The organism is Marinobacter sp. NFXS9 (assembly GCF_040148665.1).
Lineage (GTDB): Bacteria > Pseudomonadota > Gammaproteobacteria > Pseudomonadales > Oleiphilaceae > Marinobacter_A > Marinobacter_A mangrovi.
In genome coordinates this window covers 57372-162875 of record NZ_JAGDDW010000011.1, presented here as the reverse complement: position 1 = coordinate 162875, position 105504 = coordinate 57372, and the positions used below count along the sequence as shown (strand labels likewise).

Sequence of the window (105504 nt, the reverse complement as noted above, 5' to 3'; positions counted from 1 at the left end):
ATCATCGGCCACCTGAAAAGCGACGGCCTGATGTATCGGAACTTCCTCAGAGGGTTTACCGGCGACACGATACACGCGGTTCTGTGCGGCGTTGGCCTGAACCTGAGGAAGGTTCTGAGGAAGCTCGCCGAGCTTCTTTGGCCTTATGAAGACGGACGGCATTTACGCCTGATATTGGCTATTTTATGGTCAATCCCGGCGTTGCCGGATGAATCGGCAGAGACCGGTAAATTGCTGGCTGTCTGAAAACGGCGTTTTGCAGGGGCGACTAATTCGCCCCTTGAGTTCTTCTGCTGCATCGATGGTAAATGTCACTGCGATTATTTCGCTGGGCAACAGCTCGCCGCGCTCTAGCTTTTCAGCAACATCGTTTTCGATACTGTAAGTCTTGCCGGAGCCAGCACTGGCTTGGGTGTAATTTAAGTTCATAATCAAAGCTCCTTGATGTTGCCGGTGAGGTTGCGCCAGGTGTCGACTGCCTTAAAGCTTGCTTTGTAAGACTGGGAGCTGCTCTTGTGCGCTTGCTCTTCCAAGGCAATTAGGTCGAGGGCATCGCCCGGGGGGAGTGAATTGCCATCAGGAGCGGCATCACCGTAGGTTTGTTCGATATGGCCGTTTTTGAGTTGCTCTACGCGCCATCGCAGGGTGTTCTCAAATTTCTGCCAGGTAAGTTGCAGTGATGTCGGTTGATCTGGTTCGACAGCTGTTGCGGTTGGGAATACGAGAGTGTCATTGCACAGTAGTTCGGCTCGGCTCAGTATGAAGTAACCGGCGTCAGCTAACTGCCCGCTATGATTGCCTTCGGCGATGTGAGCGTACGTCGCCAGTTGTAACGGACGGCCTGCTTTGAGTTCTTCTCTATACTTTTTATAGCCTCCCCATTTCATATCGATAATCGCGAATCGTCCGTCTTCAAATTCGCAGAAAATATCCATCGTGCCTTCTAGCTGGCTAAGAGTGTCGATGTGTTCGAAGCGACGTTCTGGCTGCAAGTTGGTGACTCCTGCGGCAACAAGCGCCTTTAGCAGTGCGTCCAAGGCGTCCAGCATTTTTTGTTGAAATCTCAGCTGCTCGACCTGCATGCCCGGTTGTGCCAATGGAAGTGCGACTTTCCGTTTCACTACCGGCAAGTTGGCATCCAGCCAAGAGCTGATGCTCATGCGATCAACCGGCTTGCCAGTCCAAGGGTGTTCTCTGATCCAGGCCTCGACCAAATGGTGCGCCAGGTTGCCTTTCAGTCGGGCATCAGCCGCGAGCGATTCGATTGCCCCCTCACGAATCTGAGCTGCATATTTAAGTGCATACTCATGAGGTCTAAGTGCCAGCGCCGCCAGACTGCTGTAGGACTCGGAATTGCGGGGGGCTGGAACGGCGCAGTCTGGGGTCCACCACCGCTGTGCTTGCGGCAAGGAAAACTCCTTAACGGGTTGCGCCGGAGCGTGAAGACCTTGGTTAGTAAGAATCGTCTGTTCCAGCGAAGGCCAAACCTTGGTGTCAGTCAGACTGCTTATCTGGAGCTGTAAAAGCTCCGGGGTGGAGTTGGTTGAGATCAGTGTTACGAATTCCTGGGCGGCCAGCAGCGGAGCGTATGCTCGTATTAATGCGAACTGCCTCAGGTGAGTCTGTTGTTCGGGACTAGGTGCCAAAGGAATGCCGCGAAGCTCCGCTTGTGAGAAGGGCGGCATTCCCACCAGCCTAGAAATCTGAGGGTTGATCCATAAGGTATGAGTGGTCGGTGCAGTCCGCAGCGGAACAACTTCTGGGCTGCTAACCACGTCAAACTCGGAAACTTCACGAGAATTACGAAGGCTGCTATTGCCGAGGCTTAAAACCATGGAGATCAAGCGGTTCAGCTGGGTCTTGCTTATATAGGTTTCTGGCCACTCCCTCAGTGCTTGGCAAACGGAATCTGCTGCGGCGTAAGCTGCAGAATAGATGGGTTTGGCTTGTTCACGTTCTGATGTGCTCAAACATGCATTCCAGTAGCTTGCGACACGGTCCGTCAATGACAACGCGAGCTCGATCCGCATTTTGTCATCGTAGGGGCAGATACATATAGGTAGCCATTCCTCAATGCCACGACGGAGAGCCGTCTCGTCCAGTTCAGGGGTGTCTTGGAGGGTTGCGTTGACGAAGGCATTGATCTCCGCCTCCCAATGTTCTCGATCAAATCCAGGCAGGTCGCGGAATCGTCGTGCCAGTGACCGGCGCAAGCGTTGAAAGCGTCCGGCGGGCAGCGAAAGAAATTGAAGTAGCGCATCGGCAGGCGGAGTGCGCCAGGCAGATTGGAGCATCAGAAGCAGTAGCTGGTTCGGGGCGCGGAATTTCGAGAGATCGCCGAGGCCGGAGTCATTGCCTCCCTGTTGGGCAATGACTGTTGCCAAGCTATGTTGTCCACTGGGGGCAATGATCAGAGTTTCATTGTTGGCTTCGTGTACCGCGTACTGAGCGGCCAGTCCTTCGCTGGCGCTAGAGAGCAGCCGTACTGTTCCGTCTTCCTGAAAGCGAACAGGACCATTGTTTTCGCTAACCAGGGCGCGCTGAAGTTGCCCTAGATCGCTGCTCGCCGGAGCCTGAGGTTGAATGGCTGTGGGTGCTTCCGTTACCGAAACACCGGTGCTTTCTAGCTGGTCAAAAAGGTGTTGATAGAGTGGGGGCCAGCTAGCGCGTGAGTGGTGAAGCTCTAAACATGAAACACTGGAGCCAAGAAGCGTGAGTCGCTGCAAGAGGGCGTAAATGCGTTCGCCGAGAGAAGTGCCATTTTTGGAAAAGCCGCTCTCGGCAGCGGCCAGATCGACCATGCGTCCGTGGTTCGTGCTGCGCGAATCATGGTTCCAGCCGTGGAGAATCGCCCAATCTCGCCATGCTAGAAGCGATTCGGCACTTGCGATCGGATCCACGGCTAATGATTCGCTATAGAAGCGGTTACCGTTGTCAGCAGCGGTGAGAGCATTGAGGTAAGCCACTGTACGGGTTGCTTGATTTTCATTAGGGGGGAGGGTGCCGGCGCGAAATTCAAGTGCGGCAATCAGGGTTTGCTCGCCGCAGAGCTGGCCACTGAATAGCTCGGGTAGTTGATTGGGGAGGCGGTCGTCGTAACCGATGCCTGCAATGATTTTCATGAAATGACTCCTGGGCTGGTTAGCTGGTTACGAGCAACTGCGTCCGTACTCGCATTGTCAATTCATCCTAGTCTGGCCACATGTACCTTATCAAGACAGGTTGAGTCGGTCTTGGACATAGCAAAAATTGAGGTGATCAATCATTCGAGCTGAGTATGTGCTAGGCTTCGATTGCAGCGATTCAGGCTCGTTATCCTCAAGCTAGGGCTCTCTCAATTGGAGAGCCTAAACCGCGCTTACGATGCAGCAGCTGGTTACCTTCGAGCCGCTCTAAGGGTGAGTCGAGACGATGAGAAACTTCATCAGAAGCGACAACAGTATGAACTTTTGGGGAGTGGTAGATGAGCCACGTTAAATCAAAAGTTTGTCCGTAAGAGGAGGGAAAAACTCAGGGGGATTCTAACCAATGAGCTATCGATTTTTGTACAACATTCTCCGGTATGAACTCTTGCTCCAATCTCCCCTTGTGCCGCTGAAGTAGCTCAAGGAAGAATGCTTGTTCCTCAAAAGTGAGCCCTGCTGCCGGGACAGTTTCAACTGGCTGTGGCTCTGGAACCGCTTTTTGTCTTGCAAAGGTATTGAAGATCTCTTCGTTCATTAACAATGGCCTTACCGATGGTTGGAACCCTCTGGCCCTAGCCAGCATGGTCAGTCCCCACGTGTCCATGTCTCCCCAATAGGCTAATTTCTTTTCGCTCAACCAAGAAGCGCTCATCCAAGATAAGTTTAGACCGGCCCCCAATATTGCAACCGTACCCGGAGCCATTGGTAACTGGTGAATGCATCTTTCGTTCTCGACGATTAGAATAGAGGCACCGGGCAGAGGTATCTCCGTAAGCTCCCGGGCGCGAACTCGAAGTTGTGAAAATGGGAGTAAGCCGCCGTCAAGGTCCATGATCAACAACCAATGGTGGCCTTCATCATCTGCACCGAGAAAGGCTTCTAGGCCAAGCTCACTGACTTGGCCTTCAAACAGGATATCCAACATCTGGATAAGCAACTGGCGGTTCCGTTCAAAAAACTTGCTGTCGATGCCTCCCACCGACAGAGCTCGAAGCGGTTTTCCTTCTGCCAAGCCCGGTGATAAGAGGAGCGCGACCTTGGCTGACTGAATAACTTCGTTTTCGGCCTTGTCTAGTACTAGACGGCGTTTTCGGATTAGTAAGCGATGAAAACGCTCATCAATTGCCGGTACTAAGCGACACAGAATTTGAAATTCGCCGCGAACCTCGTTGCTATTTGCTGCGTTAATCCATTCCGTTGGTGAGCTCAGAATCCAAAATTCTGGAATCTGGACGTCCTCGCTGGCACCACGAAATTTTTTGGGACTCCAGTCGACCCGTCCTATCGTCACATTGCGCCACTGATTTAAATGTTTGCGAACTCTTTCCAGGTCCTCGGATACAACGCGCCCAGAAGGTTTGCCAATTGGAATTCTGAGTGGCCAGCTATCTGGATGCAGGAGGCGTTGCTCTCGTATATCTGCGTTTTGCCATTGCTTGGCTAGCTTGAGTGCCAGATCAGCCGGGGATTTCATGAGGCTTCCGTATCATTTTCTCTGCGTGAGCTTCCAGTTCTTCCCAGCTCAGCGATGTCAGGGTAGCTCGGATGTCTTTGCGGTGGACTAGAATTGCCGACCGGGTGTGGTCTCTCAGCAATCTCATCTCTTTGTTTGGAGTTACAAACAGAGGGTGCAATCCAAACTCGTTAAGTGCGGAGATGATGCGGCCAGCGACTGCGTGAGAGCTTTTCGAGAATGCCTCATCAAGAACAATGGTGCCAAACAGCGGCTGTGTGGCTCCATCAGGGCAGAGTGCATAGCTCAGCGAAGCTGTCAGGATATAGCTGGCGATTATTTCTTTCTCGCCACCACTTCCGCCTTGGGAGCCGGTTCTGGTTTCGATGACCACTGCCGTTTCCTGGTCAATTACCGAAACCGCAAATTGCAGACGGTAGCGAGGGTCGAGTAGGGCGCGGGCACCGACTGTCCGTTTGTTGTCACTGGCATCTCGCAGCAGCTTAACGACGTTCTCAAGAGCTCGAAAATGGCTTTCACCCTGATCATCCTTCAAGGCATCTGCGCGTAATCGACGTTGCGCCTGTTCCAGTGTTCGCAGAGTTTCATGGGTAACGCGCCTCGGCTCAAGCTTGAGATATCGACCTGGCTGGAAGTCTACTCTTCGCAGGGTCCCATTAAGGTCCGCTATGCGCTCCTCAATCACGGCGACTTCATTCCGTATGTGGGCGAGGAGTTGAGTCACGCCCTGATCCGACGAATGGTTCAGGTAGTTCAGGAAACGGTCGAGCTTTTCCGGTAAGGCCTCTTCTTCAAGAATCCGCAGTCGTTCGAGGTATTCCGGTATATCGCGAATATCGCTACCCGTTTCTGCAAGCGCGCCAGTGTCAATTGTCTTGGCGTTCGCCATCTGTTGGGTTAGGTTTAGCTCGAACCCACTCATTTGCTGGGATAGAGTCTTGATCTCACGATCGAGTTCGTTTGATTGGTTCCGTTCTAGCTGATCGAGCTTGTCGTGTTGACCGGCCACCGGTGGACTGAAGTACTTGTTGGCTAGAGTCTGCTGTTCATCGGTCAGCCCCTCGCCGATTCGGTCCAACATCTCCGCAAGACGTTCAGTGGCTTGAGTGCGTTGAGTGCCCAGAATTCCCTGATGAGTGCGTTCTTCAGATAGTTTTCGCTGCGTATCCGATAGCTGACTGTCGACTTCTTCGAATTGCTGGCGGGCTCTCTCCACATCGGAGTCGGGGGCAGTCAGCGATTCAAGGCGCTCCTGGAGTATCTTTAGTTCAGATTCAGCACTCGGAAGGTCAATGTGCTCGAAGCTGATCCCTAAAAGGCTTGTGTATAGTTGATAGTTTGTTCGTGTATCGGCTAGCATCTTACGAGCTGCTTCGAGCTCCTCAAAGGCTTGGTCTGCCTTATTCTGAGCCTCCAAAAGCTCCTCGTTTAAAGCCGCTAAACGGTCCCGGTTGTCGAAACCGGTCATCCAATCTTGGTCCAGGCGCTGGTTGTCCCGCTTCTCGAAGAAGCCCCGCTGACCGGACATCAGCCCTTGCTCGGTCATGCCATGAGGAGTGTCGCGCAGTGCGTCTGGTGATTGGACACAGTGGCGGTCAATACCTGCCAGCAGTTTCTTCAGAGCTTCTCGGTGCGGGTGTTCCTTGAAATTCAACTTCCGGGTGAAGCCGTCTTCCATGAACTGAGCGTTGCTTTGTGGTGTCTCAGCTTCAAGCAGTCGAACGTAAAGGCGGTTGTTTCGATGGTTTACCCAGTCCAAGGCACTTTTCATGGCTGCGGGCGGCACCAATAGTCTTAAACGGTGCCCGCCAATGGCGCGCTCTATTGCTCCGCGCCAAGCCCTTTCCTCCGGCTTTACCTCCAACAACTCTGCCACAAACGGCACACTCTCCTCGTCAAGATTCAGCGCTGACGCCAATTCACTCCGGAACTCTTGAAAATGACCCGGTATATTTGATTTGGGGCGAGCCTCTATCCGCTGAACTTCTTCTTTGAGTTCCTGTATGGCCTCTTTGAATTTGCTATGGTTGACGCCCTGATCTAATACCTGTTGATCTTGGTCATCCTGTAATGCTGACAGCTCTCGTTGTTTCTCTTTACACACGTGTTGGTTGGAAATCAGAGTTGAACGAGTGAGCGTCTCATCCAGGCCGAGCTTCGTGGCCAGCTTGCGATAGTCACCAGAGTTTTGCCGCCGTTCATCGACCCAGCGTTCCTGCTGGGCAATCTGCTCCTTCAACTGTTCGATACTGGCGCCGCCGGCTTGCAAGTATATATCGTTGAGTGTGTTTGCTTTATTTCTCAGTGCTGATGCCGAAGTTTCCAGTGATTGAATAGTCGCACTGCTGTCTTTGATTTTCTCGTCAAGCCCATCGATTTGGTCGGTCCAAAGCTGGTATCCCGCCAGTGCGTACCATACGGGCAGTATTTCTTTGAGTGTTTGATTTTGATTCAGTGCTTTTTTTGTAGTTTGATGTTTTTTGAACGTCTCGGCGATCGGTAGTAGCGACTGATATTGTCTGCGTGCAGTTTCCAGTTCCCCGTGGATCGTCGCCAGGTCGTCGAATTCGCTGGCCACTTCGCCCGCCCTTTCAAAGGCGGAGTGATCATCAAGAACCAGTTCTCGGAATATCTCATCGATGCTGTTTAGCTGTTTGAGCCCGGCCGCTCGGTTGAGCAGGGTAAAGGCATTCTCGCCGACTTCGAAAAAGCGTCTTAGTTGCGCAAGGTATGCTTTTTTACTGTCGTTGATCTGGATGCCGGGAGTGTCTCGGCCATATTGCTTAATTTCTCGTGCTCTACCCTCATGATGGATCGCCAACCAGTCATCCAGACCTTGATCGTCTCGTTCTGAAAAAAGCCAAAGTCGTTTCAGGTCACTCACTGAAGAACTGCTGCCCTCGATCCAGAATATCGCGCCAATGCGTATAGCTTTATCACCATTTTTAAAGCGAGCGCTGACAGCCGTGATCGTCTTGCCGGGCCGAGCAACGTGGCTGTTATCTCCGGAATTGTTTCCGGCGCCGGCAACGCCACGAATGTAGGACATCAAGTCTCGATCGCTTTCATGGCCGCCCGTTGACGCAAGGTTGTATCGTGGCTGGTGGGTAAGCAGTGTCATGAGTGCATCGACCAGCGTTGTCTTTCCGCTGCCTGTCGGGCCAATAATTGCAGTACCCTTGGCATCAATTTCAGCGCAATGACGTCCTCCGAAAGGGCCCCAGTTGTAGAGATCCAAGTGCGTAAGAATGAATGCGGAGGAGGGAAGGATCTCTTGGGCGAAGAGATCCTCTTGGGAGCGTGTCATAATTTTTCCTCGTCAGCATCCGGTTCTTGACCTGCCAGCTTTCGGAAGTGCTGCAAGAGATTTTGGAGGTTCTCGGGATTGGCGAGATGGGTAATGATCGGTCTGATGATGACTTGGTCATTGGCATCAATTTCCGAGACAATGCCATGGTTCTTCAGATTTTCCAGTAAGTTGCGCAGCCGCTTCTGATCTCTCGCGTCGCTCCCGGTGTCTCCCAAGTATAGTTGCAGTTGGGGCAGCAACTCGTCCAGTTCAATCACCGCCTCAGCGGCTCCGAGCCCTGATTCCTGTTCGTGGGCAATGAAATGCTGGCGCAGAATGGCAATGAGCAGCGATTGTTCCAGATTCAGTCGCTGCCGGCGTATTAATGGATGGGACCAATCATCATCTTCCTCCGCAAACAGCTGAGACGATACAACCAGAAATGCCAGCCCCCGTATGTCGTCAATTTTGAGACGTAAGTCCAGGGGCTCCAGAATTTGATCGATCGCCGACGTTTGATTGATTGCGATCTGATAAAGGTTCGGCTTACGGTCCGCTTCGAGCAATCCATATTTCAAAAGTTCTTGCGTGGCCATTCTCAGATTTTTGGGCGTGTACCGGCCATCCTCACTGTCGCTGGACTTCGACACACCTTCAGAATTAGACGGTTCCGAATAGACGACCGGCTGTTCCTCTTCAAGAGGTGTGTCTTCTGTTTTGGCAGTCAAACGGTCGAAAAAGTTGGACATGGTGTTTCTAGAGCTCCCAATCGATGGACTTTACGGCGTCCACTGTCAGTGCCAGTTTCGGAACGTGAAAACGTATTGTTTTGCCGGTGGCATCGGTTATGTTAACGGCTTCCCGGTCTTCCGAAATGGTAACTTCAGCTTCACGGGCCATGCTCAGCCATAGTGCCAAGGATTCGAGGTCATGAGTCGGAGGAAGATGACTGGCAAGGTTGGCAATTGTCATGGGCTCCTTGGTCACCGAAAGCAGTTCCACGGTGTCGCGAAACAGGGCTTCGCGGTCGAGACCATCGAATGCCCGCCAAAACTCCTCATCGACATCTTCAAGGTCTACGCCCTGTTCGGCCAGTTCCAGTTCTTTAGATTTTTCGTCAGTGGCGGATTTGAATCTCAGCCGCTCCACCAATGGTAAGCTGGACGTGGCTACGGCAATAGGTGGTAGGGGTGCTTCACTTTTACGCACCTGGTGACTGGACCAGTCGATGGTAAGCGCTGTATTGAGTATGCCGTTCAATAACTCTCCAACCCTGTGATTCTCTGCTGCAAGGCCGGTTTTCAAAAAGCCTTTTACGTCCCGCTCACTGCGTGCGCGGGCCTTGATAACCGATGCCGACTCTTGAACCAGTCGGATCACTAGCCAGCGGAGGTCGTCCTGTTGCTGCCTGGTAAGCGCGTGCCGAGTTGAAGGATGGCGCAATATCGTGCGCAAGCGGTGTTTCATGTTGTCCAGTTCAGTCGAGCGCCCCAACTGCTCATGAAACCCATGAAAGACTTTTCCCTCGGCTGTTTCCAGCAGGCTGTCGTGCCCATCGAGCAGCCGATCAACGATTTCCCCGCGATGGTGTTGCTCGCTGATAATGGACTGACGAAGGCGTCGGTCTGCATCCCGGTATGAATCTTCGACACGCCTGAAGTCAGCTCGCAAACTGGTCGCGAGGTTGAATACCTCTCGTATGCCCTCGGCTGCTTCCCCGCCTTCCAGAACTTTGAATCGGCCCGCTTCAACTTCCACTAGTTCTGTTTCGAGGTCCTTTATTTTTCTCCGAATATGATCGGCACGGCTCTGGGCGTCTGGATTTAGGCGGGTTTCTAGGCTCTCAATCTCACGCTGCACGGTGGCCAGCCTTGAGGCAGTGGATGTCATAATTCGATCATCCAAACTCTCCACAAAGCCGAGAGCCTTTTGCAGGGCATCGGTCGCGATCAGTCGTCCCTCGCGTTCAACGATCAATCCGCGCCGAATCCAGGATCTCAGCTCGCGCCGTGCATCGCCTGCAGGGTCGTCGGTTTGTAGCTCGAATTCGTCGTTGTTGGCGTGCTCAATGAGGATGTCGGTCAGCATCTGTTGTGCGTCTTCGAACAGAATCTCATCTCGATTCTGTTCCATCAGTGCCTGAAGGCAACTCAGTACAAGTGGCCCCCGTGTTGCGGACAGTAGCTTCCAGGCCGGATGGTGATGCCGGGAGACAAGATAGGCCTGGGTTCGGATCTGAGTATCTTCTTTCATGTCGGCATCCTGCAGTCACTCTATAGTGTGCAGGTAACGTAATCTTTGGGGGAGCACCAGCTGCTGGTCCTCGGTGCCGGAGGGGCAGGAAAACAGGTCGACTCTGCCTAAAAAACTGATAATCGAGATGTACCGGTTCAGTGTCTTGGTTCGGCGTTCGAGGAAATTTTCTACATAGGAAGGGGGTGCTACAGCGTCCAAGCTAACCACTCCTTTGCAAAGCAACTTTATTGTATGGATATCCTACCCGCTTTTTATGCAATCAAGCGAAGTCTAAATATCACGAACATCGGCTATTGGTCACGGTAGTTTTCTACCATCTATTCTGTGCCTTGGAGTTCTGTGCCCGGAAACGGCTAATGGTCAGGTGGTACGCAACCTACAAATTGCCCCCGAAATCCCGGGCACGGCCAAGGCACCATTTGGGCACAGAGAGAAAATAACGTGAGAATTGAAGAGTGTGCCGAGAGCGACCAAAGGTCAAGATTTCGTGGCTGATGTAGCGACGTCGAAGTGGCAGCTAATAGGGAGCAGGTAAACGGAGATTGATTCTAAGTTGTTGAAATGACAAATTAATGGCCCGCCCGAGAGGATTCGAACCTCTGACCTCCGCCTCCGGAGGGCGGCGCTCTATCCAGCTGAGCTACGGGCGGTTTTCAACAAAGTTGGCATGTTTGACCGTTGCCTTCGGTTCCGGATTTTTTCTCTGACCCTTGCCTCCGGAGGGCAACGCTCTATCCAGCTGAGCTACGGGCGGTTATCAACTTATTCAGACTCCGAAAGATGAAGAGTCCGGCTCAGTTAGCGGTGCACTGGATAGAGCGTGTCACGCTCCCCTTTCGGGTCCAGTCCGCCGCGTTGCATCGCGGCGGCCGCTCCAGCGGGCGAAAGCTTCGCTTCCGCGTTATCCGCTTCCGCCCAGCTGAGCTACGGGCGGTAAACTTTTTGAACTCGAGCAACGCATTGACCGGTCGTGCTGTGCACGACTCAGCTGCACTGCTCGCTTTGCTCCCAGCTTAAAAGCTACGGGCAGAACGAAAAGCAGCGCGAGGCGCCGATTTCGAGTGCGCAATCTTACGTGTGAGTCGCCAGTCTGTCCAGCCCCGTGAGGCGGAATGCACCGGAAACACCCTACTGGTTATCCGTTACACAAAAATCAGGCAAAGGGGTTGAATTTTCATTCGCTAATAACAATAATTATCAACAACATTAACAGTGCCTATGAGTATCGCCTATATGTACGTATGTCTTTGTCATGGGGTGACCGACCGTCAGATTCGCAAGGCGGCCGAGGATGGATGTCGTTCCATGCGGCAGTTGGGCAAGGAAATGGGTGTCGGGCGTCAATGTGGGCGCTGTGCGGCAACGGCTCGTGAAATTTTGCGTGAGTGTCAGTCCGAAGATTATATGAACCTGGCTGCCATGCTGGCCCAGCCTGCCTGAGGATGCTTTTCTCAGGCAGTTCTCCGCGTTTCTCTCCATTGAAGGGCGCTGTCTGCGTCTGACTCTCCGCTAACACTGCGAATCATTATCCGCTGCGATTTTTTATTGCGGGAAATCCGTCTATCCTGTTGATTCCACGCATCAGGAAAGGAGTTCGCAGTCATGAAGGGTGATAAGAAGGTCATCCAGTACCTCAACAAGGTTCTCGCCAATGAACTGACGGCGATCAACCAGTACTTTCTCCATTCGCGGATGTACAAGGATTGGGGGATCACCCATCTGGCGGCGAAGGAGTACGAGGAATCCATCGACGAGATGAAACACGCCGATCAACTGATCGAGCGCATCCTGTTCCTCGAGGGACTGCCCAATCTGCAGGATCTCAACAAGCTGCTGATCGGCGAAGACGTCAAGGAAATGATCGAGTGCGACCTGAAGCTTGAGCAGATCGCCCACAAGGACCTCAAGGAAGCCATCGGCTACTGTGAGGATATCAAGGATTACACCAGCCGTGCGCTGTTCCGGTCGATCCTGGACAGTGAAGAAGAGCATATCGACTGGCTGGAAACCCAGCTGGACATGATCGACAAGATGGGTGTGCAGAACTACATCCAGCTGCAAAGCGCCCACGCCGATGGCTGATTAGCCATCCGGTTGATTACAAGGTGCCGCCCCTTCGGCGGTTACCTTGTGCCTTCCCTGCCGTTTCGATTCCCCGAATGATTCCCTGATTCCCGGCCACTTTTAGGGCCACTGCCCAGCCTTTGTGCTCTCCCCGCTTTCCCCAAAAGCCGCCGTGCCGGCATTGCCCGGTCTTTATCTCTTTTTAATGTTCGGTCAGGCCGTTGAATTCCTATGTATTATCGATGGGCGTTGTCGCCAGCAGGCCGTTTGGGCGGGCTGGAGGCACGGATATTGAATCGTTTCGTGATGAGGGGCTGGCGGGGCGCCGAATACGCGTCGCCCGCCAAACTCATGCCGCACCGATGGCATCGGGCTGTCACATGCCATTGGCAGTATGACCATCCTCGCGGCAGTCAGGAGGCGAGGTCGTTCAGGGAGGGCTACCCACATGATTCCTGTGATTCTATCCGGCGGCACCGGTTCACGCCTGTGGCCGCTGTCCCGCGAAGCATACCCCAAGCAGTTTCTGCAGTTGGCGGGTGAGCAGAGCCTGTTGCAGAAAACGTTGTCCCGCCTGCCCTCGGATGGCGTTTCGGCGCCGCTGATCGTGGCGGGTAACCAGCATCGATTCATTCTCAGTGAGCAGCTGTCCGCCATTGGCTGCGAGCCGTCGGCCATCCTGCTGGAGCCGTTTGGCCGCAATACCGCGCCGGCGATCGCCATGGCAGCGTTGCAGGTGGCGGCTTCGGATCCGGAGGCGATCATGCTGGTGCTGCCGGCGGATCACCACGTGAGCGATGAGCAGGCCTTCCGGGCGGCCCTGGCGCGCGGCGAGACGGCGGCCAAGGCCGGTTCGCTGGTGCTGTTCGGCGTGCTGCCGACGGGGCCGGAGACCGACTACGGCTACATCGGTGCCGAGCCGGACAAGGCGGTGGGCGAGGGCGTTTTTCGCGTCAGCCATTTCACCGAGAAGCCGAATCACGCCACCGCCGAGAGCCTGCTGGCCAACGGCGGCCATTTCTGGAACAGCGGCATGGTGATGTTCCGCGCCGACCGCTATCTCGATGAGCTGAAAATGCACAGTCCCGACATCTACGACACCTGCCAACTGGCGTTTCGTCACGTCTGGCAGGACCTGGAATTTTCCCGGATTCCGTCCGAGATCTTCGAGCATTGCCCGGATGACTCGGTGGATCGGGCCGTCCTGGAGAAAACGGACAGCGCCGTGGTGGTTCCGATGGATGCCGGCTGGCGCGATCTGGGCTCCTGGGCGGCTTACTGGGAATCCCAGGTGCAGGACGACCAGCAGAATGTGGTGGTCGGCGAGGCCTGCCTGGAGCAGTCGCAGGGCTGTCTGGTGCATTCGAAGGATCGCCTGGTGGCCATGCTGGGTGTGAACGATCTGGTGGTCATCGATACCCGGGACGCATTACTGGTCGCCCGGCGCCACCGGGTGCAGGACGTGAAGGCGATGGTGGAAAAGCTGCGGGCGGACAAACGCCCCGAAGTGGATGCCCATCGTGAGGTCTTCCGTCCCTGGGGCAGCTATGACAGCGTCGATGGCGGTCACCGGTTCCAGGTGAAACGGATCTCGGTGAAACCGGGTGAGCAGCTGTCGCTGCAGAAACACCATCACCGGGCCGAGCACTGGATCGTGGTGAGCGGTACGGCGGAGGTGACCCGGGACGACGACACCTTCCTAATGACCGAAAACGAGTCCACCTATATCCCGATCGGGGCCGTTCACCGGCTCGCGAACCCGGGCAAGATACCGCTCGAACTGATTGAGGTACAATCCGGCGCCTATCTCGGTGAGGACGATATCGAGCGCCTGCAGGACAACTACGGCCGCACCGCTACGGCGGGTGACGAGACGGCCACTCCGGCGTCCTCAGAGTCGATCTGAACGGCGCCGTCACAGCGATTTAACGATGCCAGTCAAAGGAGATATTGATGGCTTATTCATGCTTCAAGGCCTATGACATCCGGGGCCGTATTCCCGACCAACTCAATCCGGAACTGGCCGAGCGCATTGGACGCGCCTACGTGGCCGTGACCGGCGCGAAGAAAGTGATCGTCGGCTACGACATCCGCCTGTCCAGCCCGGAAATGGCCGAGGCACTCAGCAAAGGCCTGATGGCCGCCGGGGCAGACGTCTACGACATCGGCCTGTGCGGGACCGAGCAGGTCTACTTTGCCACCAGCCATTACAAGATGGACGGCGGCATCATGGTCACAGCCAGCCACAACCCGAAGGACTACAACGGGATGAAGCTGGTGCGGGAAGACTCCAAACCGATCAGCAACGACACTGGCCTGCGGGACATTCACGACCGCCTGGACGAGCCGTTCGAGGACGCCGGTCAGCACGGCACTTACCACAAGCTGGCCGCGGAAGACGATTACATCGAGCACCTTCTGGGTTACGTCGATGTGACCAGCCTCAAGCCCCTGGCGATTACCGTCAACGCCGGCAACGGCGGGGCCGGTCGGGTCATCGACAAGTTGGAGAAGCGTCTGCCGTTCAGCTTCATCAAGCTGCAGAACGAACCGGACGGAAACTTTCCCAACGGCGTGCCCAACCCGATCCTGACCGAGAATCGCGCAGTGACCGAGCAGGCGGTCAAAGCCAACCAGGCGGATATGGGCATTGCGTGGGACGGTGACTACGACCGCTGTTTCTTCTGGGATGAGAACGGCCGCTTTATCGAGGGCTATTACATCGTTGGCCTGCTGGCGGACCAATTCCTGCACAAGCAGGGCGGGGGCGCCGTGATCCACGATCCGCGTCTGGTGTGGAACACCCAGGATCTGGTGGAAAAGGCCGGCGGCCGGGCGGTCGAGAGCAAGACCGGTCACGCCTTTATCAAGGAGCGTATGCGTGCCGAGGACGCCATATACGGCGGCGAGATGAGTGCGCACCACTATTTCCGTGACTTTGCCTACTGCGACAGCGGCATGATCCCCTGGCTGCTGCTGGCCGAGCGCATCAGCCAGTCCGGGCAGACCTTGTCTTCCCTGATCGACGAGCGGATTGACGCCTATCCGGCCAGTGGTGAGATCAACCGCACCATCGATAACCCGGCGGCGGTGATCAAGGCCATCGAAGACAAGTACAGCGCCGATGCGGAGTCGGTGAGTCATGTTGACGGCCTGAGCGTGGCGTTCAAGGACTGGCGCTTCAACCTGCGCATGTCCAACACCGAGCCCGTCGTGCGTCTGAACGTGGAATCCCGCGGCGACAAGGCGCTGATGGAAGCCAAGACCGAGCAGTTGCTCAAGGAAATGGAAGAGCTCAACGCTGCGAACGTCGCCTGATGCTCCCGGCTTCCTGATATGAAAAAGCCCCGCAGATGCGGGGCTTTTTTGTGGCTTCGAGGTCAGTGCAGCGTTACAGCCAGTCGTTCAGCATGATGCCGACACCGATCCGCTGGATGCGCTCGTTGTAGTCGATCAGGCTCTCGCCATAGCCGTTGTAGTACTGGATGAAGCCCTTGATGGTTTCGCCCACGGGGAAGCTGTAGCCCAGCTGGATGGACGTCTTGTTGTCGCTGGTGCGGAAATTGTTGCGCAGCTTGAGCGACAGGGTGCGGTCGTTGTCGATCTTGTAGACCGCCCAGTAGTCGCCGTAGCCCAGGTACTTGTCGATGTCCGGGTTGTCATCTTCCGAGGCTTTCTCGGGAATCCGGTACCACGGCTGCACGAAGAACAGCCAGCGGTCCCAGGTGTAGGCCACGCTACCCATGATCCGGTTCCAGCTGCGGGACTGGGGTTCGGACTGGCCGTTGGACTGATGGTTCAGGCCCAGCGTGACCGCTTCCAGTCGACCGGGGCCCACGTCCCACTGGGTGGCGTAACGGGCGAAGATTTCCGGCTCGTAGTTGGTCTCGCGGAAGGGCTTGGAGGCGTCGTTGTTGTAGACCTGCCAGAACGACAGCTGGGTGTAGCCAAACCACAGGGTCAGGCGTTTATCGAACATCCCCGTCAGCAGTGGCACCTTGAAGCTGATCTGGTACTTGGCTTCGTCGTAGTTCAGCGGCTTGTCGTAGTCGGTCGTGCCGTAGGTCGGGCTGTGCGGGTGCTGGTTCGGATGGTGCATGTAGGTGTACGGCAGGATGTACGTTGGCCGGTGGGTCACAAAACTGCCCGAGAACGAGAACAGCGCCTGCTCGGTGGCGAAGTAGCGATCGACCAGCGAATCCGCCGTGTCGCCTTTTTGGGCATCGACGCCTTTTTCATCGGCCGCAGCCTCGTTGCCGGTGTCGAACTGGAGATTCTCCGTCACCTCGTTGGCCCGGTCGATACGCTCTTCGCTGGCCCGTTCCCGCGCCTTTTCCGGGTCCGTGATGGCGTCGTAGCACGCCAGCCGCTGCACGCCGTTTGCGATCAGGGCGCAATCGTCCGAGGCAAACCCGGTGTAATCGGGTACAGCATCCTGGGCGGCCGCCAGAGGGGCGGTCAGGGCCAGGCAAAGCGCTGGAAGTCGTCGCATAGCGGGTTCCGTCCTTGTCCGTTGTCCTGTGAGAGATCAGAGGCTGAGCCAGGTGCGCGCGATGGCATACGCCCACACGCCCAACAGCGTTACGGTCAGCAGGCCGAAAACGATCTTGTGTTTAACGGCGGCGGTTTCTTCGACGTTGGCGACCCAGCGCAGGTACATCAGGCCGATAAAGCTGAGGAAGACCGCCAGGCTCGACAGCGCCGGGACCAGCAGCCAGAGCGGATCCACCTGGCCGTCGGGACCGGCCAGGCGGCCCATCAGGAGCATGGATCCCAGCAGGACAGCCAGTGCCGAGAATTCGATGGCGATCAGCGGGCGGCGCCACGGATGCGCCTTGGGGTAATGCTTGGGCATGGAAAACTCCTGTACAGTTGCTGCACATGATACCCATTACGCCCGCGTCAGGTCAGGTGATTAACTGAATTTTAAGGATTTGCGGGAAGCGGCTACGCTTGGAGGGAGTGGTCGGCTTGTTTGGTCGGACCCGGCAGCTATAATCCGGAACCATACGATAAATAAGAATCAGGTGGGGGACTCACTGTGAAAAGGATGAGAGTGCTGGCGGCGATCCTGTTGGTGATGGGCCTCGGCGGCGGTCCCGCGAATGCGGCCGTGGAAGACGAGATCAAGGCACGTATCCAGCCGGTTGGTGAGGTCTGCGTGGATGGCCAGGACTGCGGCGATGTGGTGACGTCCGCTGCGCCGGCCTCCGCTTCGTCGGGCCCGCGTTCGGGCGAGGAGGTCTACACCAACGTGTGTGCCGCCTGCCACGGTGCCGGGGTGATGGGCGCACCCAAGTTCGGGGACGCCGGTGCCTGGTCGCCGCGCGTCGACAAAGGGCTCGATACCCTGGTGAATCACGCCATCAACGGCTTCAATGCCATGCCGCCAAAAGGGGGGTGTGCCAATTGCCCCGACGAGGAAATCAAGGCGGCGGTCGAGCACATGGTCGAGGCGGCCAAGTAGGCTTCAATAGCCTGAGCCTCCCCGGGGCGCCGGGTATTCGCCCGGCGTTTTGCACGCCGACTTCAGGCGCCCAGGTCACCGAGCAAGGCGCTGAGGGTGGCCTTTCCCTTACGCTGGTTGGCCGCGGCGTCGGTATCCCCCAGACCTTCCCAGAGCACGTCGTCTTCCGGTAACTCATCGAGGAAGCGGCTGGGAATGGTCTCGATCTTCTCTCCGTACTGCTTGCGCTGGGCCGCGTAGGTCAGCGCCAGGGTTTGCCGGGCGCGGGTGATGCCCACGTACATCAGCCGGCGTTCTTCCTCGATGTTGTCTTCCTCGATGCTGGAGCGGTGGGGCAGGATTTCCTCCTCCAGGCCCATGATGAAGACGTGGGGAAATTCCAGACCCTTGGACGCGTGCAACGTCAGCAACTGAACCTTGTCGCTGTCGTCCTCTTCCTCACGCTGCTCCATCATGTCCCGCAGGATCAGGCGGCTGATGGCGTCTTCGATGCCAATTTCGTCCGCCGTGCCCTTGTCGTTGTCCAGCATGCGCTGGATGGAATCCACCAGGTACCAGATGTTCTCCATACGCCGCTCCGCCTGCTTGGGCGTGCCGGCGTGCTGGTGCAGCCATTCTTCGTACTCAATATCCGTGAACAGCTGCTTGATGACCGGGATCGGCTCCTCCTGGAACAGACGCTGGCTGGTGCGGTCGGTCCAGTGGGCGAAGCGGCGCAACTTGTCCAGGCCGCGCTCGGACACGTGCTCTTCGGCCCCCAGATTGTGCAGGGCCTTGAACATGCTGATCTGGCGCCCCCGGGAATAGTTGCCCAGTTGCTCCAGCGTGGTCGGACCGATCTCCCGGCGTGGCACGTTCACCACCCGCAGGAACGCCGCGTCGTCGTCCGGATTGATCATCAGACGCAGGTACGCCATGGCGTCCTTGATCTCGTTGCGGGAGAAGAACGACTGGCCGCCGGAGATCCGGTAGGGAATCTGGTAGGCCTGCAGCTTCATCTCCAGCAGGCGCGATTGGTGGTTGCCCCGATACAGCACAGCGAAATCCCGGAATTCGATGCCTTTTTTCAGCTTCTGGTCGAGGATCTCGGTGGCGATCCGCTCGGCCTCGGCGTCCTCGCTGCGGCAGCGAATGATGCGGATCTCGTCGCCGATGGCATGGTCACTCCAAAGCGCCTTCTCAAATACGTGCGGGTTATTGGCGATGACGGTGTTGGCGCAACGCAGGATACGCGAGGTGGAGCGGTAGTTCTGCTCCAGCTTGACGATCTTGAGGCTCGGGAAGTCGTCTTTCAGGGTGGCCAGGTTTTCCGGCCGGGCGCCGCGCCAGGCGTAGATGGACTGGTCGTCGTCGCCCACCACTGTAAATGCGGCCCGTTCGGCCACCAGCAGCTTGACCAGCTCGTACTGACACAGGTTGGTGTCCTGGTATTCGTCCACCAGCATGTAGCGGATCTTACGCCGCCACTTGTCCAGCACCTCCGGGTTGGTCTTGAACAGCTGCACCGGCAGCAGGATCAGGTCGTCGAAGTCCACCGCGTTATAGGCTTTCAGGTATTCCTGGTAGCGCTGGTAGATCAGGGCGATGCGCTGCTCCCGCTCGTCCGCCGCGCGGCTCAGGGCGTGGCCCGGCGCCCACATGGCGTTCTTCCAGTTGGAGATGGTCATCTGGATGTCGTTGAGCTCATCGCCGGCGTCAGCGCTGGCTTCGCGCAGCATCAGGTCCTGCAGCAGGGCCTTGGCATCCTCGGCGTCAAAAATGGAGAAGCCCGGGTGGTAGCCCAGGTGTGCGTGCTCCTCCTTGATCATGTTCAGGCCGAGGTTGTGGAAGGTGGACACGGTCAGGCCGCGGGTCAGCTTGCGATCCACCAGGCGGGTGACCCGCTCTTTCATCTCCCGCGCGGCCTTGTTGGTAAAGGTGAGGGCGGCGATATGACGGCCCGGAATGCCCACCTGTTCGATCAGGTAGGCCATCTTGCGGGTGATCACGCTGGTCTTGCCACTGCCGGCCCCGGCCAGAACCAGCATGGGGCCATCGACATAGCGAACCGCTTCTCGTTGACGGGGATTGAGCTGCGACACGGGTGTCCTGCCTGAAAAAATCGTTTACCCTTGGGCACTTGTCAGTGCGATCAGGGCAAGGCGCTGTGAAAGCCGGGCCGAATGGCCGGATCGAAGCTGGTTATTCTACATCAGGTGGCGGCCGGGGTTTACTCCATTCGGTAACGAAACGCGTACCGGCGTGCAGGGCCATCACCAACCGGTGTTGGCATAGAACGAAAATGACGCTGCAGTCAGCGGGCGGTTCGTCTATGCTTTCCCATGCCCCCTATGGAAAGGGCTTAGTCAATGAGATGCTGGATTGTCGGACCTGGTGCGCGGAACGTATACCGGCATCTGAGGTGTGATGCCGGTAGGATGCCGTACCTGCCAATCGATTGCATGGCACCGGATAAAAGGGAGTTGGCCGCCACCAATGAATGATGTGGATGATGCGTGGAATGCCACGGCTGTCCGATTACTGATTTTGACGCCGGAGCTGCAGGACTACCTGTGGTACGTCCATCTGTTGAAACAGAATCCGGAGCTGAAGGTCGAGCTGACCTGGTGTCCGGATCTGGCCGATTGTGAAGACCTGATCAGTCACACCCAGTTCGACGTGGTGCTGTGGGACAGCATCATGTTCGTCACCTCCCAGACCGCGTTCCTTCAGTACCTTGCCGTCGCCGGCGATGAAAAACCCGTGATTGCCCTCGGCGCCGAACCCGAGGCCATCGGCCTGCCTCCGGCCCGGGTCAATGGCGCGATCGACTACCTGTGCAAGGGCCATCTCGACTGTTGGAATCTGGGCCGCGCCCTGCTGTGCGCGCTGTTCCGCCACCGCGCCACCGCCAGCACCCGCACCGAGCTGGGCCGGGAAGTCGCCAGCGGCTTCATCAACCGGGACCTGTTCTTCGACCGGCTGCAGCAGGCTATCCTTCGGGCCGAGCGGCATAACCAGCGGCTGGCGCTGCTGCACATCAACCTGGACGAATTCCGTTCCGTCAACGACAGCCTCGGTTACCAGGCCGGGGATCAGTTGATCCTCAAGCTGGCCGAGCGCCTGCGCCAGAAACTGCGCCGGGTGGATTCGCTGATGCGGATTGGCGGCGATGAATTCGCGATCATTATTGAACGGGTCGAGAACTCCCTCGATGTCACCCAGGTGATCCGCAAGCTGGTGGCTTCCCTGAATGAGCCGGTGGTGGTTGAGGGTAAGAGTGTGGTGCTGACCGCGAGCGTCGGTATTGCCACCTACCCGGAAGCCGGCAACACGCCGGAAATGCTCCTGCGCCAGGCCAACCGAGCGATGTTTGAGGCCAAGCGCGACGCCGGCACCAGTTACCGGTTCTACAACCAGCAGCTGCACCTGACGGTCGGGCGCCAGCTGACTCTGGAGGCCGACCTGCGCAACGCGCTGCGGGGCAAGCAACTGGAGTTGTATTACCAGCCGCGCATCGACCTGGTCACCGAGGAAGTGCGCGGTGTGGAATGCCTGCTGCGCTGGAATCACCCCGATCGCGGTGTGGTCGGACCGGACGAATTCATTCCCGCCGCGGAACGCAGTGGATTGATCGTGCCCATCGGCTACTGGGTGCTGGAACAGGCCTGCGAACGACTGCGGGAAGCCAACGGTCTGGGCTACCCGGGCCTGGTGTTTGCCGTGAACCTGTCGTTCCGTCAGTTCCACGACCGCAAGATGACCGAAACCATCTTCCGCATCATCTACAACGCCAGTATCGATACCAGCCTGCTGGAACTGGAGCTGACGGAAAGTGCGATGATGCATGATCCGGACTACGCCCAGCGCTGCCTGCGGGAGCTGAATCAGTTGGGCATCAGCTTCGCGCTGGACGATTTCGGCACCGGGTTCTCATCGCTGTCCAACCTGCAGCACTTGCCCATTTCCCTGGTCAAGATCGACAAGTCGTTTGTCCAGCGCCTGGGGCAGAGCGGCGACGCCGAACACATCATCCGCGCCATCATCAGCCTGGCCCACAGCCTGCAGATGAGCGTGGTGGCCGAAGGCGTCGAGACTGAAGGCCAGCTGGACTTCCTGCGCCAGCAGCACTGCGACGAAGTGCAGGGCTACTATTATGCCCGCCCCATGCCCTGGGCCGACCTGCTGGTCTTCCTCGAAGAGCGTAACAGCCTCGCTTGTCTGGGCCAGTAGGCCTCTGTACCTTTCTCTCAACAATCATGTGGACTGCTGATGCCGACGTACCCGCTTGCCCAATCGGCGGTCGGTCCGCCGGGGATCGCCGAAGACCCCGCCATGGCGCTATAATGCGCGCCTTTCCTCCGGAGGTCTTTCGACCCACATCCGTCTATGTGCAACGCAAGTGAGGTGGCATGAACAGTATTTTCCAGCGGATCGCCGACGAACTGGGTGTCCGGCAACAACAGGTCAGCGCCACGGTTGGCCTGCTCGACGAAGGCGCCACGGTGCCGTTTATCGCCCGTTACCGGAAAGAGGTGACCGGCTCGCTGGATGACACCCAGCTGCGCACGCTCGAGGAGCGCCTGCGTTACCTGCGTGAACTGGAAGACCGTCGCGGCACCATCCTGGCCAGTATCGAAGAGCAGGGTAAACTGACCGACGAACTGCGTGAGGCTATCGAGACGGCGGATACCAAGAACCGCCTCGAAGACCTCTATCTGCCGTATAAGCCGAAGCGCCGCACCAAGGCCCAGATCGCCAAGGAGGCGGGGCTGGAACCGCTGGCGGACGCCCTCTACGACGATCCGACCCAAGATCCGGACACGCTGGCCGCCGAGTACCTCAACGCCGAAGCGGGCGTCGAGGATGCCAAGGCCGCACTGGACGGTGCCAAGTACATCCTGATGGAGCGTTTCGCTGAAGACGCGGAATTGCTCGGGCATCTGCGTGATTTCCTGTGGCAGGACGGCACGCTCAAAGTCAGCGTGGTGCCGGGCAAGGAAAACGAGGGCGCCAAGTTCCGCGACTATTTCGAACACAGCGAACCGCTCAAGAAAGTGCCGTCCCACCGTGCGCTGGCGATCCTGCGCGGCCGCAACGAAGGCATCCTCAACTACAGCATCGTGGTGGGGGACGACGAGGACGACCGCAGCCGCGTGTCGCCCTGCGAACAGAAAATCGCCGGGCACTGGAAAATCCGCGATCAGGGTCGGGCCGCCGATCGCTGGCTGGCGGAAGTGGTGCGCTGGACCTGGCGGGTCAAGCTGTCCACCCACCTGGAAACCGAGCTGGTGGCGCAGGTGCGGGAAGCCGCCGAAGCCGAAGCCATCCAGGTGTTCGCGGCCAACCTGAAAGATCTCCTGCTGCTGGCCCCGGCAGGCCCGCGCCCGACTCTGGGCCTCGACCCCGGCCTGCGGACCGGTGTGAAAGTCGCCATCATCGACGGTACCGGTCAGGTGTCCGGCTATGGCGCCATCTTCCCCCACGCGCCACAGAACAAATGGGACCAGTCCATCGAACAGCTGGCCAAGTGGTGTCGCGAGCACAAGATCGAGCTGATCGCGATCGGTAACGGCACCGCCTCCCGGGAAACCGAGAAACTGGCGGCCGAGTTGATCAAACGCTATCCGGATCTCAACCTGGCGCGCATCGTAGTGAACGAGTCCGGCGCGTCCATCTATTCCGCCTCCGAATTTGCCGCCCGCGAACTGCCGGATCTGGATGTCACTATCCGGGGCGCGGTGTCCATCGCCCGTCGCCTGCAGGATCCGCTGGCGGAGCTGGTCAAGATCGAGCCCAAGTCCATCGGGGTCGGCCAGTACCAGCACGACGTGTCTCAGGTGCAGCTGGCGCGCAGCCTGGATGCGGTGGTGGAAGACTGTGTCAACGGCGTGGGCGTTGACCTGAATACGGCGTCGGTACCGCTGCTGGCCCGGGTCGCCGGCCTGAACCAGATCACCGCCCAGAACATTATCGATTTCCGCAACCAGAATGGGGTGTTCCGCAACCGCAAGCAGCTGCTGGACGTGTCCCGTCTGGGTGCCAAAACCTACGAGCAGGCGGCCGGCTTCCTCAAGATTGCCGGTGGCGATAACCCGCTGGACCGCTCGTCCGTGCACCCGGAAGCCTATGGCGTGGTTGAGGCGATTGCGAAGGACAGCGGCAAGTCCGTCGACCAGATCATCGGCGACAGTCACTTCCTGCGCAGCGTCGATCCCAAGCGCTACGTCAGCGAAAAGTTCGGTCTGCCCACGATCCAGGACATCATCGCCGAACTTGAAAAACCGGGACGCGACCCCAGACCTGAATTCCGGTTTGCCAGTTTTGAGGAAGGGGTGGAAACCCTGAAGGATCTCGAACCCGGCATGGTGCTGGAAGGCAGTGTCACCAACGTCACCAACTTCGGCGCCTTTGTCGATATCGGCGTGCACCAGGATGGTCTGGTCCATATCTCGGCCCTGTCTCACCAGTTCGTCAAGGACCCGCGTGAGGTGGTGAAGGCCGGCGATATCGTCAAGGTCAAGGTCATGGAAGTGGACGTGCCTCGTAAGCGGATTGGCCTGTCCATGCGTATGGATGACCAACCGGGTGAGAACAATGCGTCACGCGGTGGGCGTAAGGGTGGTGGTCACAACGACCGGGCCCCGTCCCGCAATCGCGGTCAGAAAGACAGCGGCAAGGCACCCCAGGGGGCTATGGCCGGTGCGCTGGCCCAGGCGTTTGCGTCTGCCGACAAGAAAGGTCGCTAAACTTATATTCGGGGTTCGCCGGCGCGGGCCCCGCGGACCCAAGGAGTCAGACCATGGGCGAATCCCGCAAGGGGCTATTCCAGCAGTTCTCGGCGCAGGACTGGCACGGCTTCCGCAAAGGCCTGGAGAAAGAAGGGCTGCGGGTAGACCAGAACGGGTTCATCGCCCAGACACCGCATCCGGAAGCGTTGGGCTCGACGCTTACCCATGACCGGATCACGACGGACTACTCCGAATCCCTGCTGGAGCTGATCACGCCGGTGTGTGACAGCACCGAGTCCCTGCTGACTTCGCTGTCCGAAACCCACCGTTTCGTGCAGGCCAACCTGGGCGATGAGGTGCTCTGGTCCGGCAGCATGCCCTGTCGGCTGGACGGCGACGCCAGCATCCCCATCGCGGTGTACGGTTCCTCCAACAGCGGTCAGCTGCGCCACGTCTATCGCCGCGGGCTGGATGTGCGCTACGGCCGGATGATGCAGAGCATCGCCGGTGTCCACTACAACTTCTCCCTGCCGGAGAGTTTCTGGCCCCGCTGGCAGTCGCTGCTGGGCGACGAGCGTAGCCTGCAGGATTTCAAATCGGACCAGTACTTCTGGCTGATCCGCAATTTCCGTCGACGCAGCTGGTTGCTGATGCTGCTGTTCGGCGCCTCGCCGGCCCTGGACGCCAGCTTCGTGGACGGCGTGTCCCACCATCTCAAGCGTTTCAGCGACGACACCTGGGTGGGCGAGAGTGCGACTTCCCTGCGCATGGGCGACCTGGGCTACCACAATAACGCCCAGGCCTCGCTGGACATCTGCTTCAACGAACTGCGCACCTATACGGACACACTGTACCGGGCGATCCACACACCCTGGCCGCCCTACGAGAAAATCGGCATGCGCAACGCCGACGGCGAGTTCATCCAGATCAACACCAACGTGCTGCAGATCGAGAACGAGTATTACAGCGCCGTGCGGCCCAAGCGCACCACCCAGCGTGGCGAAAAGCCGATCCAGGCGCTGCGCAGTCGGGGCGTGGAATACGTCGAAGTGCGCTGCCTTGATCTGGACCCGTTCGAGCCGGTGGGCATCGGCGCGACGCAAATCGACTTCCTCGACCTGTTCCTGCTGGACTGCCTGCTCAGCGACAGCGAGGTGATCGGTGACGATGAATGCGCCCGCCTCGACGGTAGCTACAAGGATGTCGTGGGCAAGGGGCGCCAGGCCGATCTGCAGATCTGTTTCGAAGGCCGCCTGACGCCGGTTCGCGACGCTGCGCTGACCCTGCTGGACCGACTGCAGGGGCTGGCCGAACGGCTGGATGCCTTCAACGGCGGTGAAAAGACCTATCAGAATGCGCTGGCTGCCCAGCGGGCGGTGGTGACCGAACCGGGCAAGACCCGATCCGACCGGGTTTTGGCGGCGATGGAAAGCCACAGCCAGGGCCATCTGGCCTGGATGCTGGATCAGTCCCGCGCCCATCAGGCGCAGCTGCGTGAAGAAGGACTGGATGACGCAACCCGGTCCGCCTACGAGAAAATGGCCACCGATTCCATCGCCGCACAGAAGGAGCTGGAAGCCAGCGATCGGGTGACATTTGAGGAATACCTCAACGCCTATCTGAAGGATTGATCACACTCGGCGTCGCCCCGGCGGACCTGCCGCACAAAACCTGAACAGGCGCTTGTTTCACACACAAGCGCCTGTTAATTTTTGTTACAGGTTGCGAACAGGCGCAGGGGAGGGCCGTCATGGCCAGGGACATCAAGCTCGGCTGGGATGTGGAATCGCTCAACAAGGCGTATCGCCAGGGCTATATGGCTTCAGTCATGGGCATGCCCCGAGAGCGCTGTCCCTACCGGGGCGAAGTGGTGATTGCGGCCTGGGAGGCGGGTTGGGAGGACGGCAACGACGCCCTCCAGCAGGAGCAACCCGGTGCCAGCGACCGGATCGCCTGACCTTCGGGGCGCCGGCCCCGTTGGATTAACTCCTGAGCGCTAGCGCTGCACCACAAAGGAGGTGAACAGCACGTCCATGATCTCGGCGCCGGTCTGTTCCTCTTCCAGCACCTTATTGAACGCCTCCAACGCCTTCTGGCGCAGGGCCTCCTGACCTTCCGGCTTCGACAGCTCTTCCAGTTTTTCCCGGGCCAGCAACATGACCATCTCGTGGCGTAACCGCGGTTCGTGGTCCTTGACCGCCGTTTCCGCCTCCTTAGACGCCACCCGCAGCGTGACCTCGGCCTTCACATAGCTGAGCCGGCCAGTGGACTGCCCGATGTTGGTGATGAACGGCGGGTCCATGGCCACATAGATCGACGGCGCCGGAGCGGCCTGCTCTTCCGCCGGGGCCTCGTCGGATGCTTCCTCTTCATCGGCTGCCTGGACAGAGACACTGGCGAGGCACATCAGGGCCAGGCCAATGGCGAAAACGAGGCGACGGAATGTCATGGGCTTGCAGTTCTCCTTGTAATCCTGTTGTATCGCATCTGACGGTCGGGAACCCCGGCAGAAAATGCCGGTCGATGAACCGGTTCCGTTACCGTGACACCCCAAATCGTGTGCGCCCAGAATAGCAGGCCGATGGAGATCAGCCCAGCCGGGTGCGCCCCAACCCAGCCCGTGAAGAGGACGCCATGCCTGGTCGACGTCTCGTTTTTCTTCTGATTTTCCTGGTGTGCGCTGCCTTGCTCGCCACCGCGTTCTACATGGAATACGTCATGCTGCTTGAGCCCTGTCCGCTCTGCTGGCTGCAGCGTATGGCACTGATGGCCGTTGGCGCGGTAGCGCTGTTGGCCGCCTTGCATGGTCCCAAGGGCTGGGGTGGGCGTATCTACGGTCTGGCGCTGGCGTTTTTCTCCATCCTGGGCACGGCGCTGGCGGCCCGACAGCTCTGGCTGCAAAGTCTCCCGGAAGAGCAGGTTCCGGCCTGCGGCCCGTCGGTGGACTATCTGCTCGAGGTCATGCCGCTGCGGGAAGTGCTGAGTATTGCCATGCGCGGTACCGGCGACTGCGCCGAAGTGGTCTGGCGCTTCCTGGGGCTGAGTATCCCGGGCTGGACGGCGATCTTCTTCGTGGCGCTGACCCTGCTGGGGCTGGCCATCCTGTTCGGCGCGTTTCGCCCCAAGGCGGCCGCTTACTGAGCCGATGTCGTGCAGCGACTCAATGAAACGCTTGCCCGGTTCGCCGGGGTTAGGGTAACGTCCTTAGCATAACGATAACGGAGGCTGGCCGGACCTTAAGCGAGTCGGCCTTGACGGAACAGAACCAGGGGGAGTCCATGCTGGAGAACGTTCAGAGTGCCAGGGAGCGATGGGGTGGTGTCAGCGATTTGATTGATCGCTGGCTGCGCGAACGACAGGATCTGATCGTCAAGTTCTGCGACGTGAGCGGAACCACTGAATTTTCGGATACCGGGGCCGTGCGGGCACGCTTTGTGGCGCTTTGTGATGTGCTGGTGGACTACGTGTCGGCCGGTCATTTCGAGGTTTACGAACAGCTGATCCAGGAAGCCAAGGAGTTCGACGACGGCGGCATGGAATTGGTGGCGAAGGTCTATCCCAAACTGGAAGAGATTACCGAGGTGGCGCTGTCCTTCAACGATCGCCTGAGCGGCGACGCCATGGCTGCGGAGGATCTGGAAGCGTTGATGGAGCCTCTGTCCCATCTGGGCGAGCAGCTGGAAACCCGCTTCGAGCTCGAGGATTTCCTGATCGAGCATTTGCACAACGTCCACGCCGACAAGATGATTTCGCCCTCTTCCGCGTGAAGCGATGCCTTCAGGTGCTCTTTTTCAGGGCCCGAAAGCAAAAGAGCCGGCTTTAAGCCGGCTCTTTGCGTTTCAGGCAGACGGATTGATTATTCGCCGTCTTCGCCGTCCTTCGGGTTGACCTTCAGCAGTTCCACATCGAAGATCAGGGTCTCGTTGGGACCGATGGAACGGTTGCCGCCCGGGCCGTAGGCCAGGTCAGACGGAATGTAGAACTTGTAGTGGCCGCCTTCTTCCATCAGCTGCAGGCCTTCGGTCCAGCCCGGAATCACCTGGTTCAGCTGGAACGTAACCGGCTTGCCGCGCTCCCGAGAGCTGTCGAACACGTCGCCGTTGATGAGCTCGCCGGTGTAGTGGACCTTCACGGTGTCGGACGCCTTGGGTTTCGGGCCGTCGCCTTCCTCGAGCACTTCGTACTGCAGGCCGGAATCGGTGGTGGTCACCTCGTCACGCTTGCCGTTCTTCTCCAGGAACGCCTCGCCCTCGGCCTTGTTTTTCTTGGCCATTTCCTGAACCTTGGCCATCTGTTGCTGCTGCATCTTCTTCTGGTATTCCTGCAGCGCCGCCTGGATTTCATCGCGGCTCATCCGGGCTGCGTCACCGCCTTTGTGGCCGTCCTTGATCCCCTCCAGGAATTGATCCATCTGCAGATCCGGCAGGTCGTGCTTCATGCGCTCGCCCAGCACCAGCCCCATGCCGTAGCTGACCTTCTGGTCCTGCGTGTCCAGGGCGGACTCGGCCGAGGCATTCATGGCGGTGAAGGCCGTCGCGGCTACCGTGCCGGCCAGGGCAAGCGAAATCAGGGATTTTTTCATGGAGTTTCCTTAGCTTCGAGGAGAGACCGAACCGGCCTGACGGGCGTAAGACGTCCGTTCAGGAAGCCAAGTTACGGGTGACTCCCGGTGTGTTTGTCGAAGAACCCCGATGGGCCGGCCTCGTCAGCTGGCCCGGCGGTTCCCTTTAATGGAAGGGCAAAGGTAACGCGTTTGGCGACACTGTGCCAATGACTGATGGGTAAGGAAGTCGGGACGACGTCCCAAAATTGACGTGTGCAAAGACGACGTCAGGGCGTCGCGGCATTTTGCGAACGACGAATGCCTTCGGCGCTGAGGGAATAGGGGGCCGAATAGGGGGATTGCCAGTCGGGTTCCGCCATCACTTCCGGCTGTGCGTTCAGGCGGCTGCCGGCCGGATCCACCGCCAGGGCGTTCCAGTTGCCGTCGGAAGGTGGCTTGTCGGCGTAGTGCCAGCTGCCGTCGGTGTCCTGCCATTTGAAGACGATGTCGGGCCCGGTATCCGGTACCGGATTGGGCACCACGCCTTCAAACGCCGGCACCGGTTCGGTGGTCGTGCTGGTGGTCTTGGGCGTCGGCTCCTTGATGCCGACGAACATCAGGACGATCAGCAGGCCGAGCGCGGGAAACGCCAGTCGGAAGGCCCAGCGGCGCATCATCATCGGGATTGGCTCCCTCGTGTCGTTGTCGCGTGCGCCGCGGGAATCGCGTCCCGCAATGCCTCAATCAGTCGGTTCATGCCAGCTTCGAGTAAGGTTGAGTGGTCCCCTTCCGGGGCCGCAGCGCGAAGGTTACGGATTAACAGGCCTTCATTATAGACCGAATTTGATGACATATTGTGACGGTCCTGAAGCCTGAGGGTGTAGATCCATGCCAGCTCGATTTGTTCCGCCTGCAATTCAGCGCCCTGGATGGATTCCCGTAATGCTTTGGTTGGAAAGGTTTTGTTCAGCGACTGGCGGAGTGTCCTGAGGCGTTCGGTGCAGTGTTGTCGCCATTGCCGGATGCTGTCCGGTTCCTCACCATCCCACGTTTGGCCCTCGATTGCCAACCACGTCGCTGTTAACAGGCGGGAGACCGAACACCCCTGCGCTTGCAGGGCGAGACTGGCCTGGGCCACCTCATTATTGGACCAGAGTTGCAGCGCCGTGCGCCATAGGGGATTGTCCAGCGTTAAATCCGATGGCGGTTCCATGAAAGCTCCGATGCGGGAGTGGCCCGATGCGATACGCATGTTTCACTGCAGCCGCCCGGCCAACAGCTCTGATAGAATGCGCGCATGCTGACACTATCGAATCTCAGTTTACAACGGGGCGGCCAATGGCTGCTAGAACGGACCTCGGCCACGATCCAGCCCGGACAGCGGGTGGCGATCGTCGGGGCCAATGGCGCGGGCAAGTCGAGCCTGTTCAGTCTGATCCTTGGCGAGCTGGCGCCCGAAGCCGGTGACGTCGACCTGCCCGGCGGCTGTCGGCTGGCCCATATGGCGCAGGAGGTGGACGCCACCGATCGCAGTGCGCGGGATTTCGTGCTGGATGGTGACATCGAGCTGCGCCGCCTGGAGCGAGCACTGGCGGTGGCTGAAGCCGATGGCGATGAGTTGGCCCAGGCCCGCATCCACGGCGAGCTGGATGTGCACGAAGCCTGGTCGGCATCGCGGCGGGCGGAAGCGCTGCTGCGCGGCCTGGGTTTTGCCGATGCGGATGCGGACCGGCCGGTTACGGCGTTCTCCGGGGGGTGGCGGATTCGCCTGAACCTCGCCCAGGCCCTGATGCGCCCGTCCGACCTGCTGCTGCTGGATGAGCCCACCAACCACCTGGATCTGGACGCCTGCTTCTGGCTGGAAAACTGGTTGCGCCGCTATCCGGGCACCTTGCTGTTTATTTCCCACGACCGGGATTTTATGGATCGGGTGGCGACCCACGTGCTGCATTTCGATCAGCGCGCGCTGGTCACCTACACCGGTAACTACACCGATTTCGAGACCCAGCGCAGCGAGCGCCTGGCCCAGCAGCAGGCCGGCTACGAGCGCCAGCAGGCCCGTATTGCCGAGATTGAACAGTTCATCACCCGTTTCAAGGCCAAGGCCACCAAAGCCCGCCAGGCGCAGAGCCGGATCAAGGCGCTGGAGCGCATGGAGCGGATCGCGCCGGCGCATGTGGATTCGCCGTTCGAGTTCCGTTTCCCGACAGCGGACAAGATCAGCAGCCCGCTGCTGTCTATCCGTAACGGCCAGGCCGGGCATGGCGACACGGTGATTCTGAACAACGTCAACTTGACGCTGTTGCCGGGCACGCGCCTGGGGCTGTTGGGACCGAACGGAGCTGGCAAGTCGACCCTGATCAATGCGTTGCTGGGCGGTAATGCCCTGCTTGCCGGCGAGCGCACCACCGGTGAACATCTGGCGGTCGGCTACTTTGCCCAGCATCAACTGGAGTCGCTGGATCTGGACGCCAGTCCGTTCCTGCACCTGCAGCGGGCCGCGCCCAAGGCGTCCGAGCAGTCGATTCGCAACTTTCTGGGCGGTTTCGGGTTTCATGGCGACGACGCGCTGGATCGCATCCGCAATTTCTCGGGCGGTGAGAAGGCGCGAGTGGCGCTGTCGTTGATCGCCTGGGCCAAGCCCAATCTCCTGTTACTCGATGAGCCTACCAACCACCTGGATCTGGAAATGCGCCAGGCCCTGACCATGGCGCTGCAGCAGTTTGACGGCGCGGTCGTGATCGTCTCCCACGATCGCCACCTGCTGCGCAACACTGTGGATGAATTCCTCATGGTCAATGAGGGTGTCGTTCGGGAGTATGAGGGCGATCTGGACGACTACGAACGCTGGCTGGCAGATCGACGAACCGACGACAACCGGGCGCCACGGCGTGACGCGTCGGAGAGCGAACCGGCACGTCCGGAAGTTGGCGAGAACGCCGATGACCGCAAGGCCCGTAAGCGGGCCGAAGCGGCGTTGCGCCAGAAGATGAGTCCCTATCGCAAGCGCCAGCAGCAGCTGGAAGCGCGGATGGCGGAACTGCAGAAGCAATTGGCGGCGCTGGAAGACACGCTGGGAGACGCCGGGCTCTACGAGGCGGCGCGCAAGGAAGAGCTCAAGGTCGCCCTGGGTAAACAGGCCCAGGCCAAAGGCGATCTTGAATCCGTCGAGATGGAGTGGCTGGACGTGTCCGAGACACTGGAGAGCCTGGAAGGCGAACTGTCCTGACCGGGGCGGTTCTGCCGCCCCGTTAGACCACGTTCAGCGTGAACTTCTGGCGAGCCAGGTAGTCCTTTTCGTTTTCCAGGTCGGCCCGGGTCAGCGGCCGCTCTTCCAGCCAGCCCTCGGCGAAGCTGACGGTCAGTTCGCTGGGACTGGTGATCTCGACTTTGAAGCCCGCGGGTTGTTCCATGTTGCGTGGGTGCTGGATCAGGTTGGCCAGCCGCAGCAGGATGCACAAACGTTGCAGCCTCGGTACATCGTCCTCGTCACATCCCTCAAACACCGCATTGGAAAACTTGCGCCGATGGCCTCGCACCAGGGTGGCCAGATTCTGCTGACCCTGCTGGGAAAACCCGGAGAGATCCGAATAACGCAGCAGGTAGGCGCCGTGCTTGTGGTACTGGCTGTGGGAGATGGTCAGGCCGATTTCGTGCAGGCGGCAGGCCCAGCGCAGCAGGTCTTCGTCGAATTCGGTGTTGATCTGCCAGGCTTCGGCGACTTGCCGGTAGGCGGCGATTGCCGTTTCCTCCACCGCCGCGGCATGTGACGTGTCGATGTCGTATCGGCCCTGCAGCGCCTGGGTGGTGCGCTCGCGCACATCCTCATGCTGGATGCGGCCGACAATGTCGTAGAGCAGGCCCTCGCGCAGGGCGCCATCGGTGTAGGTCATGGATTCGATCTCCAGTGACTCAAAGGCGGCCAGCAGTATCGCCAGGCCTGCGGGAAAGATGCTTTGCCGGTCCGCTCGGACGCCGAGGTCCGACAGCCGCTCGACGTTGCCCATATCCACCAGGCGCTGGCGCAGCTCGCGCAGCGCATCCAGTGTGATGGTGCCGTTGGTCAGCTTGAGGCTGGCCAGCACCGATGAAATCGCCTTGATCGACCCCGAGGAGCCCACCGCGCTCTGCCAGCCCAGGTGGCGGAAGCGGTGGCGAATGTTGAGCAGCTCCTGGGAGGCGTGGGTCACGGCCCTGTCCATTTGCTTGCGCGGGATCTTGCCATCCGGGAAATAGCGATTGCGGAACGACACGCAGCCCATGTGCAGGCTTTCCAGGGCCTGGGCTTCGAACCGTTCGCCGATGATGAACTCGGTGCTGCCTCCGCCGATGTCGATGACCAGGCGGCGACCGGTGTCGTCCGCGAGGGTGTGTGACACGCCCAGGTAGATCAGGCGGGCCTCCTCGCGGCCGGCGATGATTTCCACCGGGAAGCCCAGGACCGCTTCGGCCCGTTCCATGAATCGATTGGCATTACGGGCAACCCGAAGGGCGTTGGTGCCGACGATCTGGACCGCGGATGTCGGCATGCCCTGCAAACGCTGCGCGAAGCGGCTGAGGCAGTCCAGTCCGCGTTGCTGGGCGTCTTCGGTCAGGTTGTTGTCGGCGTCGAGGCCGGCGCCGAGCTGGACCTTTTCACCCATTTTCTCGACGGTGCGAATCTCACCGTGGATCAGGCGGGCAATCACCATATGGAAGCTGTTGGAGCCCATGTCGATGGCTGCCAGCAGCTCTGGCTCGGTGGCGGGGTTGGGGGCCGTCACGTGTCTTGAAATCCTCTTGCCAGGCCGTATATTGTGTGAGGCTCTTCATGGTGAACCGACACTGCGGGTAACTATAAGACAAACCCCGCCAACCTGTCAGTAGCGGATCCAAGTCCAGGGTCAGGAAGCCAGTGCCTGCCGGAGCGCGGGGACTTTCCGTCTGAGGGAACTTTCGCGTAAAGTTGAGTCGGTAGATTTCGACAGGGCCGGTCAGATGACGGGCCTTAAATGTTTGGAGCAGTGCGCCTGCCGGGCGCTGCCAACAGCAGGAAACAGTAATGAGCGGAAATATCGTAAACGTCACCGACGCTTCCTTTGAAGAAGACGTCCTGAAAGCCGACACCCCGGTCCTGGTGGACTACTGGGCCGAGTGGTGTGGTCCGTGCAAGATGATTGCACCGGTACTGGAAGAGATCGCCGAGGAATACGACGGCAAGCTGAAGATCTGCAAGCTCAACATCGACGAGAACGAGCAGACGCCGCCGAAGTTCAACATCCGCGGCATCCCGACGCTGATGCTGTTCAAGAACGGCAACGTGGACGCGACCAAGGTCGGTGCCCTGTCCAAGTCCCAGCTGGCGGCTTTCCTCGACAGCAATCTCTGATCTGTCGACGATCGGGCATACCAACCGATGAAAGGCCATCTCCTGACTGCCAGGAGGTGGCTTTTTTGTGGGCGGCAAAGGTAGGTTGGGCTGACGAAGGAAGCCCAACAGGCCGGCTGAAACCCGGAGCCTGAAGCCAATGCATGCCATCGCTTCGATCAGAGCTTTGCGGAAGTCGCGGGGAGCATGAGTCATGGTAGGTGACCCTATTCATTGGTGCGGAATCATAAGGCGATGCCCGATCCAGAGACCCAAATAACCCTGTGCGGACTGATCCTTGCCGGCGGCCGTGCCCGGCGTCTGGGAGGCGTGGAAAAAGGTCTGGCCGATTGGCAGGGGCGCCCCCTGGTTGCGACCGCAGTGGAGGCCTTGCGCCCCCATTGTGGCACCCTGCTGATCAGCGCCAATCGCCGTCTCTCTGACTACCGGTCCTGTTCTGACAAGGTGATCAGCGACGCCCCCGAGTTTGACGATGCGGGGCCGCTGGCCGGCTTGCTGTCGGGATTACGGTGTGCCCGGGAACTGGGCTTTTTCGGTGTGCTGGTGATGCCCTGCGATACACCGGCGGTCACCGCCGACATCATGGGCGAATTGGCCGAGTCGGCCCGGCAGGACCCGCAGCGCATTGTGCTGGCGCGAGTGAGCGATCGCTTACACCCACTTCACGGGTACTATCCGGCGCATCTGGTCGACGCGTTACAACGGGATCTGGAACAGGGTGGGCGTAAAGTGATGGCGTTTGCCGGGGCGCAGGATCCCCGCTATCTGGACCTGTCTGTCGAGCCGGAGACTTTCCGTAATCTGAATGCGCCGGAGGATTGGCGCTGAACCGGGCTCACTGATCGTTTTGCCAGCTTTCCGCCTTGTCCCGGTCGCTGGCTTTCTGCTCTACCCAGTGGGATTCCCCGTCCACCGTGATTTCCTTCTTCCAGAACGGAGCGGAGGTTTTCAGGGCATCCATCAGAAATTCGCAGGCTGCGAATGCATCCCCCCGATGGGCGCTGGCCACACCGACGAAGACGATCTGTTCGCCCAGGGCGAGTTCTCCCACTCTGTGAATCACCCGCACCGCCTGGATGGACCAGCGCTCGCGGGCCTGGTTGACCAGATCCTCGATCACCGATTCGGTCATGCCCGGATAATGCTCCAGGAACAGGGCGCGAACGTCCTGGCGGTCACCACTGGTCCGGACCAGGCCGGTAAAGGTGGCGATGGCACCGGTATCGCCGGCATCGGCCAGCGCCCGGGTCTGCTCACCAATATTGAAGTCTTCGGTCTGGATGCGAATCATGACTTGGTCCTAACCGCCGGTCACGGGCGGAAACAGGGCCACTTCATCGCCCGGTGACAGGGGCTGCGTCGGGCGCGCCATGGTCTGGTTGACGGCGATCATGACCGGCTGCTCGCCTTGCAGGACATCCCAGGGGGCGCCGCGGCTGGCGAGGCTCCCAATCACATCGGCTACCGTGCCCTGAGTGCTGATCGGCAGTTCCAGTTCATCCGTCTGCAGGGTCTCGCGCAGGCGGGCGAAGAATTTTACGGTCACGGTATCGCTCATGGTCAGCCCAGAAGATCAGTGAATGACAGAAAGGTCAGCGGGTCGCCCCGTTTGATCGTACGCTCTTCCGGCACGACCGCCAGGCCTTCGGCCCAACAGGCCGAGCTTAACATGCCCGAGCTCTGGTTGGGGTAGGCTTCGATCCAAGCCTGGCCATCCTGCAGCACGCGCCGGGCCCGGACAAATTCGCGCCGGGGCGAGGCGCGTTCCACGGCGAAATCGGCCGGCAGTTGCGGAAAGGCCGGCTGTAAGTCGGCAGCGCCCTGCAGGCGACGGATGAACGGCGCGGCGACGATCAGGAACGTCACCAGCACCGCCGCCGGATTGCCCGGCAGTCCCAGCATCGGCGTGTCGCCCACGTGGCCGAAGGCCAGCGGTTTGCCGGGTTTGAGTGCCAGACGCCACAGGGCCACATCGCCCAGGGATTCCATCGCGGCGCGGACATGGTCTTCTTCGCCGACGGAGACGCCGCCGCTCGACAGGATCAGGTCCGCTTCGCGCCCGGCCCGTTCCAGGGCGCTCAGTGTCGCCTCGCGGGTGTCCGCCACATCGCCGAGGTCGATCACCTCGCAGTGCATCTGCTGGAGCAGGGCATCCAGGGTGAAGCGATTGGTGTTGTAGATTTTGCCCGGTGGCAGCGGTTCGCCGGGCGGGACCAGTTCGTCACCGGTGGTCAGGATGGCGACCCGAACCGGACGGCGCACCGGCACTTCCGCAATGCCGAGGGAGGCCAGCAAACCCAGCTCCTGCGGCCGCAGGCGAGTGCCGGCACTGAGGGCAACGGCGCCGGCCTTGAGATCCTGGCCCCGGGGGCGGATATTCTGGCCGCTCTCCGGCTGTTGCGAGGTGTGCAGTCCGGCATCGTCGACGGAGACGTTTTCCTGCATCAGGACCGCGTCAGCGCCTTCGGGGACCGAGGCCCCGGTGAAGATGCGGGCAGCGCTGCCGGGCGCCAGGGATTTCGGAGCGACGCCGGCGGGAATGCGCTGGCTCACAGGCAGGGGTTGATCGGTCAGATCCGCGATGCATACGGCGTAGCCGTCCACAGCACTGTTGTCGGCCGGGGGCACGTCAGCCGGGACGGATTGGTCGGTCGCGAGGATCCGCCCCAGCGCGTGACGTAATGGTAATGTTTCCGTACCGGCGACGATATGTGCCTGAGGCAGCAGTTGGGCCAGGGCGTCGTCGAGCGAGGTGAGGCCGTCAGTGGGACCCATGATCGCTTCCCGTGTCCAGGCTTTCGTCCAGGCGATGCACCGGCTTCTCCGGCTTGCGGTTGACCAGTGCCGAGAAATTGCAGGGGCGGTGGCGGCTGTCCAGCTGTTCCTTCAGGATCTTGTCCCAGCCCAGAGTGCAGGCGCCCGTCGAGCCGGGCAGGCAGAACACCACGGTGTTGTTGGACAGTCCGCCCACGGCGCGGGACTGGATGGTGGAGGAGCCGATGTCGTCGGCCGACAGGCGGCGGAATTCTTCGCCGAAGCCATCGATTTCCTTGTCGAACAGTGGCTTGACCGCTTCCGGGGTGCTGTCGCGCTCATGGAAACCGGTGCCGCCGGTGATCATGACGACCTGGATGCGGTTGTCGGCGATCCAGCGGGCGATCAGGGCGCGGATCAGGTAGATGTCGTCCGGAAGCAGGCGGCGTTCGAGGACCCGGTGGCCTGCGGCGTTGGCCTGGTCGGTCAGGTACTGGCCGGACGTGTCTTCCGCGGGGCTGCGGCTGTCGGAAACCGTCAGGATGGCGACGTTCAGTGGTAAGAAGGTGTCGGACTTTGCCATGGATCAAATTTTTCCAATTCCGGGGGCCTGAATAGACCGAAAATCAACGGTTGGCTTGCTACGGGTTGAAAAACGCGCTATATCGTAAGGACGTGCCAACCAGTATCCTGTTGTCACCGCAATTTTGGAAGGGGTGGTAATGGCCAAACTTGTTGCTATAATGGCCGGCACGTTTACACGCTTCCATTTGAAAAAGCCGTATTGGCGCCCGCCTCACGGTTTCTGTCCCAATATTTAAAAGCATCACGTTACGTCCAGGGGCTGCCCCCTGTCTTCGCAAACCTGATTGATATTCCATTCCAATTCGTCACAAACAAAATATGAACCTTACCGAACTCAAGCAGAAACCCGTTCCCGAGCTGCTGGATATTGCCCAGGAAATGGGACTCGATAATCTGGCCCGTTCTCGCAAGCAGGATGTCATCTTCTCGATTCTGAAGAAGCACGCCAAAAGTGGCGAGGACATCTACGGGGACGGCGTGCTGGAGATCCTCCAGGACGGCTTTGGCTTCCTGCGTTCCGCCGACGCGTCTTACCTGGCGGGACCGGACGACATTTACGTGTCACCGAGCCAGATCCGCCGTTTCAACCTGCGTACAGGCGATACCATTGCCGGCAAGATCCGTCCCCCGAAGGACGGCGAGCGTTATTTCGCTCTGCTCAAGGTCAACGAGATCAACTTCGACAAGCCGGACAATGCCCGTAACAAGATCCTGTTCGAAAACCTGACGCCGCTGTTCCCGGATGAGCGCCTGACGCTCGAAGCCGGTAACGGCAGTACCGAGGATCTGTCCTCCCGGGTTCTCGACCTGGTGGCGCCCATTGGTAAAGGCCAGCGTGGCCTGATCGTGTCGCCGCCGAAAGCGGGTAAGACGCTGCTGATGCAGGGCATCGCCCAGTCGATCACCCGCAACAATCCGGAGTGCCACGTGATGGTGCTGCTGATTGACGAGCGGCCGGAGGAAGTGACCGAGATGCAGCGGACCGTCCGCGGCGAGGTCATCGCCTCGACGTTCGACGAGCCGCCGGCCCGTCACGTTCAGGTTGCGGAAATGGTGATCGAAAAGGCCAAGCGGCTGGTCGAGCACAAGAAAGATGTGGTAATCCTGCTGGATTCCATCACCCGTCTGGCCCGTGCCTACAACACCGTGATCCCGTCCTCGGGTAAAGTCCTCACCGGTGGTGTCGACGCCCACGCCCTGGAGAAGCCCAAGCGTTTCTTCGGTGCCGCGCGTAACGTCGAGGAAGGCGGCAGCCTGACCATCCTGGCGACCGCGCTGGTCAACACCGGCTCCAAGATGGACGAGGTCATCTACGAGGAATTCAAGGGCACCGGTAACATGGAAGTCCACCTGGACCGCAAGATTGCCGAGAGACGTACCTATCCGGCCATCAACATCCGCAGCTCCGGCACACGTCGGGAAGATCTGCTGATGAGCGAAGCGGACATCCAGCGGATCTGGATCCTGCGCAAGCTGTTGCACTCCATGGACGACGACACCGCCGCCCTGGAGTTCCTGCTGGACAAGCTGCGCGATACCAAGACCAACGATGAATTCTTCCAGTCCATGAAGAAGCGCTGATCGCGCCCGCGCCCCTGCCGTTCACCGAGCGACAGGGGCGCTGTCCATTCTGCGAACCCAATTCCCCGACTGCCTTCCCCGGTGATCAACAGGCCAGGACTGCCGCATGAAATACGACGATCTGCGTGATTTTATCGACCAGCTGGAAAAGCTGGGCGAGCTCAAGCGAATCAAGACGGAAGTCGACCCCTACCTGGAAATGACCGAGATCTGCGACCGCACCCTGCGTGCCGGTGGCCCGGCGCTGCTGTTCGAGAACCCCAAGGGGTATGACATGCCCGTGTTGGGCAATCTGTTCGGCACACCTCGGCGGGTGGCGCTCGGCATGGGGCAGGAGGATGTGGAAAGTCTGCGGGAAGTGGGCAAACTGCTGGCCTTCCTCAAGGAGCCGGATCCCCCCAAAGGATTCAGGGACGCCTGGGAAAAGCTGCCGATCTTCAGGCAGGTGATGCAGATGGGGCCGAAGGTCCGTCGCTCGGCGCCGTGCCAGGACGTAGTCATCGAGAAGGACGATGTTGATCTGTATAAGATCCCGATCCAGCATTGCTGGCCCGGGGATGCCGGGCCCCTGGTGACCTGGCCGCTGGTGATTACCCGCGGGCCACACAAGGAGCGCCAGAATCTGGGGATTTACCGACAGCAGCTGATTGGTCGCAACCGGCTGATCATGCGCTGGCTGAGCCATCGCGGCGGAGCGCTGGATTTCCAGGAGTGGCAGAAGGCCCATCCGGGCGAGCCGTTCCCGGTGGCCGTCGCGCTGGGCGCGGATCCGGCGACCATCCTCGGTGCGGTGACGCCGGTGCCGGACAGTCTGTCCGAATACGCCTTTGCCGGGCTGTTGCGGGGCAGCCGGACCGAACTGGTCAAGGCGGGTTTGTCGGAGCTGCAGATTCCGGCCAGTGCGGAGATCGTACTGGAAGGGTTTATCTATCCCGACGATACCGCGCCGGAAGGGCCGTTCGGTGATCACACCGGGTATTACAACGAGGTGGAGACCTTCCCGGTGTTCACCGTGGAGCGGGTCACCCACCGCAAGAACCCGATTTATCACAGCACCTACACCGGGCGCCCGCCGGATGAGCCGGCGATCCTTGGTCTGGCGCTGAATGAGGTCTTCGTGCCGATCCTGCAGAAGCAGTTTCCGGAAATCGTCGACTTCTACCTGCCGCCGGAGGGCTGCTCCTACCGCATGGCAGTGGTGACCATGCGCAAGCAGTATGCCGGCCATGCCAAACGTGTGATGATGGGCGTATGGTCGTTCCTGCGGCAGTTCATGTACACCAAGTTCGTGATCGTCACCGACGACGATGTGAACGCGCGCGACTGGAACGATGTCATCTGGGCCATCACCACGCGAATGGATCCGGTGCGGGACACCACGATGGTCGAGAATACGCCCATCGATTATCTGGATTTCGCCTCGCCGGTGGCCGGGCTGGGCTCCAAGATGGGGCTGGATGCCACCACCAAGTGGCCGGGCGAGACTGACCGGGAGTGGGGTCGTCCCATCGCCATGGATCCGGCCGTGAAGGAACGGGTCGATGCCATCTGGTCCGAACTGGGGATTGATGCCCCGGAACGCTGAACCGCCGACGCAGGTCCGGATTATGCCGGCCGGTCTGGAGTTTACCGCCTCATCCGGGGACGATCTGCTGACGGCAGCCCGCCGGGCGGGTGTGGCCGTTCGCTGGTCCTGTCGCAATGGGGTCTGCGAACTATGCGAAGCCCGGTTACTATCGGGACGGGTCTTCAATACCCGGACCCGCCAAGACGAACATCCGTCCGCGACCGTCATGCTGTGTCGATGCCAGCCGCGCGGACCGGTTGAACTGGAGATTGAGGAGGTTATGGCTGCAGGTTCCAATACGCCCCAACAGGTGCAGGCAAATGTCCGGGACATCACCCCGCTAAGTCACGATGTGTATCGGGTGACCCTGGACCTGCCGCGTCGCCGTGAGCTTGATTTCCACGCCGGCCAGTACCTGTCGGTGCGCCTGCCGGGCGCCGAGCCGTCCTATTTCTCCATCGCCAGCAGTCCGACGGCCTCTTCGATCGAGCTGCATGTGCAGGCCGGCACGGATTGGGCCACGGCGCTGAAGGTGATGGAGGCGTTTCGTGATCCGGGTCAGGTGACCCTGGAATTGCCGCACGGCAAGGCTTGCCTGGCCCAGGAGCCCACCAAACCGCTGATTCTGATCGCCGCCGGTACTGGCTTCGCCCAGATGAAAAGCATCGTGGATTACCTGCGCGAGACCGACTGCAAGCAACCGGTCTTCCTGTACTGGGGGGTACGCCGGCACGAGGACATGTACCTGCGCTCCCTGGCCTGGGAGTGGCACGAGGAGTGGCCGGGCTTTGCCTTCTTCCCGGTGGTGGGTGACGACGCCGACAACGACTGGAGCGGCCATCACGACCAGTTGGTCCGCGCGGTTCTGGCTGGTGGCTACGAGTGGCCGGAAGTCGAGGTGATGGCCAGCGGTTCCCCGCCGATGGTCTACACGCTGATGGACGCGCTGCTGGAAGCGGGGCTGCCGGAATCCGCCTTCTATTCGGATGTGCTGGAGTATGCGCCGCGGAGCTAGGGTTCAGAAAGTATGCGTGGGGCTTGGCTCTTTAATGTAGCCGACGCTTCAGCTTCGGAGGAGCCGCAAGGCTCCTTTGTTGTTTCTGGACCTCGCGAAATCCAGGGCTGGCCTGCGGCCAGCTCCGAAGTTAAAGAGGCTGTTGCAGAAGCCCCAGTATTCCAAAAGTTGCGTCGTACACTCCCTCTCCCCTCGAGGGAGAGGGGAGGCGCCGTCAGGCGCCCTTCTATAGCAGGCGATTATCTCCGGCGAGCCTTTTACCCGAAAGCTATTGCAACACCCTCTAAAGTATCGGCTACACGCTCGCGTTAGCTTGGTCCGACAAGGCGCGGCGCTAACGGCATCCGGTAGGTTGGGCTGACGCAGGAAGCCCAACAAATGACCGCTATTGGCGATGTCTCGCCGAACCCATTGCTTGGTACGCCCCCACCAACGCCCATGTTTGGCCAAAATCCGGATGGCCCCGTGTTCGTTTCATGTTGGGCTTCCTTTGTCAGCCCAACCTACAGGCTCACCACATCCTGCGACAGGCCCGTTACGCCTTCGGCATCGGCAGGTTGGGCAGACCGCTGTCCTTCAGCATGCTTTGCAGCAGCATCTGGTTGCTCTCTTCCTCATGCCCCATATGGGCATTCAGACGGGCCAGTTCGGCGATGGTCTCGGTGTTGCGCTTCAGACGCAGGCTGGTCTCGAAGTATTCCCGCGCTTTCCCCCACAGCTCGTTACGCAGGCTCAGACGACCCAGCGCCAGCAGCAGCTCCGGGTTGTTCGGGCGGTCCTGGAGCCAGCGTTCGGCGGCCAGCAGTTGCTCGTCCGGCTTTTCGCCTTCGATGCGGCCATACAGGTTGACCAGCTCGTCGCTCCAGTGATTCCGCAAGACCTTGCGCAGCAGGGTTTCCGCCTGGGCCTCGTCGCCCAGCAGGGCAAGGTTGCGGGCATACTCGTGGATGGTGAACTCGTCACGGCGCATAGAGCCGGGCAGCTCGTCCCAGAGCTGGATCAACGGGCTCAGGTCGCGTGCCCCCGGGCTTTGACGGCGAATGTCATCGGCAGCCCGGTGCAACAGGTTGTGCCAGGCCTTGCGCTCCAGGGTTTGCAATTCTTCCGCGTCGGCCAGATCCCGCTTGCGCAGCTCCGGAATCAGCGAGGACAGCTCCTTCCAGTCTTCCAGGGCCTCGTAGACGGTGCGCAGCAGTTTCAGCACGAACGGATGATGCGGCGCCTGCTTGCGCAGCCGGATCAGCGTGGCCAGAGCCTGTTCGTAACGCTGGCCGGCAATCTGCAGCTGGGCCTGGGTGATGCCGACGGCGAGATCCGAGCCCGGCGTGCTCTCGAAGGCCTTACGCAGCAAATCATCGACGGCGTCGTGATCGTCGCATTCAAAGGCACACTGGGCGGCGGCCAGATAGTTGATCAGCGGCGTATCCGCCTTGCCGGCCGAGGCCTCCAGCAGTTTGCGACCGCGCGGCCAGTTGCCTTCGGCAAGGGCCAGCAACCCCTGGGTCGTCCGACGCCGGGCGCGGCGTTCGGCACTCTGGTTGAGCCAGGTGCTGACCAGGCCGGAGCCGCTGCGCAGGCGGCGGGCTGTGACCAGGATCATCTGGATAACGAGCGTGATCACGAGGATCAGCAGCACGCCAATCCAGAAATTGGTCTCGATCAGATAGTTGCCCAGGCTGATGCGGATATAGCCGCTGTCGTATTGCAGGCCGAGGCTGAGCAGCGCGCCGATCAGCAGCGCGGCCAGCAGCAGGATGAAGACCTTCCTCATGACGCGTCGCCCGCCTTATCCCCGGCCGGGGCACTGTCGGATTTCTCGTTGTCGGCCGGCTTGGTCTCGCCGCTGGTGGCGTTCAGGCGCCCTTCCAGGCGGGCCTTGAGCAGCGTCAGGGACTGGCTGATGTCCGGCAACGCTGGGTTGATGTCCTTGCCCGACAGTTCGCCCAGTGTGTCACGCAGGCCGACCACTTTGCTGTGGCTGCCGTCGTACCAGGTGTTCAGCCAATCGGTGGCCTTCTTCAGGGCCTGGTTGTAGAGCGTCTGGTTGCCCCGCAGGACGGCGAGCTGGGCCTCTTCCAGCATCAGGCGCATGTTCAGGCGTACGTAGGCGCTCTGGTCCGGCGACAGCAGGGGCTTGACCGGCTCGTCCAGGCGGCGGATGGCGATGGCTTCGCTCAGAGTACCCTTGATCTGGGCCCAGCCTTTGGCAAGAGCACCGCGCTCTTCGGTCTTTTCGGGATCCTGCGACATCGTCTGGGTGTAGTCGGCGCTGGCGTCCATGGCCAGGGCGCTGTCGCTCAGCTTGCCGATGGAGTCGATGGCCGCTTCCAGTTGGAGATAGAGACCGGTCTTGTCGACCCCCGCCACGCTCTTGAGGGAGAGGATTTCCTGGGCCACCTGTTTGCGGACCGGGTAGCTGCCGGGATCGTCGGTTTTTTCCAGCACGTCATCCGCCGCCTTGAGGGCAGACAGCGCGCCGCGGTAGTCCTTTTCCACCTGCAAGCGCTGGTTGGCAATGCGTAGCAGGTATTCTGCTTCGGCCAGGAGCCAGTCGGTGCGGGTGCGATTACCGGCTTCCAGCAGGGTGCGGGCGTTGTGATCGATCTGCCGGCGCATGTCGCTGATCAGTTTGGCCTGATCCGTCACATCCCCCTGCAGCGACTGGATGCGCTCGCGCAGCTGGCCGCCGGACTGGCTGTAATCCCGGTCCAGGCGCTCGGTGGTGGCGTCTAGGTAGTTCAGGGATTGCTGCAAGGCCTGTTGCTGCTGCCACAGGTGCCAACTCCATAGGCCCAGTCCGATGACGGCGATCAGTGCAATCACGGCAATCAGCCAGAGCGGCCAGAGGCGGCGGGGTTGCTGTGGGGTCGAATTGACCGGGGCCGGCAGGTTAGTCGTAGAGTCAGTCACAGGCGTCCTTACTCGATTATGGGTAGTCCACTGGCTCCGGGGCGGCTGCCTTCAGTCCAGGTGTCCGAGACATTCAATCAGGCCTTCGGGCGTCAGCTGTTCCGGAATAAACACACGCTCAAAACCCCGTTCCCGTGCCGTTTGTGCCACGCGGTCCACCGGGACCAGCAGTGTGCGGCGCTTGAGGGCGTTGTCTGTATTCTCACCCAGCGCGATGAGATTGTTCAATGTTTCCCCGGACAGCACAATCACGGCATCCGGATCAAAATCGTTGAGCGCCGACGCGATGGTGGCCGCTTCATAGTCGGGGCAGACCCGTTCGTACAACTCCAGGTTGTCGACCCGCGCGCCCCGATCGGCCAGCGTCTGGCCCAGCAGCTCCCGGCCGCCGCGACCCTTGGCGATCAGGATGCGCTCGCCGGTGGGCTGGCGCAGCGTGTCGAGGGCCAGCAGGTGTTCGCTGGTGAATCCGTGCGGTGGAATGGTGACCGTCAGTCCGGCCTGCTCCAGCACCTCGGCTGTGCCGCTTCCCACTCCATACCAGTGTAGACCCACTGGCCACTGCGGCCACCAGTCCTCGGCCTGCTCCACGAACAGGCGCGCGGCACCGGGGCTGACCGCAATGACATGTTGATAGAGATCCAACTCCTGGAACCGGGTGCGACGCTCCGGGCTTTCCGGCAGCGGCCGGCGCTCCAGCAGCGGCAGGCAGTGGGTCTGCGCGCCCTCGGCCTGCAGGCGCTCGGCCAATCGGTCCGCGTCCGGTTGCGGCCGGCAGATGAGGATGCGTCGGCCGGTCAGCGGGCGATCATTCGACCTTGTAGCCATAGATCTCCGCCAGAATCCGGTCGGCGCCCATCCGCAGCAGATCCTCGGCCAGTTCACGGCCCAGGCGCTCGCCTTGATCGCGCGGTGCGCGGCCTTCCACCCGGTAGACTTCCTGACCGTTGACCGACGACACCAGGCCCCGCAGCCAGACGGTGTCCTGATCTTCCAGCAGGGCGTAGGCGGCAATGGGCACTTGGCAGCCGCCTTCAAGGCGCTTGTTCAGGGCCCGCTCGGCGTGAACCCGATCGGCTGAATCGATATGGTTCAGCGGGCGCAGCAGATCCACCAGTTCCTGATCATCCAGCCGGCACTCGATGCCGAGGGCACCCTGGCCGACCGCCGGCAGGGAAATGGTGTCGGGAATGCAGTAGCGGATGCGCTCGTCGAAGCCGAGACGCTTGAGGCCGGAGCTGGCCAGTACGATGGCGTCGTAGTCACCGGCGTCCAGCTTGGCCAGGCGGGTGTTCACATTGCCGCGCAGGGTGCGGATTTCCAGATCCGGGCGATAGGCCCGCAACTGGGCTTCCCGGCGCATGCTGGAGGTGCCGACGATGGCGCCCTGGGGCAGGGCATCGACGTTCTCAAAGTGATTGCTGACAAACGCATCCGTGGGATCACCACGCTCGCAGATGGCGACCAGCCCCAGGCCTTCCGGGAACTCCATCGGCACATCTTTCATGGAATGGACCGCCAGATCGGCGCGGCCATCCAGCATGGCTTCTTCCAGTTCCTTGACGAACAGTGCCTTGCCGCCGATCTTGGCCAGCGGCACGTCGAGGATCTTGTCCCCCTGGGTCTTGATGCCCAGCAGTTCCACCTTGACGTGGGGGTGCAGGCGCTCCAGCTCGGCCTTAATGAATTCCGCCTGCCAGAGGGCGAGGGCGCTGTTACGGGTTGCAATGCGCAGGGTACGTTCTGTCATGGAAATACAATCGGATATCCGGTCTGTGGAAGGCCCTAGCCTAACGTGAATGGCGCCAAAAGTCGCGGGCTTGCGCTTCCTTCCATGGTCGTATCAGGGGCGTTGCATCCGGTCTATGAACGCTCCTGCCGGTGCAGGGCCTCCCGTACCGAGCTGGCATGCCGCCGGCTCACCTGCAGGCGCGCCTCGTGGTTCCTGAGGCGGATCAGGTACTGACCTTCCGGGGAGCGGGTCATGGCGGCGATATGGCGCCGGCCCACCAGGGTGTGGCGATGGACGCGCAACAGGGTGTCCGGGTAGCTGTGTTCCAGCTCCTTCAGGGTGTAGTCGGTGACCGTTTCGCCCTGACCGTGGTGGATGGTGACGCACTTCTGGTCCGCCTCGCAGAAGCGGATGCTGGCGATATCAATGAGTTCGGTGCCGCGATGGGTGCGCACGGCGAGTTGCCCGGGATCGGACTCGTTGGCGGCTTGCAGTGCCTGCAGTTGGACCCGGTTGACCCGGCCGGCGCGGGCCAGGGCGTCACCCAGGTTTTCCCGGCGCACCGGTTTGAGCAGATAGGCCACCGCCTGCACTTCGAAGGCGTTGATGGCGTACTGATCGTAAGCGGTGCAGAAGATGATCGCCGGTGGGTTGGTCAGGGCGTTGATCTTTTCAGCCACCGCCAGACCGTCGAGGCCGGGCATGCGGATGTCCAGCAGGATGATGTCGGGCGCGGCGCTGGCGATCTGGCGCAGCACATCGTCGCCGTCCGAGGCTTCGGCGCAGACTTCGTACTCCGGCAGGTCGTTGACCAGGCGTTGCAGCCGCTCCCTGGCCAGGGGCTCGTCGTCGGCGATCAGAATGCGTTGTGCCATGCAGGGGTTCCTTCAGCCCGGTTGCGGTTCGTTGCTGATGGTACGCCACGGCAACCGCAAGGTCACCGTGTAGCGGCCGTCGTGCACGCTGTGCTTGAGCACGGCCTGCTCGTCGAACAGGGCATCCAGTCGGGCGCGAATGTTGGCCAGGGCCACCTGGTTGCCCCGGTGGCGGGCCTGGTCCGAATCGCTCGGCCGTTCCGGATTCTGGACTTCAATATAGACCGAATGCCGCTTGCGATAGGTGTGGATGCGCACCGTACCGCCTTCGGGGCGGGGCTGGATGCCGTGATAGATCGCATTTTCCACCAGCGGCTGGAGGGTCAGTGGCGGTATGGCTTGTCGGGCCAGTTCGTCGTCCAGGTCCCAGTCCACGGTCAGACGCTCTCCCAAACGCAGGCCTTCGATGGCCAGGTAGCGCCGCGACAGGGTCAGCTCTTCGCCCAGCGGGATCAGCCGGTCCTGGGTGCGCAGGCTGGCCCGGAAGAGCTCGGACAGATCCAGCACCGCGTCCTCCGCCTGGGTGGGGCGGGTGGCGATCAGGCTGGCGATGGTGTTCATACTGTTGAACAGGAAATGGGGGTGGATTCGGGCCTGCAGCGCCGCCATCCGGGACTGCATTTCCGCCTGTTTCTGCTGCTGCCACTGATTCTGGAGGTAGAAATAACGCAATACCATCAGCGTGATGATCAGCGCCGCCAGCAGGTTGCGCCCCAGCATGTGGCTGGGCAGCGGCAGGGTCTCGGCGCTGAGGATGCCGTCGGCGGCGAAGGTGAAGGCAGCCACGTCCAGCAGGACCACGGCGGAAATGATCAGCACGACCTGCGGCGTGCGGAAATGCTGCAGCCAGCGACGCAGGCTGCAGATCAGGGCGCTGCTGGTCAGCACGGTCCACTGGACGAACAGCGAGACCAGCCCGAAATAGTGCCAGTCGATCCAGCCGTGGGTGGCGTGCAGGATCGACATGAGCAGGACGATCAGCTCGCTGGTCATGACCAGCAAAAACACGGCGCGAACCCGGCACAGATCCGGGACGAAAAAGTCGTTGCCGGCCAGCTCGCCGTCGTTGTGGTTTTTGGGTGGGGCCGGTGGCATTCGGTGTCCTGTGATTGAGGCCTGCGCGCGGGACGCCAGTGGCCATGTGTTTTGTTCGAACCCGGGTGGCCTCTTTATACAGAGGCGCGCCCGGGAATGGTACAATCCCGCCCGATGCGCGAGACGGCGCCGCAAATCCAGTCAGCAGGAAAGATAGCCCATGACCGACCAGAACACGTCTTCCGAGAAACCCTGGGGTGGCCGCTTCAGCGAGCCGACCGATGCTTTTGTCGAGCGGTTTACCGCTTCCGTCGGGTTTGATCAGCGCTTATATCACCATGATATTACTGGCTCGATTGCCCACGCCACCATGCTGGCCAAGGTCGGGGTGCTGACGGACGACGAGCGCGATCAGATCATCGAAGGTCTGCAGGCGGTCAAGGCGGACATCGAGTCCGGTAAGTTCCAGTGGTCGGTCAGCCTGGAAGACGTGCATATGAACGTCGAGAAGGCGCTGACGGACCGCATTGGCATCACCGGCAAGAAGCTCCACACCGGTCGCAGCCGCAACGACCAGGTGGCCACCGACATCCGCCTGTACCTGCGCGACGAGATCGATGTGATCCGCGAAGAACTGGTGCGCCTGCGCACGGGCCTCCTGGATCTGGCCGAGCGCGAAGCGGACACCATCATGCCTGGCTTCACCCACTTGCAGACCGCCCAGCCGGTCACTTTCGGTCACCACCTGCTGGCCTGGTATGAAATGCTGGCCCGGGACACCGAGCGGCTGCTGGACTGCCGCAAGCGGGTCAATATCATGCCGCTGGGCGCCGCCGCCCTGGCCGGCACCACCTACCCGATCGACCGCGCCTACACCGCCGAACTGCTGGGCTTCGATCGACCCACCGAGAACTCCCTGGATTCGGTCAGCGACCGGGATTTTGCCATCGAATTCGGCAGCTTCGCCGCCCTGCTGATGACGCATCTGTCCCGCTTCAGTGAGGAGCTGGTGCTGTGGACCTCCGCCCAGTTCGACTTCATCGACCTGCCGGACCGCTTCTGCACCGGCTCATCCATCATGCCGCAGAAGAAGAATCCGGACGTGCCGGAACTGGTGCGCGGCAAGACCGGTCGTGTCAACGGCCACCTGATCAGCCTGCTGACCTTGATGAAAGGTCAGCCGCTGGCCTACAACAAGGACAATCAGGAAGACAAGGAACCGCTGTTCGACATGGTCGACACGGTCAAGGGCTGCCTCAAGGCCTACGCCGACATGGTGCCGGCGATCGAGGCCAAGGCCGGGAACATGCGTGTTGCGGCCAAGCGCGGTTTCTCCACCGCCACCGATCTGGCGGATTACCTGGTGAAGAAAGGCGTGGCGTTCCGGGATGCGCACGAGATCGTCGGCAAGGCCGTGGCGTTTGGCGTGGCGGAAGAACGCGACCTGTCCGACATGACCCTGGACGAGCTGTCGCGCTTCTCCGATGTCATCGGTGAGGACGTGTTCGACGTGCTGACGCTGGAAGGCTCCGTTCAGGCCCGTGATCACCTCGGCGGCACCGCACCGACGCAGGTGCGCGCGGCCGTAGCCCGGGCGCGCAAGGCTATGGCTGAGTAACGACGTGTTCGAGGGGCGGCCTGAATCAGGTCGTCCCGATCCGCCCCACGCTGAGATCGACGGCGGCCGGGGCCAGATCCTGAATCGGGCGCGGCGCCGTGATTCGGAAACCCTGCCCGAAGTGAATGCCCAGCCGGCGCACCTGGCGCAGGGTCTCGTCGCTCTCGATGAAGGTGGCGACGGTGATCTTGCCCGCCGTTTCCGCAATCCGGTGCAGCGCTTCCACCATCACCTGCTGGACCGGATCCTCGCCCAGATCTTTCATCAGGCTGCGGTCGAGCTTGATCACGTCCACCGGCAGGCGCGCGGCCAGCGCGTAACTCTCCACCGACGCCCCGGCGCCATCCAGGGCCACCCGGCATCCCACGTCATGGATCGCATCGCAGAACACGGACGCCTCGTCCGGGTAGCCGGTGGCGTCGCTCTCCCGAATCTCGAAACAGAAGCGCTCGGCCGGGAAGTTGGACGTTCGCACCTGTTCGGCGATGAAGGCCGGGAACTCCTCATCCAGCACGCTGGCCAGTGACAGGTTGAAGCTGCACAGCTTCAGGCGCGGTTCCAGCAGGGCATGCTGGCGCAGCCAGGACAGGGTCTTGCGGATCACCCGGCGGTCGATGTCCCGGGCCAGGTCAAAGCGTTCCGCCACCGGCAGGAAATCGTTGGGCAGCCAGAACCCCTGATCGCCGTCCCCGTATTCCAGCCGGGCGAGTATCTCCACATGCTCGCCCCAGGTGGCGCTGGTGACCGGCCGCAGTGACTGGTACATCAGCGCGATCCGGTCTTCGCGGACGCACGCCTGCAGACGCGCCAGCAGCTTCTGGGCCTCGCTTTCCAGCATGTTGGCGCCGTGATCGCGGTGCACGTGGATGCGATTGCGCCCGGCATTCTTGGCGGTCTGGCACAAATCCGCCGCCAGGGTCAGCAGTTCTTCGGCGCGGGTCGGCGCCTGGCCGCGGGCGAACGGCACCAGGCCGCCGCTGGCGGTGGTCTGCAGGGGCTGGCCCTGCCACTCGAAGACAAACTCGCCGATATGATCGCAGAGATTGCGGGCCACCTTACGGGCTTCCGGTTCGGCGCAGCGGTCCAGGATCAGCGCAAACTTGTCGGCCGAGACCCGGGCCAGGGCATCCCGGTGGCGGATACGGGTGCCGAGCATCCCGGCCAGTTCGCGCAGGTACCGGTCGCAGGCCCCGGCGCCGGCCGAATCGTTGAAGCGGGTGACGTGATCCAGGTCCAGGAACAGCAGGGCGTGGCCCGGGCTGTCACCGGCGGTCTGATCGATGGCCCGTTGCAGGCGGCGGAGCAGTTCGCGCCGGTTGAGCAGCCCGGTCATGGGATCGTGCTGGCTCAGGTAATTGAGGTTGTCACGGGTGCGCAAACGGTAACTGATGTCGCGCCCCACGTGGACCGCACCCAGCGTGTGCCCCTGGGCGTCCCGCAGTCGCTGGAAGCGAAACTCGTAGACCGGCAGTTCCTGTTCCTGCTGGGCCAGTGGCATCTCCACCGTGAAATGATCCCGCTCCAGCGCCTTTTCCCACAGACGCTGGTTGAGGCGGCGCTCGTTGGGGTAGTCCTGCAGCAGTTGGCACAGGTTGTCGCCAACCCGGGGGCGGCGGCCGAAGGTGCTTTCGAACTGGCTGGCCATGGCCTGGTTGAGCGCCAGCACGTGGAGGTTGGGATCGACCGCCAGGATCAGGTCATCACTGGCGGCCAACAGGCCCTGCAGCAGTTGCTCCACTTCGCGGCGGGCTTCCCGCTGATTGAGGCGTTCCGACAGGTCGACGAGGGTGCCGGCGACGGCGGTGATCTTGTCGCCGGTCATGAGCGCCCGCCCGCTGAGGCGTACCGGGCGCAACCGCTGCTTGTCGGTCAGGATGTGCAGGTCGCGGGTGAACGAGGCCCCTGAGCGCACACAGCGCCGGAACAGGGCGCGCACCCGTTGTTGGTGCTCCTGGAAGTAGAACAGGGCGTGCTCTGGCGAAATATCGCTGCCCGGGCGCAGGTCGAACAATCGGTAGAGACCGTCGGACCAGGTCATGCGATTGCTGCGGGTATCCAGTTGCCAGAGGCCCAACTGGCCGGAGGCTTCGGTCATCTGCAGCAGTCGTGGGTCCAGGGGCTCCTGGCCGCGGGGAGTGATGGCGGCGGTGGCCGGCTGGTCCACATCGGCGACATCGACCCGGATGGAGAACCGGGCGGTGAAGAAAAAGCCGTCACGGTGACGCAGGGTGAGAAGGATCGGATCACCGCGCTCGAGCTGTTCATGGTGAGCCGGGGCGAGCGGATCGTCCTGACGCGTTGCCGCCAGGCTGGCCAGTTTGCGACCGGCCAGCTCCTGGGGATCATAGCCGAGCACCGCATCGGCCTGGGCATCGGCAAAGGTGATGATGCCGTTGTCGTCGATGCGGACCAGCGTGCGTCGTTCGGCGCCGGGGGCGCTCTCGCGACGATGGCGGCTGATGAGGAATTCCTTCACGGTCGTGTCCGGTTACTCGAAAGAGTCACGTTCAACCCGATACGGGTTTTGTTATTGTGGTTTGAAAGCCGACACACATCATATCGATAATGGCGGTTTGAGACACGTTCCACAGAATGAACGTGCGACCCTGACAATCCGGATACCAGACACGCGTGACACCAGCCACTGCCATCCAGCTCGATTTTGCCGACGGGATCGACCGCAAGACCCTGCGCCGGCTCTGCGACCGATTCCTGGGCGTTAACCGCGTCCGCCGGCAGCGGGCCCGGGAGGCCCTGGCCACGCGCCAGCAGGTGGTGCTTGACCTGCTGCCGCTGATTTTCCACCTGAATCACCCCTCACTGCCCGGCTACCTCGATCATGCCTGCCCCTACGGCGTGTCCCATTACCAGCCGGACGACGAGGAGCTGGCGGCGGCGCAGCGCCTGGCCCGAACCTTCCGCATGCGCTCCACTGGCCGTCGCCGGCCGGATATCCAGGGGCTGTACGTTATGGGCAGCCCGGGCACGCTGGGCCATTCGGTGGCCAGCGATCTGGACGTGTGGCTGTGCCACCGGCCGGATCTGGGCGAGGCAGCCATCCGGCGTCTGGAGGCCAAGGCGGAGGCGGTGTCCCGTTGGGCCGATTCCCTGGGTCTGGAGCTGCATGTGTTCGTGTTTGCGGCCGGCGAGTTCCGGGAAGGGCGCCAGCGGGTCGAGGTCAACGGCGAGAACTGTGGCAGTGCCCAGCATTACCTGCTGCTGGACGAATTCTACCGGACCGGGATCCACCTGGCCGGCTGCTACCCCTTGTGGTGGCTGATTCCGGCATCGGAAGAGACCGATTACGACGCCCTCGTGCATCAATTGATCGAATGCCGCTTCATCCGGGCGGACCAGTACCTTGATTTCGGGCCCGTGCCGGCGATCCCCGAGGCGGAGTTTCTCGGTGCCGGGGTCTGGCAGTTGTACAAGGGCATCGATTCCCCCTGGAAGTCATTGCTCAAACTGCTGCTGATCGAATGCTATGCCCGCGATCGCGAGGCAGGCCCGCTGTGTCTGGCGTTCAAGGCCCGGGTGTATGCCGGCCACACCGAGGCGGACCGGCTCGATCCCTACGTCATGCTTTATGAGCGGCTGGCGGACTGGCTGACGCGGATGCAGGCCCCGGAACGGCTGGAGCTGGTGCGCCAAAGCCTGTATCTCAAGACCGGTGTCCCGCTGACCCGGCTGGAGCGGGTGGATCGCCGCTGGCAGTCGGCGCTGTTGCAGGAGATGGTGGCCGACTGGGGTTGGGACGCCAAGCAGGTGCGCTGGCTCGACGACCGGCACCGCTGGCGAGCCGGTGACGTGCAGGTGTTGCGGCGCCAGATTGTGGCGGAGCTGACCCACAGCTACCGATTCCTCTCGCGTCTGGCGCGCACCCACGCCATCAGCGCGGCGATCCGGCCCCGGGATATGGGGTTGCTGGGGCGAAAACTTTATGCGGCGTTCCAGCGCAAGGCCGGCAAGGTGGAAATGATCAATCCCAACCTGGCCCCCAGCCTGGCGGAAGAAAACCTGTCGTTCCACCACCAGTCGACCCAGAACGGGAATGCGGACGGCGTGGGCGGATGGCTGCTGTACCGGGATCTGGAAAATCCCGCCGATGCCTTCTGGCAACCGGTCATCCGGCGCTCCGGCAGTCTGGTGGAGATGCTGGTGTGGTGCCATTGCAACGGCCTGCTGACCCGGGCAACTCGCCTGAACCTGCGCAGCGGGTCCAGTCATCTGAGCCTCGGTGGCTTGCGCGGCATGATCGAGGACCTGCAAACCGACTTGCCAGTACCTGAGGTGGCGGCCTCACGGGAGGCTCTGCTGGAAGACAGTCGTCCGTTACGCATCCTGCTGTTCGTCAACGTGGCGGTGGATCCGCAGGCCACGCTGACCGAGAAGGGGCTGCACAAACTGAGTGGCCGGCACGATTCGCTGGGATTCAGTGGCGGTCGCGAGAACCTGGTGCAAACCCTGGATCAGGTCATGCTCAACAGCTGGCACGAGGTGAGCGTTCACCGTTATGAAGTGGGCGATACGCTGATCCAGTGCCTGAAGAACATCCTGGCGGCCCGGGTGGTGGCGCCGGCCGAACCGCCGGTCATCACTGTACGTTGTCATGATGCCGGCCACGCCAGCTCCATTGAACGGCGCCTGCAGACCCTGTTCCAGGACGTCCAGCAAAGCTTTTTTACCGGCCATCGTGGCCCACACCCGCTGCGCTATGTGATTGAAATCGAGCGGCGTTACTTCGTGCTGCAGTTCCACGATGGTGAGCCCGGCTTCGTCGCCCTTGAATCACGTGCGGCGCTGTTCGAGCACCTGCAGAAACCGCAGCCAACGTATATGCCCGTGGTTCTCGACCGCCATGCGATCGAGGAAGATCCGGCGCTGGATCTGGTGTGTAAGGCCAGTCAGCCGGACAACATCCAGGTGTTCTACCAGGTGCGCGACCGGCGGGCCCGGGTCTGGGTCGTCGACGAGCACGGCTCACTGAGCTATTGGGAACAGGGCTTTACCGGCCGGCGTCACCTGCTGGCGCCCGTCCTGCGCTTTCTGATGAACATTGCCGAGCGGCGCCAGCTGCGCCGGACGCTGATTGATGCCGGTGGTGAGCTGGATGTCACCTGCGCCGAACTGGTCCAACGGCGCGGCCAGTGGGTGATCGAGCGCCGCCCGGGCGTTACCGACGACCTGCCGATGGAGGGCTTCGAACTGCAGGCGGTGGGGCATCAGGAAGGCGACAGCCCGGTGCGTTTCGATCTCTTCTGCGGCGCAGAGGAGTTCAGCGTGCTGGAGTACGGCGACCAGCTGATCCCGGCCGTGGCGCATTACGTGCGGTCGCGGCGGCGCTCCGGCGAGCCGTACCCGGTGTATATTACCGATCTCAACCTGCCCCACGACCTGGATCCCCAGGCCTATCAGCAGGACCTGCAAACCTGCCAGTACCTGTCTTACCGGATTGCCCTGGAGCGGGAGTTGAATCGGGGACTGCAGGAAAGCGTATGAGTGACAGGGCCCCGGGCGCCGACGATCCTCGCACCACCGCAACCCAGTGGGTATACTGGCGCGATCAGTTAAAGCGGAGCGATCACACCATGCCCAGGCGTCTGTTGGCCATTACCAGCCTTATCCTGCTCTTGTCCGGTTGCGGCCAGAAAGGCCCGCTCTACCTGCCACAGGAACCCCAGGCTGCACCGGCGAATACAGCAGCCTCGCCGGCCCCGTCGAAAGACGACAAGGACGCGCAATAACCGGCTTGCCGGGGCGGTGAGACGGTCTTCCGACATTCTCTACAGGACACGACATGGATTACTTCAATTACCGTGACGGGACCCTCTTCGCGGAGGACGTACCTGTCTCCCGGATCGCCGAACAGTTCGGCACGCCGGCCTACGTCTATTCCCGCGCAACGCTGGAGCGACATTTTCGCGCCTATGATGAATCCCTGGCCGGCCGCGATCACCTGATCTGTTACGCGGTCAAGGCCAACAGCAACCTGGCGGTCCTCAACGTGCTGGCGCGTCTGGGTGCCGGGTTCGATATTGTCTCGGTGGGCGAGCTGGAACGGGTCCTGCGGGCCGGCGGCCAGCCGGAAAAAGTGGTGTTCTCCGGCGTGGGCAAACAGCCGTCGGAAATGCGCCGGGCGCTGGACGTGGGCGTGCGCTGCTTTAACGTCGAGTCCGAGACCGAGCTGGACCGTCTCAACGACGTCGCCGGTGAGCTGGGCAAGCAGGCCCCGGTCTCGCTGCGGGTGAATCCGGACGTGGACGCCGGTACCCACCCGTACATTTCCACCGGCCTGAAAGAGAATAAGTTCGGCATCGATATCGCCGAGGCGCGCCGCATCTATGCCAAGGCTGCGGCCATGTCGAACCTGGATGTGGTGGGCGTCGACTGCCACATCGGTTCCCAGCTGACCACCGTCGCGCCGTTCATGGATGCCCTGGATCGGGTGCTGGCGCTGATCGACCAACTGGCCGAAGACGGCATCCACATTCGCCACCTGGATATGGGCGGCGGTCTGGGGGTGACCTACGATCAGGAAACCCCGCCCTCGCCCAGCGACTACATGGCCGAAGTCCAGAAGCGCCTGGGCGACCGGACGCTGGAAATCGTACTGGAACCGGGGCGTTCCATCGCGGCCAATGCCGGCATCCTGCTGACCCGGGTCGAGTTCCTCAAGTGTACCGGTCACCGCAATTTTGCCATCATCGATGCGGCCATGAACGACCTGATCCGGCCGGCGCTGTACAGTGCCTGGCAAGCGATTGTGCCGGTCACCCCGCGCACAGACGCCGAGGAAAAGGCCTGGGACCTGGTTGGTCCGGTCTGCGAAACCGGCGATTTCCTGGGCAAGGAACGCCGTCTGGCTTTGGCCGCTGGCGACCTGCTGGCGGTGCGTTCGGCGGGCGCCTACGGTTTCGTGATGAGTTCCAACTACAATTCCCGTAACCGGCCGCCGGAGTTGATGGTCGATGGCGACCGGGTGCACGTGATTCGCCAGCGCGAGACCCTGGAGGATCAAATGCGACTCGAAGCCTGTCTGCCGGAGTAGGGCGATGAGTGATAACCGACGCCGCAGCAGCGGCGCCAACCTGCCGTTTACCAAGATGCATGGGCTGGGCAACGACTTCATGGTGGTGGATGCCATCAGTCAGCCGTTCCGCCTGCGCCCGGACGTCATCAGCCAGCTGGCGGACCGGCATTTCGGCATCGGCTTCGACCAGTTGCTGGTGGTGGAGCCGCCCGGTATGCCGGACGTGGACTTCCGCTACCGGATCTTCAATGCCGACGGCTCCGAAGTGGAGCAGTGCGGCAACGGCGCTCGTTGCTTTGCCCGCTTCGTCCGCGATCAGCGTCTGACCAACAAAAAGGTCATCCGCGTCCAGACCGCCGGTGGTGTGATCGAGCTCAAGGCCGGTAAGGACGGCTGGGTACTGGTCAACATGGGCGTGCCTGAACTGGAGCCGGCGAAGGTGCCTTTTGAGGCATCCGAGCGGGCAGACACCTATCGCCTTGAAGTGGACGGCGAGACGGTGGAGCTGAGTGTCGTTTCCATGGGCAACCCCCATGCCGTGTTGCTGGTGGATAACGTGGACACCGCGCCGGTAGAGCGTCTGGGACCACTGCTGGAATCGCATACGGCGTTCCCCAAGAAGGCCAACATCGGATTCCTGCAGGTGATCGACCGGCAGAACGCCAAACTGCGGGTGTTCGAGCGCGGCTCCGGTGAAACCCTGGCCTGCGGTAGCGGTGCCTGCGCCGCCATGGTCGCCGGCCGCATGCGGGGCCTGCTGGATGAAAAAGTGCGCATGGTGTTGCGCGGCGGGCCGTTGTCCCTTGAATGGCAGGGCGAAGGGGCCCCTGTTATGATGGATGGGCCGACCGCCCGGGTCTATGACGGCCAGGTGCGCGTGGCCACCGACGCGCCCCGTCGTGGGCGTTCAGGCCGCTCGTCCGGGCGTAAACGGCACAAGAAAGGCTAGCGTCGACGCCCGCCCATGGGTGTCGAGAAAGAGAACCGTCCCTGAAGAGGCGGTCGTGACAGGAGGTTTCCGGGATGACAGATCAGGCGGCGACGAAAACGGCCCCACCAGTGACCGAGCAGGACGTCGTGGCGTACCTGAAGGCCCACCCCGATTTTTTTGTCCACCAGGACGAATTGCTGCGCAGCCTGACGCTTCCGCACGACAGTGGTCGGGCCATCTCCCTGGTGGAACGTCAGGTCCACCTGTTCCGCGAGCAACGCGACATGCTGCGCAACGAACTGGGGGAACTGATCGAAATCGCCCGTCATAACGACCGGTTGTTCGAGAAAAGTAAGCGCCTGCTGACCCAGGTGATCGAAGCCCGCTCGCTCATCGAGATGGCGTCGGTCATCGACGACAGCATCCGCGGCGACTTCGGCCTGGATGCCGCCTCACTGATCCTGTTCGACGATGCCGGTACCGACGCGGAGCCGGAAGGCGCCCTGATCCGGGTCACCCGAGAGGCCGCACAGAGCCAGTTGGGAGCCCTGCTGGAGGGCCAGCGCGCCGTCTGCGGCCAGTTCCGTCTGGAGCAACGTGCGTTTCTGTTCCCTCAGCGGGACAACCCGATTGCGTCGGTGGCCCTGGTGCCGCTGCGCCACGGCGACCTGTTAGGTCTGTTTGCCATTGGCAGCCAGCAGGTGGGCTACTTTGATGAAAGCATGGGCTCGCTGTTCCTGACCTACATCAGCGACACCCTGAGCCGCCTGCTGCCCCCGCTGATGGCTCGCCACAGCCAGCAGCAGCCCCTCACCGATACCGACAAGGTGGTGGGTACCCGATAACGATGATCAACGACCTGCCGGATTCGCTCGACGAGCCGCTGTCGCGGTTTATCGAGCATCTGCGCGCCGAGCGGCGGCAGTCCGTTCATACCTGCCACAATTACCTCCGTGATATCCGGCGCCTGGCCGTCAACCTGGCCGCTTGGGGCGAGACGCGCTGGTCCGGTCTCGATATCCACGGCCTGAGACGTCACGTTGCCGAACTCAGCCGGGAAGGGCTGGGTGGCCGCAGTATCGCCCGTCACCTCTCGGCCATCCGTCGTTTCTATGAATTTCTCCTGCGCGAACGGGAAGTCACGGACAACCCGGCGCTGGACGTGCGGGCGCCGAAAGCGGGTCGCAAGCTCCCCAAAGTGGCGGACGTGGATCAGGTGAATCACCTGTTGAATGCCGACGCGGACGATCCGCTGGAAATCCGCGACCTGGCCATGTTCGAACTGATCTACTCGTCCGGCCTGCGATTGGCGGAACTGGTGGGTCTGGATCTGGACGGCCTGGACCGGCGCGCCGGCGAAGTGCGCGTGTTGGGCAAGGGCAACAAGACCCGGATCCTGCCGGTCGGTCGGCAAGCCTGGCAGGCCATGGATCGCTGGCTGAGTGTGCGAGGTACCCTGGCACCGGAGGGACAGAACGCCGTGTTCCTGAGCCGCCAGGGCCGGCGTCTCAGTGCCCGCAGCGTGCAGTCCCGGCTCAGCCGCTGGGGCAGGCACAAAGGCGCGGATCAGCGTTTGCACCCGCACCTGCTGCGGCACTCGTTCGCCAGCCACCTGCTGGAGTCGAGCGGCGACCTGCGGGCGGTGCAGGAGCTGCTCGGGCATGCGGACATTGCCACCACCCAGGTTTATACCCACCTGGATTACCAGCACCTGGCCCGGGTCTACGACCGGAGCCACCCACGAGCGCGGCGTCGTGGACGCGGGGATGAGGCGGAATCCTGAACAAAATCCGATCCCTGATCGAGTAGATGCCCGGGAAAGGGACGTCTACCCTATATGGACATGAATACTTTTTAAGGGGGCGTTGATTCGCTCCGGCCCACGGAGCTGAAACGAGATCCCCTGAGGGCGCGTGCGTTGGTCTCGGGTATGGGATGCCCGCGGCAAGCGTCCCAAATAACGGCACTCGTTACCTGCCGCGATCGCAAGGCTGTCATCATGAGCATAAAAGAGGCCGGCCAAAAGGACTGGCAAGAAGAACGATACACGCTGCAACGTCTGCTGGTGCGCACCAGTCTGTTCGCCTCGGGGCAGGACGCCGCCATCGACAAGCTGCTGGGCGAGTTGCGGGATGTCTTGCGCCGGGAGACCTGTGATCTGGGCATCTTGCGTCAGGTCCAGACACGGCTCGATCAGGCCCTGGAACGGCTTGACGAGAAGCGATCGCGTTCCGAGCGGGACCTGCACCAGGCGCTTGAGCGCATTCTCGATCAGGTGGAGCAGACGGAGAGCGCCGTCCGCAAGCAGTTTCGATCCCTGGAAAAGCGCATTGCCGACCTGGGCCCGGACAGTGAAAGCATGGCGTCCTGGCTGACGGAGCTGGCGACCCTGTTGGAATCCCACCGCGAGACGCTGGATCAGCCTGAGGATCGGAGTTGGCGGCGCTTTTTCTCGCGCCAGCGTCATGACGCGACGCCGGTTCCCGCCGGGGCATCTACCGGCAGCGCACTGGCCGCACCTGCTGAAGATCCCGCTGACGACCCACGCGTGAACATCGCTCGCCGGGTTGGTGAATTGCTGGAGCATGTGTTAGAGCAGGTCACTCTGGAACCGTCGGCTCACGCCCGTGCGCAGCACCTGAAGCAGCTTCTGGACCAGAGCATGGAGTGGCCGGAGCTGCGGGATGCCCTCAACGAGATCGTTGATCTGGTCATTGCGGCGGTCAGCCGCAGCCGCAATGAATTCGAAGCCTTCCTGCGGCGCCTGGATGATCGCCTCGCCGCACTCAAGGCCAACTGCCAGGCGCAGGCGGAGGCGCGGCAGGATCAGCGTGACGCGTCCGATCGCCTGAACCAGGCGGTGAGCAGCCGACTGGAGGATATGGGACAGGCGGTAGAGACGTCCACCAGTCTGGACGACCTCAAAGCTTCGGTGAGCCGCAACATCCAGTCCCTGTCGTCATCGTTCCAGGCATACCGGGAAGACGAGTGCCGTCGGGAGAAAATCCTTGAGGACGAACTGGCCGCCATGCAGGAAAAACTGGCCGGCATGGAAGCGTATTCGGAGCAGGTTCAGGAGCAGTTGCGCGCGGAGCGTTCCCGGGCCCTGACCGACATGCTTACCCAGCTGCCCAATCGGGAGGCCTGGCAGCAACGGCTGCAGTTCGAATTCGAACGCTGGCTGCGTTATCGGCATCCGGCATCGCTGGCGATTCTCGACATCGACCACTTCAAGACCGTCAACGATTCATTTGGCCACAAGGCCGGCGACCGGGTGATTCAGCTGGTCGCCAAGGTCCTGTGCGATCGTGTCCGCACAACGGATTTCGTGGCGCGGTATGGCGGGGAGGAGTTTGTCCTGCTGTTGCCGGAAACCCCGGTGGACAAAGCGTACACGGTGATTGACGACCTGCGCGAGCACATTGCCGGTCTGCCCTTCCACTTCCAGGACGAGCCGGTCGGCATTACCATTTCGGCCGGCCTGGTGGCCTTCGAGCAGGCCGAAACCCCCGAGGAATTGTTCGATATGGCCGACAAGGCGCTCTATCGGGCGAAGAATGCCGGGCGCAATCAGGTCACCCGGGCCTGAACCGGCGCGGCGTCTGCCCGCCGTTCAATGGCGCAGGAGGGCGTCCAGCTCGTCGATGACCTCGGCCCAGTCGGAATCGTCGTCGATGCCTTCATGCAGGAAGGACGATTGCGCGGCGTTCCAGAACGGCGCATCGGCCAGAGCCGTTTCCCGGGGGAGCGGAGCATGCTTGGCAATAAAAGCCTCGATACTGCCTGGATCGGCCGGCAGGCCAAGTTGCTCGAACAGCGTCTCCAGAGTGTGCTGACTCGTGTCCATGATGCTAAAGTCCTCTGCGTCGGTGGCCGTCGTGCCCACGTTAAGGCTTCCCGTTTAAATCTAGTCAAACACCCGAGGATATCCAAGTGATGCGCATCCTGGCGCCCGCTCTCCTGATTGTACTGTGCCAGTTGCTGGGGGCGTTTGCCCAGGCCGACCCGCTTATGGATTCGCCGCAACCGGTACTCGGGGCCGAGGATCTGGCCTGGCTGGGAAAACAGGACACGTTGCGCATCGGAATTGCCGGTCAGCGCAAGCCGCTGGCCTACCTGGCGACCGATGGCGACATGGTGGGCACCTATCCCGCCTTTGCCCGGTTGGTGGGCGGCAAGCTGGGCGTGAAGGTCGAGTTGGTGCCCGGCGCGGCCATGACGTTGGAGTCCCGTTTGCGCAACGGTGAGCTGGACGCCCTGGTCACCACCGTGCAGCCGGCAGTCAGCGCGCCCGATCTGCGCTTCACGGAAAGCGTCATGACCCTCAACTACGGTCTGTTTGCCAATGCCCAGGACGCGTCCGTTCAGCGACTGTCCGATCTGGAGCGCAAGCGGGTGGCGCTGATCGCCGGGGACAGCCACCAGTACACGCTGCTGGATTCGATCCAGTCGTTCCGCCCGATTCCGGTGCGGTCGGTCAGTGAGGCGGTGAACAGCATCATCAATGGACGCGCCGACGCGTTCTTTGCCCCTATGCCGGTGATCTCCGACTATCTGCGCGCCGGCCTGATCGACCAGATTTCCCTGGTCACCGTTCTCAACAGCCAGCCGGCCGAAGTAGCCTTCGCTGTTGCCGGCGACAACGCCCGGCTGCAGCGGGTGCTGAACGCCGGCGTGGAAGCCATTACCGGCAGTGAGAGCCGGGCAATCCAGGGCAAATGGATGTCTTTCGAGTTGCCCGGTGTGGACAACCAGAATGAAGTGACTATCACGCCGGACGAGCAGGCGTGGCTCAAACGGCACCCGGACCTGCGGGTCGCCTTTCGCAAGGACTGGCCGCCGTTCGAGTTTACCGAGGACGACCGGGCCACGGGCCTGGTGCCGGACCTGGTCGGCAAGCTGGGCGACAGCCTCGATACCCGCTTCGCCACCCGCCAGATCGACGACTGGTCGAAGGCGGAGAGCATGCTGCAGAACGGCGACATCGACATCCTGCCGGCCCTGCCGCGCACGCCCCGTCGCGAGAAACTGTTCCTGTTTACCCGGGCCTACCTGAGCCTGCCCATCGCCATGGTCATCCGGGACGACGGCCGGTTTATCGGCGACCTGCGGGAACTGCGTGACGAGCGAGTGGGCGTGGTGCGCCAGCAGGCCAGCCATGAATACCTGCTGATCAACCATCCCGAGCTCAACCTGTATCCGGTGGATAACCTGGAAGAAGGGCTGTTGGCCCTGTCCAACGGCGATCTGGATGTGATGATCACCCACATACCCGGGGTCAGTTACACCGTCGCGCACCTGGGCCTGTCCAACCTGCGCATCACCAGCATTACGCCCTACCAGTACGAGCTGCGCCTGGCGGTCCGGCGCGATGAGCCAGAGCTGCTGCGAATCCTCAACAAGGGCCTGGGCGCCATCGAGAAGGACGAATACGACAAGATCTACAACCGCTGGATCCACCTGGATATCGAGCAGGACATCGATTACACCGTGGTGCGCCGGGTGGTCCTGATTGCTGTGGTGGTGGTGCTGATCTTCCTGTACTGGAACCGCAAGCTGTCGCGGGAAGTGGATGAGCGGATCCGTTCCGAGGACGCCCTGCGCCGCAGCGAGGATGAGCTGCGGGCGGCCAAGCTGGAAGCGGAGAAGCTGGCCCGGGAAGCGGAGTCGGCCAACCGGGCCAAGAGTGAGTTCCTGGCCAACATGTCCCATGAAATCCGCACGCCGATGAACGCGGTCATGGGCTACAGCGAATTGCTGGAAGGCAGCGTGACCGACACCCGTCAGCGGGGCTATATCGAGTCCATCAAGGCCGGCAGCCGCAGTCTGCTGACCCTGATCAACGACATCCTCGACCTGTCACGGATCGAGGCGGGCAAGATGCGCCTGGAGTTCGGTGCGCTGGACCTGAAACGGCTGCTGGAAGACGTGCGCCGGATCTTCGAAATGCGCGCCAAGGCCCGTGGCCTCACCCTGACCGTCTCCTTGTCGGAGGACATGCCACGGGCCATGGTGCTGGACGAGACCCGGCTGCGCCAGGTGTTGTTCAACCTGGTGGGCAACGCCATCAAGTTCACCCACGAGGGCGAAATCACCCTGACCGCCCACACCGAGCGCTGTCACAGCGACGATGCCGGCGAAGACTGCCAGTTGGTCATTGAGGTACGCGACACCGGTATCGGCATTCCCGACGACCAGCAGGCCCGGATCTTCGATGCCTTCGAACAGCAGGAAGGCCAGAGCAACCGGCAATACGGCGGCACCGGCCTGGGGCTGGCGATCAGCCGCAAGCTGGTGCGCATGATGGGCGGTGAATTGAGCGTCCACAGCGTTCCGGACGAAGGCTCCTGCTTCCGCGTGGTGCTGCACGATGTGGAGACGTCGACCACCGGTCCGGACACGCAATCCGAGGACAATCCCGGTTTTGTCTTCAGGGACGACGTGGTCCTGGTGGTTGACGACAACCGCATCAACCGGCAACTGGTGCGCGACATGCTGGAGCCGGCCGGGCTCAAGGTGATCGAAGCCGAGGACGGCGGTCAGGCCCTGAGCGTGGCCCGGGAATGCCAGCCCGGCGCCGTACTGATGGATATCCGCATGCCGGTGATGGACGGCTTCACCTGCCGCCGCACTATGCACGAAGACGAGGCACTGGCCCACATTCCGGTGATTGCCCTGACCGCCTCTGTCATGCCCGGCGATGCCAGCCGCATCGAGGATGCCGGGTTCGATGGTTTCCTGCAGAAGCCGGTGAGTCGTTACGTGCTGATGCAGGAGCTGGCGCGCTTCCTGGATCATGACTTTGAGGCGGTTGACGGCGATGCGGACGCCGGCGCCGATCGGGAAGAAGTGGTGTTGCGCCCGGTCACCAACCCCTACCAGCGTCGTCGGCTGTCCCGGGACCTGCAGGCGCAGTTCGCCTCCGACTGGGAAGGCATGCGCGGCAGTGGCGATCCGGAGCAGTTGGCCACCTTTGCCCAGCAGGTCATCGAGTGGGGCAAACGCTACGGCGCGCTGGACATTGTGGAATACGGCCGTGACTTGTTGGCCGACGTCGACGCGTTCGATCTGGACAGTGTCCACGATCGGCTTGAGGCCTTCCCGGATTTGCTGGCGGATGACCCGCAGACGTCCTAGGCCCGGGTGGGCGGATCAGAGGCAGTCGTATTGGGACCGGCGGTCGAACGCCACGGACACCATGTCGTAACCCTGGTGAGTCAGGCGCTGCATCAGGTCATGGTCGCGGATCATGGCCATGCAGATGGTGTGGATGCTCGCCTGCAGGCTGCTGTCCGGCGGTTGCTGCTGGAAGCGGAAGTCAACGATCAGGTATTTCTTGGCGTAGTTGGCGCTGTCGGGGATGTCGTCCCGGTTGACGCTGGTGGCGCCGATGTAGGTGGGGCCGTCGGTCTGGAACAGGCTGCTCATCAGCAGGTCGATGTTTTCGGCGCGCGCAGAGGCACTCAGGACCATGGCCGCCAGGAATCCGGTGCCTGCCAGCAGCCTGGAAAGGGCCGTCATATGGATTTTGGTGCGCGTGGCCATCACTGATCCCTGCCTGAAATGTAACGGAATGTTAAGCGATGTTACGGTGCATTATGGCAAACCGATGCGGGTTTGCTTAGTCCTTGCGCACTCTTTTTTCAATTGTTTGCAATGGCAACGTCATGTCAGGGCCCGTCAGGACTGGCGTCTCTGCCACGCCAGCCACCCGGCTGACCAGACGGTGGCCAGCGCCAGGGCGCACAGTGTGCCGACGACAATCCCCAAATGCGGATACAGCAGAGCCACGGCCACCGTGTGGGTAATCAGCGAGCCCATACCCGCCGGGTAGTGTTTGACCAGCGTTTGCGCCGGGGCCGGGCCATGCTGCCAGAAGACAATCGCCAGCAGCGGGAAGAAGGTAATGGGGAAGGCCGCAAGGACGCCGCTCAGCGTGGTGCTGCCCCAGTACGCCGCCGATGTCACGCCCACGACAATCAACCCGGATATGATGCCGCGCAGGATATGCACGCCCCAGCCCGGCGGCCGGCGCAGCGTGATCGCGGTGTCCGCCAGATGGCGCATGAGCCGGTGGGCGACGATGGTTGAGAGAACGCTGATCGGCAGGGCCGCCCACAGGGGCAGATCCAGCAGCGACAGCGGCAGGGCGACCGCCAGGAACGCCAGCAGCGACAGTGCCAAAGTGTTCAGTCGGTGCTGACTGGCGCTGGCGGCGAAGGCCAGCGCCAGTGCCTGGGCACCGATAAAGCCGAGCAGGGTGCCTCGTGCCGCGTCCGCCGCGTAGGCCGGCCCCTGCTCAAACCCGAGGAAGAACAGCGCGACGCCGGTCCCCAACGGGAAGCCGGCCAGAACGCCGGCCACCCGGGTACTCACCCGCTCGGCGAGCCAGGCCAGCGCCAGGACGGTGACCAGCGTGACGACAACTTTGATCAGTAGCAGAAGCATGCGGTACTCCCCCGGCAAGATACGGCTCAATGCCCCAAAATGAGGCAAATGCTACGTCAATCCGGAAGACAGGGGAACGACTTTTCGCCCGCAGGCCGGTGCGGCTTTGGCGGTTCTGCCGGATGCGCTAGGATGGTAGAAAACCACGGGGCGGGGCGTTTCCGCGGCGATGTATTTCAGTGGAGGAGCAGTCATGTATCAGTTGGTATTCCAGGGCGAGTGCACGCCCGGTACGGATCAGCAGTCGGCTCGCGCCAACGCCCGGGCCCTGTTCAAGGCCTCGGTGGAACAGGTCGAGCGCATGTTCAGTGGTAAGCGGGTGGTGATCCGCAACAAGCTGGATCAGGAGCAGGCCGAGAAATACGTGGCGGTCCTGCACAAGCACGGCATGGTGGCCTATGCGGAGCCGATGAGTGCGGCTGGCGAAACCCCTGAGCCGGCATCCCGGTCTGCCCGGCCGACGCCAGAGGCGTCATCCAGACCGGCCCCGGCGCCCGCCGAGCCCACTCCAGCACCCACCGAACCGCCGCCCGCGCCGACGGAGACGGCCGATGACGCGGGCGGAGGCGTCAAGGTGGAACCCGGCGACCGCCCCAATGTGGCCGGCGAAAAAGTGGACAGTATCCTGGCCCATTCCAGCCTGCAGGTCGCACCGGCCCACGATCGTCTGAGCGAAACCCACGAAGTGGAAGCGCCGATGTTCGAGCACCTGGACGACTGGACGATCGCCCCGGCCGGTTCCACCCTGGTGGAGCAACGGCAAGAGATACCGCCGGTCGTGCCCGACATTTCCCATTTGTCACTGGCCGATGACGAGAAAGATCGCCAATAATACCCGCCGCATCTGAACCGGCAGCGTCCCGGATGAGACGTTTGCCGGTCAGGACGCCGCTGATCGGATCCACTGTTCAAGCCCGGGTAGGGAGCTCCCCGCGTGTCGAGAATCATCACTGCCTTGCTGTTGTCTGCCTGCGCCTTTTCCGTAGGCGCCCAGGCGCTGTCGGACGACGCGCCGGGTGAGAAACGGCCGGTCGTGGCTCTGGTTCTCAGCGGTGGTGGCGCCAAGGGAATGGCCCACGTAGGCGTGCTGAGGGCACTGGAGGAAATGCATGTGCCCGTCGATATCGTCGTCGGTACCAGCGCCGGTTCTGCGGTGGCGGCCCTGTACGCCCTGGGCATGGACGTGGATGAGATCGAGGACCGCTTCATCGAGATGGATTGGGTCTCCAGCTTCCAGGACAGTCCGGGGCGAGCCTACAAGCCGGTACGGCGCAAATTCGACGACTGGCGCTACCCGGTCGATCCGGGCATCGGCCTGAGCAGCCGGGGGTTTACCGTCGGGCGCGGGCTGGTGGCCGGACAAAACCTCGGTTTTATCCTCAACGAACTGACCCGTAAGGCGGCCCTGGTGCGGGATTTCGATGACCTGCCCCTGCGTTTCCGGGCTGTGGCCACGGATCTGGGCACCGGCAAGGAAGTGGTGCTCAGTCACGGCTCCCTGGCCCAGTCCATCCGCGCCAGCATGAGCATTCCCGGCGTCTATGCACCCACCGAGATTGACGGCAAGCTGCTGGTCGATGGCGGCATTGCCAACAACCTGCCCATCAGCGTGGCCCAGTCCATGGGGGCGGACGTGGTGATTGCTGTGGACATCAGCGACGCCCTGCAGGATACGGAAAAGCTGACCGGCGCCTTTTCAGTGGTGGGGCAGCTCACCACCCTGATGACCCGCCGCAACGTGGACGACCAGTTGGACCGGATGGGCGACGGCGACGTGCTGATTCGTCCCGACCTGGAAGGCATGACATCGGCGGACTTCTACGACGCCACGCAGATCATCGAGATCGGCGCTACCGCCACCCGCAACAAGGCCGTCAGCCTGAACCACCTGAGTGTCGATGCGCCAACCTGGGCCGCCTACGAAAAACGCCGTCAAACCGCGCGCTTCACGCCGGAGCGCATCGCCAGCATTCGCATCGACGACGATTCCCGGCTGTCCCGTGAATTCCTGCGCTCGCGGATCCGTCAGGAGCCGGGCCAGCCGCTGGATGTGGATCAGTTGGAGGATGACCTGCGGCGCATCTATGGACTGGGTTATTACGAGACGGTCAGCTATTCCCTGGAGCCGGGCGACAATCCGGGCGAAGGGGCCGTCCTGGTCATCGATGTGCAGGAAAAAAGCTGGGGGCCCAATTACCTGCGCTTTGGCCTGTCCTATGAAGACAATTTCCAGGACGAGACCCGATTCAACGTAGCCGGGTCCTACCAGATGACCGAGCTAAACTCCCTGGGTGCGGAGTGGAAAACCGGCGTGCAATTGGGCACCGAGCCCTACGTGCGAACGGAATGGTTCCAGCCGCTGGACTACGGCTACCGCCGTTTCGCGCTGGTCGGCGGCCAGTACAAGCGTGACAGCTACTCGGTGTTTGACGACAGTGGGGATCGCGTCGGCAAAATTGAGCTGGAAGAGAGCTCTTTCGATCTCAGCATGGGCATGGAGTTGGGTGCCGAGGGCGAGGTTCGGGCCGGCTATCGTCGTGGTGTGGCGTCGGTGGAGGATGAGCTTGGGGAAACCAACGACTTCAGTGATCGCGTCAATCAGGGCGCCTGGACCCTGCAGCTGACCTTCGACACCCTCAACGACCCGTTCCTGCCCAGCAACGGCGGTTTCTTTGGCCTGAATGGCCGCTTCGAGCGTCCCGGCATCGGGGCCGACCGCAATTTCGACCGCACCACCATGCTGGCGGCCAAAGCCGGCGAGTGGGGCGACCAGGTCGTCGTCGGCCAACTGTTTGCCAGCGCGGTCACCAAAGGCGAGGCGGGGGTGGAGAACTACGTGTCCCTCGGCGGCTTCCACCGGCTGTCGGCGTACGCCCGCGGCGAAGTGACCGGCCAGGACGCGGCCCTGCTGAGCCTGTACACCTACCGTCGCTTCGGCGGTCCCATCGTGCCTTTCTTTGCCGGCGTCAGCTACGAGGGGGGTAACGGTTGGCAGGACATCGGCGATGCCCAATGGTCGGACGTGATCCACTCCTACGGGGTGTTTGCCGGGGTCAACACCTTCCTGGGGCCGGTCCAAATCTCCACCGCCTGGGCGGATGACGACCACTGGGCCGGCTTCCTGACCGTCGGCTATTCGCTGGAAAGCCTGTTTATCGGACTATAACCGGCGCCACCAGAATCAGGCGTTCCTGGTCGCAGGGGCCGTTCAGTGGCCGCTCCAGGATAGCGCGGTACTCACTGCCCTGGTCCGCCTTGTCCGGCACCTTGTGGTGGACGATATCGTCGCCGGGAAAGAACTGCCAGGTGCCGATGTCCTCCTCCCGAGCCAACAGCGACGCGACGCCCCGGGTTTTACTCCAGGCGCACAATGCCGGTGTCGGGGCGGTTTTCTGCTGAGTTTGGTTGGAAGGCGTCGATGGCGACGCCGCTTCCGGTTGTCCACTGGGTTCTTCCGGGGTCGGCGTCGGCGTGACCGGCCGCGCCGGTGGCAACGACTCCGGCGATGGGGTGCTGGAGCAGCCGGCCAGGGTCAGCAGCAGGAGGATCAGCAGTCCGGAGTTGGCGCGGTGATCAGCGGGCCACATCATCCCGCGGCTGCGTATTTTCGATGTAGGAGATGACTTCCTCGCACTGGCGTGCGGCGTAATCCTGGAGGATACGCTCAAGCCGCGCCTCGTCCCGCTGCTTGATGGCATCGATGGATTCGCGCATGTGCGCGAGGTTATCGAGCAGCACCTGCTGGTTGGCGTGCTGGAACGCCAGGAAGGCGCAGCGCTTGGCCGACGGCCAGAGATCCTTGATCGCTTCCAGGATGAAGTAGTTGTCGGCGTAGGCCAGCGATGCCTGGGTGTACTCGATACCCAGATCGAGGAAGCCCAGCAGGTCACTGCGTTGAAAGCATTCGTCCATGCGCGCATAGAGGGACTCGAGTTTCTCCATGTCCTCGGGTTGCCATTGGCGGGCCAGTTTACGCCCTGTGTGGCACAGGTAAAGCTCCAGCACTTCATACAGACTGCGCACGAAGTACGCATCGAGCTCTGTGACGAACGCGCCCCGGCGCGGCACGTTGCGCACCAGGTGGCGCTTCTCCAGCAGCAGGAGGCCCTCCCGGACCGACCCGTGGCTGACGTCCAGCTGCTTGGCCATGGCGCTTTCATAGATGCGCTCACCGGATCGCAGCTGACCAAAGGCGATCATGTTCTCGATGTGCTGGGCGACCTGTTCGGTCAGGGTTTCACGGGGTTTGAATGGCTTCATGAAGGACTTCCGGGTAATTCGCGGCGACCGGTCGCAGTGACGCCCGCCAACATGGGCACCAGGCATTTGCGCCGCCATAACGGCACAGTGCGCTTGGCGCTATGCTCTCACATTGCCTGAGAACTGCAAGCGCTCAGGGAACCTTGCTTCAACACCTCAAAGAACCGGTGCAAGCAGTCGTGCCGCTCGACAGGCCAGGCGAAACACCATGGAACGTTGGCTGTAGTCCTCCGGCGTCATCGGGCGGCACTGGCGCAGGTCGGCTTCCAGCATCCGGCGCACATCCCCAATAAAGTCGCTGTCAGTGACTACCGCGCAGATCTCGAAGTTCAGCCGCATGGATCGGTTGTCCAGATTGGCCGTGCCCACCGCCGCGTATCGATCGTCCACCAGCACCACCTTCTGATGCATAAAGCCGGGCTGGTAGCGATAGATGCCGATGCCCGCCTTGGAGGATTGCACCAGGTAGGAATAGGCCGCCAGGCGGACCAGTTTGTGATCGGGGTTTTCCGGAATCAGGATACGCACATCCACCCCGCGCAGGGCGGCCAGCTGCAGCGCGTTGACCACCTGCAGGTCCGGCACGAAATAGGGGGAGGTAATCCAGACGCGTTGGCGGGCGTTGTTGATGCAGTTGAGGAAGAACAGGGTGCCCGTATCAAACCGGTCCGCCGGACTGGTGGGAACCACCAGCACTTCCTGGTCGCTGCCAGGGCAGGGCTGGGGTGACCAGTTGAGCCGGGGCAGGTCGTTGGCAGCCCAGTACCAGTCTTCCACGAACGCCAGCTGCAGCCCCATCACCGCGGGGCCTTCGATGCGGCAGTGGGTGTCGCGCCAGGCCAGATGGTCGGTGAGGGTGCCCAGGTACTCATCCCCCAGGTTGATGCCGCCGACAAATCCCACGGTGCCGTCGCACACCAGCAGCTTGCGGTGGTTGCGGAAGTTGATCTGGAAGCGTCGTCGGCGGACGTTGCCGTCGCCAAAAGCGGCCACCCGGGCGCCGGCCTGGGTCAGCTCCTTCAGGTAGTTGCGGGGCAGCCACACGCTGCCGATGTCGTCGTAGGTGAAGTAGACCTTCACGCCCTCGTCCAGCTTGCGCTTGAGGATCGATTTGATGCGCTGGCCGACTTTGTCCGAGCGGACGATGTAGAACTCCAGCAGGATATAGTGCCGGGCGTTCTCCATGGCATCGAACAGCGCCTCGAAGGTCTCCTTGCCGTCTTTGAGTAGGGTGCAGTGGTTGCCACGGGTGAACGGCTGGCCTACGAGGCGTGTCAGTACCCGCAGCTCGGGACTGGGGTCGGCGCTGTCAGGAATCCGTGTGAGTTGATCCTCTTCACTGAATACGCTGAGCAGTTGGTTCAGGGCCTCGTCGCCGGAACGTCTGGCCTTGATGTAGCCGGCAAAGCGGTTGCGGCCGAACAGGAAAAACAGCGGCAGGGTCAGGTAGGGGAACGCCAGCAGGGCAATGATCCAGGCAATGGCGCCCTGGGCCGTGCGGTAGTGGAGCAGGATGCGAAGGACGCAGAACAGCGCCAGGCCGTAGACGACCAGCAGTGACAACGTGAGCAGTGTGGGATCCCACATGCGCCGAAAACTCCCTGTTTAGTGGCGGGCGCGATACTGCGCGGGTGATTCGCCAGTCCAGCGTTTGAAGGCCCGGCTGAAGGCGCTTAACTCCGAGAAGCCTAACAGAAAAGCGATCTCGCCCAGAGCGTAGCGGTCCGAGGCCACATAACGCAGGGCCTTGTCCTTGCGTACGTGCTCGACCAGTTCCTGGAAGCTCATGCCCTCTTTCTTCAGGCGCCGGTAGAGCGTCTGGCGACTCATGTGCAGTTGCTGGGCGAGGGAGTCGGCGTCGATACGCTCGCTGGCCATCTGCCGGGATATCAGTCGCCGCACCTTGCGGCTGAAGCGGCGCCGGGTCTGCAGTCTGGCCAGCAGGCTGTTGACCTGCTTCAGCATGGCCGAATGCACATAAGGATTGCGGTGAGGAATCGGGCGGTCCAGGTAGTGGGCGCTGAAGGCCAGCGCCATGGCTGGCTCGCCAAAACGGATCGGGCAATCCAGGATGCGGCGGTATTCGTCCGCGTAGGCCGGTTCGGGATGGGCGACCCGCACCCAGGCAATGTCCAGCTGAGGATGGATAAAGTGACGCGCCCGGCTCACCACAGCGGCCAGGGTGCGATCCATGTCCTGGCGGCAGTAGAACTCGGGCTGGTCGGCCTCCCAGGTCAGCACCGCCAGATCGGCGGTCTGTTCCAGCTTGAGATGCACGGATTCGTTGATCAGCCGATGCAGTCGCACGTACTGCATGACGGCATCGCCCAGGGTATCGCAGTTGAAGAAAACGTGGCCGACCAGGCCCATTCGGTCGGGATCCACCACCTCGCCGGCATGCAGGCCGATGGCTGCGTCGCCGGTGACCTGTTCGGCGTGTTGCCAAAGACGGTAGTGATGACAGGCAGGCAGACGCAGGTCCGGGTTCGCCAGTTCCGCGAGCGGCAGACCGAGCAGGGACGCAACGGTGTTCTCTTCGAGGAGGTCCCGGGTGTCCAAGTAATGCACCAGGCCCAGAGCGGTGGAGGCCGTCACCTGCGGCTCCTGCGGGGTCACGTCGGATCGGGCTTGGTGGGTCGGCATGAGTCTCGTTTTTGTCGTTGGGTGTTACCAAATGTCAAACAGTTGGGTCAGGGTGTCAACGTCGAGTGCGTTAAGAGGCGTTAAGCTGGAATGGAATTCATGGGTAACTGACATTGTCAGGAGGTGTTTGGGATGGATCTGCAGATTTTTGTTCCGCATACCGAGCAGGAACGTCGTAACTGCGAGGCTCTCAAGAACTATCTCAACAGCATCTACTATTGCTAATCCCTTCGCACATCGGCCGCCAATAGGCGGCCTTTTTTTGTCTTCTGAAATGGCCGACTCACTAACCCGCCAGTCCGGTAATGCTGTCCAGCGGCTGAGAGCGTAGCCACTGTTTTTCGCTGCGTTCCAGAATGCCTTCCATGCGGCCCAGCCGGGCACGCAGCGCAGCGGCGCCGAACCGACGGCTGGCGGCCACATCGAAAGCCAGTCCGACACGGGCCTGGTTTCCCTCCTTGGCCACATTGACCACGTCGGCGAGCACACGGCTGACCACCAGATTCTCGCCAGCCATAGCCAGTTCGATCAGCAACTCGACCTGATCGCCTTCCCTGAATGTGTCCGTTGCCGCGGTGACAGCGACGCCTTCCCGTGTAAAATCGTGGCCCTGAATAGGGCGATAGCGGGCAAGCAGACGCTTGCGCGGTCGCCAGGCCAGATTCAGTTCCGTTGCCGGTAGCCGGCGAAAGCGGCGCCTGTCGCGGGGACTGATTCGTCTCATAGCTTGGGTGTACTCCGGTTGTCGGTGAGGGCATCGGGCCTGAATGCATTATGGTCCATTCTGGCCGTTCCGTTCTGTGACTGGAGCGGCCAAACTGACGGGATCCAGCGACGCAAAGGTAAGCGGTAATGGAAAAAAACAGAGTGTTCGATCTGGATGCCGGGTTTCTCGATGACGAATTGCTGGCGGCGCAGATGCGCCTGCTGGTGGGGCTCGTCAGTACCGACCGCGGCCGCAGCGCCGGTGATCGGCTACCGGCAAACTGGTTGGGGCACGAGGATGCCCTGACCTTGCGCCTGAACCAGTTGATGGGCGAAATGACGTTGCGCGGCCACGCTGTGCCCGGGCAGGTGGCGGTGACCGGCGAGGCCATTATTTGGCCGCCGCTGGATGCCGCGTCACTGGCCGCGGAAATCCGCTACATCACGGCCCGGGCCGAAGCCGGCCAGCGTGGCCGGATCCGCATGCCGCGCAACGATCACGAACTCTGGGCCACCTACAAGTACAGCCTGCTGGCCCGCAACCGGCAGGCCTACGAAAGCTTCGGTCGGCGCGTCGCGGCCCGGTCTGCACCGCTCGAGACCCTGTGGCTGGCCCTGGTCAACGCGTCCCGGGTGGCGCCGCCGGAGGGCGGCATCCGCAATGCCCTGCAGCACATGTGGGGCTACGTCTCCGACCAATCCAGCATGAGCCCGCAGATGGACGACCTGGATGCCCTGGCCGCGGACGTGCAGCAACTGGCCCTGCAACATGAGGTATCCTACCTGCTCAATTCGACGGCGCTGGGTGAACTCCGCGCCTGGCTATAAGGAGGCTGACTTGAGCCTGGATTTGCACCACCGCGTGACGGGCGAGGGCGAGCCCCTGATCGTCCTGCACGGTCTTTTCGGATCCCTGGAAAACCTCGGCGGCGTGTCCCAGCGCCTGGCGGACAGCTGCCAGATTCACGCCCTCGACCTGCGTAACCACGGTCGCTCGCCGCACACCGATGCCATGGGGTATCCGGCCATGGCCGACGATGTCCTGCGCTACATGGACAAGGCTCACCTGGAACAGGCTTCGGTACTGGGGCATTCCATGGGCGGCAAAACGGCGATGGAGCTGGCCCTGGCCCATCCCGACCGGGTCGACCGCCTGATCGTGGCGGACATCGCGCCGGTGGCCTATCCACCTCACCACGACGACATCATCGAGGGCCTGACCAGCCTCGACCTGGCCCGGGTGACCTCCCGCGGACAGGCCGACAAGGCGCTGGCGGAGTATGTCCCCGTGACCCCCGTGCGGCAGTTCCTGCTGAAAAACCTGGTGCGTGACGGGGAAGGCGGGTTTGCCTGGCGCCTGAACCTGGACGCTATCCAGGACCATTACGAACAGATTGCCGCCGGTCCAACCGCCGAGGGGCCTTTCGATGGTCCGACCCTGTTCATCAAGGGTGGAGACTCCGACTACATCGGTGAGGGGCAGCGCGAAACGTTCGACCGGTATTTCCCCAAAGCTTCCCTGCGCATCATTCCCGGCACCGGCCATTGGCTGCATGCGGAAAAGCCGGATCTGTTCACCAACCTGTGCCGACGCTTCCTGGACGGTGAGTTTGACCCCAACTGATCGGTAGCGCCGGCGCAGCGTCTGCTAGGGTTTAAAGGCCGGGTAGTCCAACAACAAGGAGCTTTCATGCGTTGGGTGTATGCAATCTGTGTGGTCCTGTTCCTGCTGATCGGCGGCTTCCTGCTGACGCCGTCACCGGTCGATAGCCGGGCCTGGACGCCGCCGCCGTCTCCCGGATTGTCCGGCCGCACCGCACCCAATGAATTGCTGAAGCAGGCGGAACTGATCGCCCAGGGCCAGGTCTACGGGCCGGAAGACGTGGCTGTGGACAAAACCGGGCGCGTCTACGGCGGCACCCAGGATGGCAAGGTGGTGCGAGTGTGGCCGGACGGTCGCGTGGAAACCTGGGCCCGCACCGGAGGGCGTCCGCTGGGGCTGGCGTTTGACCGCAACGGCAACCTGATTGTGGCGGACGCCTACAAGGGGCTGCTCTCGATCACGCCAGACGGCGTTATTCGTACCTTGTCCCGGGAAGCCGAGGGGCTGCCCTTCAAGTTCACCGACGACGTGGATATCGGGCCGGACGGGATGATCTACTTCACCGACGCCAGTTCCCGCTTCGACCAGTCCGAATACCGGCTGGACTTGCTGGAGATGCAGCCCCACGGGCGCCTGCTGCGCTACAACCCGGCCACCCGCAAGACCGATGTGCTGTTGCGCAACCTCCATTTTGCTAATGGCGTGGCGGTGGCCAAAGACGGTAGTTTCCTGTTGGTTAACGAAACCTGGAAATACCGCATCCTCAAATACTGGCTGACCGGCCGCAAGGCGGGCACTGCCGAAGTGTTTGCCGATAACCTGCCGGGCTTCCCGGACGGCGTGGCAGCCGACAGCCAGGGGCGCTTCTGGGTGGCGTTGCCAACGCCCCGCAACCCGACGGTGGACTGGATGCAGCCGCACCCCTGGATCAAGGAGCAGGTGGCCAAGCTGCCCGACAGCCTGCAGCCGCCGGTGCAGGAATACGGCCTGGTCATGGCATTTGACGCCGACGGCAAGCTGCTGGCCAGCCTGCACGACACCACCGGCCATCATCTGCAGGAGATCACCTCGGTGGAGCCGCACCTGGGGATGCTGTATTTCGGAACCCTGCACAACGATCGCATCGGACGGCTGCCCATCAGCAGTATTCCGGCCCTGAACAAGGAGACATCGCCGTGAGTGACGTGCCCGACCTTATCGAATGGGATCTCCCGGACCCGTTTATCATGCCCATCGTGGTCCAGCCTGAAGACGTCGATCGTCTTGGCCATGCCAACAACGTGGTCTACGTACGCTGGCTCGAAGAGGTGAGCTGGGCCCATATCGAAAGCCTGGGCATGACCTGGGAGCGGCATGAAGCGACGGGCCGCGCCATGGCCATCACCCGCACGGAAATCGATTACCTGGCCGCTGCCAACGAAGGCGATCACCTCTTGCTGGGCACCTGGCTGGTCGATTTTGACGGCCGCTTCCGCTCGGCGCGCCGTTTCCAGCTGGTGCGCCAATCCGATGGCAAATCCCTGGTGCGGGCCAAGTCCAGCCACGCCTGTGTGGATCTCAAGACCCAGCGCCCGGCCCGGGTGCCCAAGGAATACGGCGACATCCTCGGGCATGCCGTGGTGACTACCGAATAAACCGGATTCTGCTACGCTTGCTGAAAAGCAGGTGTCCGCCCGCCTGGAAACCGGCCGTCCCGTAGCAATCTGCGGGTCCGGCGTTTCCCAACGCCGCATGGGAGAAACCAGTATGCGTCGCATTGTCTATGAGCGCTTCGGGGAAGCCGATGAACTGAAGCTGGTGGAGGCCGAGCACCCGGTCCCGGCGGCCGGCGAGGTCTGTATCCGGGTCGCCGGTGCAGGTCTCAATCCCATCGACTGGAAAACCCGCAAGGGACTGGGCTTTGCTGCCCAGCAGATCCAGGACCATCTGCCCTGGACACCCGGCTACGATGTGGCCGGTACCGTTACCGATGTTGGGGACGACGTACATACGTTGTCCGCCGGTGATCGCGTGATGGGCATGATCGGTTTTCCCGGCGGGGGCGGTGGTTATGCCGAATACGCCCTGGCCCGGGCTGATGAGTTGATCGTCGTGCCGGAAGAGATGGATCTGATCGAAGCCGGCGGCCTGCCACTGGCGGCACTGACTGCCTGGCAGGGGCTGTTTGAAGTGGGGCAGTTACAACCGGATCACAAGGTGCTGATCCACGCCGGCGCTGGCGGTGTCGGCCATCTGGCGATCCAGTTCGCCCGTGCCCGCGGCGCCCACGTGATCGCCACGGCGTCCGCCAACAATGCCGATTTCCTGGCGACACTGGGGGCGGACGAGGTGATCGACTACAACCGGGACGACTTTGTCGACGCCTGCTACGGTCTGGACCTGATTTACGACCTGGTGGGCGGCGATACCGGCAAGCGCTCGCTGCATTGCCTGGCCGACCATGGGGTACTCGTCACCGTGCCGACGGTGACGGCGGACAGCATCATTACCGAAGCGGAAAACATGGGGCTCAAGGCCCATGGCATGACCGTGCGGCCTGATATCTTCCACCTGGAGGAGATTGCCGAGCTGATTGAAGACGGTGACGTTCGCCTGCACGTGGACGAGATTTTCCCGCTGGCCCGTGCCGCCGATGCCCACCGGCGGCTGGAGACCGGGCACGTCAGGGGCAAGCTGGTGCTGGACTGCCAGGCCCGTTAACACGACCCGGCGGCCCTCGTCAGGCCGTTGCGGTTGCGCCGGCCGGTTCCGGGCCGGCGTCCTTCTCCTTGCGCTCCTTGGGTGGCTGCGGCGGCACCAGGCTCAGGAGCATCCATCCCTTGTCCAGCTTCAGGTTCGACTGTGACGTGACGGCCTGGATTCGCTCACGCGGGTCAATCACGAACAGCAGCAGGGCCTGGTTCTCGTACTGGGCCTGAAAGTCCTCGTAACTGAATGCATCGCTCAACTGGGTGGTTTTCACCGTATAGCCCTTGCTCACCAGGCTGGCCAGCTTGGCGTAGCTGACATCGCCGAACAGGCCGCGGGTCTGCTGGATTTTCTCGGCGGTCTGGTGCCGGGCCTTCTGGTCCTGGTCGCCTTCCGACAGGCTGTAGACACTGCCGTTACCGAACCAGTCGAGGAAGTGATAGGTCGCCAGCGAATTGAGCTGCTTGTAGGGCGAGATCACCAGCAGATTGCCGATGCCGGTCAGGTCCAGGTGGGTGGAGGCGTGCTCGGACACCGGGTTGCCGAAGTAGACGTTGAGGTTGTCCATGCGCGCCTGTCGCACGTTCTCCCAGTTGGTGTCGGTCAGCACCACCGGCACCGCGACCTTCTGCAGCGCCTGGCCGATCTGGCGGGCCACGCTGTTGGCGCCGAGAATCAGGAAGCCGTAATCCGCAGGCTCGGCCACTTTCAGCAGCCGGGCCACCGGACGGGCCGTCAGGCTTTGCAGGGTCACCGTGGCGATGATCAGGATGAACACCAGCGGTACCAGCACGCCGGCACTCTCATAGCCGAGCTTCTGCAGCTGGAACGCAAACAGCGCGGAGACTGCCGCCGCGACGATCCCGCGCGGCGCGATCCAGCTGAGAAACAGCTTTTCCCGCCAGTTGAGGGTGGTGCCGATGGCGGACAGGAAAATGCTGATGGGCCGGGCGACGAACATCAGGACCGCCAGGACCGTCACCAGGGGCCAGCCCAGATCGGCAATGGCAGTGAACTCGACGCGTGCGGCCAGGATGATGAACAGGGCGGAAATCAGCAGGACGCTCAGGGATTCCTTGAATTCCAGGATGCTCTCGATCGGCACCTGTTTCATGTTCGCCATCCAGATCCCCATGACGGTGACCGTCAGCAGGCCGGACTCGTGGGCCATCTCATTGGAGAAGGCGTAAATGCCCAGCATGAAAGTCAGGGTTCCGGCGTTGTGCAGGTACTGTGGCAGCAGGTGTTTGCGCAGGGCCACGCCGGTCAGCCAACCGGCAATGCCCCCCAGCACGATGCCGATGACAATGGTCTTGCCGAAGATATACAGCGAGTGCTCGAAGACGTTGCCCTGGCCCCAGGAGACGATTCCCTCGAACACCAGAACCGCCAGCAGCGCCCCTACCGGATCGATGATGATGCCTTCCCAGCGCAGGATATTGGCCAGCTTGGCCGCGGGTTTGACCGAACGCAGCAGCGGGGCGACCACCGTGGGGCCGGTGACGATGCAGATGGCACCGAACAGCAGGGCCACTTCCCAGGAAATGTTGAGCGCCCAGTGAGCCGCCAGGGTGCCGACGGTGCAGGTCACGATCGACCCGATGGGCACCAGGTTGCGGACCATGCGGCCATGGCCCTTGATCTCCTGATACCTCAGCGTCAGGCTGCCCTCGAACAGGATCACGGCCACCGCCAGGGACACCAGCGGAAACAGCAGGTCACCAAACAGTTGTTGAGGTTCCAGCCAGTGCAGGAGCGGGCCGGCGGCAATCCCGCCGGCGAGCAGGAACAGGATCGCCGGCATGCGCACTCGCCATGCCAGCCACTGGCAGAACAGGGAAAGGACACCGATGCTCGCGAGCAGGAGAACAACGTTCGCAGACATAGACAGGGCTAATCATCCATTCCGGTGGAAACGGCCACGTCCAGGTGACGGGCATGTGTATTGATGAGGCACGAAAACCGGCCGTCACCGTTTAGCTGAGAGCGATATCCGGCTGTTGCTCCGACTCCAGCCGCACCTTTCGTGCCAGGCGATTCAGCAGGCGCGATGCCGCCACGAAACCGAAGGTCGCCGTGACCGGGCTGGCGGCGCCAAAGCCGGAAGCGCAATCCAGCCGGACCGGGCCGCTGGTGTCCGGCTTCTGCAGGCAGACTTCGCCGTCTCCGGCAGGATAGGTCAGCTGCTCCAGCGAGTACACCGCTTCGATGCCAAATCGACGCTTGGGATTGCGGGAAAAGTGGTATTCCCGGCGCAGCAGGTTGCGCACTTTGGCCAGCAATGGGTCCTGAGTGGTGCGCGACAGGTCACTGACCTGGATCTGGGTCGGGTCCATCTGGCCACCGGCGCCGCCGGCACACACCAGCGGGATCTTGCGCCGCTTGCAGTGGGCAATCAGGGCTGCCTTGGCCTTGACACTGTCGATCGCATCCACCACGCCGTGGAGACTGTCGTCCAGCAGCTCGGTCACGTTCTTCGGGGTCAGGAAACCGAAGTGGACGTTGACCTGAAGCTGGGGATTGATGGCGCGCAGCCGATCGGCCATGACGTCGGTTTTGGTGCGCCCATATTCGCCGGCCAGGGCATGCAGCTGGCGGTTGGTGTTGGACACGCAGACGTCGTCCATGTCGATCAGCGTGAGCTGGCCGACGCCACTGCGGGCCAGCGCTTCGGCCGCCCAGGACCCCACGCCGCCCAGGCCCACGATGGCCATGTGGGCGTCACGGAACGCCTGCAGGGCCCGCCGGCCATAAAGCCGTTCGATGCCGCCAAAGCGGAAGCTGAAATCGTCTGCGTTCATGCGCTCTCCCGGGGAACCTCATCTGTCGGGATGACTGGAGCGCGAATTGTACCTGAGCTGGGCGACGACGGCATTGGCTGGGGATGCGTGAAAACCGGAACCGAGGCGGGATAACGAGGGGATCAGCGGCGCCATAAAAAAAGCCACGCCATAGGGCGTGGCTGGACAAGCAAGATGGCTTACCCCGAAGGGAACAAGCCGGACTAGTTCAGAGACACTAATCAACGGGTTCTATTCTCCAGATCCGGGGCGCGGGAAGAAGGTCAAAAGCTGACAAGTATCGGTCATTTTCGGACAGGGTGCCTGAAGTCCGCGCGACGTTGCCGGGCGTAATGATGGTGAGAGCCCTGAAGACGGAGAATCCCATGCCGCATATTGTCGTCGCCGGCGCCACCGGTGGCATCGGTCGTGCCTTGATCCAACAGTTGTTGGGGCGCCCGGACACCATCGTCACCGGCCTCTGTCGTCGCCCTGATGCGGCCGCGGACTGGGCGAACCAATACGGCGACGCCCTGTCGCTGTTGCCCTGGGATGCGCTCGACCCGACGCCCGAACTGGCGTTGAAGGAGGACGTCGATGGGGTGATCTATGCGGCGGGCCGCCTGCACGGCGAGGGCATCCGACCGGAGAAGCGGCTGGAAGATCTGGATGCCGGGGCACTGGCAAGCGCCTTCCAGGTCAACGCCTCGGCGTTTGTGCTGTTGGTGCAGGCGTTGTTGCCCCGGCTGCGTCACAAGCGTCTCAAACGCATTGTGGCCGTATCCGCCAAGGTAGGATCCATCGGCGACAACGGTTTCGGCGGCTGGTACGGCTACCGTGCCTCGAAGGCGGCCCTCAACATGCTGACCCGCAACCTGTCCATCGAGCTGCCGCGGCGCATCCGGCCGGTCACCTGCGTGGCCGTCCATCCCGGCACCACCCGCACGCAGTTGAGTGAACCGTTCCAACAGTCCCTGGCGCAACTGCAGGTGCATGAGCCGCACGATACGGCGACTAACCTGCTGTCGATCTACGATAGCCTGGATACGGAGCACAACGGCCAGTTCTTCAGCTGGGACGGATCGTCATTGCCGTGGTAGGACATGGTGGGCGGCTTGGTTCGCCCAAAAAAAGCCCCGGCAGGCCGGGGCGAGTGAGAACAAGATCGGCTATCGGATAAACGGATTGAGTAAACGGGTGAAGGTGCCAGTCAGCTTCAGCGGCGCGCTGAGCACGGACAGGGTGATGCAGTCATCGCCTTCCAGCGCCACCGGCCGGTGTTCGTCGTGCTCGTCCAGCACCACGAAATCCCACTGGTTGAACACGCCCTTGTGGTCGGTGAACGCGCCTTGCAGCACGATCGTCGTTTCCAGACCGCGGTGGGTGTGTGCCGGGGCCTTGCCGCCTGCCGCCAGTTTCTGCAGCACGACTTTCTCCGGCTGGCCCGGGAACAGATGACTGATGTCCAGCACGCTGACATCGGCCAGCTGCCGCTTCCAGGGCAGGTGATTCAGGTCTTCCCCCAGCAGCCGTTGCAACGGATTGCCGCGTGGTGCCGGCTTGGGTTGGGGTTCCGGCGTGCCGGCATCGATACGTGACATCAGTCGGTCGAACGCATCGTCAGCCACGCCCGCGCCGGGCTGCTCGTCCATCAGGACGGCACCCAGGCTGTCCAGGGTATCCACGCGACTGCGACAGTGCGGACACTCGTCCAGATGGAGACGAATACACAGCGCATGGGGATCGCTCAGGTTCCCCGCGCTGAATTCCATCAGGCTGTGACTGTCAGGATGGTGCTGGGTCATGCGTTCTGGTCCTGCAGAATAACTTTGAGCTTGTTGAGCGCCAGCCGGACGCGGCTCTTGACCGTGCCCAGCGGGATGTTCAGTTCATCGGCCACGATCTGGTGGGACTTGTTTTCCATATACACCTTGGCGATCACGGTGATCTGTTCTTCCGGCAGGTGCTTGAGGGAGTCCCGGATGCGGCGTTCCGACATCAGTCGGTGCAGGGAGGTGACCGGCTCGTTCTCGTCGTCGCCGGGAATCTGCCACAGATCCTCCGTATCGACGGTCATTTCCGCGCGGGAGCGCTGCATCTTGCGCAGCATGTCGATGCGCTGGTTCCGGGCGATGGTAAAGATCCAGGTGGAGGCAGCGGCCTTGCGCCAATCGTACAGACAGGAACGGCGCCAGATGGACACGAACACTTCCTGCACCAGCTCTTCGGCCTGGCCGGCCAGGCCGTTCGCCATGGCGTAGTACTTGATCTGCGGCGCGAAGTGCTGGAACAGGGCCCGATAGGCTTCCCGGTCCTGCTGTTTGCCGACTTTGTCCAACAGCTGGCTCCAGGGGTCTTTACGGCCCTCTGACCGGTTGGAACCGGGATTCGGCGTGGACACGTTGCGATCCCCCGTGGTGGCTGTCTTTGCACGAGTTGATGTCATCATTCTAAGTGCTCGCCATGGGTTTGTCAGTCCAGCGGATTTACGCCAGTCGGTTTGGGCCGGATCACCCGGCGAGCAAAAAAATCTGAAAATGACCCAACCGTCAGCGCCGGTCCGTCGATGGGGTAATTGTGGCAAGGCGCATCGGCCTTTAACCTGCCGGTCACCGATGTCTCATGAGCACTGACGCCGATGAGTGATGCCCTCGACCTGCACAGCCCCGCGATCCGCGCGCACTACGTGGAAATTCTGGGCCAGCTTCTGGAAGAGGAAGGTGGCAAGCGGGATGCCGTGTTTGCCGCCGCGGGTCTGTCCGCCGATCGATTGGCCCATCCGGACACGCTGCTGACAGTGGCGGAATTCGTAGCGGTCTGCCGCGAGGCGTTGCAGCAGAGCGACGATCCCGCTCTTGGGCTGGCGTTCGGTCAGCGGCTCAAATTCACCACCCACGGTTCCCTGTCCCAGGCGGCCATCAGCTGCGCCACCATCGACGAGGCGCTGCGGACACTGGCCAAGTATTTCTCGATCCGCTTCGCGTACATCGACCTGACGTTCTTTGTGGAGGGGCGCGAGGCGGTGATCCAGCTGACCATGCGCCACGACTTTGACGATCTCTATCGCTTCAACGTTGAGGCGGTGCTGGCGGCGCTGATGGATGTCAATCAGTTGCTGTTCGGTAAGCAGCTCATGTACGGCGGCTCCTGCCGGCTGGCGTATCCAGCGCCGGAGCCGGCACACCGGGCCCGCTATGCGGCCCTGTTCGGCGATGCGGCGCATTTTGGCCAGCCGGCCAACCAACTGCGCTTTCAGGCCGACATGCTGGGATTGCCCATGGCACTGCACAATCCGGTGGCCCGGCGTCTGGCGGAAGTGGAATGCGAGGCGGAGCTGGTCCGACTGGCGCAGCATCAGGGTGTCTCGGGACGGGTTCGTAGCGTATTGGAAAGCGTCACCAGCGAGCCCCTGCCGGGACTGGATGCGGTGGCCGAACGGTTGCACGTCTCGCCCCGGACACTGCGCCGGCAGCTCAAGCGGGAAGGCACCGGTTTCCAGACCCTGCTGGATGAGGTCCGTGCCGTCCGCGCGCGTTGGCTGCTGACCCGCACGTCCCAGTCGGTGGAGGTGATCGCCTGGCAACTGGGCTACAGCGACCCGTCCAACTTCGGCCGGGCCTTCCGCAAGTGGGAGCACTGTTCGCCGTCGGCCTATCGGACCGAAGCCCGCGGTCAGTCCTCCAGGTAGGTATAGCCTTCCAGACCCTGCTCCAGTTCCGCCAGCAGGGCCTCGCCCTCCCGGTCGGGCAGTTTGGCCGCTTCGAACTTGCGCCGGTAGGCCTGGCGCAGCGCGTCCGGGTCGAAGTTCACATAGCGCAGGATCTTGGACACGGTATCGCCCTCGACAAGATGCCGGATCCGGTAGCTGCCGTCGTCGCCGCGGCTGACGTCGACGGAGTTGGTGTCGCCGAACAGGTTGTGCATGTCGCCCAGGATTTCCTGGTAGGCCCCGGTCATGAAGAACCCCATCAGCATCGGCTCGCCGGGCTTGGCCTCCGGCAGGGGCAGGGTGGTTTCCACGCCCTGGCCGTCCACGTAGCGGTCGATCCGGCCGTCCGAATCACAGGTGATGTCCTGCACCACGGCGCGGCGGTTGATCGGCTGGTTCAGCCCGCTGATGGGCAGCACCGGGAAGATCTGGTCGATGCCCCAGACGTCCGGCAGCGACTGGAACAGGGAGAAATTGATGAACAGTTTCTCGGCCAGCTTCTCGTTCAACTCGTCGATGATCTCGCGATGGGCCCGGTTGCCGGCTTCGAGCCGGGCGCGCAGGGCGCGGCAACAGGCGGTATAGAGCTGTTCCGCCTCGGCCCGGTGCGGCAGCGACAGCAGGCCGTGGGCAAACAGGGCATGCACGTCGCTGATGGCGTGCATCACGTCGTGGTAGATCTCGACCCGCGACCGGTTCGGGTCACGATCCTGCAGGCTGTTGTAGTCGCGCCAGAGGTCATGCAGCGGGCCCGGAGCATCACTGGCCGGCGCCTTCGGCGTTGGATTCGCCGGTGCCTCCTCATCGATCACGTTGGTGATCAACACCGCGTGGTGGGCGGTCATGGCCCGGCCGGACTCGCTGATCAGGTTTGGGTGCGGGATGCCGACCCGATCGCATTCGGTCTGCAGGGTGTGGATCACGTTGTAGGCGTATTCGCCCATGCTGTAATTGATCGAGCAGCTGCTGCGCGAGCGGGTGCCTTCGTAGTCCACGCCCAGGCCGCCGCCGATGTCGACCGTCTCGATGGGCGCGCCAAGCTCGCGCAGTTCACTGTAGAAGCGAGCGCATTCCTTCAGGCCGGTCTGGATATCGCGGATGTTGGCGATCTGGGAGCCCAGGTGGAAATGCAGCAGCTGTAGGGAATCCAGCGCGTTGGCGGCTTTCAGGCGTTCGACGGTCTCCAGCACCTGGCTGGCGGACAGGCCGAATTTAGACTTCTCCCCGCCGGTGTTCTGCCAGTTGCCCTTGCCGATGGTCGCCAGCCGGGCGCGGACGCCGATCAGCGGTTTTACGGAGAGCGCCTTGGCTTCCTCCAGGATCTCGGGTAGCTCCGACTGCTTCTCCACCACGATGAAGACCTTGTGGCCCAGCTTCTGCCCGATCAGCGCCAGGCGGATGTACTCGCGATCCTTATAGCCGTTGCAGACGATGACCGAGCCCGGCTTGCGGGACAGCGCCAGGACGGCCATCAATTCCGGCTTGCTGCCGGCTTCCAGGCCGATCTGGCCGTTGCTGGCGGCGGGCTCGGCCCGTGTCAGCGCCTCGACAACGTGACGCTGCTGGTTCACCTTGATGGGGTAAACGGCGGTGTACTGGCCCTGATACCCTTTGTCCCGGGCGGTCCGGTTGAAGGCGTCGCAGAGGCTGTTGACGCGGTCATGCAGGATATCGCCGAAGCGCACCAGAACCGGCAGCTGAACCTGCTTGTCCAGCAGCTCCCGGGTCAATTGCGGCAGGTTGATGGACGCTCCGCTGTGGCCCCGGTCCGGTCGGATCAGCACGTCACCGGCCGAGTCGATATCGATGTAACCTTCGCCCCAATGGGCAATGTTATAGACCTTGTGCGCGTTGCTTTCTGTCATGGCCGAATCCGTCCTGTCTTTGAGGCGCCATTGTAAAGAAAGCAGGCGCTTAGCGGGAAGCGCCGTAAGATGCCGACTTCGGCAAATACCTGTATTTTTGTGCTTTGGCGCAGGACAATGACTCTCTACAATCGCGGCTTTCGACCCACAGGGCAGGAGGAATGAAACAATGTCAGCACTGAACGATGGCTGGTTCACCGAGGTTTTCCAGGACCAGGGCACGGCGTTCTCTCTACAGGTGAAGCAGAAGCTGCACGAAGAGCAGACGCCGTACCAGAAACTGGAGATCTATGAGACCGCGACCTTCGGCAACCTGATGGTGCTGGACGGCTGCGTGATGCTGACCAGCCGCGACAATTTCCTCTACCACGAGATGATGACGCACCCGGCCCTGTTTACCCACCGTGCGCCGCGCAAGGTCGTGGTGGTGGGCGGTGGTGACTGTGGCACCCTGCGCGAGGTGCTCAAACATCCGGACGTGGAAGAGGCCTGGCAGGTGGAGATCGACGAGCGGGTGACCCGCATGTCGGAGAAATATTTTCCGGAGCTGTGTGAGTCCAACGAGGACCCGCGCGCCAACTTCTTTTTCGGCGATGGCATCCAGTGGATCCGCGACGCCGATCCGGGCAGCATCGACCTGATCATCATCGACAGCACCGATCCGGTGGGCCCGGCAGAAGGCCTGTTCGCGCTGGATTTCTATCGGGACTGCATGCTGGCCCTGCGAGAGGGCGGTATCATCGTGCAACAGAGCGAGTCCCCGCTGCTGCACGCAGACACCATCATCAAGGGCATCCACACCGACATGCACAAGGCCGGTCTGGATCACGTGGTGACGCTGCCTTTCCCGCAGCCGGTTTATCCCACCGGCTGGTGGAGTTGCACCATGGCCAGCAAGGAGAACCCGCTGCACTACTTCCGTGAGGAAGACGCCGCCGAGCGCCCGTTCGTGACGCGCTACTACAACGAGGACATCCACAAGGGCGCCCTGGCCCAGCCGCAGTTCATGCGGGATATCTTCGAGGATTGATCGGTCCGATGGCCGGTCCCGCCCCGGGGCCGGTCCTGATGCCTATCCGCTATAAAGCCCTCTTAGCTGTTTCCAAATCAGTCTTTCCCGTCGCCGCTGATCTCCTACGCTTAGTGTGAAGTCGGTCAGAAAGCTCGCATCCCCGGAATGCTGTTGGCCGGATCGCCCGATCCCCAGTGTGGCCGGGTATGCCCGTCGGCACAGTGATTTCGCTTATGTCAGGGGGGCAAGATGGTGGTAAGACAGGGAGAAACGGAAAAGAACTGGTTTCGCACCGAACGGTTCAGCTATGTGAATGGCGCCTGGTATTTCGAAACCCGGGAGGGCACGTTTCAGGGACCTTTCGAGAACGCCCTCGAAGCGGAACTGGAACTCAACTTTTACCTGCAGCAAACACTCAGCCAGTCGATCCGGGCCGGTACCAGCTATTAGAGTTTGCTTACTTCAGGATTCCGGATGAGGCAACGAAAAAGGCGCCCGGAGGGGCGCCTTTCTGCTTTGGGCCGAAGCGTCGCTTACTTGGTGCTGACGAACTCCGGATAAGCTTCCATACCGCACTCGGACAGATCCACGCCCTCGTACTCTTCTTCCTCGGAAACTCGCAGGCCCATGACCGCCTTGAGGATACCCCAGACAATCAGGCTCACCACGAAGACCCAGATGAAGATGGTCAGGGCGCCGATGATCTGGCCGCTCAGGCTGACGTCGCCGTTGGTGGCCGGGACCAGCAGCAGACCCAGCAGACCGCAGACGCCGTGGACGGAGATGGCGCCGACCGGATCGTCGATGCGCAGCTTGTCCAGGGTGACGATGCTGAAGACCACCAAGACACCGCCGAGGGCGCCGAACAGGGTGGCTGCCAGAGCGCTCGGCGTGGACGGCTCAGCGGTGATGACCACCAGGCCAGCCAGAGCGCCGTTCAGCAGCATGGTCAGGTCAGCCTTGCCGAACATCAGGCGGGCGGTGATCAGGGCCGCGATGCCGCCACCGGCTGCCGCCGCGTTGGTGTTCAGGAAGACCATGGCCACGGAGTGTGCGCTGGCGATGTCGCCCAGCTTCAGGACGGAACCGCCGTTGAAGCCGAACCAGCCCATCCACAGGATGAACGTACCCAGTGTGGCCATCGGCAGGTTGGCACCCGGGAAGGCGCGGATTTCGCCGTTCGGGCCGTACTTGCCTTTACGGGCGCCCAGCAGCAGGACGCCGGCCAGGGCCGCGGCCGCACCGGCCATGTGAACGATGCCGGAACCGGCGAAGTCACTGAAGCCCAGGTCGCCCAGGGTGTACATGCCGAAGACAGACGCGCCGCCCCAGGTCCAGGAGCCTTCCATCGGGTAGATGAAGCCGGTCATGACGACGGCGAAGATCAGGAACGTCCAGAGCTTCATGCGCTCGGCCACGGCACCGGAAACGATGGACATGGCAGTTGCCACGAAGACCACCTGGAAGAAGAAGTCGGACGCGCCGGAGTAGATGGAGCCGCCCTCGAAGCCGCCATCGCGGTTTGCGAAGTCGTTCAGGATGCTGGGAACGTCGATGGTACCCATGCCGGACAGGAAGACGTTACCGCCATACATAATGGCGTAACCGCACACCATGTACATGGTGCAGGCCACGGCGTAGAGCGCGACGTTCTTGGTCAGGATTTCAGTGGTGTTCTTGGCACGGACCAGTCCGGATTCCAGCATGGCGAAGCCCGCTGCCATCCACATGACGAATGCGCCCATGACAAGAAAATAAAACGTATCTATAGCGTACTGTAATTCGAAAACATTGTTTTCCATGTGAAGCCCTCCGCACAAGGCTCTTCAGGGATGAATGGGGTAATTGCGTTGGCGTTGTTATCGGATTCCGTCAGCCTTAAACGGCTTCTTCCCCGGTCTCACCGGTCCGGATCCGGATGGCCTGCTCCAGTTCGGTCACGAAGATCTTGCCGTCGCCGATCTTGCCGGTGTTGGCTGCCTTGGTGATCGACTCGATGACCTGGTCGAGCAGGTTGTCGCCGATTGCCACTTCCACCTTGACCTTGGGAAGGAAGTCCACCACGTATTCCGCACCCCGGTAGAGCTCGGTGTGCCCCTTCTGCCGCCCGAAGCCTTTGACTTCAGTGACGGTCACGCCTTGAACGCCAATCTCGGATAATGCCTCGCGGACATCGTCCAGCTTGAAAGGCTTGATGATCGCTGTCACAAGTTTCATTGCTGTCTCCTTGGTAATGCCGTCTCAAACTTTTTCGTTTGGTGGATTCTCTGAAAACACCGGACTTGCGTCGGGCTTTCAGGGGCTCCTTTTGTTTGAGCTCGGGATGCTCCGCCTCGCACACAGTGTGTGCGGATTGCGTACGAGGCATTAAGCATCGGGTGTGCCAACGCAAAAATTACCCTTTAAAACAGTGAATTACTTGAGCCTAGCCCTCATTTGGGTCACGCGCTTGCCTTACTATGGTGCGCACTGATCCGTAACGTACCGGATTGGTGCGCCATTTCGGTGCGCGCGGGGCCGGCCTTGTATCACCACGATTATGGTACACTTTTCCGGCCATGCCTTGGGAGCCACAGAGGTCGATCTTGAAAACACCACAGGAATTATTTGCACAGCTGCAGGGGCAGGTTGGTCAGTTCGTCCCCGATATGGCCAAAGCCGCCCGGGACGATTTTGAACAGCACGCCCGCGCCACGGTTCTGTCCGTCCTTGCACGGCTGGATCTGGTGACCCGCGAGGAGTTCGATGCCCAGCAGGCGGTGCTTCTACGCACGCGGGAAAAGGTCGAAGCGCTGGAGAAGCAGGTTGCTGAACTGGAACAGCGACTGAACAGCGAAAAGGCCTGACTCATGCAGTGATGGCAGGACGCCGTCACTGTCGCGCCTCGCGTCGAACCCACTCAGTCAACACCATGGAAGGTTGTTATGCTTGCGATTGTCCACACCCGCGCCCGCCTGGGCGTGTCCGCCCCGTCCGTCACCGTCGAGATCCATCTTTCCAACGGTCTGCCGTCCCTGTCGATCGTCGGATTGCCGGAAACCGCTGTTCGTGAAAGCAAGGATCGCGTGCGCAGTGCGCTGATGAACGCGGGCTTCGAGTTTCCCACCCGCCGTATCACGATCAATCTGGCGCCGGCCGACCTGCCCAAAGAGGGTGGGCGTTTTGACCTGCCGATCGCGCTGGGCATCCTGGCCGCCTCCGGGCAGGTGCCGTCCGAGCGCCTGCAGCAACTGGAGTGCCTGGGCGAACTGGCCCTGGACGGTGCCCTGCGGCCGGTGCGCGGCGTGTTGCCTGCCGTCATGGCGGCCCGGGAGGAAGGACGCCAACTGTTGATCCCGGCGGGTAATGCCGAAGAGGCGTCATTGGCGGCCGAGGACGATGTGTTCGCCGCCGGTCATTTGATGGATGTGGTGGCCCACCTGTGCGGCGATCAGCCGCTCTCGCCCCTGGAGCGGTGCCCGGAACCGGACCTGGATATCGGCTGCCCGGACCTCCGGGATGTGCGCGGCCAGCATGTGCCCAAACGGGCGCTGGAGGTGGCCGCGGCCGGCAACCACAACCTGCTTTTATTTGGCCCGCCCGGAACCGGCAAGAGCATGCTGGCCAGCCGGATGCCCGGTATCCTGCCGCCGCTGGATGACAATGCTGCGCTCGAAGTGGCCAGCGTGCGTTCGGTGGCGGGGGAATCCCCGGCTCCGGAAAGCTGGCGACGCCCACCGTATCGGGCCCCTCATCACACGGCTTCCGCCGTGGCGCTGGTAGGCGGTGGCAGCAGCCCGCGCCCGGGAGAAATCTCGCTGGCCCATCGGGGCATCCTGTTCATGGACGAGCTGCCGGAATTCGACCGCAAGGTGCTGGAAGTGCTGCGCGAGCCCATGGAGTCCGGCGAAATCGTCATTTCCCGGGCGGCCCAGCAGGTCACCTATCCGGCCCGGTTCCAGGTCATCGCCGCCATGAACCCGTGCCCCTGCGGCTATCGCGGCCACCCCAGCATCGAGTGCCAGTGCTCGCCGCAACAGGTGCTGCGCTATCAGTCCCGTCTCTCAGGCCCGCTGCTGGACCGCTTCGACCTGCACGTTGAAGTGCCCGTCCAGAACGGCGAAACCCTGCTGCGCCAGGACCGGGAGGCCGTGGACAGTGCCACCGTGCGTGAACGAGTCCTGCGTGCCCGGGCGATGCAGCGCGAGCGCGGGTCGCTGAATGCGGATCTCAAAGGCGACGCCCTGGATCACTACTGCCACCCGGGCGAGGCGGGCGAGCGCCTGCTGGCCCAGGCGATGGAAAAGCTGGGGCTGTCGGCGCGGGCGCTGCACCGGATTCTGCGAGTCGCGCGAACCCTGGCGGATCTGGCCGGCGACGAGCGTCTGGCCCAATCCCATATCGTCGAAGCGCTGGGCTACCGAAAACTGGATCGTCGACAGGCCGGCGCCCAGGCCGCCACGGTATAAACGGCTAATCCAGATCCGGGGATTGGAAGGCGTCGTGATGGAAGCGGGCCGCCGCTTCGACTTCCGCAAAACCGCAAATGCCGGGTTCGGGCACGGGTCCCCCGGCGAGAACGCCCAGCACCGAATGGACGCCGCGAGGGAGCGATTCCAGGTTGTAGCCGCCTTCCAGAACCAGGGCCAGCCGACCATCGCAGTGTTTGCGGGCAATCGCCTGGATGCCCGCCGCCATGGCTCCGAAGCCTTCGTAGGAGACGTTCAGGGCCAGGTCCATCCAGTGGGGATCGAAACCGGCGGAGACCAGCACCAGGTCCGGCTGGAACCAGTCCGCGGCGGGGGCCAGGATCTCATCAATCGCTTTGAGATAGGCCGCATCGCCCGTGCCTGCCGGAAGCGGCACATTCACCGTGGTTCCCTCGCCCAGACCGGCGCCGACTTCCTCCAGCTGGCCGGAACCGGGATAGAACGGGGCGGCCCGATGCAGATCGAAAAACAGCACGTCCGGATCGGCCCAGAAAATCTCTTGCGTGCCGTTGCCGTGGTGCGCGTCCCAATCGACGATCAGAACCCGCTCGCAGCCGAGTTCGGCCTGGGCGTGGGCGGCCGCTACCGCGACATTGTTGAACAGGCAGAAACCCCGCGCCCTGACCGGCTCCGCGTGATGGCCCGGCGGTCGTACCAGGGCGAAGGCGCTCTCGGAGTCTCCCGACACCACACTCTCGACCGCCGCCACGGCGGTTCCGGCGGCGACCTCGGCGGCGTCGATGCTGCCGGGTGAGACCGCGGTGGTATCCACATCCAGCCAGGCGTTCTGGCCGCGTAACTCATACAGTTCGTTGAGATAGGCCGTCGTGTGAACCCGGGCCAGCTGTTCGGGGGTTGCCTTGGCACCGCTGGCGAACCGGAGGCCGTCAATCGGGTTGGCCTCCAGGTACTGCATAATGGCGGTGAGGCGACCGGGGTGTTCCGGGTAATGCCAGGGCACGTTGAGGCCGGCCAGAATCTGGCGAATACGCCGGTCCATGCGCGCTGGCAGAAAAGACGCCTCGGTGTCCGGTGCATGGGCCAGGACCCGGTCGTCAAAAAAAACGGTCACCTTGTGTGCGGCTGGCATGGCGTTGATCCTTTTGCTGTGCCCCCGGGATGTTGTGTTCTCTCAGCATAGCCGCTATTGCTGCGGGGAGAGAGGAAGTGGTCCAAACCTCACAGTCCGCGTAAGCTTTGATACACTGCGTTCCTTCACAGCGTGGTGCAGAAGGCGCCGCGGATTGAATCAGACGAGAGACCTCAATGACCGACGAGAAAGACAGCCAGCCGACCGATAACCCTGATGAGCCGGTCACCACGCGCCGTGGTATCCGCAGCTTCGTGCTGCGCCAGGGGCGGATGACGGAAGGGCAGAAGAAGGCGTATGACCGGAGCTGGCCCAAGTATGGCCTGACCCGGGACGACGGGATGATCGACCCGCGCCAGGTCTTCGGCCGTCAGGCTGTCCTCAATCTGGAAATCGGTTTTGGTATGGGCCAGTCGCTGGCGACCATGGCCGAGGCGGCGCCGGAACAGGATTTCATCGGTGTGGAAGTACACACCGCCGGTGTCGGTGCATTGCTGAAGGCGATCGAGGATAAAGGGCTGGAAAACGTCCGGATCTACAACATCGACGCCAACGACGTGATCGACCTGTGCCTGCCGGATTCCTCCCTCGACCGGGTGATGCTGTTCTTCCCGGACCCCTGGCACAAGAAGCGTCACCACAAGCGGCGCCTGGTGCAGCCGGAGTTCGTCCAGCGCATCCGCCACAAGCTGCGGGTGGGCGGGATCTTCCATCTGGCCACGGACTGGGAGAACTACAGCGAGCATATGATGGATGTGATGAGCGAAGCGGAAGGCTTTGCCAACACCATGCCGGAAGGTGGTTTCTCCCCGCGTCCGAAAGAGCGCCCCCAGACCAAGTTCGAGCATCGTGGCCTGCAGCGCGGCCATGGCGTCTGGGATCTCCTGTTCCGGCGCACCAACTAAGCGGCCGGAACGGCGTCAGTAACTGAGAGGATGTCGGCGGGCGGCCCGGATCACCACCAGCCCGGCGGCACCCATCAGCAGGGCGGTGAACTTGATCATCGCGAAGACAGTGGCCGACAGGCTGAGTACGTCATCCGGCTCCGCCAGGTTCGTCAGCAGGCAGATATTCTCCCCCAGGTCGCTGGCGCCGGCGGCCACGAACAGGCCTCTCACCCAGCGTCCTGCCTGGCGCTCACGAATACCCGGCCGATCGCTCATCAGGTAGTCGGTCAACGCCATCAGCGCCAACACATAGATCACCACAAAGGGAAAATCGAGGGTCAGGGAGGCCACGGCCCAGTGGCTGCTGTCCGATCCCCAGCTGTTGAGGATGTTGAGGGTCTGCTCGGCGGTCGTCGCAAACTGCAGGCTGATGATGCCTTGCGGTGCGACGCCGGTGACCAGTGGGACGTTGATGCCCACCAGCAGGGCCAGCATGATCATGGCGCTGATCGTCAGCAGCTTGAGCGGGCGGGGGATTGGGGGCAGGGTGCCTTCGTTCATGGCAGGAACTGTTCCAGAATGCTGTTGAGATAACGCTGTCCCAGCGGCGTTGCCTGAAGCCGGTCAGGCACCAGCAGCCCTTTTGAGCGCAGGTCTGTGAGTATCGCAGCAATCTCTGTCAGCGGTAAACCTGTACGTTCTGTGAACAGGCTTTCGTCAACGCCGTGGCCCAGCCGCAGGGCATTCATCATGAACTCCAGTGGCAGGTCGTCCCGTTCCAGGCCTTGCTGGCCGGCCGTCCGGCTGCCCAGGCGTTTCAGATAGGCGTCCGGTTGGCGCGTCTTCCAGTAGCGGCGGATCTCGCCGCTGTCACCGTCCGTCAGCTTGCCATGGGCGCCGGCCCCAAGCGCCAGGTAATCGCCGAAACGCCAGTAGTTAAGATTGTGTCGGGCTTCGCGCCCCGGGCGGCTCCAGGCGGAAATCTCATAGCTATTGTAGCCGGCGCGGCGCAAGTGGTCGCTGCCGCTGCTGAAGATCTGCCACAGCGTGTCGTCTTCCGGCAGGTCCGGGGGGCGGCTGTAGAATTCGGTATTCGGCTCCAGCGTCAGTTGATACCAGGACAGGTGCGGCGGTTCGAAGGACAGGGCGATGTCCAGGTCCGCCAGAGCCTGCTCGACGGTCTGGTCTGGCAGGCCGTGCATCAGGTCCAGGTTGAAATTGTCAAAACCGGCATCGCGAGCGGCCTGGATCGCTGCGCGAGCGGCCTGGTCGTCGTGGATGCGCCCCAGGGCTTTGAGCTGGGCGGGATCGAAGCTCTGAATGCCCAGCGACAGCCGGTTGATGCCGGCCCGACGAAACGCGTCGAAACGGCCCTGCTCGAGGGTGCCCGGGTTGGCTTCCAGCGTGATCTCGGCATCCCCGGCAAAATCCAGATGTTGCGCCAGTCCATCGAACAGGCGGGCATAGAAGTCACCGGACATCAGCGACGGCGTGCCGCCGCCGATAAAGACGGTCTCGACAGGACGTCCCTGGACGCCCGGCAGATCCGCCTGCAGATCCTCCAGCAGGGCTGCCAGATAGTCGTCTTCGGGAATGGCTCCGCTCAGGGCGTGGGAATTGAAGTCGCAGTAGGGGCACTTGCGCACGCACCAGGGCATGTGGAGGTACAGACTCAGTGGCGGCAGTTGGCCGGAAGCGGCCGGACGATTCATGGGGCCGTCCGGTCTCGCAGGCTGGCCAGCAGGCCTTCGAGGGCCTTGCCGCGATGGCTGATGCGGCTTTTCTCGCTGCGCGCCAGTTCTGCCGCGGAGCAATCGCGTTCGGGGACCCAGAACACCGGATCATAGCCAAAACCACCTTCACCGCGGGTTTCGGTCAGGATGCGGCCGGCCCAGACGCCGTGGCAGATAATGGGCGTCGGATCCTGGGCGTGACGCAGGTACACGAGTACGCAGTGGAACTGTGCGGTGCGCTCGGCGTCCGGGATATCGGCCATCGCTTCCAGCAGGTGCCGGACGTTATCGGCGTCGGTGGCGTTGTCGCCGGCATAGCGGGCCGAGCGTACGCCCGGTGAGCCATTGAGTGCGTCCACCGCCAGTCCGGAATCGTCGGCCAGGGCCGGCAGCCCGGTATGGCTGGCGGCGTTGCGGGCCTTGATCAGGGCGTTTTCCACAAAGGTCACGGCCGGCTCTTCCGCCTCAGGAACGCCCAGGCTGCCCTGTGCCTCGATCTGGAAATGCAGGGGGGCGAGGAGTTCACTCAGTTCGCGGATCTTGCCGGCGTTGTTGCTGGCCAGTACCAGTCGCTGTTCAGACATCGTCTCTCAATCGTTCATCAGGGTTTGGGCCACCCGGACCGGCATCTTGCCGGGCGCGCCGGGGGCGTTGGCTTGCAGCTCAAAGGTCAGAAGCTCGCCTTCGCTGAAGGGGAATTGGGCGATGTAATAGACGGCGTCGCCCTCGCTGATGCGGCGAAAGCCGAGGATGCGCCGCTGCTGGATGTCGTTGACCACCTGGCCCTCCACCTGGCCGGAGACCGGCTCCAGCCGCCCCTGCTCGCCCAGGCGCAGGATGCTGACGTTGACGATGCCGATGGACTGGCTGCGCACGATATCGTAGCGGCTGGCGACCTCGGCCGAGAGGAAGCTGCTGGGGAAGATGCTGTAATGCACCTGGTAGTCGCCAAACTGTTCGAACTGGCCGGCACGGGCCGCGCCGCTGCCCAGCAGCAGGGCGGCACACAGGGCGAGTACCAGCTGAAGACGGGCCATGTATCGGTTCATGGTGACCTCCTCGCGGTTCATGCGGCCTAGCGGGTGATGCGGTAGATCGCGATCTGCCCGAGCATGTTGGGCCACAGCCGGTTGAACCAGCGGTAGCGGTGTTCGCTGTCCACTACGGTGCGGTTCATGATCTGGATGTTCTTACGATAGCAGAGTGCCTCGAAATCCTTGAACGTGCACAGGTGAATGTTCGGGGTGTTGTACCACTTGTAGGGCAGGGTCTCGGATTCCGGCATGCGGCCCTGTCGCATCAGATACCAGCGCAGCCGCCAGTAAGCGAAGTTGGGGAAGGTAACGATGCATTCCCGGCCCAGCCGCAGCATTTCGTCCAGCACGATGTCCGGGCGACGCACGGCCTGCAGGGCCTGGGTCATCAGCACCACGTCAAAGCTCTGGTCGTGGAAATTGCCCAGCCCCTGGACGTCCAGGTCCTGTTCGATCACGCTCACACCGCGACCCATGCAGGTGGTGATGTGGTCCGGGTTGATCTCCAGGCCAAACCCGGTGGCCTGCTTTTCCCGCTGCAGGTAATCCAGCAGTGTGCCGTCACCACAGCCGAGATCCAGCACGTGACTTTCGGGCTGAATCCACTTTTCGATGATTTCCAGGTCGGCTCTCATTGCTGCACCTCCCGGGCGACCCGGTCCATGTAGGCCGTGAAGATGTCCTCGTAGCGCGGCGTCGGGATCAGGAAGGCATCGTGGCCCCAGGGCGCATCGATTTCCGCGTAGCTGACCTTGCGGCGGGCGGCGATCATGGCGTTGACCAGTTCCTCGGAGCGGGTCGGTGTGAAGCGCCAGTCGGTGCTGAAAGACAGCACCAGGAATTCGCACCGGGCCTGGCTCATGGCCGCGGCCAGGTCGTTATCGTAGTCGTAGGCCGGGTCGAAATAGTCCAGGGCCCGGGTCATCAACAGATAGGTGTTGGCATCGAACGTCTCGGAAAAGCGCTCGCCCTGGTAGCGCAGGTAACTCTCCACCTGGAATTCGGCGTCGTAGCCGAACTTGTAGGCCTCCTCGCGCAGTTCCCGGCCGAATTTTTCGCCCATCGAGGCGTCCGACAGGTAAGTGATGTGTCCCACCATGCGCGCCAGCATCAGGCCCCGTCGCGGCGTCGCGTTGTGTTCGGCGTAGCGGCCGTCATAGAACTCCGGATCGGAGGTGATGGCCTTGCGTGCGACTTCGTTGAAGGCGATGTTCTGGGCTGTCAGCCGCGGTGTGGACGCAATCACGACGGCATGACGCAGTCGCTCGGGATAACTGAGGCTCCACTGCAGCGCCTGCATGCCGCCGAGCGAACCGCCGACGACGGCAGCCCATTGTTTGATGCCCAGTCGATCGGCCAGTTTGGCCTGGCTGTCCACCCAGTCCTTGACGGTGACCACCGGGAAATCCGGGCCGTAGCAGTGCCCGGTTTCGGGATTGGTGGATATGGGGCCGGTGCTGCCGTGGCAGCCGCCCAGGTTGTTCAGGCTGACCACGAAGAAGCGGTTGGTATCGATGGGTTTGCCGGGACCGATGCAACTGTCCCACCAGCCGGGTTTGCGTTCTTCCAGGCTGTGATAACCCGCCGCATGGTGATGACCGCTCAGGGCGTGACAGATGAGCACCGCATTGGATCGGTCGGCGTTGAGGTCGCCATAGGTTTCCACCACCAGGTCGTAATGGGGCAGGGTCTGCCCGCAGGCGAGGGTCAGCGGCTCATCGAAGTGCAGGGTCTGGGGTTCCACCAGCCCCACGGAATCAGGCGGCAACGAATCTGGCATCGATACAATGGGTTCCTGGACTGTGCCGGCAGGGTGAACGAGGCATAAAGGCCGGCCAGCGAAGCAGTTTAAAGGTGGGGGGCAACGGCTGCAAGACGCCGCAGCCCGTTGTCGGCTGCGGCGTTCGTCGGATCAGGCAATGCCCGAGAGATTGACGACTTTTTGCTGGATCAGCGTGGGTGCCGGCTTGCGGATCTGACGGTGCATGTTGTCCGCCAGTTCCAGCTGACGATTCAAGTCGGCGATGCTTTCTTCGAGGCGCTTGCGCTCGTCCTTCAGCGTGCGCTCATTGCGAACCGAGTCACGTACCCGACGGATCTGGTGCTCCAGCAGCTGCTTCTGTTCCATGGAGTACTGCATGATTGGCAGCAGGGCTTCCTGGGGCCAGCGTTCCACGTCCGCGCGGACGCGGGTGTGCAGGGTGCGGGCCTCGCTGACCATCACGTTGAAGAAACGGCGGATCAGCAGGGTTTGCTCGGTGAGCATGTTCTTGGGATTACGACGGAACCGGTCGGCCTTCTTGCGCAGCTCGCGCAGGGCAATGACGTGACGGCCGGCACGCAGCGGGATCGGCTCCAGGTGTCGGGCGCGGGTGTCCTCGTTGTAGCGGCGATAGATGGACGCCACCATCTTCTCCGCCAGGTGACCTTCGGCCAGCAGATTGCTGAAATCGTTTTCCAGCAACTCGAAGAAATGGTTCATGGCCCGGCTCATGCCCGCCGTCGTCCAGCTCTTGTTGAGCAGCTTGCGAATTTTTTCGACGTGGCCTTCGAAGCGGACTTCGGCCACCAGGTCTTTCAGCATATCGCCCTGGGACTGCATCAGGCGTCGGCTCGAGCGCAGGGTGATCAGCTTCTTGTAGTAGAAGTCGTAATCCTGTTGGGCCCGGTCGGCGAGGCGCTTGAGAGCGTCGCGATCCACGTGGGTCTCACCGCAGGCCGACAGTTCCTCGCGCAGGGCGTCGAGACGGTGCTGCATTGCCGCCTGACTGTTCTGGAGCATGCCCAGCAGGTCGTTGATCAGGCTCTGGGTGATCAGCTCTTCCTTGTGCATCAGGATGCGGTGGATGATGAGCTTTTCCAGTTCCGGCAGGGCGCTGCGCTCCAGCAGCTCCTCGTTACCCTGCACCCGGGCCAGCAGGCCCTGCTTGGCGGACACCGGGATCACATCGGCGGCGTGGATGTTCAGGTGGTCGGCGGTGTACTCCCGCACCCGGTCGATGGAGGCGGCGGTATGCTCGGGACCCTGCAGGTCGTCCCAGAGCACGTCGATCTTGTTGAGTACGGCGAAGCGGCCGGCGCGGTGATCGGCTTCTTCCGTTGTGATGTGTTCTTTCCAGACGGCCATGTCGCTGGCGGTGACGCCGGTATCGGCGCTGAGCAGGAAGATCACCGCGTGGGCGCTGGGCAGCATGCTGATGGTCAGTTCCGGCTCCGAGCCCAGGGCGTTCAGGCCCGGGGTATCGAGGATGCGCAGGCCGCGCTCGAACAGCGGGTGGCGAAAACTGATCTGCGCGTTGCGCCAGGCCGGCACCAGGACGTGGCCGGGGTTGTTGCGGTCGTTCTCCAGCATGCTTTCCTGGAAGCCGAGTTCGCGGGCTTCCGCCGGAGTGACGCTCTTCACCCGGGCCACTTCGGCCAACACTTCACGCATGACCGTCGGATCGCTGGCGTCCAGGTCGTAGCGCTGCCAGCGGTCGGTCCGCTTGCGCAGCTGCTGCAGTGACAGGTCTTCACGACGGGTCTCGATCGGCAGCAGGAGCAGGTAGTCCTTGCCCTCGGTGCGGTCGTAGAACAGCTCGGTCGGGCACATGGTGGTCCGGCCGGCCTGGGACGGCAGGATGCGCTGGCCGTACTCCGAGAAAAACAGGGCGTTGATGAGTTCAGTCTTGCCGCGGGAATATTCGCCGACGAAGGCAATGGTCAGCTCGTCCTCGATCAGCAGTTCCAGTCCCCGGCGTATCCGCTGGCTGACGTCTTCGGAGAACAGGTCGTTGTCCTGCAGCCAGAGGCGGTAGCGGGAGATCTGGCGGATCAGTTCCTTCTTCCAGGTGTGGTAGGCCTCCACCTGGTGGGTCAAGCTTCCAGTTGCATGCATGGGGCTAGCCTATTTACGCGTGTGCTGTTCTTCTCGGGTGTTCGCTCGTCAGCGAAACAGCCCCCGTTTTTTTGCCGGACGTCGGCGCACGAATCATTCCGGATATTGTAGCTATGGTAGGCCACCGGAAAAGGTCTCTCTGTGACGTATGACCGTCTCAAGCACCTGATTCCAGTCGGGTTATCGGCAGGCTTTGAAGAAACTTTGGAAAATCAGCCAACTGGCGATGCGTTTCGCCATGTATAGATTTGCGTCATTTTGTAAAAGTGAGGCCTGCGACCGGGTGGTCGCAGGCCTGGCGTGAGGTGGAAGGCTGTCGGGAATTACAGAGCGACGCCGATGTGCCCCAGGCCAACGCCGCGTGCCATGTACTCGATCACGATCGAAACCACGTTGAGAATCAGGAACACCACGATGGGTGACAGGTCCAGGCCACCGACGGCGGGCATCAGGTTGCGCACCGGGCGCATGACTGGCTCGGTCAGCTGGCCGATGAGCTGAATCGCCGGATGGGGGCTACCGGGCGCGATCCAGCTGATGATCACGATGGCCAGCACGGACCAGAAGTAGATCTTCACGATCAGGCCCAGCACCGTGACCACGGACCAGGCCACCAGCGTCAGCGGGTTGAAGGCCGGCACGCCGCCGCTGAGCGTGATCAGGATCAGGAAGAAGGTCAGCATCTGGATCAGGATCGCCAACACCAGAGCGGCACCGTCGACGCCGCCCCAGCCGGGAATCACCTTGCGCAACGGGCGCAGCGGCGGGTTGGTGGCCTTGACCACGAACTGGCTGATCGGATTGTAGAAATCCGCCCGTGCCAGCTGCAGGAGGAAACGCAGCAGGACAATGGTCAGGTAGAACGTGGAAATGATCTGTAACGTCGCAATCACAATCTGCGCCAGCATGTTGGGCTCCGTACTCGGGTTCGGCGTCAATAATGCGGTCGGTGTCCGGGTTTTTCTACCCTTTACTCATCATCTTTGGCGAGTTCGCGTGCCATTTCACCGGAACGGGTGTAGGCCGCGGTGCTGGCTTTGGTGACCAGTTCGCGCAGGCCGCCGTCCTCAAACGTCTTGATCGCCTGTTCGGTGGTGCCACCAGGGGACATGACATTGCGCTTGAGCTGGGCCGGTTCGTCGGGGCCGCGACCGGCCATTTCCGCCGCGCCGGCCATGGTCTGGATGGCCAGCTTGCGAGCTGTGGTGGCTTCCAGGCCGTTGGCCACGGCGGCCTCTTCCAGGGCTTCCAGCATCAGGAAGAAGTAGGCCGGTCCACTGCCGGAAAGGGCGGTGACGGCGTGCAGCAGGTCTTCCTGCTCGACCCAGACGGCCACGCCGATGCTTTCGAAAATCGCGCTCACGGCGTCCCGTTGTTCCTGCGCCACGTCATCGGTGGCGTAGAGGCCGGCCGATCCCTTGCCCACCAGCGACGGTGTGTTGGGCATGACACGGACCACGGGCAGTCCACCGCCCAACCATTTGTCGAGCGTAGCGCACTCCAGGCCGGCGGCGATGGAGACCATCAGCGGTCGCGTGTTCTGTACCACCGGAGCAATGTTCTGGCAGACCTGTCGCATGACCTGCGGTTTGACGGCCAGGACAATCAGGTCCGCCTGTTGCGCGCAATGGCGATTGTCGGTGGTCACGCTCACGCCAAAGCGGTTGCGGATGCTTTGCAGGTGACTGTCGTCCGGGGCGCTGACCCAGATGTTCTCCGCTTTGAAGCCGTTCTCGATCATGCCGCCGATGATGGCGCTTGCCATGTTGCCGGCACCGATGAATGCGATCGTCTGGGGTTTGCTCACGCTGGCACTCCGTCAGTCTGATGAAAGGGTTTGGAAAAATGATAACAGGTTCGTCAGGCCTCCCGCGCCCCGAACAGCGCGGTCCCGACTCGGACCAGAGTGGCGCCTTCGGCGATGGCCGTCTCCAGGTCGCCGCTCATGCCCATGGACAGCGTGTCGAGGCCTTGGGCTTCGGGATGCGTCTGGCGCAGTTGCGCCAGTGCATCCGCCAGGGCCTGGAAGCTCTGCCGCAGGTCGGATTCCGGCTGATCCGGATCGGGAATCGCCATCAGGCCCCGCAGGCACAGGTGGGGCAGCGTCAGCACCTCGGCGGCCAGCGCTGGAATGTCTGCCAGGGCCGCCCCCGACTTGGTGTCCTCGTTGTCGATATTCACCTGCAGGCAGATGTTCAGTGGCGCCAGGTTCGCCGGACGCTGATCGTTCAGGCGGCGGGCGATCTTGAGCCGGTCGACGCTGTGAACCCAGTCGAAGTGCGCCGCAATGTCGCGGGTCTTGTTGGACTGGATGGGACCGATGAAGTGCCATTCCAGAGTCGGTAGATCCGCCAGTGCCGACATCTTGTCCAGCGCTTCCTGGAGGTAGTTCTCGCCAAACGCGATCTGGCCGGCATCGGCCGCAACACGCAGATCTTCCGGGGGTTTGCGCTTGCTCACGGCAAGCAGTCGCACACTGTCAGCAGGCCGGTTTGCGGCCATTGTTGCTTTTTGTATGCGTCGGGTTACGACCCCCATATTGTCTGCTATGCTGCCCATTTGGAACCCTCTGGTCGAAACTGGCGTCCATTCTGGCTTGCTCCGTGCCGCGACACAAGGCGCAGACCGCCGGCCGGGAACCGGGTGTACGACCCCTGAAGAACAGATAGAACCAAGAAAGAGCCTTCCGAGGAATTCTGATGGATATTACTGAATTGCTGGCCTTTTCGGCGAAACAGGGCGCGTCCGACTTGCACCTGTCCGCCGGTCTGCCTCCCATGATCCGCGTTGACGGGGACGTGCGCCGGATCAACCTGCCTCCGATGGAGCACAAAGAAGTCCATTCGCTGATTTATGACATCATGAATGACAAGCAGCGGAAGGATTACGAAGAATTCCTCGAGACCGATTTCTCGTTTGAAGTGCCTGGGGTGGCCCGTTTCCGGGTCAATGCCTTCAACCAGAATCGCGGCTCCGGTGCCGTTTTCCGGACGATCCCTTCCAAGGTCCTGACCATGGAAGATCTGGGCATGGGGCAGGTGTTCAAGGACATCTCCTCCGTCCCGCGGGGCCTGGTGCTGGTGACGGGGCCGACCGGTTCCGGTAAGTCCACCACGCTGGCGGCCATGCTCGACTACATCAATGACAGCCGCTACGAGCACGTCCTCACCATCGAGGACCCCATCGAATTCGTGCACGAATCCAAGAAATGTCTGGTGAACCAGCGCGAAGTGCACCGGGACACCCTGGGCTTTAACGAAGCGCTGCGTTCGGCCCTGCGGGAAGACCCGGACATCATCTTGGTGGGTGAGCTGCGGGATTTGGAAACCATCCGTCTGGCGCTGACCGCCGCGGAAACCGGTCACCTGGTTTTTGGTACGTTGCACACCACCTCTGCCGCCAAAACCATCGACCGGATCGTCGACGTGTTCCCGGCGGAAGAGAAGTCGATGGTGCGCTCGATGCTTTCCGAATCCCTGCAAGCGGTTATCTCCCAGTCCCTGATGAAGAAAGTCGGCGGTGGCCGGATCGCCGCTCACGAGATCATGATCGGGACGTCCGCGATCCGGAACCTGATTCGCGAAGACAAAGTGGCCCAGATGTACTCGGCCATCCAGACCGGTGGTTCCCTGGGCATGCAGACCCTCGATCAGTGCCTGCATCGTATGCTGCAGAAAGGTCAGATCACCCGCGAAGCGGCCCGCGCGAAAGCCAAGATGCCGGACAACTTCTGATGTGACAGGCGCCGTGCCCAGCCTCGGCGTCGATAACATTCGGATCGGGAAGACACAGGTGAAACATGGAATTTGAAAAACTGCTGCGGTTGATGGTGGAGAAAGGCGGCTCGGACCTTTTTATCACGGCCGGCGTGCCGCCGAGCATGAAGGTCAACGGCAAGGTGCTGCCAGTGACCAAGAACGCGTTGACGCCGGAGCAGACCCGCGAGCTGGTCTACGGCGCGATGAACGACAAACAGCGTGCCGAGTTCGAGGAAACCCACGAGTGCAACTTCGCCATCAGTGCGCGGGGGATCGGGCGTTTCCGGGTCAGTGCTTTCTTTCAGCGTAACCTCTGCGGCATGGTGCTGCGGCGGATCGAAGTGAAGATTCCGCAGATCGACGACCTGTCCCTGCCGGACGTTATCAAGGATCTGGCAATGACCAAGCGGGGTCTGATCATCTTCGTGGGGGCCACCGGTACCGGTAAGTCCACCTCGCTGGCGGCCATGATCGGTCACCGCAACCGCAATTCCCGCGGGCACATCATTTCCATCGAGGATCCGATCGAATTCGTCCACCAGCATCAGGGCTGCATCGTCACCCAGCGCGAGGTGGGGATCGATACGGAGAACTTCGAAGTGGCCCTGAAGAATACCTTGCGTCAGGCACCGGACGTGATCCTGATCGGGGAGGTGCGGACCAAGCAGACCATGGAATACGCCGTCCAGTTCGCGGAAACCGGTCACCTGTGTCTGGCCACCCTGCACGCCAACAACGCCAACCAGGCGCTGGACCGGATTATCCAGTTCTTCAGTCCGGAACAGCAAAACCAGATCTGGATGGACCTGTCGTTGAACCTCAAGGCCATCATTGCCCAGCAACTGATCCCGACGCCGGACGGTAAGGGGCGCCGGGCGGTCATCGAGGTGCTGATCAACTCCCCGCTGGCCCAGGACCTGATCCGCAAAGGTGAGGTGCACAAGCTCAAGGAGC

Annotated in this window: 93 protein-coding genes, 1 tRNA gene and 1 pseudogene (1 of these 95 cut by a window edge); 43 read left to right on the top strand and 52 right to left on the bottom strand. The window is 61.9% G+C overall.

What is annotated here, in order from left to right; translation table 11 throughout:
• A pseudogene (locus J3364_RS16700) lies at positions 1–246 on the top strand (IS5/IS1182 family transposase); the annotation flags it as partial.
• Here the strand turns inward: J3364_RS16700 and J3364_RS16695 are convergent.
• The 7 genes from J3364_RS16695 to J3364_RS16665 all read right to left on the bottom strand — a co-directional run bounded on the left by J3364_RS16695 (position 190) and on the right by J3364_RS16665 (position 10854).
• Positions 190–429, bottom strand: coding sequence for a UvrD-helicase domain-containing protein (locus J3364_RS16695; RefSeq protein WP_349559372.1), 240 nt, complete (start codon positions 427–429; stop codon positions 190–192). The pseudogene J3364_RS16700 and the gene J3364_RS16695 sit on opposite strands and share 57 nt — an antisense overlap.
• A 2-nt stretch (positions 430–431) precedes the next feature.
• On the bottom strand, positions 432–3122 hold the full coding sequence (locus J3364_RS16690; protein ID WP_349559371.1) for a PD-(D/E)XK nuclease family protein: 2691 nt from the start codon (positions 3120–3122) through the stop codon (positions 432–434).
• 388 nt (positions 3123–3510) lie between these two features.
• The gene (locus J3364_RS16685; protein WP_349559370.1) at positions 3511–4659 is read right to left on the bottom strand and encodes a Wadjet anti-phage system protein JetD domain-containing protein; all 1149 of its coding nucleotides are present in this window, start codon (positions 4657–4659) and stop codon (positions 3511–3513) included.
• The gene (locus tag J3364_RS16680) at positions 4643–7966 is read right to left on the bottom strand and encodes an ATP-binding protein (RefSeq protein ID WP_349559369.1); all 3324 of its coding nucleotides are present in this window, start codon (positions 7964–7966) and stop codon (positions 4643–4645) included. The genes J3364_RS16685 and J3364_RS16680 overlap by 17 nt, the downstream gene beginning before the upstream one ends.
• On the bottom strand, positions 7963–8697 hold the full coding sequence (locus J3364_RS16675) for a DUF4194 domain-containing protein (protein WP_349559368.1): 735 nt from the start codon (positions 8695–8697) through the stop codon (positions 7963–7965). Before J3364_RS16675 ends, J3364_RS16680 begins: the two co-directional genes overlap by 4 nt.
• 7 nt (positions 8698–8704) lie before the next feature.
• The gene (locus J3364_RS16670) at positions 8705–10201 is read right to left on the bottom strand and encodes a DUF3375 domain-containing protein (protein WP_349559367.1); all 1497 of its coding nucleotides are present in this window, start codon (positions 10199–10201) and stop codon (positions 8705–8707) included.
• Between the two features lie 576 nt (positions 10202–10777).
• Positions 10778–10854, bottom strand: a tRNA-Arg gene (locus tag J3364_RS16665).
• A 583-nt stretch (positions 10855–11437) separates the two neighbouring features.
• On the opposite strand from J3364_RS16665, the gene J3364_RS16660 reads away from it, so the two are divergent.
• From J3364_RS16660 to J3364_RS16645, 4 genes are all read left to right on the top strand, one after another.
• A complete protein-coding gene (locus J3364_RS16660; RefSeq protein WP_123636754.1) occupies positions 11438–11644 on the top strand; it encodes a bacterioferritin-associated ferredoxin in 207 nt (68 codons plus the stop codon).
• Between the two features lie 162 nt (positions 11645–11806).
• The gene (bfr, locus tag J3364_RS16655) at positions 11807–12286 is read left to right on the top strand and encodes a bacterioferritin (RefSeq protein ID WP_123636752.1); all 480 of its coding nucleotides are present in this window, start codon (positions 11807–11809) and stop codon (positions 12284–12286) included.
• A 430-nt stretch (positions 12287–12716) separates the two neighbouring features.
• On the top strand, positions 12717–14174 hold the full coding sequence (locus J3364_RS16650) for a mannose-1-phosphate guanylyltransferase/mannose-6-phosphate isomerase (RefSeq protein WP_349559366.1): 1458 nt from the start codon (positions 12717–12719) through the stop codon (positions 14172–14174).
• Positions 14175–14221: 47 nt separating this feature from the next.
• A complete protein-coding gene (locus J3364_RS16645; RefSeq protein ID WP_349559365.1) occupies positions 14222–15586 on the top strand; it encodes a phosphohexomutase domain-containing protein in 1365 nt (454 codons plus the stop codon).
• 73 nt (positions 15587–15659) lie between these two features.
• On the opposite strand, the gene J3364_RS16640 is transcribed toward J3364_RS16645, so the two are convergent.
• Complete coding sequence (locus tag J3364_RS16640; protein ID WP_349559364.1) at positions 15660–16760, bottom strand: phospholipase A; 1101 nt, start codon at positions 16758–16760, stop codon at positions 15660–15662.
• Between the two features lie 36 nt (positions 16761–16796).
• Positions 16797–17123, bottom strand: a complete 327-nt coding sequence (locus J3364_RS16635; RefSeq protein WP_203143665.1) for a hypothetical protein — start codon at positions 17121–17123, stop codon at positions 16797–16799.
• Between the two features lie 195 nt (positions 17124–17318).
• Here J3364_RS16635 and J3364_RS16630 point away from each other — a divergent pair, with 195 nt between their 5' ends.
• A complete protein-coding gene (locus J3364_RS16630; protein WP_349559376.1) occupies positions 17319–17735 on the top strand; it encodes a c-type cytochrome in 417 nt (138 codons plus the stop codon).
• A 62-nt stretch (positions 17736–17797) separates the two neighbouring features.
• Here the strand turns inward: J3364_RS16630 and rep are convergent, their stop codons facing one another.
• Positions 17798–19816, bottom strand: a complete 2019-nt coding sequence (rep, locus tag J3364_RS16625) for a DNA helicase Rep (protein ID WP_123636621.1) — start codon at positions 19814–19816, stop codon at positions 17798–17800.
• A 394-nt stretch (positions 19817–20210) separates the two neighbouring features.
• On the opposite strand from rep, the gene J3364_RS16620 reads away from it, so the two are divergent.
• From J3364_RS16620 to rmf, 4 genes are all read left to right on the top strand, one after another.
• Positions 20211–21947, top strand: a complete 1737-nt coding sequence (locus J3364_RS16620) for a putative bifunctional diguanylate cyclase/phosphodiesterase (protein ID WP_349559363.1) — start codon at positions 20211–20213, stop codon at positions 21945–21947.
• 179 nt (positions 21948–22126) lie between these two features.
• Positions 22127–24463, top strand: coding sequence for a Tex family protein (locus tag J3364_RS16615; protein ID WP_349559362.1), 2337 nt, complete (start codon positions 22127–22129; stop codon positions 24461–24463).
• Between the two features lie 53 nt (positions 24464–24516).
• Positions 24517–26076: a glutamate--cysteine ligase gene (gene gshA / locus J3364_RS16610; RefSeq protein WP_349559361.1), complete on the top strand. Its 1560-nt coding sequence runs from the start codon at positions 24517–24519 to the stop codon at positions 26074–26076.
• 119 nt (positions 26077–26195) lie between these two features.
• Entirely contained in the window at positions 26196–26402 is a 207-nt protein-coding gene (gene rmf, locus J3364_RS16605) for a ribosome modulation factor (protein WP_123636625.1), read from the top strand.
• 39 nt (positions 26403–26441) lie between these two features.
• Here the strand turns inward: rmf and J3364_RS16600 are convergent, their stop codons facing one another.
• Entirely contained in the window at positions 26442–26894 is a 453-nt protein-coding gene (locus J3364_RS16600; protein ID WP_349559360.1) for a flagellar basal body-associated FliL family protein, read from the bottom strand.
• Positions 26895–27079: 185 nt separating this feature from the next.
• Between J3364_RS16600 and J3364_RS16595 the strand changes: the two genes are divergently transcribed.
• The gene (locus J3364_RS16595) at positions 27080–27586 is read left to right on the top strand and encodes a disulfide bond formation protein B (protein ID WP_349559359.1); all 507 of its coding nucleotides are present in this window, start codon (positions 27080–27082) and stop codon (positions 27584–27586) included.
• Between the two features lie 137 nt (positions 27587–27723).
• The gene (gene rsd / locus J3364_RS16590) at positions 27724–28212 is read left to right on the top strand and encodes a sigma D regulator (protein WP_349559375.1); all 489 of its coding nucleotides are present in this window, start codon (positions 27724–27726) and stop codon (positions 28210–28212) included.
• Between the two features lie 89 nt (positions 28213–28301).
• Here the strand turns inward: rsd and bamJ are convergent, their stop codons facing one another.
• The 3 genes from bamJ to J3364_RS16575 form a co-directional block, all read right to left on the bottom strand.
• Positions 28302–29027 (bottom strand): BamJ family beta-barrel-assembly machinery protein, encoded by a 726-nt coding sequence (bamJ, locus tag J3364_RS16585; protein ID WP_349559358.1) that lies wholly within the window; start codon positions 29025–29027, stop codon positions 28302–28304.
• 248 nt (positions 29028–29275) lie between these two features.
• Complete coding sequence (locus tag J3364_RS16580; protein WP_317848736.1) at positions 29276–29668, bottom strand: DUF4124 domain-containing protein; 393 nt, start codon at positions 29666–29668, stop codon at positions 29276–29278.
• Complete coding sequence (locus J3364_RS16575) at positions 29665–30201, bottom strand: TIGR02444 family protein (RefSeq protein WP_349559357.1); 537 nt, start codon at positions 30199–30201, stop codon at positions 29665–29667. Before J3364_RS16575 ends, J3364_RS16580 begins: the two co-directional genes overlap by 4 nt.
• 84 nt (positions 30202–30285) lie before the next feature.
• Here J3364_RS16575 and J3364_RS16570 point away from each other — a divergent pair, with 84 nt between their 5' ends.
• On the top strand, positions 30286–32217 hold the full coding sequence (locus tag J3364_RS16570) for an ATP-binding cassette domain-containing protein (protein ID WP_349559356.1): 1932 nt from the start codon (positions 30286–30288) through the stop codon (positions 32215–32217).
• 22 nt (positions 32218–32239) lie between these two features.
• On the opposite strand, the gene ppx is transcribed toward J3364_RS16570, so the two are convergent.
• Positions 32240–33751 (bottom strand): exopolyphosphatase, encoded by a 1512-nt coding sequence (ppx, locus tag J3364_RS16565; protein ID WP_349559355.1) that lies wholly within the window; start codon positions 33749–33751, stop codon positions 32240–32242.
• A gap of 278 nt (positions 33752–34029) precedes the next feature.
• Here ppx and trxA point away from each other — a divergent pair, with 278 nt between their 5' ends.
• Together trxA and mobA are read left to right on the top strand one after the other, a co-directional pair.
• On the top strand, positions 34030–34356 hold the full coding sequence (gene trxA, locus J3364_RS16560) for a thioredoxin TrxA (RefSeq protein ID WP_111493780.1): 327 nt from the start codon (positions 34030–34032) through the stop codon (positions 34354–34356).
• Positions 34357–34590: 234 nt separating this feature from the next.
• Entirely contained in the window at positions 34591–35184 is a 594-nt protein-coding gene (gene mobA, locus J3364_RS16555) for a molybdenum cofactor guanylyltransferase MobA (RefSeq protein WP_349559354.1), read from the top strand.
• A gap of 7 nt (positions 35185–35191) precedes the next feature.
• Here the strand turns inward: mobA and moaE are convergent, their stop codons facing one another.
• From moaE to moaB, 4 genes are read right to left on the bottom strand one after another with little or no spacing between them, the layout of a single operon-like run.
• A complete protein-coding gene (moaE, locus tag J3364_RS16550) occupies positions 35192–35647 on the bottom strand; it encodes a molybdopterin synthase catalytic subunit MoaE (protein ID WP_349559353.1) in 456 nt (151 codons plus the stop codon).
• Between the two features lie 9 nt (positions 35648–35656).
• Positions 35657–35914: a molybdopterin converting factor subunit 1 gene (gene moaD / locus J3364_RS16545; RefSeq protein ID WP_349559352.1), complete on the bottom strand. Its 258-nt coding sequence runs from the start codon at positions 35912–35914 to the stop codon at positions 35657–35659.
• Positions 35915–35916: 2 nt separating this feature from the next.
• Positions 35917–37131, bottom strand: a complete 1215-nt coding sequence (locus tag J3364_RS16540; protein WP_349559351.1) for a molybdopterin molybdotransferase MoeA — start codon at positions 37129–37131, stop codon at positions 35917–35919.
• Entirely contained in the window at positions 37118–37693 is a 576-nt protein-coding gene (gene moaB / locus J3364_RS16535; protein WP_349559350.1) for a molybdenum cofactor biosynthesis protein B, read from the bottom strand. The genes J3364_RS16540 and moaB overlap by 14 nt, the downstream gene beginning before the upstream one ends.
• 320 nt (positions 37694–38013) lie before the next feature.
• Here moaB and rho point away from each other — a divergent pair, with 320 nt between their 5' ends.
• The 3 genes from rho to J3364_RS16520 all read left to right on the top strand — a co-directional run bounded on the left by rho (position 38014) and on the right by J3364_RS16520 (position 41858).
• Entirely contained in the window at positions 38014–39276 is a 1263-nt protein-coding gene (gene rho / locus J3364_RS16530) for a transcription termination factor Rho (protein WP_123636636.1), read from the top strand.
• Between the two features lie 106 nt (positions 39277–39382).
• On the top strand, positions 39383–40861 hold the full coding sequence (gene ubiD, locus J3364_RS16525; RefSeq protein WP_349559349.1) for a 4-hydroxy-3-polyprenylbenzoate decarboxylase: 1479 nt from the start codon (positions 39383–39385) through the stop codon (positions 40859–40861).
• The gene (locus J3364_RS16520; RefSeq protein WP_349559348.1) at positions 40818–41858 is read left to right on the top strand and encodes a 2Fe-2S iron-sulfur cluster-binding protein; all 1041 of its coding nucleotides are present in this window, start codon (positions 40818–40820) and stop codon (positions 41856–41858) included. Before ubiD ends, J3364_RS16520 begins: the two co-directional genes overlap by 44 nt.
• A gap of 535 nt (positions 41859–42393) precedes the next feature.
• Here the strand turns inward: J3364_RS16520 and J3364_RS16515 are convergent.
• The 6 genes from J3364_RS16515 to J3364_RS16490 form a co-directional block, all read right to left on the bottom strand.
• Entirely contained in the window at positions 42394–43629 is a 1236-nt protein-coding gene (locus tag J3364_RS16515; RefSeq protein WP_349559347.1) for a heme biosynthesis HemY N-terminal domain-containing protein, read from the bottom strand.
• The gene (locus J3364_RS16510) at positions 43626–44768 is read right to left on the bottom strand and encodes a uroporphyrinogen-III C-methyltransferase (RefSeq protein WP_349559346.1); all 1143 of its coding nucleotides are present in this window, start codon (positions 44766–44768) and stop codon (positions 43626–43628) included. Before J3364_RS16510 ends, J3364_RS16515 begins: the two co-directional genes overlap by 4 nt.
• Positions 44769–44819: 51 nt before the next feature.
• Positions 44820–45596 (bottom strand): uroporphyrinogen-III synthase, encoded by a 777-nt coding sequence (locus J3364_RS16505; RefSeq protein WP_349559345.1) that lies wholly within the window; start codon positions 45594–45596, stop codon positions 44820–44822.
• Positions 45577–46518: a hydroxymethylbilane synthase gene (gene hemC, locus J3364_RS16500; RefSeq protein WP_123636438.1), complete on the bottom strand. Its 942-nt coding sequence runs from the start codon at positions 46516–46518 to the stop codon at positions 45577–45579. The genes J3364_RS16505 and hemC overlap by 20 nt, the downstream gene beginning before the upstream one ends.
• Positions 46519–46631: 113 nt before the next feature.
• Positions 46632–47375, bottom strand: a complete 744-nt coding sequence (locus J3364_RS16495; RefSeq protein ID WP_349559344.1) for a LytR/AlgR family response regulator transcription factor — start codon at positions 47373–47375, stop codon at positions 46632–46634.
• A gap of 12 nt (positions 47376–47387) precedes the next feature.
• Positions 47388–48470 carry a sensor histidine kinase gene (locus tag J3364_RS16490; RefSeq protein WP_203143637.1) on the bottom strand — a complete coding sequence of 361 codons (1083 nt, stop codon included), beginning with the start codon at positions 48468–48470 and terminating at the stop codon, positions 47388–47390.
• 160 nt (positions 48471–48630) lie between these two features.
• Here J3364_RS16490 and argH point away from each other — a divergent pair, with 160 nt between their 5' ends.
• Positions 48631–50028, top strand: a complete 1398-nt coding sequence (argH, locus tag J3364_RS16485) for an argininosuccinate lyase (protein ID WP_349559342.1) — start codon at positions 48631–48633, stop codon at positions 50026–50028.
• A 25-nt stretch (positions 50029–50053) separates the two neighbouring features.
• Here argH and J3364_RS16480 read toward each other — a convergent pair whose 3' ends face one another.
• Positions 50054–52504 carry an EAL domain-containing protein gene (locus J3364_RS16480; protein ID WP_349559341.1) on the bottom strand — a complete coding sequence of 817 codons (2451 nt, stop codon included), beginning with the start codon at positions 52502–52504 and terminating at the stop codon, positions 50054–50056.
• A 155-nt stretch (positions 52505–52659) separates the two neighbouring features.
• Here J3364_RS16480 and J3364_RS16475 point away from each other — a divergent pair, with 155 nt between their 5' ends.
• The 7 genes from J3364_RS16475 (at position 52660) to J3364_RS16445 (ending at position 61578) form a co-directional block, all read left to right on the top strand.
• The gene (locus tag J3364_RS16475; protein ID WP_349559340.1) at positions 52660–55527 is read left to right on the top strand and encodes a class I adenylate cyclase; all 2868 of its coding nucleotides are present in this window, start codon (positions 52660–52662) and stop codon (positions 55525–55527) included.
• An 89-nt stretch (positions 55528–55616) separates the two neighbouring features.
• On the top strand, positions 55617–55772 hold the full coding sequence (gene lptM, locus J3364_RS22625) for an LPS translocon maturation chaperone LptM (protein WP_502882526.1): 156 nt from the start codon (positions 55617–55619) through the stop codon (positions 55770–55772).
• Positions 55773–55825: 53 nt separating this feature from the next.
• Complete coding sequence (gene lysA / locus J3364_RS16465; protein WP_349559338.1) at positions 55826–57076, top strand: diaminopimelate decarboxylase; 1251 nt, start codon at positions 55826–55828, stop codon at positions 57074–57076.
• Between the two features lie 4 nt (positions 57077–57080).
• Positions 57081–58007, top strand: coding sequence for a diaminopimelate epimerase (dapF, locus tag J3364_RS16460; RefSeq protein ID WP_349559337.1), 927 nt, complete (start codon positions 57081–57083; stop codon positions 58005–58007).
• Between the two features lie 74 nt (positions 58008–58081).
• Complete coding sequence (locus J3364_RS16455; protein WP_349559336.1) at positions 58082–58834, top strand: DUF484 family protein; 753 nt, start codon at positions 58082–58084, stop codon at positions 58832–58834.
• 2 nt (positions 58835–58836) lie between these two features.
• Positions 58837–59772, top strand: a complete 936-nt coding sequence (gene xerC / locus J3364_RS16450; RefSeq protein ID WP_349559335.1) for a tyrosine recombinase XerC — start codon at positions 58837–58839, stop codon at positions 59770–59772.
• A gap of 216 nt (positions 59773–59988) precedes the next feature.
• On the top strand, positions 59989–61578 hold the full coding sequence (locus J3364_RS16445) for a sensor domain-containing diguanylate cyclase (protein WP_349559334.1): 1590 nt from the start codon (positions 59989–59991) through the stop codon (positions 61576–61578).
• Between the two features lie 24 nt (positions 61579–61602).
• On the opposite strand, the gene J3364_RS16440 is transcribed toward J3364_RS16445, so the two are convergent.
• The gene (locus tag J3364_RS16440; protein WP_349559333.1) at positions 61603–61836 is read right to left on the bottom strand and encodes a DUF2789 domain-containing protein; all 234 of its coding nucleotides are present in this window, start codon (positions 61834–61836) and stop codon (positions 61603–61605) included.
• Between the two features lie 89 nt (positions 61837–61925).
• On the opposite strand from J3364_RS16440, the gene J3364_RS16435 reads away from it, so the two are divergent.
• Positions 61926–65126 carry a transporter substrate-binding domain-containing protein gene (locus tag J3364_RS16435; protein WP_349559374.1) on the top strand — a complete coding sequence of 1067 codons (3201 nt, stop codon included), beginning with the start codon at positions 61926–61928 and terminating at the stop codon, positions 65124–65126.
• Positions 65127–65141: 15 nt separating this feature from the next.
• Here J3364_RS16435 and J3364_RS16430 read toward each other — a convergent pair whose 3' ends face one another.
• Together J3364_RS16430 and J3364_RS16425 are read right to left on the bottom strand one after the other, a co-directional pair.
• Positions 65142–65534, bottom strand: a complete 393-nt coding sequence (locus J3364_RS16430; RefSeq protein ID WP_349559332.1) for a hypothetical protein — start codon at positions 65532–65534, stop codon at positions 65142–65144.
• A gap of 135 nt (positions 65535–65669) precedes the next feature.
• Positions 65670–66437, bottom strand: coding sequence for a hypothetical protein (locus J3364_RS16425; RefSeq protein ID WP_349559331.1), 768 nt, complete (start codon positions 66435–66437; stop codon positions 65670–65672).
• A 193-nt stretch (positions 66438–66630) separates the two neighbouring features.
• Between J3364_RS16425 and J3364_RS16420 the strand changes: the two genes are divergently transcribed.
• Both J3364_RS16420 and J3364_RS16415 read left to right on the top strand, forming a co-directional pair.
• Entirely contained in the window at positions 66631–67269 is a 639-nt protein-coding gene (locus J3364_RS16420) for a hypothetical protein (protein WP_349559330.1), read from the top strand.
• A 102-nt stretch (positions 67270–67371) separates the two neighbouring features.
• Positions 67372–69603 (top strand): patatin-like phospholipase family protein, encoded by a 2232-nt coding sequence (locus tag J3364_RS16415; protein WP_349559329.1) that lies wholly within the window; start codon positions 67372–67374, stop codon positions 69601–69603.
• On the opposite strand, the gene J3364_RS16410 is transcribed toward J3364_RS16415, so the two are convergent.
• The 5 genes from J3364_RS16410 to J3364_RS16390 form a co-directional block, all read right to left on the bottom strand.
• A complete protein-coding gene (locus tag J3364_RS16410) occupies positions 69590–70027 on the bottom strand; it encodes a hypothetical protein (protein WP_349559328.1) in 438 nt (145 codons plus the stop codon). The two genes, J3364_RS16415 and J3364_RS16410, sit on opposite strands and share 14 nt — an antisense overlap.
• Complete coding sequence (locus tag J3364_RS16405; protein WP_123636424.1) at positions 70011–70697, bottom strand: GntR family transcriptional regulator; 687 nt, start codon at positions 70695–70697, stop codon at positions 70011–70013. The genes J3364_RS16410 and J3364_RS16405 overlap by 17 nt, the downstream gene beginning before the upstream one ends.
• 156 nt (positions 70698–70853) lie before the next feature.
• Positions 70854–72284: a cardiolipin synthase gene (gene cls / locus J3364_RS16400; RefSeq protein WP_349559327.1), complete on the bottom strand. Its 1431-nt coding sequence runs from the start codon at positions 72282–72284 to the stop codon at positions 70854–70856.
• An 18-nt stretch (positions 72285–72302) separates the two neighbouring features.
• The gene (locus tag J3364_RS16395) at positions 72303–73340 is read right to left on the bottom strand and encodes an AraC family transcriptional regulator (RefSeq protein ID WP_349559326.1); all 1038 of its coding nucleotides are present in this window, start codon (positions 73338–73340) and stop codon (positions 72303–72305) included.
• Positions 73341–73626: 286 nt separating this feature from the next.
• A complete protein-coding gene (locus tag J3364_RS16390; RefSeq protein WP_349559325.1) occupies positions 73627–74064 on the bottom strand; it encodes a PilZ domain-containing protein in 438 nt (145 codons plus the stop codon).
• A gap of 128 nt (positions 74065–74192) precedes the next feature.
• Between J3364_RS16390 and J3364_RS16385 the strand changes: the two genes are divergently transcribed.
• The 5 genes from J3364_RS16385 to J3364_RS16365 all read left to right on the top strand — a co-directional run bounded on the left by J3364_RS16385 (position 74193) and on the right by J3364_RS16365 (position 78348).
• Complete coding sequence (locus J3364_RS16385) at positions 74193–74873, top strand: DUF1722 domain-containing protein (RefSeq protein WP_349559324.1); 681 nt, start codon at positions 74193–74195, stop codon at positions 74871–74873.
• A gap of 10 nt (positions 74874–74883) precedes the next feature.
• The gene (locus J3364_RS16380; protein ID WP_349559323.1) at positions 74884–75669 is read left to right on the top strand and encodes an alpha/beta fold hydrolase; all 786 of its coding nucleotides are present in this window, start codon (positions 74884–74886) and stop codon (positions 75667–75669) included.
• 66 nt (positions 75670–75735) lie between these two features.
• On the top strand, positions 75736–76827 hold the full coding sequence (locus tag J3364_RS16375) for an SMP-30/gluconolactonase/LRE family protein (RefSeq protein WP_349559322.1): 1092 nt from the start codon (positions 75736–75738) through the stop codon (positions 76825–76827).
• 47 nt (positions 76828–76874) lie between these two features.
• Positions 76875–77282, top strand: coding sequence for an acyl-CoA thioesterase (locus J3364_RS16370; RefSeq protein ID WP_502882525.1), 408 nt, complete (start codon positions 76875–76877; stop codon positions 77280–77282).
• 112 nt (positions 77283–77394) lie between these two features.
• The gene (locus J3364_RS16365) at positions 77395–78348 is read left to right on the top strand and encodes an NADP-dependent oxidoreductase (protein WP_190294972.1); all 954 of its coding nucleotides are present in this window, start codon (positions 77395–77397) and stop codon (positions 78346–78348) included.
• Between the two features lie 19 nt (positions 78349–78367).
• Here J3364_RS16365 and J3364_RS16360 read toward each other — a convergent pair whose 3' ends face one another.
• Both J3364_RS16360 and tcdA read right to left on the bottom strand, forming a co-directional pair.
• The gene (locus J3364_RS16360) at positions 78368–80221 is read right to left on the bottom strand and encodes a cation:proton antiporter (protein ID WP_349559320.1); all 1854 of its coding nucleotides are present in this window, start codon (positions 80219–80221) and stop codon (positions 78368–78370) included.
• A 91-nt stretch (positions 80222–80312) separates the two neighbouring features.
• A complete protein-coding gene (gene tcdA, locus J3364_RS16355; RefSeq protein ID WP_349559319.1) occupies positions 80313–81137 on the bottom strand; it encodes a tRNA cyclic N6-threonylcarbamoyladenosine(37) synthase TcdA in 825 nt (274 codons plus the stop codon).
• Between the two features lie 365 nt (positions 81138–81502).
• Here tcdA and J3364_RS16350 point away from each other — a divergent pair, with 365 nt between their 5' ends.
• Positions 81503–82216, top strand: a complete 714-nt coding sequence (locus J3364_RS16350; protein ID WP_349559318.1) for an SDR family oxidoreductase — start codon at positions 81503–81505, stop codon at positions 82214–82216.
• A gap of 69 nt (positions 82217–82285) precedes the next feature.
• On the opposite strand, the gene J3364_RS16345 is transcribed toward J3364_RS16350, so the two are convergent.
• Complete coding sequence (locus tag J3364_RS16345) at positions 82286–82921, bottom strand: ChrR family anti-sigma-E factor (RefSeq protein WP_349559317.1); 636 nt, start codon at positions 82919–82921, stop codon at positions 82286–82288.
• Positions 82918–83565, bottom strand: coding sequence for a sigma-70 family RNA polymerase sigma factor (locus J3364_RS16340; RefSeq protein ID WP_349559316.1), 648 nt, complete (start codon positions 83563–83565; stop codon positions 82918–82920). The genes J3364_RS16345 and J3364_RS16340 overlap by 4 nt, the downstream gene beginning before the upstream one ends.
• Positions 83566–83754: 189 nt before the next feature.
• On the opposite strand from J3364_RS16340, the gene J3364_RS16335 reads away from it, so the two are divergent.
• Positions 83755–84804, top strand: a complete 1050-nt coding sequence (locus tag J3364_RS16335; protein ID WP_349559315.1) for an AraC family transcriptional regulator — start codon at positions 83755–83757, stop codon at positions 84802–84804.
• Here the strand turns inward: J3364_RS16335 and speA are convergent.
• On the bottom strand, positions 84789–86690 hold the full coding sequence (gene speA / locus J3364_RS16330; protein ID WP_349559314.1) for a biosynthetic arginine decarboxylase: 1902 nt from the start codon (positions 86688–86690) through the stop codon (positions 84789–84791). The genes J3364_RS16335 and speA overlap by 16 nt on opposite strands.
• Before the next feature lie 169 nt (positions 86691–86859).
• Between speA and speE the strand changes: the two genes are divergently transcribed.
• A complete protein-coding gene (gene speE / locus J3364_RS16325) occupies positions 86860–87720 on the top strand; it encodes a polyamine aminopropyltransferase (RefSeq protein ID WP_349559313.1) in 861 nt (286 codons plus the stop codon).
• Positions 87721–87951: 231 nt separating this feature from the next.
• Positions 87952–88152: a DUF6316 family protein gene (locus J3364_RS16320; RefSeq protein ID WP_123636612.1), complete on the top strand. Its 201-nt coding sequence runs from the start codon at positions 87952–87954 to the stop codon at positions 88150–88152.
• An 83-nt stretch (positions 88153–88235) separates the two neighbouring features.
• On the opposite strand, the gene J3364_RS16315 is transcribed toward J3364_RS16320, so the two are convergent.
• Together J3364_RS16315 and glnK are read right to left on the bottom strand one after the other, a co-directional pair.
• Positions 88236–89504 carry an ammonium transporter AmtB gene (locus tag J3364_RS16315; protein ID WP_203143572.1) on the bottom strand — a complete coding sequence of 423 codons (1269 nt, stop codon included), beginning with the start codon at positions 89502–89504 and terminating at the stop codon, positions 88236–88238.
• Positions 89505–89580: 76 nt separating this feature from the next.
• On the bottom strand, positions 89581–89919 hold the full coding sequence (gene glnK / locus J3364_RS16310) for a P-II family nitrogen regulator (RefSeq protein WP_004578958.1): 339 nt from the start codon (positions 89917–89919) through the stop codon (positions 89581–89583).
• A gap of 368 nt (positions 89920–90287) precedes the next feature.
• Here glnK and J3364_RS16305 point away from each other — a divergent pair, with 368 nt between their 5' ends.
• A complete protein-coding gene (locus J3364_RS16305) occupies positions 90288–90548 on the top strand; it encodes an accessory factor UbiK family protein (RefSeq protein WP_123636609.1) in 261 nt (86 codons plus the stop codon).
• 78 nt (positions 90549–90626) lie between these two features.
• Positions 90627–92150, top strand: coding sequence for a YifB family Mg chelatase-like AAA ATPase (locus tag J3364_RS16300; protein WP_349559312.1), 1524 nt, complete (start codon positions 90627–90629; stop codon positions 92148–92150).
• Between the two features lie 4 nt (positions 92151–92154).
• Here J3364_RS16300 and J3364_RS16295 read toward each other — a convergent pair whose 3' ends face one another.
• On the bottom strand, positions 92155–93261 hold the full coding sequence (locus J3364_RS16295; RefSeq protein ID WP_349559311.1) for a histone deacetylase family protein: 1107 nt from the start codon (positions 93259–93261) through the stop codon (positions 92155–92157).
• A 176-nt stretch (positions 93262–93437) separates the two neighbouring features.
• Between J3364_RS16295 and trmB the strand changes: the two genes are divergently transcribed.
• Positions 93438–94166 (top strand): tRNA (guanosine(46)-N7)-methyltransferase TrmB, encoded by a 729-nt coding sequence (trmB, locus tag J3364_RS16290; RefSeq protein WP_349559310.1) that lies wholly within the window; start codon positions 93438–93440, stop codon positions 94164–94166.
• A 15-nt stretch (positions 94167–94181) separates the two neighbouring features.
• Here the strand turns inward: trmB and J3364_RS16285 are convergent, their stop codons facing one another.
• The 10 genes from J3364_RS16285 to J3364_RS16240 form a co-directional block, all read right to left on the bottom strand.
• Complete coding sequence (locus J3364_RS16285; RefSeq protein WP_349559309.1) at positions 94182–94709, bottom strand: hypothetical protein; 528 nt, start codon at positions 94707–94709, stop codon at positions 94182–94184.
• On the bottom strand, positions 94706–95860 hold the full coding sequence (hemW, locus tag J3364_RS16280) for a radical SAM family heme chaperone HemW (protein ID WP_349559308.1): 1155 nt from the start codon (positions 95858–95860) through the stop codon (positions 94706–94708). The genes J3364_RS16285 and hemW overlap by 4 nt, the downstream gene beginning before the upstream one ends.
• On the bottom strand, positions 95857–96465 hold the full coding sequence (rdgB, locus tag J3364_RS16275) for an RdgB/HAM1 family non-canonical purine NTP pyrophosphatase (protein WP_349559307.1): 609 nt from the start codon (positions 96463–96465) through the stop codon (positions 95857–95859). The genes hemW and rdgB overlap by 4 nt, the downstream gene beginning before the upstream one ends.
• A gap of 6 nt (positions 96466–96471) precedes the next feature.
• Positions 96472–96930 (bottom strand): DUF4426 domain-containing protein, encoded by a 459-nt coding sequence (locus J3364_RS16270; protein WP_349559306.1) that lies wholly within the window; start codon positions 96928–96930, stop codon positions 96472–96474.
• 26 nt (positions 96931–96956) lie between these two features.
• The gene (metW, locus tag J3364_RS16265) at positions 96957–97550 is read right to left on the bottom strand and encodes a methionine biosynthesis protein MetW (RefSeq protein ID WP_123636406.1); all 594 of its coding nucleotides are present in this window, start codon (positions 97548–97550) and stop codon (positions 96957–96959) included.
• Entirely contained in the window at positions 97547–98695 is a 1149-nt protein-coding gene (metX, locus tag J3364_RS16260; protein ID WP_349559305.1) for a homoserine O-succinyltransferase MetX, read from the bottom strand. The genes metW and metX overlap by 4 nt, the downstream gene beginning before the upstream one ends.
• A 132-nt stretch (positions 98696–98827) precedes the next feature.
• Positions 98828–100792, bottom strand: coding sequence for a dynamin family protein (locus tag J3364_RS16255; protein ID WP_349559304.1), 1965 nt, complete (start codon positions 100790–100792; stop codon positions 98828–98830).
• Between the two features lie 323 nt (positions 100793–101115).
• Complete coding sequence (locus J3364_RS16250; RefSeq protein WP_123636409.1) at positions 101116–101700, bottom strand: YggT family protein; 585 nt, start codon at positions 101698–101700, stop codon at positions 101116–101118.
• A 62-nt stretch (positions 101701–101762) separates the two neighbouring features.
• Positions 101763–102599 (bottom strand): pyrroline-5-carboxylate reductase, encoded by an 837-nt coding sequence (gene proC / locus J3364_RS16245; protein WP_349559303.1) that lies wholly within the window; start codon positions 102597–102599, stop codon positions 101763–101765.
• A 53-nt stretch (positions 102600–102652) separates the two neighbouring features.
• On the bottom strand, positions 102653–103351 hold the full coding sequence (locus J3364_RS16240) for a YggS family pyridoxal phosphate-dependent enzyme (protein WP_349559302.1): 699 nt from the start codon (positions 103349–103351) through the stop codon (positions 102653–102655).
• A gap of 140 nt (positions 103352–103491) precedes the next feature.
• On the opposite strand from J3364_RS16240, the gene J3364_RS16235 reads away from it, so the two are divergent.
• Positions 103492–104526, top strand: coding sequence for a type IV pilus twitching motility protein PilT (locus J3364_RS16235; protein ID WP_123636412.1), 1035 nt, complete (start codon positions 103492–103494; stop codon positions 104524–104526).
• A 65-nt stretch (positions 104527–104591) separates the two neighbouring features.
• Positions 104592–105504: the 5' portion of a PilT/PilU family type 4a pilus ATPase gene (locus J3364_RS16230; RefSeq protein ID WP_349559301.1), read on the top strand. Its footprint extends 209 nt past the window's final position; 913 of the gene's 1122 nt are visible here — the first part of the coding sequence; the start codon lies at positions 104592–104594; the stop codon falls past the right edge of the window.

Bases quoted from the DNA above. Each gene is read 5' to 3' on its own strand.
- J3364_RS16695 (WP_349559372.1), bottom strand. From the start codon at position 429: ATGAACTTAAATTACACCCAAGCCAGTGCTGGCTCCGGCAAGACTTAC.
- J3364_RS16690 (WP_349559371.1), bottom strand. From the start codon at position 3,122: ATGAAAATCATTGCAGGCATCGGTTACGACGACCGCCTCCCCAATCAA.
- J3364_RS16685 (WP_349559370.1), bottom strand. From the start codon at position 4,659: ATGAAATCCCCGGCTGATCTGGCACTCAAGCTAGCCAAGCAATGGCAA.
- J3364_RS16680 (WP_349559369.1), bottom strand. From the start codon at position 7,966: ATGACACGCTCCCAAGAGGATCTCTTCGCCCAAGAGATCCTTCCCTCC.
- J3364_RS16675 (WP_349559368.1), bottom strand. From the start codon at position 8,697: ATGTCCAACTTTTTCGACCGTTTGACTGCCAAAACAGAAGACACACCT.
- J3364_RS16670 (WP_349559367.1), bottom strand. From the start codon at position 10,201: ATGAAAGAAGATACTCAGATCCGAACCCAGGCCTATCTTGTCTCCCGG.
- J3364_RS16660 (WP_123636754.1), top strand. From the start codon at position 11,438: ATGTACGTATGTCTTTGTCATGGGGTGACCGACCGTCAGATTCGCAAG.
- bfr (WP_123636752.1), top strand. From the start codon at position 11,807: ATGAAGGGTGATAAGAAGGTCATCCAGTACCTCAACAAGGTTCTCGCC.
- J3364_RS16650 (WP_349559366.1), top strand. From the start codon at position 12,717: ATGATTCCTGTGATTCTATCCGGCGGCACCGGTTCACGCCTGTGGCCG.
- J3364_RS16645 (WP_349559365.1), top strand. From the start codon at position 14,222: ATGGCTTATTCATGCTTCAAGGCCTATGACATCCGGGGCCGTATTCCC.
- J3364_RS16640 (WP_349559364.1), bottom strand. From the start codon at position 16,760: ATGCGACGACTTCCAGCGCTTTGCCTGGCCCTGACCGCCCCTCTGGCG.
- J3364_RS16635 (WP_203143665.1), bottom strand. From the start codon at position 17,123: ATGCCCAAGCATTACCCCAAGGCGCATCCGTGGCGCCGCCCGCTGATC.
- J3364_RS16630 (WP_349559376.1), top strand. From the start codon at position 17,319: ATGAGAGTGCTGGCGGCGATCCTGTTGGTGATGGGCCTCGGCGGCGGT.
- J3364_RS16620 (WP_349559363.1), top strand. From the start codon at position 20,211: ATGAATGATGTGGATGATGCGTGGAATGCCACGGCTGTCCGATTACTG.
- J3364_RS16615 (WP_349559362.1), top strand. From the start codon at position 22,127: ATGAACAGTATTTTCCAGCGGATCGCCGACGAACTGGGTGTCCGGCAA.
- gshA (WP_349559361.1), top strand. From the start codon at position 24,517: ATGGGCGAATCCCGCAAGGGGCTATTCCAGCAGTTCTCGGCGCAGGAC.
- rmf (WP_123636625.1), top strand. From the start codon at position 26,196: ATGGCCAGGGACATCAAGCTCGGCTGGGATGTGGAATCGCTCAACAAG.
- J3364_RS16600 (WP_349559360.1), bottom strand. From the start codon at position 26,894: ATGACATTCCGTCGCCTCGTTTTCGCCATTGGCCTGGCCCTGATGTGC.
- J3364_RS16595 (WP_349559359.1), top strand. From the start codon at position 27,080: ATGCCTGGTCGACGTCTCGTTTTTCTTCTGATTTTCCTGGTGTGCGCT.
- rsd (WP_349559375.1), top strand. From the start codon at position 27,724: ATGCTGGAGAACGTTCAGAGTGCCAGGGAGCGATGGGGTGGTGTCAGC.
- bamJ (WP_349559358.1), bottom strand. From the start codon at position 29,027: ATGAAAAAATCCCTGATTTCGCTTGCCCTGGCCGGCACGGTAGCCGCG.
- J3364_RS16580 (WP_317848736.1), bottom strand. From the start codon at position 29,668: ATGATGATGCGCCGCTGGGCCTTCCGACTGGCGTTTCCCGCGCTCGGC.
- J3364_RS16575 (WP_349559357.1), bottom strand. From the start codon at position 30,201: ATGGAACCGCCATCGGATTTAACGCTGGACAATCCCCTATGGCGCACG.
- J3364_RS16570 (WP_349559356.1), top strand. From the start codon at position 30,286: ATGCTGACACTATCGAATCTCAGTTTACAACGGGGCGGCCAATGGCTG.
- trxA (WP_111493780.1), top strand. From the start codon at position 34,030: ATGAGCGGAAATATCGTAAACGTCACCGACGCTTCCTTTGAAGAAGAC.
- mobA (WP_349559354.1), top strand. From the start codon at position 34,591: ATGCCCGATCCAGAGACCCAAATAACCCTGTGCGGACTGATCCTTGCC.
- moaE (WP_349559353.1), bottom strand. From the start codon at position 35,647: ATGATTCGCATCCAGACCGAAGACTTCAATATTGGTGAGCAGACCCGG.
- moaD (WP_349559352.1), bottom strand. From the start codon at position 35,914: ATGAGCGATACCGTGACCGTAAAATTCTTCGCCCGCCTGCGCGAGACC.
- J3364_RS16540 (WP_349559351.1), bottom strand. From the start codon at position 37,131: ATGGGTCCCACTGACGGCCTCACCTCGCTCGACGACGCCCTGGCCCAA.
- moaB (WP_349559350.1), bottom strand. From the start codon at position 37,693: ATGGCAAAGTCCGACACCTTCTTACCACTGAACGTCGCCATCCTGACG.
- rho (WP_123636636.1), top strand. From the start codon at position 38,014: ATGAACCTTACCGAACTCAAGCAGAAACCCGTTCCCGAGCTGCTGGAT.
- ubiD (WP_349559349.1), top strand. From the start codon at position 39,383: ATGAAATACGACGATCTGCGTGATTTTATCGACCAGCTGGAAAAGCTG.
- J3364_RS16520 (WP_349559348.1), top strand. From the start codon at position 40,818: ATGCCATCTGGTCCGAACTGGGGATTGATGCCCCGGAACGCTGAACCG.
- J3364_RS16515 (WP_349559347.1), bottom strand. From the start codon at position 43,629: ATGAGGAAGGTCTTCATCCTGCTGCTGGCCGCGCTGCTGATCGGCGCG.
- J3364_RS16505 (WP_349559345.1), bottom strand. From the start codon at position 45,596: ATGGCTACAAGGTCGAATGATCGCCCGCTGACCGGCCGACGCATCCTC.
- hemC (WP_123636438.1), bottom strand. From the start codon at position 46,518: ATGACAGAACGTACCCTGCGCATTGCAACCCGTAACAGCGCCCTCGCC.
- J3364_RS16495 (WP_349559344.1), bottom strand. From the start codon at position 47,375: ATGGCACAACGCATTCTGATCGCCGACGACGAGCCCCTGGCCAGGGAG.
- J3364_RS16490 (WP_203143637.1), bottom strand. From the start codon at position 48,470: ATGCCACCGGCCCCACCCAAAAACCACAACGACGGCGAGCTGGCCGGC.
- argH (WP_349559342.1), top strand. From the start codon at position 48,631: ATGACCGACCAGAACACGTCTTCCGAGAAACCCTGGGGTGGCCGCTTC.
- lptM (WP_502882526.1), top strand. From the start codon at position 55,617: ATGCCCAGGCGTCTGTTGGCCATTACCAGCCTTATCCTGCTCTTGTCC.
- lysA (WP_349559338.1), top strand. From the start codon at position 55,826: ATGGATTACTTCAATTACCGTGACGGGACCCTCTTCGCGGAGGACGTA.
- dapF (WP_349559337.1), top strand. From the start codon at position 57,081: ATGAGTGATAACCGACGCCGCAGCAGCGGCGCCAACCTGCCGTTTACC.
- J3364_RS16455 (WP_349559336.1), top strand. From the start codon at position 58,082: ATGACAGATCAGGCGGCGACGAAAACGGCCCCACCAGTGACCGAGCAG.
- xerC (WP_349559335.1), top strand. From the start codon at position 58,837: ATGATCAACGACCTGCCGGATTCGCTCGACGAGCCGCTGTCGCGGTTT.
- J3364_RS16445 (WP_349559334.1), top strand. From the start codon at position 59,989: ATGAGCATAAAAGAGGCCGGCCAAAAGGACTGGCAAGAAGAACGATAC.
- J3364_RS16440 (WP_349559333.1), bottom strand. From the start codon at position 61,836: ATGGACACGAGTCAGCACACTCTGGAGACGCTGTTCGAGCAACTTGGC.
- J3364_RS16435 (WP_349559374.1), top strand. From the start codon at position 61,926: ATGCGCATCCTGGCGCCCGCTCTCCTGATTGTACTGTGCCAGTTGCTG.
- J3364_RS16430 (WP_349559332.1), bottom strand. From the start codon at position 65,534: ATGGCCACGCGCACCAAAATCCATATGACGGCCCTTTCCAGGCTGCTG.
- J3364_RS16425 (WP_349559331.1), bottom strand. From the start codon at position 66,437: ATGCTTCTGCTACTGATCAAAGTTGTCGTCACGCTGGTCACCGTCCTG.
- J3364_RS16420 (WP_349559330.1), top strand. From the start codon at position 66,631: ATGTATCAGTTGGTATTCCAGGGCGAGTGCACGCCCGGTACGGATCAG.
- J3364_RS16410 (WP_349559328.1), bottom strand. From the start codon at position 70,027: ATGATGTGGCCCGCTGATCACCGCGCCAACTCCGGACTGCTGATCCTC.
- J3364_RS16405 (WP_123636424.1), bottom strand. From the start codon at position 70,697: ATGAAGCCATTCAAACCCCGTGAAACCCTGACCGAACAGGTCGCCCAG.
- cls (WP_349559327.1), bottom strand. From the start codon at position 72,284: ATGTGGGATCCCACACTGCTCACGTTGTCACTGCTGGTCGTCTACGGC.
- J3364_RS16395 (WP_349559326.1), bottom strand. From the start codon at position 73,340: ATGCCGACCCACCAAGCCCGATCCGACGTGACCCCGCAGGAGCCGCAG.
- J3364_RS16390 (WP_349559325.1), bottom strand. From the start codon at position 74,064: ATGAGACGAATCAGTCCCCGCGACAGGCGCCGCTTTCGCCGGCTACCG.
- J3364_RS16385 (WP_349559324.1), top strand. From the start codon at position 74,193: ATGGAAAAAAACAGAGTGTTCGATCTGGATGCCGGGTTTCTCGATGAC.
- J3364_RS16375 (WP_349559322.1), top strand. From the start codon at position 75,736: ATGCGTTGGGTGTATGCAATCTGTGTGGTCCTGTTCCTGCTGATCGGC.
- J3364_RS16370 (WP_502882525.1), top strand. From the start codon at position 76,875: ATGCCCATCGTGGTCCAGCCTGAAGACGTCGATCGTCTTGGCCATGCC.
- J3364_RS16365 (WP_190294972.1), top strand. From the start codon at position 77,395: ATGCGTCGCATTGTCTATGAGCGCTTCGGGGAAGCCGATGAACTGAAG.
- J3364_RS16360 (WP_349559320.1), bottom strand. From the start codon at position 80,221: ATGTCTGCGAACGTTGTTCTCCTGCTCGCGAGCATCGGTGTCCTTTCC.
- tcdA (WP_349559319.1), bottom strand. From the start codon at position 81,137: ATGAACGCAGACGATTTCAGCTTCCGCTTTGGCGGCATCGAACGGCTT.
- J3364_RS16350 (WP_349559318.1), top strand. From the start codon at position 81,503: ATGCCGCATATTGTCGTCGCCGGCGCCACCGGTGGCATCGGTCGTGCC.
- J3364_RS16345 (WP_349559317.1), bottom strand. From the start codon at position 82,921: ATGACCCAGCACCATCCTGACAGTCACAGCCTGATGGAATTCAGCGCG.
- J3364_RS16340 (WP_349559316.1), bottom strand. From the start codon at position 83,565: ATGATGACATCAACTCGTGCAAAGACAGCCACCACGGGGGATCGCAAC.
- J3364_RS16335 (WP_349559315.1), top strand. From the start codon at position 83,755: ATGAGTGATGCCCTCGACCTGCACAGCCCCGCGATCCGCGCGCACTAC.
- speA (WP_349559314.1), bottom strand. From the start codon at position 86,690: ATGACAGAAAGCAACGCGCACAAGGTCTATAACATTGCCCATTGGGGC.
- speE (WP_349559313.1), top strand. From the start codon at position 86,860: ATGTCAGCACTGAACGATGGCTGGTTCACCGAGGTTTTCCAGGACCAG.
- J3364_RS16320 (WP_123636612.1), top strand. From the start codon at position 87,952: ATGGTGGTAAGACAGGGAGAAACGGAAAAGAACTGGTTTCGCACCGAA.
- J3364_RS16315 (WP_203143572.1), bottom strand. From the start codon at position 89,504: ATGGAAAACAATGTTTTCGAATTACAGTACGCTATAGATACGTTTTAT.
- glnK (WP_004578958.1), bottom strand. From the start codon at position 89,919: ATGAAACTTGTGACAGCGATCATCAAGCCTTTCAAGCTGGACGATGTC.
- J3364_RS16300 (WP_349559312.1), top strand. From the start codon at position 90,627: ATGCTTGCGATTGTCCACACCCGCGCCCGCCTGGGCGTGTCCGCCCCG.
- J3364_RS16295 (WP_349559311.1), bottom strand. From the start codon at position 93,261: ATGCCAGCCGCACACAAGGTGACCGTTTTTTTTGACGACCGGGTCCTG.
- trmB (WP_349559310.1), top strand. From the start codon at position 93,438: ATGACCGACGAGAAAGACAGCCAGCCGACCGATAACCCTGATGAGCCG.
- J3364_RS16285 (WP_349559309.1), bottom strand. From the start codon at position 94,709: ATGAACGAAGGCACCCTGCCCCCAATCCCCCGCCCGCTCAAGCTGCTG.
- hemW (WP_349559308.1), bottom strand. From the start codon at position 95,860: ATGAATCGTCCGGCCGCTTCCGGCCAACTGCCGCCACTGAGTCTGTAC.
- rdgB (WP_349559307.1), bottom strand. From the start codon at position 96,465: ATGTCTGAACAGCGACTGGTACTGGCCAGCAACAACGCCGGCAAGATC.
- J3364_RS16270 (WP_349559306.1), bottom strand. From the start codon at position 96,930: ATGAACCGATACATGGCCCGTCTTCAGCTGGTACTCGCCCTGTGTGCC.
- metW (WP_123636406.1), bottom strand. From the start codon at position 97,550: ATGAGAGCCGACCTGGAAATCATCGAAAAGTGGATTCAGCCCGAAAGT.
- metX (WP_349559305.1), bottom strand. From the start codon at position 98,695: ATGCCAGATTCGTTGCCGCCTGATTCCGTGGGGCTGGTGGAACCCCAG.
- J3364_RS16255 (WP_349559304.1), bottom strand. From the start codon at position 100,792: ATGCATGCAACTGGAAGCTTGACCCACCAGGTGGAGGCCTACCACACC.
- J3364_RS16250 (WP_123636409.1), bottom strand. From the start codon at position 101,700: ATGCTGGCGCAGATTGTGATTGCGACGTTACAGATCATTTCCACGTTC.
- J3364_RS16240 (WP_349559302.1), bottom strand. From the start codon at position 103,351: ATGGGCAGCATAGCAGACAATATGGGGGTCGTAACCCGACGCATACAA.
- J3364_RS16235 (WP_123636412.1), top strand. From the start codon at position 103,492: ATGGATATTACTGAATTGCTGGCCTTTTCGGCGAAACAGGGCGCGTCC.